The 112,666-nt window shown below is 69.9% G+C and carries 110 protein-coding genes, 1 tRNA gene and 2 riboswitches (1 of these 113 running past the window's edge); of the genes, 53 read left to right on the top strand and 58 right to left on the bottom strand.

All coding sequences use genetic code 11. The annotated features are described in order from the left end of the window. Window positions 1-39: 39 nt before the first annotated feature. From IEY87_RS10330 to IEY87_RS10350, 5 genes are all read right to left on the bottom strand, one after another. Entirely contained in the window at window positions 40-981 is a 942-nt protein-coding gene (locus IEY87_RS10330; protein ID WP_189138332.1) for a sigma-70 family RNA polymerase sigma factor, read from the bottom strand. Between the two features lie 103 nt (window positions 982-1,084). Continuing rightward, a complete protein-coding gene (gene hutI / locus IEY87_RS10335) occupies window positions 1,085-2,233 on the bottom strand; it encodes an imidazolonepropionase (RefSeq protein WP_189138333.1) in 1,149 nt (382 codons plus the stop codon). Window positions 2,234-2,333: 100 nt separating this feature from the next. Further along, window positions 2,334-3,656: a formimidoylglutamate deiminase gene (locus IEY87_RS10340; protein ID WP_189138334.1), complete on the bottom strand. Its 1,323-nt coding sequence runs from the start codon at window positions 3,654-3,656 to the stop codon at window positions 2,334-2,336. Further along, window positions 3,647-4,816, bottom strand: a complete 1,170-nt coding sequence (locus tag IEY87_RS10345; RefSeq protein WP_189138335.1) for an allantoate amidohydrolase — start codon at window positions 4,814-4,816, stop codon at window positions 3,647-3,649. The genes IEY87_RS10340 and IEY87_RS10345 overlap by 10 nt, the downstream gene beginning before the upstream one ends. A 40-nt stretch (window positions 4,817-4,856) precedes the next feature. Continuing rightward, window positions 4,857-5,510: a TetR/AcrR family transcriptional regulator gene (locus tag IEY87_RS10350; RefSeq protein WP_189138336.1), complete on the bottom strand. Its 654-nt coding sequence runs from the start codon at window positions 5,508-5,510 to the stop codon at window positions 4,857-4,859. Between the two features lie 61 nt (window positions 5,511-5,571). On the opposite strand from IEY87_RS10350, the gene IEY87_RS10355 reads away from it, so the two are divergent. Continuing rightward, window positions 5,572-6,234: a class I SAM-dependent methyltransferase gene (locus IEY87_RS10355; RefSeq protein ID WP_189138337.1), complete on the top strand. Its 663-nt coding sequence runs from the start codon at window positions 5,572-5,574 to the stop codon at window positions 6,232-6,234. 22 nt (window positions 6,235-6,256) lie between these two features. Here the strand turns inward: IEY87_RS10355 and IEY87_RS10360 are convergent, their stop codons facing one another. After that, complete coding sequence (locus IEY87_RS10360) at window positions 6,257-6,943, bottom strand: SDR family oxidoreductase (RefSeq protein WP_189138338.1); 687 nt, start codon at window positions 6,941-6,943, stop codon at window positions 6,257-6,259. Between the two features lie 221 nt (window positions 6,944-7,164). Here IEY87_RS10360 and IEY87_RS10365 point away from each other — a divergent pair, with 221 nt between their 5' ends. Together IEY87_RS10365 and IEY87_RS10370 are read left to right on the top strand one after the other, a co-directional pair. Continuing rightward, window positions 7,165-7,941: an SDR family oxidoreductase gene (locus tag IEY87_RS10365; RefSeq protein WP_189138339.1), complete on the top strand. Its 777-nt coding sequence runs from the start codon at window positions 7,165-7,167 to the stop codon at window positions 7,939-7,941. 64 nt (window positions 7,942-8,005) lie between these two features. After that, window positions 8,006-8,749, top strand: coding sequence for an SDR family oxidoreductase (locus tag IEY87_RS10370; RefSeq protein WP_189138340.1), 744 nt, complete (start codon window positions 8,006-8,008; stop codon window positions 8,747-8,749). 16 nt (window positions 8,750-8,765) lie between these two features. Here the strand turns inward: IEY87_RS10370 and IEY87_RS10375 are convergent, their stop codons facing one another. The 5 genes from IEY87_RS10375 to IEY87_RS10395 form a co-directional block, all read right to left on the bottom strand. Beyond that, window positions 8,766-9,662: a LysR family transcriptional regulator gene (locus IEY87_RS10375; protein WP_189138341.1), complete on the bottom strand. Its 897-nt coding sequence runs from the start codon at window positions 9,660-9,662 to the stop codon at window positions 8,766-8,768. 211 nt (window positions 9,663-9,873) lie between these two features. Next, entirely contained in the window at window positions 9,874-10,959 is a 1,086-nt protein-coding gene (locus tag IEY87_RS10380; RefSeq protein ID WP_189138342.1) for a hypothetical protein, read from the bottom strand. 3 nt (window positions 10,960-10,962) lie between these two features. Further along, window positions 10,963-11,547, bottom strand: coding sequence for an RNA polymerase sigma factor (locus tag IEY87_RS10385; RefSeq protein WP_189138343.1), 585 nt, complete (start codon window positions 11,545-11,547; stop codon window positions 10,963-10,965). 183 nt (window positions 11,548-11,730) lie between these two features. Continuing rightward, window positions 11,731-11,943 carry a DUF397 domain-containing protein gene (locus IEY87_RS10390; RefSeq protein WP_189138344.1) on the bottom strand — a complete coding sequence of 71 codons (213 nt, stop codon included), beginning with the start codon at window positions 11,941-11,943 and terminating at the stop codon, window positions 11,731-11,733. After that, window positions 11,936-12,757 carry a helix-turn-helix domain-containing protein gene (locus tag IEY87_RS10395; protein ID WP_189138345.1) on the bottom strand — a complete coding sequence of 274 codons (822 nt, stop codon included), beginning with the start codon at window positions 12,755-12,757 and terminating at the stop codon, window positions 11,936-11,938. The genes IEY87_RS10390 and IEY87_RS10395 overlap by 8 nt, the downstream gene beginning before the upstream one ends. 216 nt (window positions 12,758-12,973) lie before the next feature. Between IEY87_RS10395 and IEY87_RS10400 the strand changes: the two genes are divergently transcribed. From IEY87_RS10400 to IEY87_RS10430, 7 genes are all read left to right on the top strand, one after another. Next, window positions 12,974-13,378, top strand: a complete 405-nt coding sequence (locus tag IEY87_RS10400; RefSeq protein ID WP_189138346.1) for an ATP-binding protein — start codon at window positions 12,974-12,976, stop codon at window positions 13,376-13,378. A 91-nt stretch (window positions 13,379-13,469) separates the two neighbouring features. After that, window positions 13,470-14,660, top strand: a complete 1,191-nt coding sequence (locus IEY87_RS10405) for a helix-turn-helix domain-containing protein (protein WP_189138347.1) — start codon at window positions 13,470-13,472, stop codon at window positions 14,658-14,660. A gap of 152 nt (window positions 14,661-14,812) precedes the next feature. After that, entirely contained in the window at window positions 14,813-15,112 is a 300-nt protein-coding gene (gene tgmA / locus IEY87_RS10410; RefSeq protein WP_225276913.1) for a putative ATP-grasp-modified RiPP, read from the top strand. A gap of 5 nt (window positions 15,113-15,117) precedes the next feature. Then, window positions 15,118-16,077, top strand: coding sequence for an ATP-grasp ribosomal peptide maturase (gene tgmB, locus IEY87_RS10415; protein ID WP_189138349.1), 960 nt, complete (start codon window positions 15,118-15,120; stop codon window positions 16,075-16,077). Then, entirely contained in the window at window positions 16,074-17,228 is a 1,155-nt protein-coding gene (gene tgmC / locus IEY87_RS10420) for an ATP-grasp peptide maturase system methyltransferase (RefSeq protein ID WP_189138350.1), read from the top strand. The genes tgmB and tgmC overlap by 4 nt, the downstream gene beginning before the upstream one ends. 223 nt (window positions 17,229-17,451) lie before the next feature. Then, window positions 17,452-17,898 carry a MarR family winged helix-turn-helix transcriptional regulator gene (locus IEY87_RS10425; RefSeq protein ID WP_189138351.1) on the top strand — a complete coding sequence of 149 codons (447 nt, stop codon included), beginning with the start codon at window positions 17,452-17,454 and terminating at the stop codon, window positions 17,896-17,898. 97 nt (window positions 17,899-17,995) lie between these two features. Further along, the gene (locus IEY87_RS10430; protein ID WP_189138352.1) at window positions 17,996-18,886 is read left to right on the top strand and encodes an NmrA/HSCARG family protein; all 891 of its coding nucleotides are present in this window, start codon (window positions 17,996-17,998) and stop codon (window positions 18,884-18,886) included. A gap of 91 nt (window positions 18,887-18,977) precedes the next feature. Here IEY87_RS10430 and IEY87_RS10435 read toward each other — a convergent pair whose 3' ends face one another. From IEY87_RS10435 to hutU, 4 genes are all read right to left on the bottom strand, one after another. Further along, window positions 18,978-19,424, bottom strand: a complete 447-nt coding sequence (locus IEY87_RS10435; RefSeq protein ID WP_189138353.1) for a ComF family protein — start codon at window positions 19,422-19,424, stop codon at window positions 18,978-18,980. Window positions 19,425-19,735: 311 nt separating this feature from the next. Continuing rightward, window positions 19,736-20,713, bottom strand: coding sequence for a DNA-processing protein DprA (gene dprA, locus IEY87_RS10440; RefSeq protein WP_189138354.1), 978 nt, complete (start codon window positions 20,711-20,713; stop codon window positions 19,736-19,738). 450 nt (window positions 20,714-21,163) lie between these two features. Beyond that, window positions 21,164-21,982 carry a MurR/RpiR family transcriptional regulator gene (locus IEY87_RS10445; RefSeq protein ID WP_189138355.1) on the bottom strand — a complete coding sequence of 273 codons (819 nt, stop codon included), beginning with the start codon at window positions 21,980-21,982 and terminating at the stop codon, window positions 21,164-21,166. Window positions 21,983-22,058: 76 nt separating this feature from the next. After that, window positions 22,059-23,708: a urocanate hydratase gene (gene hutU, locus IEY87_RS10450; protein ID WP_189138356.1), complete on the bottom strand. Its 1,650-nt coding sequence runs from the start codon at window positions 23,706-23,708 to the stop codon at window positions 22,059-22,061. Window positions 23,709-24,098: 390 nt separating this feature from the next. Here hutU and IEY87_RS10455 point away from each other — a divergent pair, with 390 nt between their 5' ends. The 4 genes from IEY87_RS10455 (at window position 24,099) to IEY87_RS45605 (ending at window position 31,329) form a co-directional block, all read left to right on the top strand. Further along, window positions 24,099-26,393: a DNRLRE domain-containing protein gene (locus IEY87_RS10455; RefSeq protein ID WP_189138357.1), complete on the top strand. Its 2,295-nt coding sequence runs from the start codon at window positions 24,099-24,101 to the stop codon at window positions 26,391-26,393. A gap of 13 nt (window positions 26,394-26,406) precedes the next feature. Continuing rightward, window positions 26,407-29,877, top strand: coding sequence for a DNRLRE domain-containing protein (locus tag IEY87_RS10460; RefSeq protein WP_189138358.1), 3,471 nt, complete (start codon window positions 26,407-26,409; stop codon window positions 29,875-29,877). A gap of 65 nt (window positions 29,878-29,942) precedes the next feature. Continuing rightward, a complete protein-coding gene (locus IEY87_RS10465) occupies window positions 29,943-30,572 on the top strand; it encodes a hypothetical protein (protein WP_189138359.1) in 630 nt (209 codons plus the stop codon). A 535-nt stretch (window positions 30,573-31,107) separates the two neighbouring features. Then, window positions 31,108-31,329, top strand: a complete 222-nt coding sequence (locus IEY87_RS45605) for a hypothetical protein (RefSeq protein WP_229699320.1) — start codon at window positions 31,108-31,110, stop codon at window positions 31,327-31,329. 155 nt (window positions 31,330-31,484) lie between these two features. Here IEY87_RS45605 and IEY87_RS10475 read toward each other — a convergent pair whose 3' ends face one another. Next, a complete protein-coding gene (locus IEY87_RS10475; RefSeq protein ID WP_225276914.1) occupies window positions 31,485-33,194 on the bottom strand; it encodes an ABC transporter ATP-binding protein in 1,710 nt (569 codons plus the stop codon). A gap of 217 nt (window positions 33,195-33,411) precedes the next feature. Here IEY87_RS10475 and IEY87_RS10480 point away from each other — a divergent pair, with 217 nt between their 5' ends. The 3 genes from IEY87_RS10480 (at window position 33,412) to IEY87_RS10490 (ending at window position 37,603) form a co-directional block, all read left to right on the top strand. Further along, on the top strand, window positions 33,412-34,788 hold the full coding sequence (locus IEY87_RS10480; RefSeq protein WP_189138360.1) for a DUF4331 domain-containing protein: 1,377 nt from the start codon (window positions 33,412-33,414) through the stop codon (window positions 34,786-34,788). 89 nt (window positions 34,789-34,877) lie between these two features. Next, a complete protein-coding gene (locus IEY87_RS10485; RefSeq protein ID WP_189138361.1) occupies window positions 34,878-36,083 on the top strand; it encodes a tetratricopeptide repeat protein in 1,206 nt (401 codons plus the stop codon). After that, window positions 36,080-37,603 carry a nickel/cobalt transporter gene (locus tag IEY87_RS10490; RefSeq protein WP_225276915.1) on the top strand — a complete coding sequence of 508 codons (1,524 nt, stop codon included), beginning with the start codon at window positions 36,080-36,082 and terminating at the stop codon, window positions 37,601-37,603. Before IEY87_RS10485 ends, IEY87_RS10490 begins: the two co-directional genes overlap by 4 nt. A gap of 36 nt (window positions 37,604-37,639) precedes the next feature. On the opposite strand, the gene IEY87_RS10495 is transcribed toward IEY87_RS10490, so the two are convergent. Both IEY87_RS10495 and IEY87_RS10500 read right to left on the bottom strand, forming a co-directional pair. After that, window positions 37,640-39,022, bottom strand: a complete 1,383-nt coding sequence (locus tag IEY87_RS10495) for a glycoside hydrolase family 5 protein (protein WP_189138362.1) — start codon at window positions 39,020-39,022, stop codon at window positions 37,640-37,642. Beyond that, on the bottom strand, window positions 39,019-40,101 hold the full coding sequence (locus IEY87_RS10500) for a LacI family DNA-binding transcriptional regulator (RefSeq protein ID WP_189138363.1): 1,083 nt from the start codon (window positions 40,099-40,101) through the stop codon (window positions 39,019-39,021). The genes IEY87_RS10495 and IEY87_RS10500 overlap by 4 nt, the downstream gene beginning before the upstream one ends. Before the next feature lie 303 nt (window positions 40,102-40,404). On the opposite strand from IEY87_RS10500, the gene IEY87_RS10505 reads away from it, so the two are divergent. The 4 genes from IEY87_RS10505 to IEY87_RS10520 all read left to right on the top strand — a co-directional run bounded on the left by IEY87_RS10505 (window position 40,405) and on the right by IEY87_RS10520 (window position 45,645). Continuing rightward, on the top strand, window positions 40,405-41,358 hold the full coding sequence (locus IEY87_RS10505) for a carbohydrate ABC transporter permease (protein ID WP_189138364.1): 954 nt from the start codon (window positions 40,405-40,407) through the stop codon (window positions 41,356-41,358). After that, window positions 41,348-42,208 carry a carbohydrate ABC transporter permease gene (locus IEY87_RS10510; protein ID WP_189138365.1) on the top strand — a complete coding sequence of 287 codons (861 nt, stop codon included), beginning with the start codon at window positions 41,348-41,350 and terminating at the stop codon, window positions 42,206-42,208. The genes IEY87_RS10505 and IEY87_RS10510 overlap by 11 nt, the downstream gene beginning before the upstream one ends. Before the next feature lie 72 nt (window positions 42,209-42,280). Next, a complete protein-coding gene (locus tag IEY87_RS10515; protein WP_189138366.1) occupies window positions 42,281-43,573 on the top strand; it encodes an ABC transporter substrate-binding protein in 1,293 nt (430 codons plus the stop codon). Then, window positions 43,573-45,645, top strand: a complete 2,073-nt coding sequence (locus IEY87_RS10520) for a hypothetical protein (RefSeq protein ID WP_189138367.1) — start codon at window positions 43,573-43,575, stop codon at window positions 45,643-45,645. Before IEY87_RS10515 ends, IEY87_RS10520 begins: the two co-directional genes overlap by 1 nt. A 17-nt stretch (window positions 45,646-45,662) precedes the next feature. Here IEY87_RS10520 and IEY87_RS10525 read toward each other — a convergent pair whose 3' ends face one another. Both IEY87_RS10525 and IEY87_RS10530 read right to left on the bottom strand, forming a co-directional pair. After that, window positions 45,663-46,424: a hypothetical protein gene (locus IEY87_RS10525; protein ID WP_189138368.1), complete on the bottom strand. Its 762-nt coding sequence runs from the start codon at window positions 46,422-46,424 to the stop codon at window positions 45,663-45,665. A gap of 52 nt (window positions 46,425-46,476) precedes the next feature. Continuing rightward, window positions 46,477-47,181 (bottom strand): FadR/GntR family transcriptional regulator, encoded by a 705-nt coding sequence (locus IEY87_RS10530; RefSeq protein WP_189138893.1) that lies wholly within the window; start codon window positions 47,179-47,181, stop codon window positions 46,477-46,479. A 110-nt stretch (window positions 47,182-47,291) separates the two neighbouring features. On the opposite strand from IEY87_RS10530, the gene IEY87_RS10535 reads away from it, so the two are divergent. The 8 genes from IEY87_RS10535 (at window position 47,292) to IEY87_RS10570 (ending at window position 55,135) form a co-directional block, all read left to right on the top strand. Continuing rightward, the gene (locus IEY87_RS10535) at window positions 47,292-48,662 is read left to right on the top strand and encodes a glutamine synthetase family protein (RefSeq protein WP_225276916.1); all 1,371 of its coding nucleotides are present in this window, start codon (window positions 47,292-47,294) and stop codon (window positions 48,660-48,662) included. Between the two features lie 5 nt (window positions 48,663-48,667). Further along, window positions 48,668-50,011 (top strand): aldehyde dehydrogenase family protein, encoded by a 1,344-nt coding sequence (locus IEY87_RS10540; RefSeq protein ID WP_189138370.1) that lies wholly within the window; start codon window positions 48,668-48,670, stop codon window positions 50,009-50,011. A 40-nt stretch (window positions 50,012-50,051) separates the two neighbouring features. Continuing rightward, entirely contained in the window at window positions 50,052-50,816 is a 765-nt protein-coding gene (locus IEY87_RS10545) for a 3-oxoacyl-ACP reductase (protein WP_189138371.1), read from the top strand. Window positions 50,817-50,847: 31 nt separating this feature from the next. Next, window positions 50,848-51,537, top strand: coding sequence for a gamma-glutamyl-gamma-aminobutyrate hydrolase family protein (locus tag IEY87_RS10550; RefSeq protein WP_189138372.1), 690 nt, complete (start codon window positions 50,848-50,850; stop codon window positions 51,535-51,537). Between the two features lie 87 nt (window positions 51,538-51,624). Further along, window positions 51,625-51,722: riboswitch (glycine riboswitch) on the top strand. Continuing rightward, a riboswitch (glycine riboswitch) is annotated at window positions 51,723-51,819 on the top strand. It abuts the riboswitch before it with no gap. Window positions 51,820-51,856: 37 nt separating this feature from the next. After that, entirely contained in the window at window positions 51,857-52,942 is a 1,086-nt protein-coding gene (gcvT, locus tag IEY87_RS10555) for a glycine cleavage system aminomethyltransferase GcvT (protein WP_189138373.1), read from the top strand. After that, window positions 52,939-53,328, top strand: coding sequence for a glycine cleavage system protein GcvH (gene gcvH / locus IEY87_RS10560; protein ID WP_189138374.1), 390 nt, complete (start codon window positions 52,939-52,941; stop codon window positions 53,326-53,328). The genes gcvT and gcvH overlap by 4 nt, the downstream gene beginning before the upstream one ends. Before the next feature lie 54 nt (window positions 53,329-53,382). Then, complete coding sequence (locus IEY87_RS10565; protein ID WP_189138375.1) at window positions 53,383-54,759, top strand: L-serine ammonia-lyase; 1,377 nt, start codon at window positions 53,383-53,385, stop codon at window positions 54,757-54,759. Between the two features lie 58 nt (window positions 54,760-54,817). Next, a complete protein-coding gene (locus IEY87_RS10570) occupies window positions 54,818-55,135 on the top strand; it encodes a type II toxin-antitoxin system Phd/YefM family antitoxin (RefSeq protein WP_189138376.1) in 318 nt (105 codons plus the stop codon). A 100-nt stretch (window positions 55,136-55,235) separates the two neighbouring features. Here the strand turns inward: IEY87_RS10570 and IEY87_RS10575 are convergent, their stop codons facing one another. Both IEY87_RS10575 and IEY87_RS10580 read right to left on the bottom strand, forming a co-directional pair. Further along, the gene (locus IEY87_RS10575) at window positions 55,236-55,736 is read right to left on the bottom strand and encodes a hypothetical protein (protein WP_189138377.1); all 501 of its coding nucleotides are present in this window, start codon (window positions 55,734-55,736) and stop codon (window positions 55,236-55,238) included. Further along, a complete protein-coding gene (locus tag IEY87_RS10580; protein ID WP_189138378.1) occupies window positions 55,736-56,335 on the bottom strand; it encodes a DUF6286 domain-containing protein in 600 nt (199 codons plus the stop codon). The genes IEY87_RS10575 and IEY87_RS10580 overlap by 1 nt, the downstream gene beginning before the upstream one ends. Window positions 56,336-56,473: 138 nt before the next feature. On the opposite strand from IEY87_RS10580, the gene IEY87_RS10585 reads away from it, so the two are divergent. After that, window positions 56,474-57,667 (top strand): amino acid deaminase/aldolase, encoded by a 1,194-nt coding sequence (locus IEY87_RS10585; protein ID WP_189138379.1) that lies wholly within the window; start codon window positions 56,474-56,476, stop codon window positions 57,665-57,667. On the opposite strand, the gene IEY87_RS10590 is transcribed toward IEY87_RS10585, so the two are convergent. Further along, window positions 57,664-57,990 carry a DUF3618 domain-containing protein gene (locus IEY87_RS10590; RefSeq protein WP_189138380.1) on the bottom strand — a complete coding sequence of 109 codons (327 nt, stop codon included), beginning with the start codon at window positions 57,988-57,990 and terminating at the stop codon, window positions 57,664-57,666. The genes IEY87_RS10585 and IEY87_RS10590 overlap by 4 nt on opposite strands. Before the next feature lie 147 nt (window positions 57,991-58,137). Here IEY87_RS10590 and bcp point away from each other — a divergent pair, with 147 nt between their 5' ends. The 3 genes from bcp (at window position 58,138) to IEY87_RS10605 (ending at window position 59,273) form a co-directional block, all read left to right on the top strand. Further along, window positions 58,138-58,611 carry a thioredoxin-dependent thiol peroxidase gene (gene bcp, locus IEY87_RS10595; RefSeq protein ID WP_189138381.1) on the top strand — a complete coding sequence of 158 codons (474 nt, stop codon included), beginning with the start codon at window positions 58,138-58,140 and terminating at the stop codon, window positions 58,609-58,611. Between the two features lie 115 nt (window positions 58,612-58,726). Further along, complete coding sequence (locus IEY87_RS10600) at window positions 58,727-59,209, top strand: HNH endonuclease (protein ID WP_189138382.1); 483 nt, start codon at window positions 58,727-58,729, stop codon at window positions 59,207-59,209. Beyond that, window positions 59,200-59,273 (top strand) — tRNA-Leu (locus tag IEY87_RS10605). The genes IEY87_RS10600 and IEY87_RS10605 overlap by 10 nt, the downstream gene beginning before the upstream one ends. Before the next feature lie 52 nt (window positions 59,274-59,325). Here the strand turns inward: IEY87_RS10605 and IEY87_RS10610 are convergent. Both IEY87_RS10610 and IEY87_RS10615 read right to left on the bottom strand, forming a co-directional pair. After that, a complete protein-coding gene (locus IEY87_RS10610) occupies window positions 59,326-60,249 on the bottom strand; it encodes a 2-hydroxyacid dehydrogenase (RefSeq protein WP_225276917.1) in 924 nt (307 codons plus the stop codon). A gap of 55 nt (window positions 60,250-60,304) precedes the next feature. Further along, the gene (locus IEY87_RS10615; RefSeq protein WP_189138383.1) at window positions 60,305-60,730 is read right to left on the bottom strand and encodes a hypothetical protein; all 426 of its coding nucleotides are present in this window, start codon (window positions 60,728-60,730) and stop codon (window positions 60,305-60,307) included. 684 nt (window positions 60,731-61,414) lie between these two features. On the opposite strand from IEY87_RS10615, the gene IEY87_RS10620 reads away from it, so the two are divergent. The 4 genes from IEY87_RS10620 to IEY87_RS10635 all read left to right on the top strand — a co-directional run bounded on the left by IEY87_RS10620 (window position 61,415) and on the right by IEY87_RS10635 (window position 66,603). Next, window positions 61,415-62,584: a sensor histidine kinase gene (locus IEY87_RS10620; RefSeq protein WP_225276918.1), complete on the top strand. Its 1,170-nt coding sequence runs from the start codon at window positions 61,415-61,417 to the stop codon at window positions 62,582-62,584. 20 nt (window positions 62,585-62,604) lie between these two features. Further along, window positions 62,605-63,255 carry a response regulator transcription factor gene (locus tag IEY87_RS10625; protein ID WP_225276919.1) on the top strand — a complete coding sequence of 217 codons (651 nt, stop codon included), beginning with the start codon at window positions 62,605-62,607 and terminating at the stop codon, window positions 63,253-63,255. Between the two features lie 104 nt (window positions 63,256-63,359). Continuing rightward, entirely contained in the window at window positions 63,360-64,112 is a 753-nt protein-coding gene (locus tag IEY87_RS10630) for an ABC transporter ATP-binding protein (RefSeq protein ID WP_189138384.1), read from the top strand. 1 nt (window position 64,113) lies between these two features. Then, a complete protein-coding gene (locus IEY87_RS10635) occupies window positions 64,114-66,603 on the top strand; it encodes an ABC transporter permease (RefSeq protein WP_189138385.1) in 2,490 nt (829 codons plus the stop codon). Between the two features lie 380 nt (window positions 66,604-66,983). Here the strand turns inward: IEY87_RS10635 and IEY87_RS10640 are convergent, their stop codons facing one another. After that, the gene (locus tag IEY87_RS10640; RefSeq protein ID WP_189138386.1) at window positions 66,984-67,253 is read right to left on the bottom strand and encodes an SUKH-4 family immunity protein; all 270 of its coding nucleotides are present in this window, start codon (window positions 67,251-67,253) and stop codon (window positions 66,984-66,986) included. Then, window positions 67,250-67,810, bottom strand: coding sequence for a toxin glutamine deamidase domain-containing protein (locus tag IEY87_RS10645; RefSeq protein WP_229699321.1), 561 nt, complete (start codon window positions 67,808-67,810; stop codon window positions 67,250-67,252). Before IEY87_RS10645 ends, IEY87_RS10640 begins: the two co-directional genes overlap by 4 nt. 2,058 nt (window positions 67,811-69,868) lie before the next feature. Here IEY87_RS10645 and IEY87_RS10650 point away from each other — a divergent pair. Continuing rightward, entirely contained in the window at window positions 69,869-70,081 is a 213-nt protein-coding gene (locus IEY87_RS10650) for a hypothetical protein (RefSeq protein ID WP_189138387.1), read from the top strand. 399 nt (window positions 70,082-70,480) lie between these two features. Here the strand turns inward: IEY87_RS10650 and IEY87_RS10655 are convergent, their stop codons facing one another. From IEY87_RS10655 to IEY87_RS10680, 6 genes are all read right to left on the bottom strand, one after another. Further along, a complete protein-coding gene (locus tag IEY87_RS10655; RefSeq protein WP_225276921.1) occupies window positions 70,481-72,226 on the bottom strand; it encodes a molybdopterin-dependent oxidoreductase in 1,746 nt (581 codons plus the stop codon). Between the two features lie 47 nt (window positions 72,227-72,273). Continuing rightward, on the bottom strand, window positions 72,274-72,864 hold the full coding sequence (gene rdgB / locus IEY87_RS10660; RefSeq protein ID WP_189138388.1) for an RdgB/HAM1 family non-canonical purine NTP pyrophosphatase: 591 nt from the start codon (window positions 72,862-72,864) through the stop codon (window positions 72,274-72,276). Next, window positions 72,861-73,580, bottom strand: coding sequence for a ribonuclease PH (gene rph / locus IEY87_RS10665; protein WP_189138389.1), 720 nt, complete (start codon window positions 73,578-73,580; stop codon window positions 72,861-72,863). The genes rdgB and rph overlap by 4 nt, the downstream gene beginning before the upstream one ends. Before the next feature lie 39 nt (window positions 73,581-73,619). Further along, window positions 73,620-74,372 carry an MBL fold metallo-hydrolase gene (locus tag IEY87_RS10670; RefSeq protein WP_189138390.1) on the bottom strand — a complete coding sequence of 251 codons (753 nt, stop codon included), beginning with the start codon at window positions 74,370-74,372 and terminating at the stop codon, window positions 73,620-73,622. Next, window positions 74,326-75,192, bottom strand: a complete 867-nt coding sequence (gene murI / locus IEY87_RS10675; protein WP_189138391.1) for a glutamate racemase — start codon at window positions 75,190-75,192, stop codon at window positions 74,326-74,328. Before murI ends, IEY87_RS10670 begins: the two co-directional genes overlap by 47 nt. Window positions 75,193-75,253: 61 nt before the next feature. Beyond that, window positions 75,254-76,045, bottom strand: coding sequence for a thioesterase family protein (locus IEY87_RS10680; RefSeq protein ID WP_189138392.1), 792 nt, complete (start codon window positions 76,043-76,045; stop codon window positions 75,254-75,256). A gap of 224 nt (window positions 76,046-76,269) precedes the next feature. On the opposite strand from IEY87_RS10680, the gene IEY87_RS10685 reads away from it, so the two are divergent. Continuing rightward, complete coding sequence (locus IEY87_RS10685; protein WP_189138393.1) at window positions 76,270-78,123, top strand: DUF3352 domain-containing protein; 1,854 nt, start codon at window positions 76,270-76,272, stop codon at window positions 78,121-78,123. A gap of 90 nt (window positions 78,124-78,213) precedes the next feature. Here the strand turns inward: IEY87_RS10685 and IEY87_RS10690 are convergent, their stop codons facing one another. From IEY87_RS10690 to clpS, 5 genes are all read right to left on the bottom strand, one after another. After that, on the bottom strand, window positions 78,214-79,161 hold the full coding sequence (locus IEY87_RS10690) for a PLP-dependent cysteine synthase family protein (RefSeq protein WP_189138394.1): 948 nt from the start codon (window positions 79,159-79,161) through the stop codon (window positions 78,214-78,216). 1 nt (window position 79,162) lies between these two features. After that, window positions 79,163-79,435 (bottom strand): MoaD/ThiS family protein, encoded by a 273-nt coding sequence (locus IEY87_RS10695; protein ID WP_189138395.1) that lies wholly within the window; start codon window positions 79,433-79,435, stop codon window positions 79,163-79,165. A 141-nt stretch (window positions 79,436-79,576) separates the two neighbouring features. Continuing rightward, on the bottom strand, window positions 79,577-79,978 hold the full coding sequence (locus tag IEY87_RS10700; protein WP_189138396.1) for a M67 family metallopeptidase: 402 nt from the start codon (window positions 79,976-79,978) through the stop codon (window positions 79,577-79,579). Between the two features lie 10 nt (window positions 79,979-79,988). Further along, window positions 79,989-80,513, bottom strand: coding sequence for a DUF2017 domain-containing protein (locus tag IEY87_RS10705; protein ID WP_189138397.1), 525 nt, complete (start codon window positions 80,511-80,513; stop codon window positions 79,989-79,991). A 10-nt stretch (window positions 80,514-80,523) separates the two neighbouring features. Then, window positions 80,524-80,826 carry an ATP-dependent Clp protease adapter ClpS gene (clpS, locus tag IEY87_RS10710; protein ID WP_189138398.1) on the bottom strand — a complete coding sequence of 101 codons (303 nt, stop codon included), beginning with the start codon at window positions 80,824-80,826 and terminating at the stop codon, window positions 80,524-80,526. A 37-nt stretch (window positions 80,827-80,863) separates the two neighbouring features. Here clpS and IEY87_RS10715 point away from each other — a divergent pair, with 37 nt between their 5' ends. Further along, window positions 80,864-82,147 carry a nicotinate phosphoribosyltransferase gene (locus IEY87_RS10715; protein ID WP_263651286.1) on the top strand — a complete coding sequence of 428 codons (1,284 nt, stop codon included), beginning with the start codon at window positions 80,864-80,866 and terminating at the stop codon, window positions 82,145-82,147. Window positions 82,148-82,162: 15 nt separating this feature from the next. Next, window positions 82,163-82,732: an isochorismatase family protein gene (locus IEY87_RS10720; protein ID WP_189138400.1), complete on the top strand. Its 570-nt coding sequence runs from the start codon at window positions 82,163-82,165 to the stop codon at window positions 82,730-82,732. Here the strand turns inward: IEY87_RS10720 and IEY87_RS10725 are convergent. From IEY87_RS10725 to IEY87_RS10760, 8 genes are all read right to left on the bottom strand, one after another. Then, window positions 82,729-83,151 carry a PIN domain-containing protein gene (locus IEY87_RS10725; RefSeq protein ID WP_189138401.1) on the bottom strand — a complete coding sequence of 141 codons (423 nt, stop codon included), beginning with the start codon at window positions 83,149-83,151 and terminating at the stop codon, window positions 82,729-82,731. The genes IEY87_RS10720 and IEY87_RS10725 overlap by 4 nt on opposite strands. Further along, window positions 83,151-83,393: a ribbon-helix-helix domain-containing protein gene (locus IEY87_RS10730; protein WP_189138402.1), complete on the bottom strand. Its 243-nt coding sequence runs from the start codon at window positions 83,391-83,393 to the stop codon at window positions 83,151-83,153. The genes IEY87_RS10725 and IEY87_RS10730 overlap by 1 nt, the downstream gene beginning before the upstream one ends. Window positions 83,394-83,639: 246 nt before the next feature. Next, the gene (locus IEY87_RS10735; protein WP_189138403.1) at window positions 83,640-85,388 is read right to left on the bottom strand and encodes a DEAD/DEAH box helicase; all 1,749 of its coding nucleotides are present in this window, start codon (window positions 85,386-85,388) and stop codon (window positions 83,640-83,642) included. A 133-nt stretch (window positions 85,389-85,521) separates the two neighbouring features. Then, window positions 85,522-86,289 carry a DcrB/PsbP domain-containing protein gene (locus IEY87_RS10740; RefSeq protein WP_189138404.1) on the bottom strand — a complete coding sequence of 256 codons (768 nt, stop codon included), beginning with the start codon at window positions 86,287-86,289 and terminating at the stop codon, window positions 85,522-85,524. An 88-nt stretch (window positions 86,290-86,377) separates the two neighbouring features. Then, window positions 86,378-87,778: an MFS transporter gene (locus IEY87_RS10745; RefSeq protein WP_225276922.1), complete on the bottom strand. Its 1,401-nt coding sequence runs from the start codon at window positions 87,776-87,778 to the stop codon at window positions 86,378-86,380. Further along, a complete protein-coding gene (locus IEY87_RS10750; protein WP_225276923.1) occupies window positions 87,775-88,515 on the bottom strand; it encodes a zinc metalloprotease in 741 nt (246 codons plus the stop codon). Before IEY87_RS10750 ends, IEY87_RS10745 begins: the two co-directional genes overlap by 4 nt. A 392-nt stretch (window positions 88,516-88,907) precedes the next feature. After that, window positions 88,908-89,168 (bottom strand): DUF3039 domain-containing protein, encoded by a 261-nt coding sequence (locus IEY87_RS10755; RefSeq protein ID WP_189138406.1) that lies wholly within the window; start codon window positions 89,166-89,168, stop codon window positions 88,908-88,910. A 103-nt stretch (window positions 89,169-89,271) separates the two neighbouring features. Further along, window positions 89,272-90,870 carry a DHA2 family efflux MFS transporter permease subunit gene (locus IEY87_RS10760; RefSeq protein WP_189138407.1) on the bottom strand — a complete coding sequence of 533 codons (1,599 nt, stop codon included), beginning with the start codon at window positions 90,868-90,870 and terminating at the stop codon, window positions 89,272-89,274. 155 nt (window positions 90,871-91,025) lie between these two features. Here IEY87_RS10760 and IEY87_RS10765 point away from each other — a divergent pair, with 155 nt between their 5' ends. Continuing rightward, on the top strand, window positions 91,026-91,631 hold the full coding sequence (locus tag IEY87_RS10765; protein WP_189138408.1) for a TetR family transcriptional regulator: 606 nt from the start codon (window positions 91,026-91,028) through the stop codon (window positions 91,629-91,631). On the opposite strand, the gene IEY87_RS10770 is transcribed toward IEY87_RS10765, so the two are convergent. After that, window positions 91,628-92,206, bottom strand: a complete 579-nt coding sequence (locus IEY87_RS10770) for a YqgE/AlgH family protein (RefSeq protein WP_189138409.1) — start codon at window positions 92,204-92,206, stop codon at window positions 91,628-91,630. The genes IEY87_RS10765 and IEY87_RS10770 overlap by 4 nt on opposite strands. A 120-nt stretch (window positions 92,207-92,326) precedes the next feature. Here IEY87_RS10770 and IEY87_RS10775 point away from each other — a divergent pair, with 120 nt between their 5' ends. Beyond that, a complete protein-coding gene (locus IEY87_RS10775; protein ID WP_189138410.1) occupies window positions 92,327-92,881 on the top strand; it encodes a hypothetical protein in 555 nt (184 codons plus the stop codon). On the opposite strand, the gene IEY87_RS10780 is transcribed toward IEY87_RS10775, so the two are convergent. After that, entirely contained in the window at window positions 92,859-93,482 is a 624-nt protein-coding gene (locus IEY87_RS10780; protein ID WP_189138411.1) for a TetR/AcrR family transcriptional regulator, read from the bottom strand. The genes IEY87_RS10775 and IEY87_RS10780 overlap by 23 nt on opposite strands. Before the next feature lie 66 nt (window positions 93,483-93,548). On the opposite strand from IEY87_RS10780, the gene IEY87_RS10785 reads away from it, so the two are divergent. Then, window positions 93,549-94,934, top strand: coding sequence for an MFS transporter (locus tag IEY87_RS10785; RefSeq protein ID WP_225276924.1), 1,386 nt, complete (start codon window positions 93,549-93,551; stop codon window positions 94,932-94,934). Window positions 94,935-95,020: 86 nt separating this feature from the next. Here the strand turns inward: IEY87_RS10785 and IEY87_RS10790 are convergent, their stop codons facing one another. From IEY87_RS10790 to IEY87_RS10805, 4 genes are read right to left on the bottom strand one after another with little or no spacing between them, the layout of a single operon-like run. Then, complete coding sequence (locus IEY87_RS10790; protein ID WP_189138412.1) at window positions 95,021-96,430, bottom strand: NAD-dependent malic enzyme; 1,410 nt, start codon at window positions 96,428-96,430, stop codon at window positions 95,021-95,023. A gap of 56 nt (window positions 96,431-96,486) precedes the next feature. Further along, on the bottom strand, window positions 96,487-97,116 hold the full coding sequence (locus tag IEY87_RS10795; protein ID WP_189138413.1) for a cytidylate kinase-like family protein: 630 nt from the start codon (window positions 97,114-97,116) through the stop codon (window positions 96,487-96,489). 9 nt (window positions 97,117-97,125) lie between these two features. After that, entirely contained in the window at window positions 97,126-98,067 is a 942-nt protein-coding gene (locus IEY87_RS10800) for a tetratricopeptide repeat protein (RefSeq protein WP_189138414.1), read from the bottom strand. Then, entirely contained in the window at window positions 98,051-98,602 is a 552-nt protein-coding gene (locus IEY87_RS10805; protein WP_189138415.1) for a MarR family winged helix-turn-helix transcriptional regulator, read from the bottom strand. Before IEY87_RS10805 ends, IEY87_RS10800 begins: the two co-directional genes overlap by 17 nt. Window positions 98,603-98,830: 228 nt before the next feature. On the opposite strand from IEY87_RS10805, the gene IEY87_RS10810 reads away from it, so the two are divergent. From IEY87_RS10810 to IEY87_RS10820, 3 genes are all read left to right on the top strand, one after another. Further along, window positions 98,831-100,207: a hypothetical protein gene (locus tag IEY87_RS10810; protein ID WP_189138416.1), complete on the top strand. Its 1,377-nt coding sequence runs from the start codon at window positions 98,831-98,833 to the stop codon at window positions 100,205-100,207. A gap of 27 nt (window positions 100,208-100,234) precedes the next feature. Beyond that, complete coding sequence (locus IEY87_RS10815; protein WP_189138417.1) at window positions 100,235-100,906, top strand: DUF4230 domain-containing protein; 672 nt, start codon at window positions 100,235-100,237, stop codon at window positions 100,904-100,906. Between the two features lie 148 nt (window positions 100,907-101,054). After that, complete coding sequence (locus IEY87_RS10820; RefSeq protein WP_189138418.1) at window positions 101,055-101,207, top strand: hypothetical protein; 153 nt, start codon at window positions 101,055-101,057, stop codon at window positions 101,205-101,207. 55 nt (window positions 101,208-101,262) lie between these two features. Here the strand turns inward: IEY87_RS10820 and IEY87_RS10825 are convergent, their stop codons facing one another. Further along, window positions 101,263-102,447, bottom strand: coding sequence for an acetyl-CoA C-acetyltransferase (locus IEY87_RS10825; RefSeq protein WP_225276991.1), 1,185 nt, complete (start codon window positions 102,445-102,447; stop codon window positions 101,263-101,265). A gap of 97 nt (window positions 102,448-102,544) precedes the next feature. Here IEY87_RS10825 and mce point away from each other — a divergent pair, with 97 nt between their 5' ends. From mce to IEY87_RS10840, 3 genes are all read left to right on the top strand, one after another. Continuing rightward, the gene (mce, locus tag IEY87_RS10830) at window positions 102,545-102,970 is read left to right on the top strand and encodes a methylmalonyl-CoA epimerase (protein WP_189138420.1); all 426 of its coding nucleotides are present in this window, start codon (window positions 102,545-102,547) and stop codon (window positions 102,968-102,970) included. 189 nt (window positions 102,971-103,159) lie between these two features. Next, on the top strand, window positions 103,160-104,470 hold the full coding sequence (locus IEY87_RS10835; protein WP_189138421.1) for a DivIVA domain-containing protein: 1,311 nt from the start codon (window positions 103,160-103,162) through the stop codon (window positions 104,468-104,470). A 158-nt stretch (window positions 104,471-104,628) separates the two neighbouring features. After that, window positions 104,629-105,726: an AI-2E family transporter gene (locus IEY87_RS10840; RefSeq protein ID WP_189138422.1), complete on the top strand. Its 1,098-nt coding sequence runs from the start codon at window positions 104,629-104,631 to the stop codon at window positions 105,724-105,726. Here IEY87_RS10840 and IEY87_RS10845 read toward each other — a convergent pair. The 5 genes from IEY87_RS10845 to IEY87_RS10865 form a co-directional block, all read right to left on the bottom strand. Continuing rightward, window positions 105,701-106,480: an alpha/beta fold hydrolase gene (locus IEY87_RS10845; RefSeq protein WP_189138423.1), complete on the bottom strand. Its 780-nt coding sequence runs from the start codon at window positions 106,478-106,480 to the stop codon at window positions 105,701-105,703. The two genes, IEY87_RS10840 and IEY87_RS10845, sit on opposite strands and share 26 nt — an antisense overlap. 50 nt (window positions 106,481-106,530) lie before the next feature. Continuing rightward, window positions 106,531-107,289 (bottom strand): SDR family NAD(P)-dependent oxidoreductase, encoded by a 759-nt coding sequence (locus IEY87_RS10850; RefSeq protein WP_189138424.1) that lies wholly within the window; start codon window positions 107,287-107,289, stop codon window positions 106,531-106,533. A 76-nt stretch (window positions 107,290-107,365) separates the two neighbouring features. After that, window positions 107,366-108,070: an alpha/beta hydrolase gene (locus IEY87_RS10855; RefSeq protein WP_189138901.1), complete on the bottom strand. Its 705-nt coding sequence runs from the start codon at window positions 108,068-108,070 to the stop codon at window positions 107,366-107,368. Window positions 108,071-108,106: 36 nt separating this feature from the next. Continuing rightward, the gene (locus IEY87_RS10860) at window positions 108,107-108,397 is read right to left on the bottom strand and encodes an Rv1322 family protein (protein ID WP_189138425.1); all 291 of its coding nucleotides are present in this window, start codon (window positions 108,395-108,397) and stop codon (window positions 108,107-108,109) included. Continuing rightward, window positions 108,394-109,842, bottom strand: a complete 1,449-nt coding sequence (locus IEY87_RS10865) for a 3-hydroxyacyl-CoA dehydrogenase (protein ID WP_189138426.1) — start codon at window positions 109,840-109,842, stop codon at window positions 108,394-108,396. The genes IEY87_RS10860 and IEY87_RS10865 overlap by 4 nt, the downstream gene beginning before the upstream one ends. 35 nt (window positions 109,843-109,877) lie before the next feature. Here IEY87_RS10865 and nucS point away from each other — a divergent pair, with 35 nt between their 5' ends. From nucS to IEY87_RS10880, 3 genes are all read left to right on the top strand, one after another. Continuing rightward, complete coding sequence (nucS, locus tag IEY87_RS10870) at window positions 109,878-110,540, top strand: endonuclease NucS (RefSeq protein WP_189138427.1); 663 nt, start codon at window positions 109,878-109,880, stop codon at window positions 110,538-110,540. Between the two features lie 41 nt (window positions 110,541-110,581). After that, window positions 110,582-112,054 (top strand): aldehyde dehydrogenase family protein, encoded by a 1,473-nt coding sequence (locus tag IEY87_RS10875; protein WP_189138428.1) that lies wholly within the window; start codon window positions 110,582-110,584, stop codon window positions 112,052-112,054. A 143-nt stretch (window positions 112,055-112,197) separates the two neighbouring features. After that, a protein-coding gene (locus IEY87_RS10880; protein WP_225276925.1) for a TetR/AcrR family transcriptional regulator crosses the window boundary here: on the top strand, window positions 112,198-112,666 show its 5' portion. The gene runs 74 nt beyond the window's last position; 469 of the gene's 543 nt are visible here — the first part of the coding sequence; the start codon lies at window positions 112,198-112,200; its stop codon lies beyond the right edge, outside the window.

The following is a 112,666-nucleotide window of genomic DNA, read 5'->3' on the forward strand; positions in this document are numbered from 1 at the left end:
CGTACACCCTGAATCTCTCAGTGGCCCGCGCGACGCGGGTCAGGCGGCGGCGTCGGCCATTCTGCGGAGGCGGGCCAGGGCGTCGCGCTCGATGCGGCGGGCGCGGTCGCGGCCGATGCCGTAGCGCTCGCCCACCTCGGTGAGCGTGTGCTCGCGGCCGTCCACCAGCCCGTAGCGCCAGCGCAGCATGTCGCGCGTGTCGCCCTCCAGGTCGGTCAGCCACTGGTCGAGCCGCTCGCGCTCCAGGATGTCGATCGCCTGCTGCTCAGGATCGGCCCACGTGTCGTCGGCGATCATGTCACCCAGCTCGGTCTCGTCCTCGTCACCGACGCCGAGCTGCAGCGAGACCGGGTCGGACGCCCAGCGGCGCAGCTCCTTGACCCGCTCGATCGGCAGCTCCAGCAGCGCCGCGAGCTCCTCGTCGGTGGGCTCGACGTCGAGCTCGGCCAGCATGTCGCGGCGCACCCGCATCAGCCGGGTCATCTGCTCCCCGGCGTGCGTGGGCAGCCGCACCGGCCTGGCCTGCTCGTGGATCGCCCGGCCGACCGACTGCCGGATCCACCAGGTGGCGTAGGTGGAGAACTTGTAGCCCCGCTTGTAGTCGAACTTCTCCACCGCGCGGACCAGCCCCAGGTTGCCCTCTTGGACCAGGTCGATCAGCGGCATCCCGCGCCCCGAGTATTTGCGGGCCACCGCTACGACCAGGCGCAGGTTGGCCTGGATGAACTCGTCCTTCGCCCGCTGGCCCGAAATGGCCAGCCTCTCCAGCTCCTCGTCCGCGGCATCCCCCATGCGCGGCTCCGAGCCCCCACTGTCGAGCAGCTGTTCGGCGAAGAGTCCCGCCTCGATCCGTTTGGCAAGCTCCACCTCCTGCTCCGCAGTGAGCAACGGAACTCTGCCGATCTCCGACAGGTACGTCCCCAGCAGATCTCGGTCAGCGACGTGCTGCTCGCTTCCGCGACTCCCCGTAGGCCTTGCCATCCCCAGGCACCTCGTTCCCGCAGCTGCGTTCTTATCCCGCCAACATCTGACCAGAAGCAAAGATTCCCTAAAGGCCTACGACCAGCGGAGGGTTCTGGGTGTCCTACTCAAGGAGGAGACCGCGCTGAAACACCTGGTGAACAAGGGGAACGCCGGGGCGATAGGCCAGGTGAACGTAGCTGGGAGCGTCGAGGACGACGAGGTCGGCGCGGGCGCCGGGACGCAACCAGCCTACGTCGGTCCTGCGCAACGCGCGCGCCCCGCCGTAGGTGGCGGCCCTGATCGCCTCCAGCGGCGTCATCCCCATCTCACGTACGGCGAGCGCGACGCAGAAGGGCATGGACGAGGTGTACGACGACCCCGGGTTGCAGTCGGTGGCCAGCGCCACCGTCACCCCCGCGTCGATCAGTTTCCTGGCGTCCGGGTACGGCGAACGCGTGGAGAACTCCGCCCCCGGCAGCAGCGTCGCGACGGTGCCCGACGAGGCCAGCGCGTCGACGTCGGCCGGGGTGAGGTGGGTGCAGTGGTCGGCCGAGGCCGCGCCGAGCTCGCACGCGATGCGCACCCCAGGGCCTTCGCCGAGCTGGCCGGCGTGCACCCGGGCCTGCAGCCCGGCGTCGATCCCGGCCCGCAGGATCTCTCGCGTCTGGTCGCCGTCGAACGCGCCGCGCTCGCAGAAGACGTCCACCCATTTCGCGTACGGGGCGCACGCCTGGAGCATCTCGCCGGCGACGAGCCGTACGTAGTCGTCGGCGGCCATCCCCGAGGGCACCACGTGCGCGCCCAGGAAGGTGGTCTCGTCAGTGAGGGTGGTGGCGATCTCCAGGCAGCGCCGCTCGTCCTCGACGGTCAGGCCGTAGCCGCTCTTGATCTCCACGGTGGTGGTGCCCTGGGCGAGCATCTCCCGTACCAGGGCGGCGGCGCGGGTGGCCAGCTCGGCGTCGCCCGCCTGCCGGGTGGCGGCGACCGTGGTGCGGATGCCGCCTCCGGTGTAGGCCTGGCCGGACATGCGGGCCTGGAACTCGGCCGTCCGGTCCCCGGCGAACACCAGGTGCGCGTGGCTGTCCACGAAGCCGGGAATCACCGCCCGGCCGCCTGCCGCCATCCTCCGGTCGGCCTGCGGCGCCTCGGCCGACGGTCCCGTCCAGGCAACGAGACCGTCCTCGACGACCAGGGCCGCGTCCTCGATCTCCGCGCGCTCCGGGTCCCCGGTGTAGAGCACCCCGATGCCGTCGATCACCATGCTGGTCATCCAGTCCCCACTCTTCCGCCCCTCGCCGCCGTGATCATCCTGCCCGCCATCGCGCCCATCGTCACCGCGCGTGGCGTCCCGCCCATCGTCATCGTGCGCGTCAGCGTGCTCGCCGGGTCGCCTCGGTCAGCATGGCTCCGACGTCGCCCAGGTCGTGGCGTCCCTCGCTGACCACCTGGCGGCCGCCGGAGATCACCGAGTGCACGTCGGCCGCCGTCGCCGCGAACGCCACCGCCTCCAGCCCGGCCGCGCCCGCCGTACGTACCGAGTCCAGGCGTACGGTGACCAGGTCGGCCCACGCGCCGGGCAGGAGCTGGCCGGCGTCGGGGAAGCCGAGGGAGAGGTGACCGGCGACGGTGGCGGCGCGCAGCAGCTCGGCGGCGCTCCAGTGGCCGCGCCGCTCGCTGGCCAGCCGCTCGTTCAGCTCGACCGCGCGGGCCTCCTCGAACAGGTCGATCACGGCGTGACTGTCGGAGCCGAGCGTCATCGCCGAGCCGCGGTCGTACAACGTTCTGGCGGGTCCAATGCCGTCGGCCAGGTCGCGCTCGGTGGTGGGGCACATGCACACGTGGGTGCCGGACTGACCGAGCAGCTCGATGTCGACCTCGGACAGGTGGGTGGCGTGCACCGCGGTCGAGCGCGGCCCGAGCACGCCATGCTCGTGCAGCACCCGCACGGGGGTGGCCGCGTACGTCTCCACGCACGCGGTGTTCTCGGCCCGCTGCTCGGAGACGTGCGCGTGCAGCGGGGCGGCGTGCCGGCGGGAGAACTCCGCGATCACCGGCATCTGCTCGGCCGGCACCGCCCGGACCGAGTGGATGGCCGCGCCGATCTCCACGTCCGGTTCGCCCCGGTAGGCGGCGGCCAGTTCCTCGGCCCGCACCGCCCACTGCTCGGCGTCCCCGTCGCCGAACCGCAGCTGCGCCCCGGCCAGCGGCGTGCCGGGGCCGCCGGAGACGTAACAGGCGTCGATCAGCGCGATCCGCAGCCCCGCCTCGCGGGCGGCCCGCACCAGCACGTGGCCCATGGTGTTGGCATCGTCGTACGGGGTGCCGCCCGGCGCGTGGTGCAGGTAGTGGAACTCCCCCACGCAGGTGACCCCGGCCAGCGCCATCTCGGCGTAGGTGGCCCTGGCCAGGGCGAAGTAGGCGTCGGGGTCGAGCCGCGCCGCCACCTCGTACATCCGGTCGCGCCACGTCCAGAAGTCGCCACTGCCCACCTGCGTCGTGCCCCGCAGTGCCCGGTGGAAGGCGTGCGAGTGGGCGTTGGCCAGGCCCGGGAGGGTGAGTCCCGGCAGGCGGCGCGCCCCGCCCGGCTCGCCCTGCACGACCTCGACGATCCGGGTGCCGTCGATCGTCACCAGCACGCTGTCGGCGACGCCGTCGGGCAGCCAGGCCTGTTCGCACCAGTAGGTCAGCGGCACAGCTCCTCCAGCACACTCGCGAGTGCGACGACTCCCGCCTGGCAGTCTGCCTGCTCGGCGTGCTCCTCCGGGGAGTGGGACACGCCGGTGGGGTTGCGCACGAACAGCATGGCGCTCGGGACGCCCGCGGCGGCCAGGATGCCGGCGTCGTGCCCGGCGCCGGTGGGCAGGATCGGCGCGGGCTTGTCGCCGCCCACGACGGCGGCCAGCCGCTCCCGCAGCCCGTGATCGAAGTCCACGACCGGCGTCCACGACTCCTCGCTCACCGCTCCGGCGGCCAAGGGGCGTAGTTCCTCCACCAGGGCGCGGACGTCCGTCTCGTCGGGGCCGCGGGCGTCGAGCCAGGCCGACACCAGGCCGGGCACCGCGTTGGCGTTGTTGGGTGAGACGCGCACCTTGCCGATCGTGGCGACGATGTCGCGCCGGGACGCGGCGTCGCGGGCGGCCAGCACCAGGCGGGCGAACGGCAGCATCGGGTCGTCGCGGTCCGGCAGCCGGGTGGTGCCCGCGTGGTCGGCCCGGCCGTGGAAGTCGAACCGCCAACGCCCGTGCGGCCAGATCGCCTGGGCCACGCCCACCGGCCTGTCGAGGCGTACCAGACCCTTGCCCTGCTCCACGTGCAGCTCCACGAACGTGGCGACCTGGGCGAGGGTCTCGTCGTCGCGGCCCAGGCCGCGCGGGTCGCGGCCGGCCTTGGTGAGGACGTCGGCCAGGGTGTCGCCCTCGTCGTCCTTCAGCGTCAGCGCCCGCTCGGGCGTGAGCATCCCGGTGAGCAGCCGCGACCCGACACACGGCACCCCGAACCGGGCGCCCTCCTCGTCGGTGAAGCAGGCGACGCCGAGCGGCCTGTTCGGCCTGAAGTCCCGATTTTTCAGGACATCGAGGGCTGCGAAGGCCGACACCACCCCCAAGGGACCGTCGTAGGCTCCGCCCTGCCGTACGGAATCTAGGTGGCTGCCCGTGACCACGCCAGGCTCGCGCGCCGGGTCACCCCACCAGGCCCACAGGTTGCCGTTACGGTCCTCCCGCAGGTCCAGCCCTCTACGCGCGGCCTCACCCGCGAACCACTCGCGCAGTTCGAGCTCCGGCGGAGACCAGGCGTCTCTGAGGTAGCCATTGGTTGCGGGGTCCCGACCTGTGCGCGCGAGTTCCTCAAGCATGAGTCTCACTGTAGTGAATGGATCCATTCACAGGGCTCAATCAGTCGGCGCGCCGTCCGCCCTGGTCGGCGCAGAGCTGGGAGGTCAGAGCGGTGCGGGCCCACTCTTCCCACGTGTCCGGCGACCAGTCGCGGTCGCGGACGAAGATCAGGTAAAGCTCCGGGCTGAGCAGGCCGAACAGCAGGTCCGCCGCCATCTCGACCGACACGCCGGGACGGGCGTCGGGCTTGCCGGCCAGGGCTTCGGCAGCCGCGTGCTGCACGGTGTATCGCGGGTCGGGACCGTCGGGCCACTGCGCGGCGATCTCCGGGTCGGTGGCCGTGGCGGCCGAGATCAGCGACATGATCGGGGCGACCCGGCCCAGGATCTCGCGGGTGCCGCGGACGTGCGCGCGCAGTTGCCCGGCCGCGGTGGGCTCGGCGCACGCGGCGCGGAACCACTCACGGTCCATGGTGGCGACCGGCTCGGCGTCCCCGGCGATGGCCGTATCGACGACGTCCTTGAACAGCGTGCGCTTGTTACGGAAGACGAAGTAGATCGTCTGTACGGCCACGCCCGCCCGGTCCGCGACTTCTTGCAGGTTCGTCGCCCCGTACCCCTGCGCGACGAACAGCTCGCGAGCCGCCTCGACGACCTTTTCCCGGGTGAGGCGTGCGCGCTCGGCTCGCTTGTCCGGCCGTTTGACCCTGTCCATGATGCGAGTATATATCTAGAGTTCATCACTAGAGTTCAACTCTAAATTCTTGGAGGACACGATGGATCAGCCCGGCACCGCCCAAAGGTCGGACCCGGCCGCAACTCCGCGGGACCAGGAGGAGGAGTCCGTTCACCGGGCGCTGGAGCGCTATTACCGCGCCGGCAAGCCGCCGTGGGACACCGGCGTGACGCCGCCCGAGCTCATCACCCTGGTGGAGGGGCACGACGCGGTGCCGCCCGGCCGCGCTCTCGAACTCGGCTGCGGCACGGGGACCAACGCCATCTACCTCGCCCGGCACGGTTGGGAGGTGGCCGCCGTCGACCTGATCGACCGCGCCGTCGACCGGGCCAGGGAGCGGGCCGAGGCGGCGGGGGTGACGGTACGACTGCTGCACGGAGACGCCACCCGCCTCGACGAGCTGGACGTCCCCGGGCCCTTCGACCTGTTCTTCGACCTGAGCTGCTACTGCGGGATCCCGCCGCACCGCCGCGACGCCTACGCCGCCGGGCTCACCCAGCGCGCCGCTCCCGGAGCACGGTTGCTGATGTTCGGGTACGGCCCCGAGCCGGTCGGCAATCCGGTGCCCGAGGTCGCGTCGTGGGCGGCGGGCGTCACAGCCGACGAACTCCACGCCAGGTTCGCCGGCTGGGAACTGCTCGACGTCACCCCGGGCACCAACTCGGTACCGACCTTCTGGTTCACGCTGCGACGCGACGCCTAGCGATCTTCGGTGGCGGGTCTCCCTACCCGACAGGGCCCGCGCTCGGCCTGAGGGTGAGGTCGGTGAGGTGGGCGTCGGGGCCGGCGTTGACGGCGGCGAGCACGGCGCGGGCCACGCTGTCGGCCTGGAGGTAGCGATCCGGCTCGTACGCCGCCCCCTCCTGCGCGCGTACGCTCCGCTGCATGTCGGTGTCCACCCTGCCGGGGTGCACCGACGTCACGCGGAGGTCCGGCTCCTCCTGCCGCAGCGCGTCGGCGAAGGCCCGCAGCGCGAACTTGCTGGCGGCGTACGCTCCCCACCCGGGGTTGGCCCGCAGCCCGGCGCCGGAGTTGACGCAGATCACGTGGCCGCCTGCCCGCCTGAGCGCGGGCAGGACCAGCCGGGTCAGCTCGGCGACGGCGAACAGGTTGAGCGCCATCGTGTCCCGCCACACCGAGGCGGGCAGGTCGCCGATCTTGCCGAGCGTGGTCATGCCGGCGTTGTGCACGAGCACGTCCAGCCGCTCGATGCCGGCCACGTCCGCCTCGGTCACCTCGGTCAGCTCCACCTGCCAGGGCCGCGCGTCGGGCAACTCGGCGGCCAGCGCGGCCAGCGCCTGCTCGTCGCGTCCGCCGAGGATGACGTGGTGGGTCGGCGCGAAGGCACGGGCGACGGCCGCCCCCACCCCGCGAGAAGCCCCCGTGACCAGGGCCGTAGGTCGTTCGATCATCCCCAAAGCCTCTCATGGCCGGCGATCCTCCCGGCCGGGCGCCATAGGGATTTCCTATGGCGCCTACTGACATTTGGTCTTTGCTTCTCGTTCTTTCCCGGACGTAGCGTGAAACAGCTCGACGAGGTGCTCACCGCGCTTTCTCGGAAAATCAGCGCTCTGCGCACGTCGATTCATTCTTCCGTCGAGCCGACTGACACATGATGGAAAGGACGAGTGGCATGACCATCGAAAACGGATCGGGAACGCGAGAACTCGCGGGAAAGCGGGCCCTGGTCACGGGTGGCTCTCGTGGCATCGGAGCGGCCATCGTGCGCCGGCTCCTGGACGCCGGGGCCGAGGTGCTCACGACCGCCAGGTCGGCGACGAGCACCGTGCCGGAAGGGGCCGCCTTCGTGGCGGCCGACGTACGGACACGGGCCGGCGCGGAGGCGCTCGCCACGGCCGCGCAGAAGGAGCTCGGCGGGGTGGACATCCTGGTCCACAACGCGGGCGGGGGGCGACCGTACCAGGGCAGCGCGGCCATCCCCGACGAGGAGTGGCAGGACTCGCTGGACCTGAACTACCTGGCGTCGGTGCGGCTGGACTCGCTGCTGACACCGGGGATGCGGGACCGGCGCTCGGGGATGATCGTGCACATTTCCTCGGCCGCGGTCCCCACCTCGGTGGCGCCGTTCCTGCACTACACGGCGGCGAAGGCGGCACTGGAGAACTACAGCCGGGGACTGGCCCTGGAGCTGGCCCCGTTCGGGATCCGGGTCAACACCGTGAGCCCTGGCAGGGTCGCCACCCCCGGCGGCGAGGCGACGCGGGAGCAGTGGGCGCGCCTGGAGGCGGCGCCGGGGCAGACCGCCACCGCCACCGCCACCGTGCCGCTGGGGCGCGACGGCCGGCCCGACGACATCGCCGAAGCGGTGCTGTTCCTCGTGTCCGACCGGGCGAGCTGGTTGACCGGGAACAACCTTTTCGTGGACGGCGGCGAATTCCCCAGAGGCTGACGGTATTCCAGAGCTCCGGTTTCAGCCGAAGGAATTCCGCACCGAGTCAAAGAAAGACCCTGACATGGATAAGTACGGCGACAAGAATGTAGTCATCACGGGCGGCGGCAGCGGCATGGGATTCGCGATGGCGAAGCTGCTGGCGGACGGCGGAGCCCGGGTGGTGATCACCGGCCGTTCCCAGGACACGCTCGACGCCGCGCGGGAGCGGCTCGGCGCGAACGCGGTGGCCGTCCGGGGCGATGTGGCCTCACTGCCCGACCTGGATGCGCTGGCCGACCGGGTGAAGAGCGAGCTCGGCACGATCGAGGCCCTGTTCGTCAACGCCGGCATCGCCCCCCTCACGCCCTTCGAGTCGACGACCGAGGAGGCGTACGACGAGCTGTTCGCGATCAACGTCAAGGGCGCCTACTTCACCGTGCAGAAGCTCGCCCCGCTGCTGAGCACGGGTGCCGGCGTCGTCCTCACCACCTCGATCGCCAACGTCATCGGCTTGCGGGACACCAGCGTCTACGCGGCCGGCAAAGCGGCGCTGCGCTCGATGGCCCGCAGCCTCTCCAGCGAGCTGCTGCCGCGCGGAATCCGGGTCAACGCGATCAGCCCCGGTCCCATCGATACGGGGATTCTCGAGAGCATGATGACCGCGGAGGCCGCCGAGCAGTTCAAGGCGGAGCGGGTCGCGAACAATCCCATGCGGCGTTTCGGCACCCCCGACGAGGTCGCCAGGGCGGCCGCCTTCCTCGCCTTCGAGGCCACGTACACCACCGGCGCCGAGCTCGCCGTGGACGGAGGCGCCACCCAGCTCTGAGCTTCCTGATCGGCCGTCAGGGCACCGGTGTGAAGGAGGCGGTGTCGTACCAGGTCTCCTGACGCAGGAGTTCGAGCAGGGCCGTCTCCGCCGGGCCCGCGCCGGACCGGAGCACGGCGATGACCGGCTGGGACATGACCGGGGACACCGGGCGGACGAGATGCTCGTAACCGTGGGGCACCGCGGAGGCCGGGACGAGCGTCACCCCCAGCCCGTGGGCGGCCCAGCGCACGGCCGTCGCCGTCTGGGACACGCGGGCGGCCGTGGTCGGAGTCAGCCCATTGTCCCGCAGCACGCTCAGCAGCACGCCGTCGAGCGAGCTGTCGCGGTCGAACCTCACCCACGGCTCCCCCTCCAGCTCGCGCAGCTCGACCCGGTCCGCGGCGAGCTGCCGGTGCCCGGCTGCCAGCACCACGACGAGCTCCTCGTCGCCGAGGTGGTGGGCGTCGGCGGGAGACCGCTCGCACTCCGCCATCAGGGCGAAGTTCAGCACGCCCCGGCGGCACAGCCGCTCCAGCTCGACAGAGCTCGGCTCCTCGAAGACGGTGACCTCCAGCCGCGGGAAGCGGTGACGCAGCACGCTCAGCGCGCCGGGCAGCTGCCGGGTGCCGAAGCCCATCTGCACCGCGACCACCAGCTCGCCCACCAGGTCGTCGGCACCGGCCCGCGCCGTCGCCCGCGCCCGCCGCGACGCGCTCACCGCGATCTCCGCCTCCCGCAGGAACGCGCGGCCGACCACGGTGGGCACCAGTCCGGTCGGCGTGCGGGCGAACAGCCTCACACCGAGCTCCTGCTCCAGGCTGCGGATCTGCTGGGACACCGACGGTTGAGCGACGTGCAGCAGCTCCGCCGCCGCCGTCACCGAGCCTTCCTCGGCGACGGCCAGGGCGTACTCGTACTGACGAAGGCTCATCGGCTCCCGCCCCCCTCCCTGCGATGGACCGTGATCCACCCTGCGTAATCTGGTAGGCGCAAGTTACAGCACGGGAGGCGGCCCGTTTACTCCATGTCCGTGCCGAAGAAGAGCTTCCCGCTCTCGCGCTGTCCCGGCTGAGGGAGAGCGAGGCGAGAATGACCCGGATCCCGTGCGGAGGTTGCGTCGAGGGCCGACCGACGTTTCGGCGTCAGTCGGGCCGTTGCCCGGCCTCGTCGACGACGGCGGCCTTGATCAGGGCGTCCCAGTTGTGGATCTCGCCCTTCTTCATGGTGGCGAAAGGTCCGTCCTTGTGGTTCTTGACCACGATGGTGCGGTACCCCAGGTACGCGTAGGTCTTCGGATTGACGAAGATCTCGTCGCGCAGGTAGCCGTCCAGGACGTGGTAGAGGGTGATGCCCCGGCGTTTGAGCAGATCGGCGGATTTGGCCTCGTACCGGACGCCCGGGATCTTGGCCATGGCGCCGTACATGGCGGCTCGAAGCCTGGGCGGTAGCGCGGCGTCCCGCATGCCCATCGCGATCATCTGGAACGCCCACCTGTCGCGGTGCTGGGAGGTGAAGTCGGGCAATGACTCCTCGGCCAGCCGCTTCGCCTCCTCAGGGGTCTTGCCCCTCCACTCCGCCCGTTCCTGGGCGGAGCGCAGGAAGGAGGCACGATTCCTGGTGTTCTCGGCGTCGACGGTCTCGTAGATCCGGGCCAGCAACTGGCCCGCGTCGGTCGGCAGGGCGAGCAGGTAGGAGTACGACACCTCGAACTCCGACCCCTTGGAGACCTTGAGCCTGCCCTTCTCGATGGTGGCGAACGCCTTGTCGTCGAGCCGTCGCCATTGCTCGTGGGTGGTCGTCGCCGCCGGCCTGCCGCGCAGCCACTCCCCGCCGCCGGTCCGCGTCCGGGCGCGCAGGCTCTTCACGTAACCCCACTGCGTGGGCTCGGCGGCCCATTCGGGCTCGCCGTCGGCCAGCAACGCCGCGTTGTCGGCCACGTCCTGGACGTTCGCCACCGGGCGCAGCCGTAGCTCGGTGGCGGTGGGCGTGTGCGCATGGGGGGCCGGCGAGTCCTTCCCGGTGCCGGGGACGACCGCCACGGCCACGACCAGCGCGGCGGTGGCCGCCCCGGCCAGCGTCAGCGCCCATATCGGCCGGATCCGGCGGGCCCGCGGCCGTCGGCTTCCGCGCATGTGCGCACCCAGGCGCGACCGGGCCGCGCCGATGGTCTCCGGAGCGGGCTCCGGCGTCGCGTCGTGGTAGCGGCGCAGCTCGTGCAGCTCTTCCATGGTTCAGACCTCCTTCGCCGCGTGACCCAGCGACTTGCGTAGCTTGGCTCTGGCCCGGTTCAGCCGGGAGCTGACGGTGCCGATCGGGATGCCCAGGGCGAAGGCCGTTTCCGCGTAGCTCAGATCGGCGCAGGCGACGAGCATCAGCGCGTCGCGGTCACCCTGGGACAGCCTCTTCAGAGCGCGCGCCAGTCGTGGGCTGAGCTGCTCGGCGGTCACCCGGTCCGTGACCCGGTCCGCGTGGCTCTCGACGTCGTCGCGGGTGACCGAGCGGCTGAGCGCCCGGTAGAGACGGAGTTCGTCGCGCCGATGGCGGCTGATGAGGTTGGTGGCGATGCCGTACAACCAGGCCTTGGCCTCCGGACGGGTCAGGTCGTAGCGACCGCGCTGGTCGAACCCGGCCAGGAACGTCTCCGCGGCCACGTCATCGGCGGCGGCGGGCCCGAGCCGGGCGGCGGCGTAACGGTGGATCGTGGTGAAGTACCGGTCGAAGATCACCGAGAACCATTCGGGGTCGTGGCGCGAGTTCGCGATGACCGACGCGTCGTCCGTCTCCGCGGCCACCCGTAGGGAAGAGGGGTCATGCATCCGGCGCCTTTCTCGAATGAGGGTCGGCGCTGATTGCCCGATGCGGGCATCCTTGTTCGCGGTTTTTTCCGGAAGGCGACGACGATCAGAGGTCGTACCCGCCTGTACGGGGATCCTCCTTACGAGCATGTACGGGAGAAGGGGCTCAGCCGGCCAGGCCGAACCCCTCCAGAAGGCCATCGTCTAGGACAGGTCGAACTCCCCGCTGGATGCCCCGTCCAGGAAGGCGAGCCACTCGTCCTTGGTGAAGCTCAGGACGGGGCCCTCCCCCTGATCCTTGGTGTCGCGGACGAGAACACCGTCATCCGGCCGCCGCATCACCTCGACGCAGCTACCGCCGTTGTCGCCGGACGCTTTAGCTTTGGTCCACACGCCTGTACGGAGACCGTTACTCATAACTCGTCATCACCTCGTGAATGGCCTCCCGACTTCTGTCGACGGGATAGGCCATGTTGGATAGGGCTTCCCATCGCACGATAAGCGCTTGCACGGTCCTGACGCGATTGGTCACCCGTCCCTCTTCGGTGCTTTCCAGGTACGCATGATCCAGCCCACCGTCCAGCAGCGTAGCCACCTCGAACGCACCGAGACATCCCACTGTGAGCCCTGCCTTCAGCGGAATGATCCTTACGCTGACGTACGGCGGATTGAGCACTTCAAGGAGCCGTTGGAGCTGCTCCCGCATCACTCGCGCCCCGCCGACGGGACGGTGAAGAACGCTCTCGTCGATCAGAGTCGAATACATGGGCGGCGCCGGACGGCTGAAGACAGTTTGCCGGTGGATCCGGAACTGCACCGCCTTCTCTACTTCCTCTTCGGTGACTCCTGGTCTTCCGAGGAACACCTTTCTTGCGTAAGCCTCGGTCTGCAGAAGGCCGGGGATCAGCATCGGCTCCCAGGTCCGGATGGCGTGCGCCGTCGCCTCCACTTTCGGCCATTCCCGGAACCAGCGGGGGCCCAGCACCCCATGGATCTGCGGAAGCAATTCCATAAGCTGCCCGTCGAGCCCCAGCGCCTTCTCCAGCTCACGGGTGAGGTCCTCACTCGGCTTACGCATGAGCCGCTCGACGTGCCCCACCGCGCTCTCGCTGTAGGGCACCCGGTCCGCGAGCCGCTCCTGACTCAGCCCGTGCTCCACCCGGAACTTCTTGAGGCGATGGGCGTACTCCATCCAAGCGTCTTTGCTCGACTCCTGTTCGCCTTTCGGCATGTCACCCCTTTCCAGGGCGATGACCCCGTACCACTACACACGGGAGTCGCCTACTAACTGTACGGAATCGTAAGCCCAATCCCGGCTGCGTGCCGGCGAACGTAACTACATGCTGTGAGGACTTCCGACCGCTCGGAGGCTTCAGGTCTCAGCGAGTGCGTACTCGCAGGTCAAGCCTGTACGCCCCAACTCCCCGAGGTGACCATGCGAGCACCCGTGTCAGATCCCCCATGCGCCGGTTCCCATGCCTGGTCGGTCAGCGAGCTGGACGACCCCCGCCTACTCGCCGGCCTGGCCCGCAGGGAGCTGGCGACCTGGATGGGCCGCGAGCATCCCGCACTCCCCGACCTCCAGCTCATCGCATCCGAACTGGTCACCAACGCACTCCTGCACGCCCATGCCACCTGGATCAGGATGAGCCTGCTTCCGTCCCCCGGCTACTGGGAACTCACGGTGACGGACCCAGGGCTGACCGAGTCGGTCCCGGTACCTCGCTGTCCCAGCGTGGACGAGAAGAACGGACGCGGCCTCTGGGTCATCGACGACCTGACCCTCGGTTACTGGAACACCAGCCGCAGCCCGGCAGGTGACCATATCGTGCGGGCTTTCCTGCCTCGATGAACGCCTGCAAAAGGGAACACCGGCCGTCCGGCATCGGCCGCACGGTTTACCCTGAAGGCGGGCGGCAACCCACGGGTGAGAGGTAATCCCCATGCCGCAGACCAAGCCGACGACGCCGGGACAGCGCGTTCGCGGACTCCGCCTCCGACGCGGCTACAAACAGGCGGAACTGGCCGAGCGTGCCGGGCTCAGTGTGGACCTGGTCTCCGCTCTGGAACGAGACGTCAAGAAAGGCATGTCCTGGTCCAGCATGGTCAAGTTGGCACGGGCGCTGGACGTTGATCCTGGAGTCATCGCGGGCAAGGGACCCTACTTGGAGCCGGTGCCGGGCGCCGCGTCTCTGGCAGTACGCGACGCCGTGATCAATCCTGACCTGCTGCTGGAGATGCGCCCGGAGGACGGCCAAGGGGGGACCGACGCGGCTGAGCTGTGGCGTCGGGTCGAGAGGGGGTATGACGCGTACTTCGGCGGCGAGTTCGGCGTCTTGGCCGCCGAACTGCCTGACCTGATCCACCGGTGCCGTGTGCTGCACGGCATGGATCGGACAGTCGGGGCGGCCTCATCGGCGCACGCCTGGCAGCTTGCCGCACGCCTCCTCGTGCACACCGGCCGGGACGACGCCGCCGCCGTCGCGGCCGAGCGGGCGATCAGCGCGGGACAGACCGGCGACGACCCATACCGGCTGGCCACCTTGTACGGGACCTATTCGTGGGTGTTGCTGCATCAAGGCCGTACGGAGGAGGCCGAGAAGATCGCTGTACGCGTGGCCGAGGAGATCGAGCCCACCATGTCGGCGGCGGTCCCGAACCAGCTCACCGCCTGGGGCGGTCTCATTTTGCACGCCGCCGTCGCGTGCGGGGCGCGAGGGGACCGTACGCAGGCCGAGGAGTATCTGAGTGTCGCCAGGGCCGGCGCGGCGAGAGCGGGGGTCGACCGGCACGACTATTGGATGAGCTTCGGCCCTTCTCACGTCGGCGTGCAGACGACGCATGTCATGACCGCGCTGAACCGTCCCGACGCCGCGTTGAAGGCGAGCGCCACTGTCCGGCGGGAAGACCTGCTGCCGGTGCAGTGGGGGCGCCACCGGCTGAACGATGCCCGCGCCCTGCTGCAGTTGCGCAAGTGGGAGGCCGCCGAGGAGGCCGCGGTCGAAGCCAAGGCCGTGTCACTGGAGTGGTTCCGCCACCAGGAATTCGCCCGGTCTGTCGTTGATGATCTGGTTGATCACCGCCAGCGGCTTTCGTCGTCACTGCGCGATCTGGTCAGCGCGTTCGAGCAGTAAGCCGTACACGGCGTACGGGTCGGCGGCAGGACGCCTTCCAATCCGTACACACTGTCTGTACGCGCTTCGTCACTCTCGCCCTACCGTGCTGTCTTGGGCCCGCGAGGTCCGCACCCAGACGATTCCCTTCACAGACAGACATGGAGGAGTTCATGCAAGCGACTCACGATCCGAGCCCCTCGACGCGGCCCCGCCCCTGGGGGGTTTCCCGGATGGCGCCATTCCCCAAGCAGAGCGGAGACAGCGGTGACGCTCTCTACCGTGTCCACCTGGACCCTGTGAAGCAGACGGGCGTCTACACCGATCCGATCACCCACCAGCCGATCGAGGCGGGCAAGCACGGCACGAGCAAGCAGAAGGCGAGCCCCACCGCGCCACCGGGAGGTGACGGGAGCAGCGCCAGCGCGCCCACAGGCCAGCCGGACAGCACCCAGGACTGGGTACAGGACTGATTCCGATGACAGCACCCGTCCTGGCGGTCGCCTGCCTCGATGACCCGACCACTGACCTGGTGCTGGACGAACTGCATGGCCGGGGCATCCCGGTCGTGCGGTTCGACCCCGGCGCTGACTTCCCCGACGAGATCGCCCTGTCCGCCCACTTCGATGGTTCGGGCATGACGGGGTCGATCGACACCCCGACTCACCGCCTGGACCTGTCCGGCGTGCGCGCCGTCTACTGGCGTCAGCCCACTCCCTACAGACCCTCGCCAGATTTGGACACCAGTAGCGCGAGTTGGGCGGCCGAGCAGGCGCGCTACGGGCTGGGCGGCGTCTTGGCGGCCCTTCCTGGCACGTTCTACCTGAACCATCCATTCCGCAATCGGGACGCCGAGTACAAGCCGCTCCAACTCGCCACCGCCGCCGCCTGCGGCCTGGCCATCCCGCGCACACTGATCACGAACCGGCAGGACAGCGTACGTCGTTTCGCGTCGCGGTCGGACGGCACGGTGTTCAAACCGCTGTGGTCCACACCGTTCAAGACCGACAACGGGAAGTGGCGGACCATTTGGGCGCACCCCATCGACCCCGAGGAGGTGGACGGGACGGTGACCGGGGCGGCTCACTTGTTCCAGGAGCAGGTGAAGAAGGCGGCCGACGTCCGGGTGACGATGGTGGGCGACCACGTCTTCCCGGTACGCATTGACGGCTCCCCCGCGCTGGACTGGCGGCTGCACTACGACTCATTGTCCTATCAACTCATTGAGGCTACTCCGGCCGTCGTCAAGAGCATGCGCGCGTACCTGGACCGACTTGGTCTGGTCTTCGGAGCGTTCGACTTCTGCCTCTTCGGGGACGAATGGGTGTTCTTGGAGTGCAATCCCAACGGTCAATGGGCGTGGTTCGATGACCCGATTCCCCAGCAGATCGCCGGCGCCATAGCTGATGTGCTGATCCGCGCGAAAGGAGAGTCATGAGCACCACTCCAGAACACCTGCGAGAGGAACTGGCCGCGCTGCTGGCGCGAGAAGGCGCGCTGACCGATCCCGGTTGGGGTCGAGCGGTGGAGGCCGTACCGCGCGAGCGGTTCCTGGGCGAAGCCGTCTTCGACCGGGACGAATCGATGGCCGGGGACCACTGGCACTCCCTACGGCGAAGCCACCTGCCCGAGGAGGAGTGGTGGGAGATGGCCTACGCCGACGAGACGTGGGTCACGCAGGTCGACGGCATCCCGGCCGAGGCTGCCGGCACCACCGTCGTCGGTGCGCCCACCTCATCCTCGACGATGCCCAGCATGGTCGTCATGATGCTCGAACGGGCAGGCATCAGCGACGGCGATAAGGTCCTGGAGATCGGCACGGGTACGGGATACTCGACGGCGCTCATGTGCGAGCGCCTGGGCGACGGTCAGGTGACCAGTGTCGAGTACGACCGGCATGCCGCCCTCCGCGCCCGCCTGGCGCTGGAGGACTCCGGGTACGCGCCCACGCTCGTCGCCGGTGACGGCCTGGCGGGATACGACAAGAACGCCGAGTACGACCGCCTCATCGCGACCTGCTCGGTGCGGTACATCCCCCTGGCCTGGATGGAGCAGGTACGCGACGGCGGCACCATCACCGCGCCCCTGTCCGGGTGGATGCCGGGTGACGCGATGGCTCACCTCACCCTGGCCGACGACGGCACCGCGAGCGGCCGGTTCCTGCCCGACGACTTCGCCTTCATGCCCGCCCGGCCCCATGCCCGCCCGCCACGGTCGTCGTACGTGATCGGGCTCGGCACCGAGCGGGAGAGCAGGATCGACCCGGGCATTCTGGATGATCACACCGGCCGATTCGTCGCCCAGCTCGGCGCGCCGTCAGCCGAGAAACTGGGGTTCGGCGATGAGATCATCCTGCTCGACGTCGCCACCGGCTCCCAGGCCACCACGCGCCGCGATCCCAAGGGCGCGGGGTGGCTGGTGCGGCAGCACGGTCCGCTGAAGCTCTGGCACGCCGTCGAGGATGCGGTCCTGACCTGGCAGTACGCAGGCAGCCCGCACCAAGCCGACTTCGGGCTCACCGTGACGCGCGAGGGCCAACGGGTGTGGCTCGGCGACCCGGACGGTCCTTCCTGGAATCTGCCCGCCTAGCGCCCTCGCTGAGACCCGTCGAGAACGTGCCAATAGCGAGTGAAGTGTTGCTTCTTGGCGTCGGTAGTGGCTGGTGCGGGCTCGGTGTTGGTGGCATCGGCGCCAGATCGACCAGGCCTCGGGGCAGGCCAGGCCAGGCGGATTTCACTGGCAGCTGGACGGTCGGGCAAGCCGGTCGGCGTCGGTAGACTGGGCGTTCTGCACCAGACGAGGGGCGGCGGGCGTGGACTACGGTGACAAGCTCTTCTGGCTCTCGGTCCTGATCCAGCGGAGGTACGCGCAGATCTGCGCCGAGTACGACCTGACTTCCTCACAGGCCACGCTGCTGTGCGCGATCAAGGACAGGCCGCGGCAGATGGCGTACCTCGCCGCCTCGCTCGGCATGACCAAGAACGCGCTGAGCCAGCTCGTCGATCGCACCGAGCGGCGCAGCCTGGTCAGCCGAGCGAGTTCAGAGCAGGACCGGCGGGTCATCATGCTCAGCGTGACACCCACGGGGAAGGTGCTCGCCGAGGCGGTGTTCGCCGAGATGACCAAGCGCCTGCCCGACGTCGCGGAGAACCTCGACGCCGACGACCAGCGCGACCTCGAACGCCTAGCCACCGCCATCGTGGCCGCGTCGGGCGTCTCGGCGTCCACCTCGTCCCGACAAACCGCGCAGTCCTCCTAGGCACCCTCATGCCTGCATCAGTTCATGGCATGAACTAGTATTGTTCATGGCGTGAACTAGTCAGGGTTCATGGCATGAACTAGCGAGAGGTGACGACATGGTCACGCGGGAAAACGGTGCGATCGCGGTCTTCGGTGCGACGGGACAGCAGGGCGGGGCGGTCGTCGACGCGCTCCTGGCCCGAGGAGCGCGGGTGCGGGCCCTCGTCCGCACCCCCAAGTCCGATCGAGCGCAGGCGCTGGCCGCCCGAGGCGTCGAGCTGGCGACCGTCCGGATCGACGACCCGGCGTCAACGGTCGCCGCGCTGGAGGAGGTCGACGCGTTCTACTTCATGACCCCGGAGGCGAACAGCCTCGAGGAGATCGAGGAGGAGGTCCGAGTGGGCACCGCCCTCGTCGATGCGGCGGCCGCAGCGCGCGTGCCACACGTCGTGTTCAACTCGGTCTCCGGAGCGGACCGCGAAACGGGTGTGCCGCACCACGACTCGAAGCACCGGATCGAGGAATACCTGAAGCTTTCCGGCCTGAGGGCCACGATGGTTCGCCCGGCCGCCTTCATGGAGAACTTCGCGACCGTGATGGCGCCGAGCCTGGAGGACGGAACGATCGTGCTGAGGCTGCCGCTGCCGAACGACATCGCCCTGAAGATGATCTCGATCAAGGACATCGGCCAGGTCGCCGCCGCGATCCTGCTCGACACCGCGGACGTGCCCGGCGGAGCCATCGAGGTCATCGGCGACGAGCCAACGGGCCCCCAGATCGCCGCCGCGTTCGGCGCGCGCGCTGGGCTACCGTCACGCTACGAGGCCCTGCCACTGAGCGTCCTCGGCAACGACCTCGACAAGGCGATGTTCCGCCAGTTCGCCAAGCCGTCCGAATACCCGTCAGACCTCGCAGCAGTGAAGGCGATCGAGCCGACCACCTGGGACCTGGCCGAGTGGATCCGCTCCACCGGCTGGACCGCTCCCGCGGACCGGGTCCGTTCCTAATACTCCAGCCGTAGGCCGTGATCTTGCCAGCGTGGCGGTCCCGGACGGAGCCGTAGCGGAAGGGACCATCCCCACGGCGATTTCGCGACGTTCAGCGCCACTGGGCGCGAGCCAGAGTGAGCCCGTACACCTTCACCGCGCCGCTCGCCTTGAGCCGCATGGCCACCGCGTTGAGGCTACTGCCAGCGGTGAAAACGTCGTCGTAGACCATGATGCATCGGCCTTGCACACGAGCCGGGTCCGGCACATGGAGCGCGGCGTACAGCTCATGCGCCACGGTTTGACGCTCCATAAGGGAGATCGTGTCCCGCATTCGGGGAGTGGCTCGTGTCTTCTCGATGAGCGGCGGATCTAACACGAAGGGGAGATTCTCACCGTCTTCGAGGATCGCCCGTTCGATGACGTACCCAGTGTGATCATTGCCTTTGCGTGCCTGGTGCGGCTCCCGATAGGCGGGCATCGGGATGATGGCGTCCACCTCGTCGACGAGCTCGGGGTGGGTGTAGAGGTGACCCAAGATGATCCGCGCGAAGATCATCCCCCACCCGTACGCCCCGCCCTTTAGTCGCAGAACCCCCTGCTCCAGGGTGCCGGCCTTGACCCCTACGACGGCCGTCCACTCGAAAGCACGCTGTGGGTCGCCGCAGAGCCTGTTCGAGCAAGCAGGCTCGCCATCCCGCAACACCTGATGGCAGATCCGGCAGTTGGGTTCATTCGGCGGCTGGAAGCTCTCCGATGCGCACTCGTGGCAGATGCGGACGTGCCCTGCCTGCAAGTAGGGACATTCGCCGCATCTGCCGAACCCCGCTGGGGGTGGGCCGTCGCCGTAGGTTAGCCGCCCTGGCTTGGTCACCACAGCGCCCCGGGCGATGGCTCCTCCAGTTTCAGATCTTCGAAGTCAAGGGTCAGCTGAGCGCGGGACTCGTTGACCGCTTGGATCCGATCCGGGCTGGACAGACTCTTCACGACATCGTCCACGTCCTCCACCATGAGCGCCCCGCGCGTCTTGACGTACTCCTGTGCCCACGGTTGGGCCTCGGTGAGACTACGGAGCAGGAACACCCTTTTGCCATGCTCCAGCGCCAGCCGCGCCTGCATCTTCGCCCCGGATGTGCTTGCGGCTTCGATCACCACCGTGCCTTGCGCGATGCCGGACATGGTGACATTGCGGCGGGGAAAGGTGTAGGTCGCGCCGTTGGCTTCCGGCCAGAACTGGGAAACCACGGCCCCGTTCTCGGCGATCCGGTCGGCCAGGGCGCGGTTCTCGGCCGGGTAGCAGCGCAGGATGCCTGTTCCCACGACCGCGATCGTCCTGCCGCCGGTATCGAGCGCTGCAGTATGCGCTGCGGTGTCAACACCTCGGGCGAGGCCGGACACGACGGTGACCTGACGTTCAGTGAGCAGGCCGGACATCCGGCGTGCCCGGCGTAGTCCATCCTCGCTCGCCTGGCGGGTGCCGACGACGGCCACGCTGCGCAGGTCCGCTTCGCGCAGTTCGCCTCGGACGAACAGGAACGGTGGAAGGTTGAAGATCAACCGGAGGGTGGCAGGGTATTCCTTGTCCAGGACAGTGACGAGTCGGGCCCCGTTACTGGCCGCGAGTTCGGCCTGCTGAACGGCAGATTCGACGTAGCGATCGGGCTCGTGGGCGCTGTTGGCGATGAGGGCTCTGGCCTTGGTCGCCTCAGGGGAGGACTCGATGATGTCGCCCGACCATAGGCGCGCCAGGCCGTTGGGACGTTGGGCCTCTCGCGCGACGAGGTACCAGCTAACGCCTTTGACCATGCATATCGCGAGCAGTCGTGACTGCTCTTCGGTGATCCGCATCCTACTCTCCAAACTAATGTTCGAATGCGTGTCGTATGGTACTGCAGTTGCTTTTGTCGCCCGAAGATATGTCCATATTGCCAGGTAGCACTTGATGCCTGACGAGCTGCATCAAGGGTCGACATGACAGGGAGCCATGATCGACATCCGCCCATGGCCTTGATGCGACACACGGGAACTGATTACTCACTTTGAGTATACGAACGTTACGTTCACCGGCCCGGCATTATGCGCCTTGCCGATGTGACGGAGCAGGAACTGCCTGCGGCCAGATCGGACGGCTTCTGTCGAGTTCGATCACTTGCCCACGGTAGGGAGCGAAAGCGAACATAAGCGAGGCAGGGCGCGTTACAGCGGGATGTATGGCGCCCAGCGGTGAGCGTTCCGGATCTTGGCTGGTCGCCGTGCGACTCGCGGGGCGCTATAGGCCGAACCGGTCGTCGCTGAGCGCTACGAGAGGTCGCCGGTCGAGAAGGTGCCGGTCTCGTCCGTCATTCGTTCGTACTCCTCCAGCCGGGCCTGGGTGCGCAGCGGCGCGGCGTCGGCCATGGCCTCCACCAGGGCCATGGCCAAAGCCAGCGGCGCGGCGTGCGAGTCGAACACCAGCCGGTCCCCCACCGGGGCGTCCAGCACCACCTCGGCGGGGAAGTCGGGCCGGTCGCAGATCACCGCCACCCGATATCCCAATTTTTCGGCGTACTGCAGAGCATGGATGACCTCGGTGGGATATCTGGGGAGCACCACGGCCACCAACCACTCGGCCCCGGCGCGGCGGGCCGCGTGCAGGCCGTCGGTGAGCTCCGAGCCGCCGTGGGTGAGCAGCCGCACGTCGGGGTGGATGCGCCGGGTGTAGTAGGCGAAGGTGGTGGCCAGCCCCGCCGACACCCGCAGCCCGAGCACGGGCAGCGGCTCGGTGGCGGCCAGCGCCTCCCCCAGCTCCTTCAGCGGCAGACTCCCGAGCCGGTCCCGCACCACGGTCAGGTTGCGGATCTCACGGTCGACGGCCCCGCGGAGCACGCTCTCCTGCGAGCCCTCCGGAGCCCCGCCGAGCACCAGCGGGCGCAGCGCCTGGCGCAGCTCCGGATAGCCGGCGAAGCCGAGCACCACGGCGAACCTGGTCACCGACGGCTGGCTCACCCCGGCCCGCTCCGCCAGCTCCACGCTGGACAGGAAGATGGCCTCTTCGAGGTGCTCCCCCAGGTAATGAGCGATCCTGCGCTGCACCGGTGAGAGTCTGCGGCCGTCCAGCAACTCGTCGAAGCCCGTCACGCCTCCTCCAACACCGGCGACCCGGCAGTATCATCCCGTCACTCACGACTCACGCATGGGAATCCGTACACCTCACTCAGGACTCCCGCATCGGGATCCGTACCCCTCGCTCGGTCGCCACGGTGGCGGCCTCCTCGTAGCCCGCGTCGACGTGCCGCATGACGCCGGTGCCGGGGTCGTTGGTGAGCACCCGGGAGATCTTCTGCCTGGCCAGCGCGGTGCCGTCGGCGACGGTGACCTGCCCGGCGTGGATGGAGCGGCCGATGCCGACCCCGCCGCCGTGGTGGATGGAGACCCAGGAGGCGCCGGACGCCGTGTTGAGCATGGCGTTGAGCAGGGGCCAGTCGGCGATGGCGTCGGAGCCGTCGGCCATGGCCTCCGTCTCGCGGTAGGGGGAGGCCACCGAGCCGCTGTCGAGGTGGTCGCGCCCGATCACCACCGGGGCCTGGAGCTCGCCCGAGGCCACCATGTCGTTGAAGCGCTCGCCCGCCAGGTCGCGCTCGCCGTAGCCGAGCCAGCAGATGCGCGCGGGCAGCCCCTGGAAGTGCACCTTCTCCTCCGCCTTCCGGATCCAGCGGGCCAGCGGCTCGTTGTCCGGGAACAGTTCGAGGATCGCGCGGTCGGTGGCGGCGATGTCGGCCGGGTCGCCGCTGAGCGCCGCCCACCTGAACGGGCCCCTGCCCTCACAGAACAACGGCCTGATGTACGCGGGCACGAACCCGGGGAAGTCGAAGGCCCGCGCGTATCCGGCCAGCTTGGCCTCGCCCCTGATCGAGTTGCCGTAGTCGAAGACCTCGGCGCCGCCGTCCTTGAAGCCGACCATGGCCTCCACGTGCCTGGCCATCGACGCGCGGGCCCGCTCGGTGAAGCCCGCCGGGTCCTTGTCCCGCTCGGTGGCCATGTCCTCGAACGCCACCCCGGCCGGGAGGTACATCAGCGGGTCGTGCGCCGAGGTCTGGTCGGTGACGATGTCGATCTCCGCGCCCCGGGCCAGCAGGTCCGGCAGCGCCTCGGCGGCGTTGGCCACCACGCCGATGGACAGCGGGCGGCGGGCGTCGCGCGCCTCGTAGGCCAGGCGCAGCGCCTCCTCCAGGGAGGACGCCTGGACGTCGAGGTAGCGGTGCTCGATCCGGCGGGTGACCGAGCGCGGGTCGCAGTCGACGCAGATGGCGACGCCGCCGTTCATGGTGACGGCCAGCGGCTGGGCGCCGCCCATCCCGCCGAGCCCGGCCGTCAGCGTGATCGTGCCGGCCAGCGAGCCGCCGAAATGCCGGTCCGCCACCGCCGCGAACGTCTCGTACGTGCCCTGCAGGATGCCCTGCGTGCCGATGTAGATCCAGGAGCCCGCCGTCATCTGCCCGTACATGGTCAGCCCGGCCGACTCCAGCCGCCGGAACTCCTCCCAGTTGGCCCAGTCGGGCACCAGGTTGGAGTTGGCGATGAGCACCCGGGGCGCCCACTCGTGGGTGCGGAAGACGCCCACGGGCCGGCCGGACTGCACCAGGAGCGTCTCGTCGCCCTCCAGCGTCGTCAGCGTCCGCACCATCGCGTCGAACGAGCGCCAGTCCCGTGCGGCCTTGCCCGAGCCGCCGTAGACGACGAGCTCCTGCGGATGCTCGGCGACCTCCGGGTCCAGATTGTTCTGCAGCATGCGGAGCGCGGCCTCCTGCGGCCAGCCCTTGGCGGTGAGCGTGGTGCCTCGCGGCGCCCGCACGGTGCGGCTCATGCGACCTCCTGAATGAACATATTCATCTGTGTCACCCGCACACTACAACGGCTAGACGAGCAACTCCGATGCGGCTCAGTGGTCGCAGGCGATCGGCTACCCCGCCGTGACGCTATTCGGACCACGGGTGTTCGGGAGCCCTTATCCGCCCGGACGCGCCGCTGCGCTGCCCTGTTATGCGCGCTGGTGCTACCCGTCTCCTTGCTGGCCGCGCCCGCAACTGCCGAAGGCTCCGCGCCATCCCCCGCCCCTGCGATTCAGCCGCCTCACACCAATTCCCCGCCGGGTAAAGCCAGGCCTTTCCACGTGGATCAGGTATTGGGCGATGCCAGGGCGAAAGCTGCCAAGACCGGCAAACGCGTACCCTTGCCCTCCAGCTACACCGAAACCATGAAGGTGTGGGCGAACACCGACGGCAAGACACTGCACGCCGAACTGAGCACCGAGCCCGTGCAACTGGACGTCCCCGGCAAGGACGGCAAGAGGTCCTGGCAGCCGGTCGACACCTCGATCGTGGCCAAGGATGACGGCACGCTGGCGGCCAAGCTGGTCAAGACTCCGCTGACCTTCGGCGGCGAGGGTGCCACCACCCTGGTCACCGCCGAGGACAAGGACGGCACCGTCGCCATCGGCTGGGAGGGCAAGCTCCCCAAGCCGACCGTAGCCGGAAACAAGATCACTTATCCGGATGCGGTGGCCAAGGGCGCCGACCTGGTGCTCACCGCTCTTCCGGACGGGTTCGCCCAAGAGGTTGTGCTGCGTACCCGCCCCGAGGGGGCGGTCAAGGTGAGCCTGCCTCTCACCTTGCCCAAGGGCAGAACATACGGCAAGGCCACCGACGGCAGGCCGCAGCTCATGTCGGCGCAAGGCGCGGTGAAGAGCGCGCCGCTGGCGGCTCAGGCTCTCGATGCCAAAGCCGCCGAAGGGCCAGAGCAGGGCAAGATCGGCAAGGTGGACACCTCCGTGACCACCGACGCCTCCGGAAAGTCCTCGCTGGTGCTGACCCCCGACGCCGCCTTCCTGGCGGACCCGTCGGTGACCTACCCGGTCGTCGTGCCGATGAGCGGTGAATGGATCGGGGCGGGGGATTCCTCCGACACCTTCGTCTCCAGCGTGCAATACCCCAACTCGGCAACACTGTCCACGTGGCTTCGGGCGGGACGGTCGGCCGACGGAGAGCTGTGGCGCACCTACCTGCGATATGTGATCAACGGCACCGACCTGGACTACGCCACGATCCACGACGCCGACCTGCGGTTATGGAACTACCACGCCAGCGGGTGCGGCACCACGGTAGGTGCCGGAATCGTCGCGCGGCGGCTCACCACGTCGTATCACTACTCCACCTTGACGTGGGCCAACCAGCCCTCCAGCACCGGCACCAACGCGGTCGTCGCCCCCGGCGGCTACAGCGACACACTGGCCGGCTGCTCGGGCAGCGGCGAGCTCTACCACTCGATCCAGCACATCGTGCAAGACTGGGCGAACGGTACGCCGGACCACGGCCTGATGATCCGCGCCGCCACCGAGGGCGCCGCCGGGGCCAACTGGCGCCAGTACCGCTCCGACCAGTACACCGGCAGCGACGGACGCGGCCCGGTGCTGTTCATCGACTATGAGCCGGCGCCCAAGGTGCGCGTCGCCTTCAGCTCCGATCAGGACTTCACCACCTGGCCCACTTACGACGAGGCTGTGGCCATGGCCGAGCCGGAGGCGGACGTCACCGACCAGTCAGCCGTCAGCATGAACGACAGCGCGCTCCTCGAGGCCAGCAGACGCGCCGCGTACGAGGTCGGAACGGACAGGCTGCAGCCCGCCGAGGGCACGCCGTGGAGCGATCCCGATCCGGACGTCCAGGACACCACCGTGCCGACCGTCGTCTCCGTGTCGCCGCTGGCGAACGCGCAGCAGGTACCCGTCGACACGACCGTGCGGGTGACCTTCGACCAGGAGGTCTGGGACGCGGCGTTCACGCTCAAGGATGACACCGGGGCCCCGGTCGACGGGACGGCCGTCATGGACGCCACGAACACGATCCTGACCTTCACGCCGAAGGCCGCGCTGCGCAACGGGACCACTTACACGGCCGACGTGCGCGACGCCGGCGACGTGTGGGACAACGTGGTGGACCCGCTCACCTGGTCCTTCGGCGTGGGCGCTGGCACGTCTCCGGCCGCGCGCTGGACCTTTGACGAGGGAACTGGCAGAACGGCCGCCGACTCTTCCTCGCACGGACATGACGCGACGCTGACGGACACCGCGGATTGGACGGCCGGCCGGTCCGGTCAGGCGGTCACGAACGTGCCGTCGGCCCAGGCTCGCGCCGCGGCCTCCCGCGAGGCGGTCCAGCAGGCCAAGGAGGTCGAGGTTCCCGCGGAGACGACCGAGACCGGCATCACGTACGCGCTGGCGGACGGCCGTTCGTACCGGACGGAGATCGCCTCAGGCCCGGTCAGGGCACGCCAGGGTGATTCCTGGGTGCCGATCGACACTTCCCTGGTCGAGCGGAACGGGATGTTGCAGCCCAAGGCGCTCTCCGCCCAGGTTCACGTCGCCTTCTCCACCGGCGGCACCAGGCCGTTCGCGAAGATGGCGACCGCCGACGGCCGGAGCTATGCGCTGCGGTGGCCGACGTCCCTGCCCAAGCCGACGGTCAAGGGCGGCGCGGCCCGACGCGGCCGGTAAAGGTGCGGACCTGGTGGTGACCGTGCTGCCGACCGGCTTCCGGCACGACGTGGTGCTGCGCGAACGGCCCGGCAAGCCGCTGGAGATCCGCATCGGCGTGGAGACCGGCGACCTGGCCGTCTCGCGGGGCAAGGGCGGCCGGCTGCTGCTCAAGGGCAAGGACAAGAAGCTGGTCGCGTCGGCGGCGCGACCGGTGATGTGGGACGGCCGTGCCAACGGACGGCTTCCGCTGGCCAAGCGCCTCGAGATCGGCACGGACGTAGTCACCAAGAACGGCCGTACGGAGCTGGTGCTCAAGCCGGACCAGGCGTTCCTGACGGACGCCGGCACCACCTATCCGGTGCGCGTGGCCGCGGCGGTCACGTTGCCGCTCGGTGCCGACATCGATGTCAGCTCGGACGACTTGCCCGCGCTCCCGGACAACCCGTACATGATGGCCGGCACCATGACGGGCGGAACGAAAGCCCGGGTGCACCTGCGGTTCGACACCGCAGGCCTGCAGGGCAGCACGGTGACTAACGCCACGCTGTCGATGAACACCATCGACAGCCACAACTGCGGCGCCGCACTCGCCAACGGCATCCAGGTCGCCCGCCTGACCGGCGCGTGGGACCCGGACAACCTGTACTGGGCCAACAAGCCCGCCCACACCACCGAGGACGCCTCGACCAACTTCAAGGGCGTCAACTTCAACTGCGACACCTACCCAGACAGCATGGACTGGAACGTCACCGGCATCGCCCAGGACTGGGCCGCCGGCGCCGTCAACCACGGCCTGGTGCTCAAGTCGCCCGGCGAGACGAACATCAACAACTACCGGGTGTTCACCTCCTCCGAAGACACCGACTTCACCCTGCCGCCGACGCTGACCATCACCACCAGCGGACCGGCATCACAACCTGCCGTCTCCGACCTGGCCATCACACCGGCGCAGACGGTGGACGGCACCACGGTGACGCCCTCGCTGACGCCGCAGCTCGCCGCGACCATCGCCGACCCCGCGAGCGGCAACCTGACCGGCGAGTTCGAGATCGAGCACGATCCCACAGCCACCGAACAGGGCACCGGCCAGATCTGGGCCGACGCCTCACCGGCGGTCGCCTCCGGCGGCCGGGCCACGGTGAGCGTCCCTGTGGGCAAGCTGGCCGACGGATGGAAGATTCGCTGGCGCGCCCGCGCGGTCAACGCCACCGCGTCAACCGCCTCGGCGTGGTCGGGCTGGCAGGAGCTGACCGTCGATGCGGCGGACCCGGTTTCCGATCCGTCCGTCGACGCTCTGCAGGTCGATCCGTCAAAGCAGGTGAGCGGCACAACAGTGACCAGCAGCCTCACCCCGGCATTGCTCGCGCAGGTGAACAACCCCATCGGGGGCACCCTGCGGGCGGAGTTCGAGGTCGAGCACGACCCCGCCGCGACAGGGCAGGGCACCGGCCGGATTTGGGCGGGCGCCGTGGACGACGTCGCGTCGGGCACCCAGGCCATCGTCCAGATTCCCGCCGGAACCCTCACCGACGGCTGGAAGATCCGCTGGCGTGCCCGCGCCGTCGCCGGGCAGACCAGCTCGCCCTGGGCGGAATGGCGGGAGGCCACGGTAGACGTGGTCCAGGCCGGAGAGGAACCGCTGGCCACGACGGCGGGGCCGATCATCCGAACCGATCAAAGCTTCACCGTCGCCGCGTGGCTGCGGTGGAGCGACAAGGAGGGCGCCTACAGCGTCGCCGAGCAGCTTGGGACGCACCAGCCGGCTTTTGTGCTGGGCAACACCCCCGATCGGGGACTGGTGTTCACCCGCGCCTCGGCCGACACGGCCGACGCCGGCTCTGCGGGCGTCTTCTCCGACGTCGAGCCACCGGTGAACGAGTGGTTCCACGTGGCGGGTGTCTTCGACGCCACCGCCAACACCATGTCGCTCTACCTCAACGGCGCTCTGCTCAGGTCCGAGACCGTCTCGGGCGATCCGTGGAACGCCGCTGGAGCCATGACGCTCGGCACCAGGATGATGGGCTCGGTGGACGAGATCCTCATCCACCAGAGCGCGCTCACTGCCGCTGACATCGGCGCGCTGGTCAGCGTACCGGTCATGGCTCTCGGCGCCGAACGGCCCGAACCCGCCCCGACCGCGAAGGCGGACGAGTTCACGGCCCAGGCTCTTCCGTCCTTCGACTACGACCGGGTGAACAGCATCGCGGACTGCACCCGCCTGCGCGAAACCTCCGACTTCCGGTACTCGACCCCCGGCTGGCGGGACCTGCGGCCCTACAGCGGCTGCTGGAGCAAGATCCTCGCGTACGGCGACTGGACTTACCACCCGACCGAGCCGGGCAAGTATCCGCCGAAGCCCGACGACGGGTACAAGGTCGAAGCCACCGTGGTCATGCACAGTTACCTCGGGACCGCCGACGGCAACGGGGTCGTGGGAGGTGGCGACCGCCTTCCGAACCAGGTCAAGATCTGGACCCAGCTGGAGGACATCGTAGGCTACGACGACGGCGAGCCCACCGATGACTTCGATGACAAGCAACTCCAGCTCGAGGTTCAGGTGAAGGGCAGCGACGGCGCTGCCTGTGAGGTCACCGAGGGTGAGACCCGTAGGGCCGCCATCCATGACTGGAAGCGGGACGGCTACGACGAGTGGCTGGTCGAGTCCAGCGTGGGAGAGGGTGACGCGCACAACTGCACGATCCGGCCGCTGCTGTTCGAGTTCGGCGGGGTCAACTGGTTCAACGAAGCCCGGCCGCTCTGGGGCAAGATCGAGTTCGAGAACATCCTGGGCGACATCAAGCTCCCGTTCGGCATCCAAGCGATCGGGCTCCCCACCGGGAGCCGCAGCGAATTCGCTCCCGTTGTCCGGTGCGACGACATAGTCTTCTCCAAAAACTTCGGCGATCGGCAGCACACAGGGGCGTGCATCTTCGCCGACGCCAACCGGATCTTCACCATGAAACGCGGCGATGCGGCGATCGACGAGGTGGTTCAGCACATTGACAAGGCGTTGACCTCGCCAGGCGAGACCATTCCGGCTCTGCCCCCGACGGACGCACAAGGCCGGCCCCAGTCGAAGATCATGCCGGGCAACATCGACGCGGACAGCCACATCACGGTCGGCGGCCAGCAGTACAACAACCCCGCCCATCTGTGGCTGGTGCGCAACACCGATCCGCCGGACACCGAGAAGACGGACACCTTGACGTACAAGAACCGAAAGGCCATCGGCCCGGCATGCCGCGCCGAGCGGACGAGGCTGAAGACCGAGGGCCAGTGGCCGGCCAACGTGATCGTGAACGGGAAGTCGGTTCCCAAGCTGCAGTGTGACGAGTATCCGTTCGCGTCAACCAAGAACGGGGCGCACAACTCGAAGGGGCACTTCTCCATCCGTTACGTGGACAGGGTCAAGAATCGTCTTCACGGCCAGTATCTGGCCGCGTTCTACTCCAGATACCGGGTCGGCAACGACAACAGGTTCTGGGTGAGAATCAGCAACTAGCCCATGCCGGTGCGCGGGAGCCGCCGCTCCCGCGCACCGGCCTTCGCACGTGGAGGAGCGCAGTATTGGACACCGACAAGGACCTCTGGGAACTCCTCGTCGCTCACGACATCGACTACGACACGCCGTTCCAGAGCATCTGGGTGGAAGGCTTGGACGTCGAAGAGGTGGCACGGCGACTGGGCGCCGATCCGAACAGTGCTAGGGCCTGCGACTGGCGGGAAATCGTCACCGGCCGCTACACGGAGCACGGCGATGGCGTCATCTGGATCGGCCCGCAAGCACCGGGCTGGGTCCAGGTGATCCAACTCGACGGGAACGACGCGTGGCAATGGCGGTCCTGGGTCGAGCTGACCCGGGACGGCGGGCGGCTGCTCTACCTCGGCTGGCCCCTGTACGAACTGGAGGGGGTCGAAGACCTCGAATATGTGGTCGCCGGCGAGGTGGTGACGACCCTGGTGGTCGGGGATCCGGAGGAGCGGGACGGCACTGATCCGGATGCGTTGGACGGCTATTTGGATGGGCTGGCCTTCAAAGGCGACTCAGCCGCGGCCGAGGTGACCTCGGCTCTACGCCTCATCGGTCGCGTCACGGGGAGGGAGCTCGACGAGGCATGGCTGAACGGCCCACACACCAGATACGTCATTCCCGCGTCTGCGCGGGAGGAAGGCGAAGCCCGCGGCCCCGACGTCTGAGTAACCAATAACCCTTGAGTTCCGCTGGGCTCCTTTGGCCTCTCCAGCACCGGGACCTGGGCCTATCGGCTGGCGCTCCGTCTTCTGTGGGCGTTGATGAGATTTCGGAGATTCTGAAGGTCTATCGTCCTGGTCGTTCGTCTTGCTGCGAGGGTGAAGGCGAGGTGACTGGAACTGGCGGTGGTGAAGGATCTTCGGGTGGCGCGTGCCTGGCCCCTGCGAAGGACCTGGAGGCGTTGGGGACCGACGTGCTGGCCGGGTTCGTACTGGCGCGGGCAGCGGCAGGAGATGGCGACCTACCGGAAGTTCGCCCCACCGCCCGCAACTACACCGCCCGCCGATTGATGGCCGAGGTCAGGCTGTGTGTGAACGAGACATGCAAGCTCGATCTGGCTAGCCTCCGATGAGACCTAGACCGCTTCGGCAAGCTGCACGTCCACCACGGCAAGGGTGCTCGCGGGGCCGGGCCGCACGAGCGGATGGTGCCGCTGATCAACAACGCCGCGGCGACGCTGCGCTGGTTCGTCGAAGACGTGTGGGGCAGTTCGGTGACGACCACACCCGGCCCGAAGCAGCGCTGCTGCTGTCGGAGCGCAAGCACGCCGACAGATCGGTGACCCGGGTCGGTGATGAGACGCTCAAGGCCGCACTGGCCAAGGCCGCTGCCGCGCACCTGCCGGAATGGGCCGATTCCCTCACACCGCACGTGCTGCGGCACTTTGCGCCTCTCAGCTCTATCAGCAGGGCATGGACCTGATCTCTATCCAGCAGTTGCTCGGCCACGCGTGGATCGCGACCACGATGAAGTATGTGCACGTCACTGCCACCCACATCATCGACCAGGACCGCGACGCCGTCCGGGCGGCCGTCACCCTGCCCTTTCACAATGGCGGCACCGTCGGAACTACTCGTCTATCTGACAAGGAACTGTGTGGCTGCCAGCTCACGGTAGAGCTCGTCCCCGCCGACCAGTTCGGCGTGCGTGCCGATCGCGCGTACGCCGCCCGCCTCCATGACCACGATCCGGTCGGCGTTGGTCACGGTGGACAGCCGGTGCGCGATGACGAGCACGGTCGTCTCCTTGGCCACCTCGGCGATGACCTCACGCAGCCGCAGCTCGTTGACCGCGTCGAGCTGTGAGGTGGCCTCGTCGAGCAGGAGCAGCCTGGGCCTGCGCAGCAGCGCCCTGGCGATGGCCACCCGCTGCCGCTCGCCGCCCGACAGCAGCACGCCCCGGTGCCCGACGGGTGTCTCCAGCCCTTCCGGCAGCCTGGCCACGAGGTCGTCGAGCCGGGTCCTGGCGACGGCCCGCAGCACCTCTTCCTCGGTGGCCTCCTGGGCGGCGAACAGGAGGTTCTCCCGCAGCGTGCCCGCGAGCACGGGGGCGTCCTGCTCCACGTAGCCGAGTGCGGCCCGCAGCTCGGCGAGCGGCCAGTCCTCGATCCGCGTGCCGCCGAGCGTGATCGTCCCGCTCTGGTGCTCGTAGAACCGTTCGAGCAGGGCGAAGATGGTGGACTTGCCCGCTCCCGACGGCCCGACGAGCGCGGTGAGCCCGCCCGGTGGCACCTCGAAGGTGACCCCGTCGTGCACGAGCGGCCGGTCCTCGCCGTACCTGAAGACCACGTCCTCGAACGTGACGCCCAGCGGCGTGGGGTCCTCCGGCGGCAGCAGCTTGGCGACGGGCTCGCCCGGCAGCTCCTCGATCTCCTTGATCCGCCGCATCGCGGCCAGGCCCTGCTGGAGCTGGACCGCGCCCTCGACGATCTGCCCGATCGGCGCCACCAGGTAGAACAGGTAGAGCAGGAACGCGATCAGCGCCGAGACCTCCAGCGTGCCGGCGGCGACCCGGGAGCCGCCGACCGCGAGCACGCACAGGAAGGCGACCTGGACCGCCATCCAGGTCGCGACACCGGCCAGCGACGTCCACCCGGCGACCTGCAGCCCCCGGTCACGGGCGCGCTCCGCCGCGTCGGCCACGCTGCCGATCTCGCGCTCCTCCGCGCCGCTGGCCTTGACCGTGCGGTAGGACTGCAGCGCCCGGTCGAGCACCGCGCCCATCTCGCCCACGGCCTCCTGCGCGTGCTTCTGCGCCCGCTGGATCTTCGGCATGACCATCCCGGTCAGTCCGCCGATCACCACGATCACGAGCAGGGTGATCAACAAGAGGACGCCGTCCATGACGGCCATCATCACGATCGCGCCGACCAGCATGAACGCCGAGCTGACGGAGTTGACGACCCCGTTGGTCAGCACCGAGCGCAGCAGGGTCGTGTCGCCCGTCACCCGTGACAGCAGGTCGCCGGGCTTGAGCCGGTCCACGTCCGCGACCTTCAGCCTGAGCATCTGGTCCACCAGCTTGCGCCGGGCGCCGAGGACGACGCCCTCACCGGTGCGTTCCATCAGATAGCTGCCACCGGCGGACACCACGGCACCGATCACCACCGCGGCGCTCAGTCCGATGAGCGGTCCGGCCATCGACCGATCCTGCCCGAAGGCGTCCACCACGTACTTCGCCAGCAGCGGCATCGCCAGCCCCGCCGCCGACCCGATCAGTCCGAGCAGAGCGCCCACGAACAGGACCAGCCGGTGCGGACGCAGGTAGCCGAGTAATTCCTTGATCACAATCTCCCCTTTCGAGATATATCCCGAAAACAGCCAACGAACGACGGCGCCGAATCGACACCCGTCAACTTAGATTGACGACCAAAGTATGTCAACTTTTATTGACGACCCTCCTTGAGGAGGAAGACGTCTCATCCGACGGGCGCGCTGGAACGAATAGGGCATCGAGGAACCCGGCCGGAACCTCTCAGACGAGCAGCTCTCGAAAGGATCGACCATGGAGCTCCGGATCAACCGGCGCGCTCTCATCGGACTCGGCGTCGCGGCGGCCCTGACCGCCTCCAGCCTCGCCCTGCTCCGTACGGACTCCGGCAACGCCTCCTCGCACCGCGAAGCCCCGGCGATCGCGGGCGACCCGCGCAACGACAACACCGACGTGTACGCGTTCGTCAGCCCTGACAAGGCCGGCACCGTGACCCTCCTGTCGAACTGGATCCCGTTCCAGGAGCCGCAGGGCGGACCGAACTTCTACACCTTCGACACCAAGTCCCGTTACAACATCAAGATCGACAACAACGGCGACGCCAAGCCCGACATCACCTATCAGTGGACATTCCGCGACGAGGACCGGCGCGGCACCGACACCTTCCTCTACAACAACGGCCCGGTGACCTCGCTCGACGATCGCAACCTGCTCTTCCGGCAGCGCTACACGCTCAAGCGGATCGCCCACGGCCGATCCACGACCGTGGTCTCCAATGGTGTGGTCGCGCCGAGCCACGTCGGCGCGGCGTCCATGCCCGACTACGGCACGCTGCGCTCCCAGGCCGTCACCGACGTCCGGGGCGGCGGCAAAGCCTTCGCCGGGCAGTCGGACGAGGCGTTCTTCCTGGACCTGCGCGTGTTCGACCTGCTCTACGGCGGCGACCTGTCCCTGGTCGGGCAGGACACCGCCAAGGGCTACAACGTCAGCACGCTGGGCCTCCAGGTGCCGGTCGAGGACCTGGTGCTCAAGGGCGACGCCAAGCGCAACCCGGTGATCGGCGTCTGGTCCACCACCGACAAGTTCAACGGGCAGCGGCACGTGCAGGTCTCGCGCCTGGGCAACCCGCTGGTCAACGAGGTCGTGGCCCCCGCCGGGCTGAAGGACGCGTTCAACGCGCTCCGCCCGGACCAGGACGCCGGCGTCCCGGCCCTGGTCAAGCGGGTCACCGACCCCGAGGTCGCCAGGCTGCTGCAGTCCATCTACGGCATCAAGGCCCCGCCGACCCCGCGCAACGACCTGGTCCAGATCTTCCTGACCGGCGTCGCCAAGGGCAACGGGCCGATCGCGGCCGACCTCAACGCGCTGTCGCTCAACAAGGACGTGCACGGTGTACGGCCGGCCGAGATGCTGCGGCTGAACACCGCCGTCCCGCCGGCCAAGGACCCCGACCGGCTCGGCGTCCTCGCCGGTGACCTCCAGGGCTTCCCGAACGGCCGCCGCCTCGGCGACGACGTCGTGGACATCGCCCTGCAGGCCGTGGCGGGGGCCGCCCGGACCGGCAAGCTCGTTCCCGGCCTGACGGACAAGGTCGACGCGAACGACAAGCCGTTCGGCCAGGCGTTCCCGTACATCCCGCTCCCCAGCAACGTCGCGGTCAACCAACGCTGACCCGCTCAGCCCGGCCGGCCCTCTTCGGGCCGGCCGGCCATCCCCTCGATCAGCGCTCTTCTTGTCGCGGTACCTTCCGGAGTTCTCTCATGCGCCCACTTCTTCCGGCCGTCGGCCTGGTCCTGGCCGGCGCCCTGGTGTTCACCGTCCTAGCCGTCTCCGCGCCCCCTGATCCCGTGCCGGCCGCCGCCGAGTGGCCCGCCGAGACCCTGCAGCAGCGCCTGAAGCGCCTCCCCGGCGACTACCGGGGCTGGGCCCGGCTCGGCATCCAGTACGTGGAGCAGGCCAGGGTCACCGGTGACCCGTCCTACTACGCCAAGGCGGAGGGCGCACTGGCCACGGCCGCCCGGCTCGACCCGCGCGACGACACGGTCCTGACCGGCAGAGCGGCCCTGGCGGCGGGCCGGCACGAGTTCGCCACCGCGGCCGAGCTCGCCGGGCAGGCCATCAACGCCAACCCCTACAGCGCCGCCGCCCACGGCGTGCTCGCCGACGCCCGCACCCAGCTCGGCGACCTGCCCGCCGCCGACCGCGCCGTGAACGAAATGCTGGCCCTGCGTCCAGGTGTGGCCGCCTTCGCCCGCGCCTCATACGCCGCCGAACTCCGCGGCGACCAGGACCGGGCGCGCACCTTCCTCGAGTACGCCCACGACGACGCGAGCACCCCCGCCGACCTGGCCTACACCCGCCACTACCTGGGCGAGCTGGCCCTGCACCAGGGCGACCTCGACACCGCCGACCGGTGGTACACCCAGTCCCTGGAGGCTCAGCCCGCCTACACCCCCGCCCTCGCCGGCCGGGCCGCCGTCGCCGCCCTGGACGGCCGCCTGACCGAGGCGCTCACCCTCTACGAGAGCGTGGTGCAACGGCTGCCGCTCCCGCAGTACCTCATCGAGCAGGGCGAGACCCGGATCAAGGCGGGCCTCGCCGCGGACTGGAGCCTGCTGCGCGCCCAGCGAAGGCTGCTGGAGGAGGCGGGCGTACGTGACGATCTCACCTGGGCCGAGTTCGAGGCCGACCACGGCGACCCCGCACGGGCCGTCCGGCACGCCCGCGCCGAGTACGCCCGCAACCCGAACCTCATGGCCGCCGACGCCCTGGCCTGGGCCCTGTACAAAGCCGGCCGGCCGAAGGCGGCCCTGCGCCACGCCGAGCAGGCCACCGCGACAGGCTGGCGCAACCCACTCGTCCGCCATCACCGAGCCGAGATAGAGCGCGCCCTCGGCCGCCCTGCCCGCACCGGCCCGACTCCCGGCTTCGACCCGGACCTACCCGCCCTGGCGAGGCCCTCATGAAACTGCTCCGCCCCACCCTGCTCGCCGCCCTGACCTTCTTCCTCTGCGCGAGCGCCCTACCCACCGCCCAGGCCCAGTCCCGATCCCTCGACACGTCCGCGACCGCTGCGGCATTCGTTCACCCGCTCGGCAACTTCACCGTCAACCACTACAACGGCCTGCGCGTCTCCGCCGACCGCGTGCGCAACCACGCCGTGGTGGACCTGGCCGAACTGCCGACGCTGCAGGCCGAACCCGACGTGGACAGCACGTACGCGGCCCGCACCTGTACGGCGCTGGCCGCCGCGCAGAGCCTCAAGGTGGACGGCAGGGCGGTGCCTTGGAAGGTGACCCGATCAGCCCACGCCTACGCCCCCGGCCAGGGCGGTCTCCAGATCAGCCGCCTGACCTGCGAGCTGGTCGCCGAGACCCGCGTGACCGGCACGCTGACGTTCACCGACGCCTTCGAGCAGGATCGGATCGGCTGGCGGGAGATCACCGCCACCGGCGACGGCGTCCCCCTGTCCCACTCGTCGGTGCCCGCCACCAGCGTGAGCGACGAACTCCGCCACTACCCCGACGACCTCCTGTCCGACGCCCTCGACCAGCGCACCGCCACCTTCGCCACAGCCACCCCCGGTGGCCCCGACGACACCGGCGCGACTGCCTTCGGCGGGACAGACTCGGGCAAGTCCGGCGTCGGCATCTCCGTCATCCCGGTCGGCGGCCCGCTCGGGGACGCCTTCGCGGCGCTGGACCGCCTGTTCACCGGCCTCGTCGGCGCGGACGATCTGACCGTGCCGCTGGGGCTGCTGGCGCTCGGCCTGGCGGTGGTGCTCGGCGCGGGGCACGCGCTCATTCCCGGACACGGCAAGACCATCATGGCCGCGTACCTGGCGGGCCGCCGAGGCCGCCCGCGTGACGCCGTCACCGTGGGCGCGACGGTGACGGCCACGCACACGGGCACGGTCCTGGTGGTGGGGCTGATCCTCAGCGCGTTCACCACCCTGGCCGGAGAATCGGTGCTGTCCTGGTTAGGCGTGGCCAGCGGCCTACTGATCGCCCTCATCGGCCTCCGCCTCCTCCTGACCACCCACCGCCCTCACTCCCACGGGCATGGGCACGGGTATGGCCACGGCCACGGCCACGGCCATGGGCACGGGCACGGGGAGGAGCACGGGGACGGGGATCCGCATCCGCACGGGGCCGGGCGTGGGAAGCGGGGGTTCGGGTTGGTGGGGTTGGGGGTGGCGGGTGGGCTGGTGCCGAGCCCGTCGGCGCTGATCGTGCTGCTGGGCGCGATCGCGCTGGGCCGGACCTGGTTCGGGGTCGCCCTGGTAACCGCCTACGGCCTGGGCATGGCGGCCACCCTCACCGTGACGGGCCTGCTGCTCGTCAAGCTCGCCGATCGCCTCGAACAGCGCGCCTCGGCGGGCCGCCGGCTGGCGACCCGGCTCTCGGCACTCGCCCCGCTGGGCACGGCGACGATGGTGGTCCTGCTCGGCGCCGGCCTGGCCCTCCGGTCAGCGGTCGCCCTCTGACCGGACCCGACAGGCCCACCCCGGCTCAAGCAGACGTCACGCCCTCGCCTGGTGGGTGCGCAGGACCTCGGCGAGGGGTTCGCGGCGTTCGCAGGCGGCCAGGGCGAAGCAACTCGCAAGCTCCTCGGCCTGCGCCGGGCTCACCCCGTCGAAACACCGCCCGAACTCCCCCACCAGCGGCTCAGCCAGCAGGATGTTGCGCACCAGGGTCTGGATGTAGGACCGGCGCCCCCACGGGAACGGCTCGAAGTCGGGGAACTCCTTGTCGAAGAGCTCCTCGATCGGGCCCAGGATGTGCCGGATCTGAAGGTCGTTCCCGCCCCACGAGTCGGACCCGAGCCTGGCCTTCTTCTCCAGCACGGGCGCGATCCGCCGCACGTAGGCGCTGTCCGCGCGGGCGTAGGTGAGCCCCTGCAGGCCGATGTCCTTGTACGTCCACAGCGCCCAACTGGCCCCGTACTCCCGGTAGATGTCCAGCTGGTCCCGCAGGAGCTGCAGCCGGGACCGGTCCCGCTCAGGGTCCCCGTCGTACACGGGGCCGAACTCGCCGATCCAGATGGGCGTCCCGGTGCGGCGCATGAACTCCGTACGACGCAGGAAGGTCTCCTCGACCACCGAGCGGTCGAAATACTCGCCCCGCGTGGTGCCCGGATAGCTGCTGCCCGCGGCGATGCCGGGCAGGGCGTAGTCGTGGGCGGTGTAAACGGTGTTGGCGAACGGCTCGTCGAAGACGGAGAAGTCGGAGGAGTAGCGGTTCCCGTCCAGGAAGAGGACGTGGCGGCCGTCGATGGCGCGGACCGCCTTCTCCAGCCGTTCGTAGAAAGGTCCGATGACCTCGCCCGAGGCGTCGCCGGGCTCGTTGACGGGGTTGTATCCGGCGACCGCGGGCTCATCCTTGTAGCGGTCGGCGAGGGCCTCCCACAGGTGCACGACCCGGTCCTGGAAGTGCCGCTGGTTCCAGAAGTCCGCCCAGTGCGTCGGGTTGTCGCTGTGCCAGTGCTGGTTCTGCCGTCCGGGCAGGGCGTGCAGGTCGAGGATGGTGTAGAGACCGGCGTCGGCGCACAGGCTGACGACCCGGTCGAGGCGGGCGAACCCCTCCTCCTTGAGCTCGAACGGCCGGTCGTCGTCCTCGAAGTGGCGGTAGTTGAACGGGATGCGGACCGAGTTGAGGCCCAGGGACGCCAGATAGCGCGTGTCCTCGACGTCGAAGAAGTCGGTGAGGAAGCGGTCGAAGAACCTCGTGTAGCCCTCCTCCCCCAGCGCCTTGCGCAGCGCGGCCCGCTGAAGCGACTCCGTCGCCGGGTAGCCGGTGATGAAGTTCTCCATGTTCATCCAGCCGCCGAGCCCGACCCCGGCCAGCGTGACCGGGTGGCCGGAGTCGTCGACCAGGCGGTCGCCGCGGACGCTGATCCACTTCATGATGATGTTCTCCCTGTAGGTGGTCGGCCGGTGCTCTCCCGGACGAGCAGGCGCGGCTGGAAGCGGACGTTGTGCCCGCCGGTGTCGCCGTTCATCAGCGACCACAGCCTGTTCCAGGCCTGCCGGCCCATCTCGTTCTTCGGTATGGAGGCCGTGGTCAGCGGCGGTGTGGTGTAACGGGCGAAGGGGATGTCGTCGAACCCGGTGAGCGACAGGTCGCCGGGGACGGCGACGCCGAGCTCGTGCAGGCCGCTCAGCGCGCCGAAGGCGACCATGTCGTTGAACGCGATGACGCCGGTCGCGCGGCAGGCCACCACCTGGCGGGCCACGGCGTGGCCGTCGTCGAACATGGCGCCGCAGGGGAGCTCGGTCAGGGTGAGGCCGGGCGTGGCGGCCACGATGGCGCGCAGCGCGGCGCGGCGGTCGCGGTTGGGCGCGCTGGCCTCGGGGCCGGCGAGGTAGACCAGGCGGCGGTGGCCGAGGCCGGTGAGATGGTCCATGATCTCCGCGATGCCGGCCGCGTTGTCGATGGACAGCGACGGCAGGGTGGAGCCGGGGATCTCCCTGTAGAGCAGCACGAGCGGCGCGAGCCTGTCGCTCAGCGCGCGCAGCCGTTCGTCGGACGCCCGGGGAGAGGCGAGGACGAGGCCGTCGGAGCGGCGCCGGGCCTCCACCGCGAGGATCACCTCCTCTTCGGTGTCCTCCCTGGACTCGGCGACCAGCAGGCGGCGGCCCACCTGTCCCGCGGCCTGGCTGAGCCCGCGCAGGATGCCCTGGAACAGCGGGTTGGCCAGGTCGGGGACGATGAGCGCGATGGTGCTGGTGCGGCCGAGTGCGAGGCTGCGGGCGACCAGGCTCGGTTCGTACGCGAGCTCCTTGGCGGCGGCCCGCACCCGCGCGGCGAGCTCGGGGTTGACGGTGGGTGAGCCGTTCATGACCCTGGACACGGTCGCCCGCGAGACGCCGGCGGCCTCGGCGACGCGGCTGATGGTCGCCGTGCCGTAGGGCCGTGGCCCGCGCTTTCCTGCCGGTCGGACCGGCCGCTCCGGCTCGTCCCCGCTGTGGTCACGCGCGCTCATGTCCGCTCTCCCCGCATGCTCCGGCACTCATCTGCATGCATTAAATCGCCGAGTCGGGACTGTTACGCCGGAACCGAGCACCGCCGCAAGATACCGGTTTCCAAACCCGATTGCAACCGGTTGCCGTGTTGCTCGCCAAAAAACTTCCATCCGATGTTTGTCCAGCTCAAGGCAGTGTTCACCGATCGTTGACAGTGAATGACGGCTCTGTTAGAAACTGGTTACTCGCGGGCCGGTCCTCATGGCGGCCCGCCCACTCCCACCCGCGCATTTCCCCCTGCGCGACCTGGCGAAGGGTGATAGATGAGCGAACAAACGGGTGCACTCGCGCCCTCGTCGCCGTTACATCAGAACAACCGTTTGCGGCGGTTCCTGGCCCCGAGAGGGCCGCGCGAGGACCGGATCGGCTATCTGTTCCTGACGCCGTGGTTCATCGGCATGGTGGTGTTCACCATTGGACCGATCCTGGCCTCGCTCTATCTGTCGTTCACCGAATACACCCTGCTCAAGCCACCGGAATGGCTCGGCCTGGCGAATTACGAGCAGATGCTGGCGGATCCCCGGCTGCACAAGTCGCTGGGGGTGACCTTCCTCTACGTCTTCGTGTCGGTGCCCATCCAGCTGATCTTGGCCCTGGCGCTGGCACTCCTGCTCAACCGGGGCGTGCGCGGCCTGAGCTTCTACCGGTCGGTCTACTACCTGCCGTCACTGCTGGCGGGCAGCGTCTCCATCGCGATCCTCTGGCGGCAGATCTTCGGCAAGGAAGGGCTGATCAACCAGTTCCTGGCCATGGCCGGCATCGAGGGCGTGAGCTGGGTGTCCCATCCCGACTTCGCCCTGGGCACGCTGGTCGTGCTCAACGCCTGGACCTTCGGCGCGCCGATGGTGATCTTCCTGGCCGGCCTGCGGCAGATCCCGACCTCCTACTACGAGGCGGCGCAGGTCGACGGGGCCGGCACGGTGGCGAAGTTCTTCCACATCACGATGCCGCTGCTGACCCCGATCATCTTCTTCAACCTCGTGCTGCAGATGATCGGCGCGTTCCAGAGCTTCACCCAGGCGTTCGTGGTCAGCGGCGGGCAGGGCGGTCCGTCCGACTCGACCCTGCTCTACACGCTCTACCTCTACCAGCGCGGCTTCGGCTCCTTCGACATGGGCTACGCCTCCGCGATGGCCTGGACCCTGCTGCTCATCATCGCCGCGCTGACCGGGCTCAACTTCCTTCTGGCCAAGCGGTGGGTGTTCTATGGCAACTGACGTGCGGCAAGGCGACATCTCGACCAGCCGGTCGAGGAGACTGTCGAAGCACGCGCTGCTGATCGTCTTCGGCGTGGTGATGCTCTATCCGCTGCTGTGGATGGTGTCGAGCTCGATCAAGCCCAATGAGATCATCTTCCGCGACCCGTCGATCTGGCCCACGGAGCTCGACCTCGGCAACTACGTCCGGGGCTGGTCGGCGCTGAGCCACCCGTTCCACTACTACCTGTGGAACTCGGCGGTGATCGCGATCTTCGCGGTCATCGGCAACCTGCTCTCGTGCTCGCTCGCCGCCTACGCCTTCGCCCGGATGAAGTTCCGGGGCCGGAACTTCTTCTTCGCCGCGATGCTGGCGACGCTGATGCTGCCGATCCACGTGCTGATCGTGCCGCAGTACGTGCTGTTCTCCCAGCTTGACTGGATCAACACCAACCTGCCGCTCATCGTGCCGAAGTTCCTGGCCCACGACGCGTTCTTCATCTTCCTCATGGTGCAGTTCATCCGCGGTCTGCCCCGCGAGCTCGACGAGGCCGCCCGCCTCGACGGGTGCGGGCACATCCGGATCTACTGGCGGATCATCATGCCGCTGTCGGTGCCGGCGCTCGCCACCTCGGCGCTGTTCACGTTCATCTGGACCTGGAACGACTTCTTCAGCCAGCTCATCTTCCTCACCGATCCGGACCTGTGGACCATGCCGGTGGCGCTGCGCTCCTTCATGGACGGCCAGGGCGAGACGGCGTGGGGCCAGCTCTTCGCGATGTCGATCGTGGGCCTGGTGCCGATCTTCGGCTTCTTCCTGGCCGGCCAGCGCTACCTGACGCAGGGCCTGTCGACGACCGGCTTCAAGTGAGCACCGCCCCTCCTGCCCGGAGTGATCACGTACGCCGTATTAAATCGTTTTAAACAATCACCGGAGAGAGCCATGAAAATCCCCAAGTCCCGCCGCCTGGCGGCGCTCTGCCTCACCACCGTGCTCTTAGCGGCCGCCGGCTGCGGTGGCGGCTCGAGCGAGAGCGACGACGGCACCATCGAGCTGCGGTTCGGCTGGTGGGGCAACAACGACCGGGCCGCCGCCACCCAGAAGGTCATCGACGCCTTCCAGAAGCAGAACCCGAAGATCAAGGTCAAGGGCTCGTTCACCGACTTCAACTCCTACTTCGACCGCCTGGCCACCGAGGTGGCGGCCGGCGGCGCGCCCGACGTCATCACGCTGGGCGGCGCCTACCCGCGCGAGTACGGCGACCGCGGCGCCCTGCTCGACCTGAGCAAGGTCAGCAGCGTGCTGAAGACGGACAAGATCGGCACCGCCGCGCTGGACAACGGCAAGTTCAGCAACATCCAGTACGGCGTGCCGACCGGCGTCAACGCCGTCGCCGTCGTGGTCGACCCCGAGGTGTTCAAGGCGGCCGGCGTGGCGCTGCCGGACGACGAGACCTGGACGTGGGACGACTTCAAGCGGATCGCCAAGGAGATCGCGGAGAAGTCCCCGAAGGGCACCTTCGGCCTGGCCGACCCCACCAAGACCGACATGCTGGACATCTACTCGCGGCAGCGCGGTGAGGCTCTCTACACGGCCGACGGCAAGGTGGGCATCAGCGAGAAGACGCTCGTCGACTGGTGGACCATGACCCTCGAACTGCGTGACGCCGGGGCCACCCCGCCCGCCTCGCAGACCGCCGAGCTCATCACCCAGCCCGCGCCCGAGCAGTCGCTGATCGGCCGCGGCCTGGCCGGGATGCAGTTCGACTGGAGCAACCAGCTCACGGCCCTGCGCACCGCCTCCGGGCACCCGCTGGAGCTGATGCGGATGCCGGGCGAGAGCGGCGCCACGCAGCCCGGTGCGTGGCTGCAGGCCTCACAGCTCTACACCATCAACGCCAAGAGCGAGCACCCGCAGGAGGCCGCCAAGCTCGTGGACTTTCTGGTCAACAGCGCGGACGCCGGGAAGATCATCCTGGCCGACCGGGGCATCTCGGCGAACTCCGACGTCCGTACGGCCATCGAGGGCTCGCTCAAGGAGGAAGAGGTCATCCAGGCGAAGTTCATCGACGAGCTGACCCCGAAGGCCGGCCCGCCGCTGGTGGTCGGCCCGACGGGCTCCACCGACACCCCGAAGATCCTTGACCGGGTCAACGCGGAGGTGCTGTTCGATCGGCAGAAGCCCGCCGAGGCCGCGGCCGACTTCATCAAGCAGGTAGGGGCGGCGATCCAGTAATGACGGACACCGGGATCGACCGGCGTGCGCTCGTCGACCGGCACGCGGTCGAGGTGACGGAGATCGTGGCGCAGGCGCCGCTGTCCGTGGGCAACGGCGAGTTCTGCTTCACCGTCGACGTCACCGGGTTGCAGACCTTCCCGGACGCCTACCCGGTCGAGGACCGCACCGGCACCGGCCCGGGAACGCTGCTCGGCACCATGTCCTCATGGGGCTGGCACAGCGTTCCCGGCTCGTACGACCTGGCGGACACCATGTCCGCGTACGAGACCCCCCGAGGGCCGGTCCCGTACGTCGACATGCGCGGCGAGCTGAGCGGCGCGGGCGAGAACCCCGCCTCCGCCGCCGAGGCGTGGCTGCGCAACAACCCGCACCGGCTGGACCTGGCCAGGATCGGCCTGGCCCGGCCGGGTGCGGCCCCCCTGGCACCCGCGGACGTGAGCGACGTCCGGCAGCGACTGGACCTGTGGGCCGGGATCATCACCGGCGAACACCGGCTGGGGGGCACCCCGGTCCACGTCACCACCGCCTGCCACCCGGAGCGCGACATCCTGGCCGTGCGCGTGGCGTCCCACCTGCTCACCGAGGGGCTGGCCGTACGACTGGCCTTCCCTTACGGGTCGCAGGCGTGGGGCAACGCGGCGGACTGGTCGCGGCCGGAGGCCCACACGTCGAGGCTGCGGCAGGCCCCCGGCGGATTCGCCGTCAAGCGGGTGCTCGACGACACCCGGTACGGCGTCACGGTCACCCTCTCGCCGGGCGCGGAGGTGAACGTCGGCGGACCGCACGAGTTCCTGATCACCTCGCGCGAGGCGGTCGTCGAGCTGGTGGTGGCCTTCGGGCCGGAGCCGCCCGCCGAGCCGCCCGCGTACGAGCAGGTGCTGGCGGCGTCCGCCCGGCACTGGGAGCGGTTCTGGAGCACCGGCGGTGCGCTGGACCTGTCCGGCAGCCGCGACGAGCGCGCGCCGGAGCTGGAGCGCCGCGTCGTGCTGTCGCAGTACCTCACGGCGATCCACTGCGCGGGCTCCACCCCGCCGCAGGAGACCGGCCTGATGACCAACAGCTGGCGGGGCCGCTTCCACCTGGAGATGCACTGGTGGCACGGGGCGCACTTCCCGCTGTGGGGGCGCACCGAGCTGCTCGAACGCAGCCTCGGCTGGTACGACACCATCCTGACGCGGGCCCGCGAGACCGCCGCGCGGCAGGGCCTGCCGGGGGCGCGGTGGCCCAAGCAGGTCGCGCCCGACGGCAGGGAGAGCCCGAGCCCGATCGGGCCGTTCCTGGTGTGGCAGCAGCCGCACCCGATCTTCCTGGCCGAGCTGGTCCGCCGCTCGACCGGCTCCCGCGAGGCGCTGACCCGGTACGCGGGCATCGTCATGGACACCGCCGCCTTCATGGCGGCCTTCCCGGTCGAGGGGCCCGGCGGGTACGCGCTCGGGCCGCCGCTGGTGCCGGCGCAGGAGTCGTACGCCGACGTCCGGGCGAGCGCGGCGAACCCGACGTTCGAGCTGGCCTACTGGGCGTGGGCGCTGGAGACCGCCCAGGAGTGGCGGCGGCTGCTCGGCCTCGAACCCGAACCGTCCTGGTCGGAGGTGGCCGCCGGCCTGTCCAGGCCGCTGGTCCGCGACGGGGTCTACGCCGCGATGGACACCCCGCCGTACACCGTGCCGGACGACCACCCCTCCATGCTGTACGCGCTGGGCGTCGTTCCTTCCACCCGGCTCATCGAGCCGGAGACGATGCGGGCGACGCTGCGGCACGTGATGGCGACCTGGCCGTGGGAGACCACCTGGGGCTGGGACTACCCGGCCATCGCGATGACGGCGACCCGGCTGGGCGAGCCGGAGACCGCGCTGGCGGCCCTGCTGATGCCCACCGCCAAGAACACCTACCTGCTCAACGGGCACAACCGGCAGACGGCGTCGCTGCCCATCTATCTGCCCGGCAACGGCGGGCTGCTGGCGGCGGTCGCGCTGATGGCGGCCGGTTGGGACGGCAGCGGGCCGACGCCCGGCTTCCCGGCGGACGGCTCCTGGACGGTCCGCCACGAAGGGCTGCTGCCGCTGCCCTGAGCGCCCTTTGAGCGCCTTCAGGTGTCGCGTCTCAGGCGGGCGCGCCTGGTGGAGGGCAGGTCGTGGCGGCCGGACAGGAACTCCTGAAAGGCGATCTTGGCGCGGATGGCCGGCCGCCGCCACCGGTCCTCCCGGTGGACGGCCGTGGCCAGCTTGCGCGGCGAGCGGCCGGCGAAGAACCAGTGCGCCCACGGCGAGCCGGGCCTGGCCAGCCGGACCGCGCCCACGATCAGCAGGATGGGCAGGAAGAGTCCCGCCATCCCGGTCCAGATCTTGCCCTTGAGCAGCGTGATGACGGCCAGCGCGAGGTTGGCCACGATCAGCACGGCCGGGCTCACGAAGGTGCCGTAGTCATAGGTGAGCGGGCGCAGCCCGACGAGCAGCAGCCCGGTGACGGCGACGGCGATGAACACCGCGTCGACGGAGGTGCGGCCCTCTTCCTCCCAGTAGACGTCGTGCAGGTGCAGGATGAGCGCGAACTCGTCCAGCACCAGCGCCGACCCGATGCCGAAGATGGACGCGGCGACCGCGTAGCCCTCCTGCGAGGCGCCGGAGACGATCAGTCCGGCGACGCCGCCGACCAGCATGAGCACGACGCCGAACACCACGTGGTGGATGTGCATCTCACCCACGTTGACGTTGCGGAACCAGCCGATCTTGGCCCTGATCAGCCGCACGTTGACGCGGGTGGCCATGAAAGCCACGATGAGCGCGGCGAAGAAACAGAACAGCGGCAGCCGTCCTGTGGCGATGATGTTGTGCTCGAACCAGTTCTGCATGACCTTGCCACCGACTCTACGAGGCCGCCCGTACCACTTGTCCCCATTGCGCTCAGGACAGGAACCCGCGCAGCAGCGCGGCGGTGCCCTCCAGGTGCTCGGCGACCGCTCGCCGGGCGGCGTCGGGGTCCCCGGCGAGGATGGCCGTCACCATGGCGCGGTGCTGCGCGGCGGAATGGTCGAGGTTGACCTGGAGCATGGGGATCGCGTCGAGCAGGTCGCTGACCCGCAGCCGGGCGTCGGCGACGGCCGCCGCCAGCAGGCCGGAGCCGGTGAGCTCGGCGATGGACAGGTGGAAGGCGGTGTCGAGGCGGCGATAGTCGGCCAGGGACGCCTCGTCCAGGTCGCTCAGCCCGCGGTGCAGGGTGGCGCGCTGCTCGGCGGTGAGCTCGGTGGCGGCCAGCACCTGGGCGGCGCCGCACTCCACGGCCATCCGGAAGGTGAGGGCGTCCGCCAGGTCGGCCGCGCCCATGTCGGCGACGACCTGGCGCAGATCGGTCGCGCCGGGGACGGGCGGCACGTAGGTGACGAAGGCGCCGCCGTAGCGGCCGCGCCGTACCGCGAGATAGCCCGCGTCCTGCAGGGCGCGGATCGCCTCGCGCAGGGTCACCCTGCTGATGCCGAGCTGGACGGCGAGCTCACGCTCGGCGGGGAGTTTCTGGCCCGGCGCGACCACGCCGAGTCTGATCGCCTGGAGCAGCCGTTCCACGGTCTCCTCGAAGGCGTTGCCCGCCCGCACCGGCCGCAACACCGCCATCAAACGCGCCGACTCGTCCAACGTGTCCTCGGGTCTTGACAAGCGATCCCAGCATGCACATCAATGGTCTAAGACTAGCCCAATCAACGGGCCAGATGGGAGCGACCCACGTGAGCGATGGACCGCGCGCCGGTTTCCTCACCGTTGACGAGCTGCGGGAGGAGGTGGCACGGGGACGGATCGACACGGTGCTGCTCGCCCTCGCCGACATGCAGGGCAGGCTGCAGGGCAAGCGGCTGTCGGCGCGCTACTTCCTGGAGGAGGTGCTGCGGCACGGCTCCGAGGGGTGCAACTACCTGCTCGCGGTGGACGTGGAGATGAACACGGTCGGCGGCTACGCGATGTCGTCCTGGGATCGTGGGTACGGGGACTTCGTGATGCGGCCGGACCTGTCGACCCTGCGGCGCGTGCCCTGGCAGGAGGGCACCGCGCTGGTGATGGCCGACCTCGGCTGGGAGGACGGCGCCGACGTGGTGGCCTCGCCCCGGCAGATCCTGCGCCGGCAGCTCGCCCGCCTGGAGGAGCGCGGCCTGCGCGCCTACGTCGGCACCGAGCTGGAGTTCGTGGTCTACGAGGACACCTACGAAGAGGCCTGGAAACGCGGCTATCGCGACATGTCGCCCGCGAACCTCTACAACGTGGACTACTCCCTGCTGGGCACGGCGCGCATCGAGCCCCTGCTGCGCCGGATCAGGCGCGACATGGAGGGCGCCGGACTCTACGTCGAGTCCGCCAAGGGCGAGTGCAACCTGGGCCAGCACGAGATCGCCTTCCGCTTCGACGAGGCGCTCGCCACGTGCGACAACCACTCGATCTACAAGAACGGCGCCAAGGAGATCGCGGCCCAGGAGGGCAAGTCGATCACCTTCATGGCCAAGCCGAACGAGCGCGAGGGCAACTCCTGCCACATCCACATCTCGCTGCGCGGCGTGGACGGCGAGCTGGTCATGGCGGGCGACGGGCCGCACGGGCTGTCCGAGGCGGGCAGCCGGTTCATCGCCGGACAGCTCGCCTGCATGCGCGAGCTCACCCTGATGTACGCGCCCAACATCAACTCCTACAAGCGTTACGTCCCCGGCAGTTTCGCGCCCACCGCCGTCAAGTGGGGGGTGGACAACCGCACCTGCTCGCTGCGCCTGGTCGGCCACGGCCCGTCGCTGCGGGTGGAGAACCGGGTGCCCGGCGGCGACGTGAACCCCTACCTCGCGGTGGCCGCGCTGATCGCGGCCGGGCTGCACGGCATCGACGCCGAGCTGCCGCTGGAGGGTGCGTTCGAGGGCAACGCCTACGCCACCGACGCCGAGACCGTGCCGCACACCCTGCGTGACGCGCTGGCGCTGTTCGAGAGCTCGAAGCTGGCGCGCGAGTCCCTCGGCGACGAGGTGGTGGCGCACTACGCCAACAACGCCAGGATCGAGTTGGAGGCGTTCGACGCCGCCGTGACGGACTGGGAGATGGTCCGCGGCTTCGAGCGGATGTGAGCGGCATGAAGATCATCAATCCGGCGACGGAAGACGTGCTCACCGACGTCGAGCTCGCCGACGCCGCCGAGGTCGACCGTGCGGTGGAGCGGGCCAGGAAGGCCCAGGCGGCCTGGCGGGACGTCGCCCCGGGACAGCGGGCGCGGCTGCTGCGCGCCTTCGCGGACCTGGTGGACGCGCACGGCGAGGAGCTGGCCATGCTGGAGGTGGCCAACGCCGGCCACCCGATCGGCAACGCCCGCTGGGAGGCGGGCGCCGTACGCGACGTCCTGCACTTCTACGCCGGGGCCCCGGAGCGCAATCACGGGCTGCAGATCCCGGTGCCGGGCGGCGTGGACGTGACGTTCCAGGAGCCGCTGGGCGTGGTGGGCGTCATCGTGCCGTGGAACTTCCCGATGCTGATCATGTCGTGGGGCGTCGCGCCGGCGCTCGCGGCGGGCAACGCGGTGATCGTCAAGCCCGCTGAGTGGACTCCGCTGACCGCGCTGCGGCTGGCCGAGCTGGCGCTGGCGGCGGGCCTGCCCGAGGGGGTGCTCCAGGTGCTGCCCGGGGCCGGGGAGGTCGCGGGCGCCCGGCTGGTCGAGCATCCGGACGTGGCGAAGATCGTGTTCACCGGGTCGACGGAGGTGGGCAAGCAGATCGCGGCCAAGGCCGGGGCCCAGGTCAAGCGGATCACCCTCGAACTCGGCGGCAAGTCCGCAAATATCATCTTCGCCGACTCGGACCTGGAGAAGGCGGCGAAGGCCGCGCCCTATGCCGTCTTCGACAACTCCGGCCAGGACTGCTGCGCCCGCTCCCGCATCCTCGTGCAGGCCGGGGCGTACGACGAGTTCCTGGAGCGGTTGTCGGCGGCGGTGCGCGACATCCGCGTCGGCGACCCCCTCGACCCGGACACGGACATGGGCCCCCTGGTCAGCGCCGAGCACCTGGCCCGGGTGCGCGGCTTCGTCGACGACGCCCCGTACCTCCAAGGGGACTGCCCGCAGGGCAAGGGCTACTGGTTCCCGCCGACGGTGCTGACCTCGGCGGTCACCGACCGGGCGTTCACCGAGGAGATCTTCGGCCCGGTCGTGTCGGTGGTGCCGTTCGCCGACGAGGCCGAGGCGGTGCGCATCGCCAACGACACCCCGTACGGCCTGAGCGGCTCCATCTGGACCCGCGACGTCGGCCGGGCCCTGCGGGTGGCCAGAGCCGTCGAAGCGGGCGCCCTGTCGGTCAACTCCAACTCCTCCGTCCGCTACTGGACCCCGTTCGGCGGCTTCAAGCAGTCCGGACTCGGCAGGGAGCTCGGCCCGGACGCCTTGGCGGCGTTCACCGAGACCAAGAACGTCTTCATCTCATCGGAGTGAACCCGGCGCATCTCGCGAAGCGGGGCAGGGAGTGACAACTATGCAGCGTTTGCAGGATCGGGTCGCCGTCATCACCGGCGCGGGCAGCGGCATCGGCCTGGCCACCGCGCACCGGTTCGCCCAGGAGGGCGCGAAGGTCGTCTGCGTGGACATCGACGAGGAGGCCGGGGCCAAGGCCGCGACCGACGTCGGCGGCCTGTTCGTCAAGGCGGACGTGACCAGCGAGGACGACGTCCAGCGGATGTACGCCACGGCCATCGAGGTCTACGGCGGGCTGGACATCGCCTTCAACAACGCGGGCATCTCCCCGCCGGAGGACGACTCGATCCTGGAGACCGGCCTGGAGGCCTGGCGGCGCGTCCAGGAGGTCAACCTCACCAGCGTCTACCTGTGCTGCAAGTACGCCATCGAGCACATGCGGCGGCGGGGCAAGGGCTCCATCATCAACACCGCCTCGTTCGTGGCGGTCATGGGCTCGGCCACCTCGCAGATCTCCTACACCGCCTCCAAGGGCGGGGTGCTGGCCATGTCGCGCGAGCTGGGCGTCCAGTTCGCCCGCGAGGGCATCCGGGTCAACGCGCTGTGCCCCGGGCCGGTCAACACGCCGCTGCTGCGGGAGCTGTTCGCCAAGGACCCCGAGCGGGCCCAGCGGCGGCTGGTGCACGTGCCGGTCGGGCGCTTCGCCGAGGCGTCGGAGATCGCGGCCGCGGTCGCCTTCCTGGCCAGCGACGACGCCTCGTTCATCACGGCGTCGCAGTTCCTGGTGGACGGGGGGATCTCCGGCGCTTACGTGACACCGCTGTAAGGGACCTGGGTACGTGTTCGGGGGGATCAGGATGAAGCGGCCGTTGATCGGCATCACGTCGTACGTCGAGCCCGCGCGGTTCACGGTCTGGGAGATGACCGTCGCGCTGCTGCCGTACACCTACATCGAGCAGGTGGTCCGGGCGGGCGGCCAGCCGGTGGTGCTGCCGCCGGCGGGCGAGCCGGCCGCACTGGTGGGGCGGCTGGACGGGCTGATCCTGGCCGGCGGCGGCGACATCGACCCCGCGAGGTACGGCGAGCAGCCAGGCGACAAGACCGGCTATATCCGCAAATTTCGTGATGAGGCGGAGTTTGCGATCCTGGCTGCCGCCCTCGACGCCGGGCTCCCCTACCTGGGCGTCTGCCGAGGACTCCAGGTCCTGAACGTCGCCCTCGGCGGCACCCTCCACCAGCACCTCCCGGACGTGGTCGGGCACACCGGCCACTCCCCCGCCCCCGGCGAGTTCGGCCACCTCCCGATCCACCCGACCCCCGGCACCCGACTCGCCAAGGCCCTGGGCGACGACCCGGTGACCGTCCCGCACTACCACCACCAGTCCATCGACCACCTGGCCCCACCCCTGACGATCACCGCCACCGCCGACGACGGCACCATCGAGGCCGTGGAACTCGACTCCCACCCCTTCACCCTCGCCGTCCAATGGCACCCAGAAGCAGCCACCGACTGCACCCTCTTCGAGTCCCTGGTAGCCGCCTGCTGACCCGGGGCTCGCCGGCCGGGTTCACCCGCCGCGAAGCCGGGCGCGACAACAGCCCTGTCACGCCACTAGGCTTACGGACATCACCGTCAAAACCGTACGGGAGAGCGTCCTGACAGCCGGTCAGGGCCCCTGAAGGAGCAAGCCCTCCCCGCGAACCTCTCAAGGAAAAGGACCGTACGGACGAGGTGTCCTCTGGAAAGCAGGCCTGGTGGCCTCGCCGAAGGTGAAAGTCCGGCAAATCCCCGGGCGAAGCTCTCAGGCAACGACGACAGAGGGGGAGGATGACCCATGCATCCGACCCCGTCCTGAGGTGCGACACATGTCCCGATCGACACCGTTGAGAGACGTACACGAGGCTCTCGGCGCCACGCTGACCGACTTCGCCGGATGGCTCATGCCGTTGCGCTACGGCAGCGAGTCCGCGGAACACAACGCGGTCCGCCAGGCGGCCGGGCTGTTCGATCTCTCGCACATGGGCGAGATCTTCCTGACCGGGCCGCAGGCGGGTGAGGCGCTGGACTACGCGCTGGTGGGTCACCTGTCGGCGCTCGCGTCCGGCCGGGCTCGCTACACCATGATCGTGAACGAGCGGGGCGGGGTGCTGGACGACCTCATCGTCTACCGGCTCGGGGACGAGGAGTTCATGGTCGTGGCTAACGCCTCGAACTATGAAATGGTCGGCGATGAGTTGAAAAACCGCGTCAAGTCGTACGACGTGGTGGTTGAGGATCGCTCGGACCAGTACTCGCTGATCGCCGTGCAGGGGCCGCGCGCGCAGGAGATCCTCGCCACGCTCACCGACGCCGACCTGGCCGGGCTCAAGTACTACACCGGGCTGCCGGGGCTGGTCGACGGGCGGCAGGCGCTCATCGCCCGCACCGGCTACACCGGCGAGGACGGCTTCGAGCTCTTCGTCGCCAACCAGGACGCCGTGCCGCTCTGGCACGCGCTGACGGCGGCGGGCGAGCCGTACGACCTCAAGCCCGCGGGGCTGTCCAGCCGCGACACGCTCAGGCTGGAGGCGGGCATGCCGCTGTACGGCAACGAGCTCGGTGCCACGCTCACCCCGTTCGACGCGGGCCTGGGCAGAGTGGTGAAATTCGACAAGCCGGGCGACTTCGTCGGCAGATCGGCGCTGGAGGCGGTCAAGGACGTCCCGCCACGGCGCCGGCTCGTCGGCCTGGTCGCGCGAGGCCGCCGGGTGCCGCGCCACGGCTACCCGGTCACCAAGGACGGTGCCGTCGTCGGCGAGGTCACCAGCGGTGCGCCCTCCCAGACTCTGGGCAGGCCCATCGCGCTGGCCTACGTCGACACCGGGGTCAATGAAGGTCTGGCCGTGGACATCCGGGGCAGCCAAGAGCCCGTGGACCGGGTCGAGCTGCCCTTTTACAGGAGGAACAAGTGAGCAACATCCCTGAGGACCTGAGCTACACCAAGGAGCACGAGTGGGTGGCCGGTCTCGAGGACGGCCTCATCGTGACCATCGGGATCACGGCCTTCGCCGCCGAGGCCCTGGGTGACGTCGTCTACGTGCAGCTTCCCGAGGTCGGCGCGACCATCGAGCCGGGCGACTCCATCGGCGAGGTCGAGTCGACCAAGTCGGTGAGCGAGATCTACACCCCCGTCGGCGGCGAGGTGGTGGAGATCAACCAGAGCCTGGTGGACGACCCGTCGCTGGCCAACAGTGACTCCTACGGCGATGGCTGGATGTTCCGCGTGCGGGTGGAAGGCAACGCGGAGGACCTGCTGACGGCCGAGGAGTATGCGGCTTTGACCTCCGGCGATTCCTGATCCGACCGCCGGGGCCCGGTCACCGGGTCCCGGCCCCTGCTGAAAGGCGCATCAATGGCGATCAGCGTCTTCGATCTGTTCAAGATCGGTATCGGCCCGTCGAGCTCCCACACCGGCGGCCCGATGGCGGCCGCCCACAAGTTCGCCCGCGGGCTGCACGGCGACGGGCTGCTCGACCGTACGACGCGCGTCGAAGTGATTCTGTACGGCTCACTCGGCCTGACCGGCAAGGGCCACGGCAGCGACAAGGCCGTCCTGCTGGGCCTGTCCGGCGAGAAGCCCGAGCTGGTCGACGTCGACACCATCGACGAGCGACTCGCCGCCATGCGCGAGTCCGGCACGGTCACGCTGTACGGCACCCGCGAGATCCCGTTCGTCGTCGGCCAGGACCTGGTCTTCGAACGCAAGATCTCGCTGCCCGAGCACCCGAACGGCATGCGCTTCACCGCCTACTCAGGCGACGGCGAGACCCTGCGCGAGAAGGTCTACTTCTCGGTCGGCGGCGGCTTCGTCGTCGACGAGCAGGCCACCGGCGCCGACCGCATCAAACCGGACGACACCGTCCTGCCCTACCCCTTCACCACCGGCGAAGAGCTCCTCAAGCACTGCTCGACCGCCGGCCTGTCGATCTCCGCCCTGATGCTGGAGAACGAGAAGGCGTTCGGCCGCACCGAGGCCGAGATCCGCGCCGAGATCCTGCACCTGTGGCAGGTCATGTCGGAATGCGTCCGGCGGGGCATCGCCAAGGAGGGCGTTCTGCCCGGCGGCCTCAAGGTCAAGCGCCGCGCCAACCCCCTGCACCGCCGCCTGCAGAGCGAGAGCCCCGAGAAGGACCCGCTGCAGGCGATGGACTGGCTCTCCCTGTTCGCCCTGGCCGTCAACGAGGAGAACGCCGCGGGCGGCCGCGTCGTCACCGCTCCCACGAACGGCGCCGCCGGCATCATCCCCGCCGTCCTCACCTACTACTCCCGCTTCACCCCGGGCGCCGACGACGACGGCATCGTCCGCTTCCTGCTCACCGCCGCCGCCATCGGCGTGCTGTTCAAGGAGAACGCCTCCATCTCCGGAGCCGAGGTCGGCTGCCAGGGCGAGGTGGGCTCAGCCTGCTCGATGGCCTCCGCCGGCTTCACCGAAGTCCTCGGCGGCACCCCCGAGCAGGTGGAGAACGCCGCCGAGATCGGCATCGAGCACAACCTGGGCCTCACCTGCGACCCCATCGGCGGCCTGGTCCAGATCCCGTGCATCGAACGCAACGCGGTCGCCTCCATCAAGGCCGTCACCGCCGCCCGCATCGCCATGCGCGGCGACGGCCGCCACCACGTCTCCCTGGACAAGGCCATCAAGACGATGCGCGACACCGGCAGAGACATGCTCGACAAGTACAAGGAGACCTCCCGCGGCGGCCTCGCGGTCAACGTCATCGAATGCTGAGAACGTACGAACCTTGAGAACCTTACAGTTCTCAAGGTTCCTCGTCTAAGCTGTGGCCATGGACATCATCGCGCTCCAGGAAGCCCGCGAGAAGCTCGGCGTTCTCGTCGCACAGGTCCACCACGCGCACAAGCCGGTGACGATCACGCGGCACGGCAGGCCGGAGGCCGTCCTGCTCTCGGCGGACGACTACGCCCACCTCCAGGAGGAGCTCCGCCGTTTCCAGGATGAGGCGGACCGGCGAGTGATCCGCGAGGGAATCGCGCGGATCGAGCGCGGAGAGCCCGATCCGGAGGGTACGGTCGTCGTCACCGCCCGTTCCCGTGAAGAGCTTGAGGCCAAGCTCGCCAACTCCTTGGGGCTCCCTCGCACATGACCCTGCGCACCATACGAGATCCACACCTCGCAACTCACGGTGAAGTTCACGATCTACGACGACGAGGTGCGCGTCCTCGTACTCAGATCCAACAGCTGACCTACCGGCGGACGTGGATGCGGACGATGGCGGCCAGGTCGTCGTCGCGGACCTCGCGTCGGATGCGGCTGACGATCTCGCGGTCCAGTTTGGTCGCCACCGAGCCCACGTCGGCCGTCGCCGGGCAGGTGAGGCCGATGCGCAGGCGGGTGGCCTCGCCGACGACCCGCACCGTCGCCCTGGCCAGCCCTTCGACGTCCTTCAGGCCGACGCAGAGCATCGCCGTGCCGGTGCCCGAGCGGGCGCCGCGGCGGCCCCAGCCCAGGCTGAGCAGCAGCCAGCGCAGGGTCACGAACGCGAGCACCAGCAGGACCAGCGCGACCGCCCACAGCGCCCACGACTGCTCGGCGACGGCGTGCGCGGTGCGCTCCGGCAGCACCTTGGCCCGCGACGGCAGCCCGTCCAGCCGGTCCTGGCCGCGCAGCCACGCGTAGGCCCCGGCGCCCAGCAGCAGCGTGCCGACCACGGCCAGGCCGACCCGGTTGCCCGCGTACTGCCTCATCACAGTCCCTTCCGGCGCAGCCGTACGACGACCTCGCCCGTCTCCAGTGTGCCCACGCCGGCCAGCCGGTCGCCCACGGCGGTGCCGACCTGCTTGAGCATCGAGCCGGAGCTCTCCGGGCCGGTCACCACGGTGACCTCGATCCTGCGTCTGCGCAGCCGTACCCGCGCCTTGTGGACGCCGTCCACCTCCTGAGCGACGGCCCGCAGCGTACGGCGGAGGCCGACGCGGGTGATGCCGACCACGATCAGCGGGTCGGTCGTCTCGACCGGCACCAGCCGGGAGCGGCCCGGCACCAGCGCGAGCAGCAGCAGGGCCGCGCCCACGCCGGCCAGCGCCAGCCCGACCGGCGGCAACTCGTTCCACGAGGATCGCGACGCCCACGCCACGGCCCGGTCGACCGGCACCCAGCCGAGCGACTTGCCCAGCAGCGCCGACACGATCTCCGCGGTGGTCAGCCCGAGCCCCGCGGTCAGCACCGCCGCCACGAGCACCGCCGCCGGGGTGCGTGCCGGTCTGAGCGCTCGCCTGGACCTGCGGAGTGGGGTGTCCTGCGCGGCGACGGCCGCACCGGGCAGTATCTGCTGGAGCGTGGTCATCACAACGACCAGGGGTACACGGATCCGGCGGCGACTCGACCGCCCCCTCGCCGCCCGTTTACTGGATCATTACGGGTCGCTTGATCAATATGAATGCTCCTCATATTCATCTGTCCGATATGTCGTTACGCTGCTCGCATGGACGACCGCCGGCGCTACGACAGGGCGACCGCGGCTCTCGAGCCGCCGTTCGCCATCCTCGATCTGGAGGCCTTTCACGCCAACGCCGCCGCCCTGGTACGACGTGCGGCCGGCAAGCCGATCCGGGTGGCCACCAAGTCGATCCGGTCGCGGCCCCTGCTGGAGCGCGTGCTGGCCCTGGACGGCTTCCAGGGGCTGATGGCCTTCACCCTGCCGGAGGCGCTCTGGCTGGCCGAGCGGGGGTTCGGCGACATCCTGGTGGCCTATCCGACGGCCGACCGCGAGGCCCTGGCCGCGCTGGCGGGCAACGCCGAGGCCGCCGGGCGGATCACGCTGACGGTGGACTCCACGGAGCAGCTGGCGTTCATGGACCACGCCGTGGCCGAGGTCCACCCTCGCCAAGAAATCCGCATATGTATCGACATCGACGCCGGATTTGTCGCCTTTGGTGGGAAATTTCGGGCGGGGGCGCTTCGGTCTCCCCTTCGCGACGCCGACCAGATCGCCGCCCTGGCCGCCGACATCGCCAAACGCCCCGGGTATCGTCTCGTCGGACTCCTGGCCTACGAAGCGCAGATCGCCGGAGTCGGCGACGCCCCCCGCACCGGCGCCGCCCGCGCCCGCGTGATCAGGCTCATGCAGGCCCTGTCGGCCAGGGAGCTCATGGTGCGGCGCGGCCGCATCGTCAACGCCGTCCGCCAGGTCGCCGACCTCGAATTCGTCAACGGCGGCGGCACCGGCTCCATCGAACGCACCGTACGCGAGAAGGCCGTCACCGAGGTCGCCGCCGGATCAGGACTCTTCCACCCGCGCCTGTTCGACTTCTACAGCCGCTTCACCGGCCGGCCCGCCGCCCTGTTCGCCCTGCCGGTGGTCCGCCGCCCCTCCCCCGGCGCGGTCACCGTCCTCGGCGGCGGCTACCTCGCCTCCGGAGCCGCAGGGCCCAGCCGGCTCCCCCAGCCCTACCTGCCCGCCGGCCTGCGGTACGCGCCGGACGAGGGCGCGGGCGAGGTGCAGACCCCCCTGCTCGGCCGGCCGGCCGAAGACCTCCGGATCGGCGACCGGGTCTGGTTCCGGCACGCCAAGGCGGGTGAACTGTGCGAACGCTTCGACACCCTCCACCTCGTGGAGTCCGGCACCGTCACGGACTCCGTCCCCACCTACAGAGGCGAATCCAAAACCTTCCTCTAACGGCGGCGGCGGCGCCACAGCACGATGGCCGCGCCAACCACCAGCACGGCCCCCAGGCCGATCAGCACCGGCGCCAGGTTGGGCGGCTCCTCGTCCCACAGCCGCTCCGGGTCGTCGCCGAACTCCACCGGCCGTGACCTCATCCCCAGGGCGTCGCTCACCGAGGTCGCCAGAGTCCCGGCCCGGGACCGCACATCCGCCACCGTGCGCTCGGCCACGCGCTTAGGGCTCACCCGGTCGGCGATGGCGTCCACCGTCTGCGCCAACTCAGCTCGCGTCCGCGCGATCCGCCGCTCCAGCTCGTCGGGATCGGTGTCAGCCATGACTCTCCTTTCGACCGCGCTGCTGGTCGTGCCCGCGCCGTCATGCGGGCACTGCCCGCTGTTGTCGTGATCAGTCTGTCAGGTCGGCACGCCGTACGGCACCGCAGGCGGCCAGGTAGGTTTTCCTGGAAGAACACTGGAGGACCTATGACCGACACCAAGCTGGCGCCCGGCGACGCCGCACCCGACTTCACCCTGCCCACCGCGGACGGCGGCGAGGTCTCCCTCGACTCCTACCGCGGCAAGCGGGTGATCCTCTATTTCTACCCCGCCGCGATGACCCCTGGTTGCACCAAGCAGGCCTGTGACTTCCGTGACAACCTCGGTCAGCTCACCGCCGAAGGCTTCGTCGTCCTCGGCGTGTCGAAGGACAAGCCGGCCAAGCTCGCCAAGTTCGCCGAACACGACGCGCTGACCTTTCCGCTGCTGTCGGACCCCGAGCTGGCAATTCACCAGGCATACGGCGCGTACGGCACCAAAAAGCTCTACGGCAAGGAAGTCGTGGGCGTCATCCGCAGCACCTTCGTCATCGACGCCGACGGCAAGATCGAGCAGGCCCTCTACAACGTGAAGGCCACCGGACACGTGGCCGGCCTGAAGAAGAAGCTCGGCCTGTCCTGACCGCCCAGGGCCCGTTCAGTGCAGGTCATGAAGCCAGAAAAGCCTCATATGGGAAATCTCAGGGAAATTGCCACGCGCATCTTAACTGTCGGTGGCCTTTCCTAAACTTAAGGTCATGGCCCCATATCAGAAGTACACCCAGGAGATGCTCACCGAGGCGGCAGCCGGTGCGCGCAGCGTGGCTGACGTACTCCGCTACCTGGGCATCAGATGGGCCGGTGGCAGCCATGCCCACATCAGTCGCCGGCTGAAGCACTTCAACATCGACACCTCGCACTTTGTGGGGCAAGCACACGGCAGGGGAAGGCGCTCACCTGCCGTACGCTCCTACCAGGAGATACTGGTCGTGCGGCCGCCCGACGCCATACGCGAGAAGGCTCCTGTGCTCCGCAGAGCACTGTGTGAAGCCGGGGTTTCATACGCGTGCTCAGGCTGTAGTATTGACGGAACGTGGCAGGGAAAGGCGTTGACTCTCCATGTCGACCACATCAATGGTGGCTGGCTCGACAATCGCATGGTGAATCTGCGCTTCCTCTGCCCGAATTGCCATTCCCAAACTGCGAATTTCGCTGGCAAGGGAAAGGTGAAGGGGTCGTAGCCCAATGGCAGAGGCGCAGTTTTTAGGTAGCTGTTACGTGTGGGTTCGAATCCCACCGGCCCCACATATTTATGAATACAGCAAATGGTCGCCACAGTTCGGCCGACTGATGCTGATCACCTGACCAGATTGGCCGGTTGCTCGCCTCTGGCGAACTGGCCGATCTGGGTGGCCGCCACCTTCCAGGCGCGCTCGTCGGCCTCGGGGACGTTGCCCGCCACGTGCGGGGTGATCAGGACGCCCGGCGTGTGCCACAGCGGGTGCTCCGCGGGCAGGGGCTCGGGGTCGGTGACGTCGAGGATGGCGCGCAGGCGGCCCGACCGGGTCTCGGCGAGCAGGGCATCGGTGTCGACGACACCGCCGCGGGCCGCGTTGACGAGGATGGCGCCGTCTCGCATCCTGCTCAGGAAGTCCTGGCCGGCCAGGCGGCGGGTGTCGTCTGTCAGCGGGAGCATGAGGGCCACCACGTCGTGGGCGGGCAGCAGGCGCGGAAGGTCGTCCATGGCGTGGATGCCGTGGCGGGCGCGGCGGGCGACCATGGTGATCTCGACGCCGAAGGGCTCCAGGCGGGTGCGGAGCTGGGTGCCGAGGTCGCCGGCGCCGAGGATGAGGATCTTCTTGCCGAACAGGGTCTCGGTCGAGCGTGGCTGCCAGCGGGCTTCCGCCTGGTTGGTCACGTACGTCGGGAGGCCGCGGTAGACGGCGAGGAGGGTGGCGACCGTCCACTCCGCCACCGCGACGCCGTGCGCGCCCCGGGCGCTGGACAGGGCGACCTGGTCGGGCAGGCGGCCGGTCAGCTGTTCGGTGCCCGCGCTGAGGGTCTGGACCAGGCGAAGAGAGGGGAGCTCCCGCACCAGGGCGAGTACGCGGTCCAGAGGGCGTGAGGGGACGACCATGACTTCGGCGCCCGAGGCTTCCGCGGGCAGCGGAGCCGTGACGTCGTAGAGGACGGGACGGACGCCGGGCACGGCGGACAGGGCGGCGAGCCCGCGCTTCTGCGGCACAAGAGCCACCATGTCGCCGTTATGCGTCTTTGACATGCGATCCCCTGGTTTCGACGGCTGGCGTCACGTTCGTTCGCCTTGCGGGGAAACCTTAGCCCGTGCGGGTGGGGAGCGGGCTGGGGAGGGTCGGGACCGGGCTGGGGAGGGTGGGCGCCGGCCTGGGAGGACTGATCGACGAGCCGTCGCTGGGGAAGGGCATCGGGTACGGCGCCGGTTGGCGGCAGTAGACGCCGCCGGGGGCGGGGCGGCAGTCCGGGTAGCGGGGGGCGCGATAGTCGGGCTGGAGACGGCCGTGGTGACGTTCCATGCCCGGCCGTTCCCAGTCGCCGTAGGAGGCGCGGGAGGTGATGCCACCGATCAGCAGCACGGCGGTGCCGCCGATCAGGCAGCCGAGGATGAGGCCGATCAGGCCGGCGCCGATGATCTGGGTCGGCTTCTGGCGTGCGAAGTCCCGCCAGGAACCAGCCTCCGGCGGCCGAGGCCCCGCCCACCCGGGTCCCGTGGAACCACCCGGCACAGGACCACCCGGCCCACCCGCCGCATGCCCACCCGGCACAGGACCACCCAGCACAGGACCACCCGGCCCACCCGCCGCATGCCCACCGGGCGGGAACCCACCGGCCCCAGGCCCGGCCGCCGTGGAACCACCCATCGCATGGCCACTCACCGTAGGCCCACCCGACGCCCCACCGCCCTGCGTGGAACCACTCGCCGTAGAATTATCCGGCGCCGCGTCACCCTGTGTCGCACCGCTCGCCGCCGCACCTCCCGGCGTGGTGACACTCGCCGTAGGCCCGCCCGGCGCCGCGTCACCCTGTGGCGAACCGCTCGCCGCGCCACCACTCGCCGCGTGGCTGATCACCGTTGGTTCACCCGCCGGGTCGCCGCCCGGCGTGGGGCGGTCCGTGCCGGAGGGGAAGACGTCGTGGGCGGGGTCGGGTGAGGTCTGTGTGTCGTCGAACGCGGCCTGCGGCGCCTGCGCGGCACCCTCTTCGTGAATCGGGTCGCGCGGCGTCTCGCCGCGCGACCCGTCATCACGATCATGATCCGCCATCACGATCTCCCTTTACTCGCCCCGAAGAGCGCACCCAGGTACAAGATTGGCCTACCACCCGTAAGACCCGCGTAAGACCTGGGTCGTACGCCAAAAATCAGCCTCAGGGCCGATCAACATCCGCCCATCTCTACGTATCGTGATGGTGTGTTCGGCAGGGTACGCGCGTGGTCCACGCGCCATGGGAAGCTGATGGACGCCCTGCGGGTGGCTCCTCTGGCTCTGCTGTGCCTGTTGCCCCTGGTCGCGTACGTGAGCGGGCCGTCGGCGGGTCCGCTGCCGCCGCTCAACGTGCCGGTCTATCTGGGTCTCAGCCTGGCGTTGCTGCTGCCGTTGCTGTGGCGGCGGCGTCCGCCGGCCGTGTTCGCGGTCGTCTCGTTGATCAGCTTCGGTCAGTGGCTGGCGGAGGCCCCGGTGGTGCCCGCCAATGTGGCGGTGCTGGTGGCGCTGTGGTCGGTGTCCTACCGTGCCTCGTTCCGCTGGGCGCTGGCCGCCATGCTGGTGGCCGAGCTGGGGGTGTTCCTGGCCCTGGTGCAGTGGGACACGCCCACGCTCGGCATGTTCTTCAGCGGTTCGATCTTCGTGGTGACGGTCTGGCTGACCGGCCTCTACGCCAACACGCGCAGGCGCTATCTGGAGAGCCTGGAGGAGCGGGCGATGCGGGCCGAGTTCGAGCGCGACCAGCAGGCCAGGATGGCGGCCGCCGCCGAGCGCGCCAGGATCGCCAGGGAGCTGCATGACGTGGTGGCGCACAATGTCAGCGTGATGGTGGTGCAGGCCGACGGCGCCGGCTACGCCATCGATGGCGACCCCGAGCAGGCGCGGCTGGCCGTCCGCACCATCTCCAAGACCGGGCGTGAGGCGCTCGCCGAGATGCGCAGGCTGGTCGGGGTGCTGCGGGAGGGCGAGAGCACCGACTACACCCCGCAACCGGGACTCGCGCAGTTGGCGGAGTTGGTGCGAGGCGCGGGCGTGCCGGCAGGGCTTGAGGTCGTGGGCACGCCGGCCGAGTTGCCCGAGGGCAAGCAGCTCGCCGTCTACCGGATCGTCCAGGAGGCGCTCACCAACGCGCTCAAGCACGGCGGCCCGGGGGTGCGGGCGCTGGTCGAGCTCCGCTACTCCATGTTCGAGCTGGTCGTGCGGGTGACCGACGACGGACGCGGTGCCGCTGCGGCGCCCGCGCCCGGCGGGCACGGGCTGGTCGGGATGCGGGAGAGAGTCACCATGTACGGCGGAGCGGTCACGGCCGGGCCGCTGGCCGGCGGCGGGTTCGAGGTGCTGGCGACGCTGCCGGTGCCCGAGGCCAGGGCCGCCTGAGAGCCTGTGAGGAGCGGCCGGTGATACGCGTGATGCTCGTCGATGACCAGGAGTTGCTGCGGGCCGGGTTCAGGATGGTGCTGGGCGCCCAGCCCGACATCGAGGTGGTGGCCGAGGCGGGGGACGGCCTGCAGGCGATCGAGGTGCTGAAGGACGTCGAGGTCGACGTGGTCCTCATGGACGTGCGGATGCCGAGGATGGACGGCGTCGAGGCGACCAGGCACATCACCGGTCCGAAGGTGCTGATCCTGACGACGTTCGACCTGGACGAGTACGCCTTCGCCTCGATCAAGGCGGGGGCCTCCGCGTTCCTGCTCAAGGACGTGCCGCCCGCCGAGCTGGTGAGCGCCATCCGATCGGTGCACGCCGGTGACGCCGTGGTGGCGCCGACCACGCTGAAGCGGATGCTCGACAGGTTCGCCACCTACCTGCCGTCGGAGGCGCCGGCCTCGACCGCGGAGCTGACGCCGCGGGAGCGGGAGGTGCTGCTCATGGTGGCGCGGGGCCGCTCCAATCTGGAGATCGCGGCCGAGCTGGAGGTGGCGGAGGCGACGGTGAAGACGCATCTGGGCCGGGTGCTGGCCAAGCTGAGGGTCAGGGACCGGGCCCAGGTGGTGGTGTTCGCCTACGAGGCGGGGCTGATCGTGCCGTCGCATCGGCCGAACGGCTGACATAGGTCAGCTGACGGCCTACTCAAAGTCCCTCCTCAAGGCCCATAAGTCCCGAAATTTCCGGCCATAGCGTGAGTCGCGTTCAAGGACGACAAGGAGCGAACGTGACTCTCACCGAAACCTGGCGACAGGCCCCTCCCGCCGTGCTGGCCAAGGCCCTGACCAAGGTGTACGGCCACGGCGACGCGCAGGTGCACGCCCTGCGCGAGGTGGACGTGGCCTTCGCCACCGGCGCCTTCACCGCGATCATGGGCCCTTCCGGCTCGGGCAAGTCGACGCTGATGCACTGCCTGGCCGGACTCGACACCGCCACCTCCGGCACGGTGCACATCGGTGACGTGGAGCTGACCGGGCTCGGCGACAAGCAGCTCACCCTGCTGCGCCGTGAGCGGATCGGCTTCATCTTCCAGGCGTTCAACCTGCTGCCCACGCTGACCGCCGAGCAGAACATCCGCCTGCCGCTCGAGATCGCGGCTCGCCAGGCCGACCAGGTGCTGTTCGACCGGGTGATCGACACCGTCGGGCTGCGTGACCGGCTGGCCCACCGGCCCGCCGAGCTGTCCGGTGGCCAGCAGCAGCGCGTGGCCGTGGCCAGGGCACTGATCAGCAAGCCGCAGGTGATCTTCGCCGACGAGCCGACCGGCAACCTCGACTCGCGCAGCGGCGCGGAGGTACTGTCTTTCCTGCGCACGTCGGTGCGGGAGCTGGGCCAGACCATCGTCATGGTCACGCACGACCCGATGGCCGCGTCCTACGCCGACCGGGTGGTGTTCCTGCGTGACGGCGCCCTGGTCACCGACATCACCTCACCCTCGCCGCAGTCCGTGCTCGACACGCTGATGAAGCTGGAAGCCTGAGGTGCTGAAGACGGCCTGGGCCGGGCTGCGCGCGCACAAGCTTCGACTGCTGCTCACCTCACTGGCGATCGTGTTGGGGGTGGCGTTCATCGCGGGCACGTTCGTGCTGAACGACACCATCCAGGCAGGGTTCGGCCAGCGCGTCACGGCCGACGCCGAGAAGGTGGCGGTGGCCGTACTGCCTGGTGGGCCTGACAAGACGATCGCGCGGGAGACGCTGGAACGGGTGCGCGGCGTCGCGGGGGTGCGGGAGGCGCAGGGGCTGCTGCGCGGGAGCGCGCCGCTGCTGGGCAAGGACGGCAAGACGGTCGGCGACCTGCCGACCACGGCCGTCTCGATCGTGCCGGGAGCGCTGGACCGCACCACGATCGTCACCGGCACCGGCCCCGGATCCGACGACCAGGCGGCCGTGCTCGACGAGAACACCGCCAAGGCCCAGGGATTCCGGCTCGGCGACACGATCACGGTGCTGGACGCCAAGCAGCGCAAGCACACCTTCAGGCTCGTCGGCACTCTCGATCCCGGACTGGATCAACAGCTGTCCTACACCGGCGTGGTGGGGTTCACCATGGCGACGGCGCAGCGGATGACCGGTGAGAAGGGGTTCCAGGAGATCGACGTCGCGGGGGCCGATCCCGCACGGCTGAAGGCGACCGTCGCGGCCACCGTCGGCGGCGCGCACGTGGTCAAGACCGGCACGGAGCTCGCCGCCGACCTGGCCAGGCAGGCCGGGCTCGAGATGGAGATGCTCACCATCGGCCTGCTGATGTTCGGGCTGGTGGCGATGCTGGTGGCCACGCTGGTCATCTACAACACCTTCAACATCCTCGTCGCGCAGCGCACCAGGGAGATGGCGTTGCTGCGGTGCATCGGCGCCACGCGCGGCCAGGTGTTCGGCTCGATCCTGATCGAGTCGGCGGTGGTCGGGCTGGTCGCCTCGGTGCTCGGCCTGGCCGCCGGCTACGGCCTGAGCGTGCTCACGCTGGCGGTGCTCGCCGCGTTCGACGCGCCGTTGCCGACCGCCGCGACGGTCACGCTCACGCCCGCCACGATCGCGATCGGCCTGGTGATCGGCCTCGTGGTCACCGTGGGGGCGGCGGTGCTGCCGGCCCGCACGGCCACCCGGGTCGCGCCGATCGCCGCGCTGCGCACGCAGGTGGAGGAGCAGACGTTCCGCACCGGGGCGCTGCGCGTCGTCTTCGCGTCGCTGTTCCTGCTGGCGGGGCTGGGCGCGGCCGGCGCCGGCGCGCTGGTGCTGCCTCCCGGCCAGCAGGGCTCGCTGCTGGTGGTGATGGCGGGCGGGGTGCTGACCTTCCTCGGAGTGCTGATCCTCGGACCGGTGCTGGTCAAGCCGTTGAGCGCGCTGATCGGCTGGATCCCGGCGAAGCTGTTCGGGGTGCCGGGCCGGCTGGCCGTGGACAACTCCGGGCGCAACCCCAAGCGGGCCGCGACCACGACGGTGGCGCTGACCATCGGCGTGACGCTCATGACGCTGATTTCGGTGGTCACGGCGTCCACCCGGGCGACGGTGACGATCAAACTCGACGAGCAGTTCCCGATCGACTACCAGCTCGTCACCCAGGAGCGCGACGCCGGCATCCCCAGGGTGATCGGCGAGGAGCTGCGGGGCAGGCCGGAGCTGGCGGCGGTGCTGCGGATCCGTGACACCCGGGTGGCGGTCGGTGGCACCAGGACACAGGTCGGCACCTACAACGGGCCGATCGAGCCACAGGTCACGGCGGGCTCCATGCGAGGCTTCGGGGCCGGCCAGGCGATCCTCGCCGAATACACGGCCACCGACCTCGGCGTCAAGGTGGGCGACACGGTGTCCGTCACGACCAAGAAGGCCGGGACGGTGCCGCTCAAGGTGGTGGCCCTCGTCGACGAGGAGTCGCCGCTGCCGTCGCTCACGATGGCCGAGCCGCAGTTCGAGGAGGCCTTCGGCGTGGTCGACGACAGCCGGGTGCTGCTGAACATCGGCGAGGGGGTGTCGCCCGAGCAGGCGCGCAGCGTGGTGGACGCGGCGACCGCCGCGTACCCGACGGTCCAGGTGCAGAGCTCGACCGAGGTGCGCGGGCAGTTCGACGAGACGCTCGACATGCTGTTAATGATCATTACGGGCCTGCTGGGGCTGGCCATTCTTATCTCGCTGCTCGGCATCGCGAACACCCTGTCCTTGTCGGTGTACGAACGGACCAGGGAGTCGGCGTTGCTCCGGGCGCTGGGGCTGACCAAGCCGCAGTTGCGGCGGATGCTCTCTGTCGAGGCACTGGTGCTCGGGCTGATCGGGGCGCTGGTGGGCGTGGTGCTCGGGGTGTCGTTCGGGTGGGCGGCCTCGCGGGCGATGTTGGACGGAGCGGTCTTTTCAGCGTCCGCCGGGCAGATCGGGGTGTTCGTGGTGCTCTCGGGCGTGGCCGGGGTGCTGGCCGCGATCCTGCCCTCCCGGCGGGCCGCCAGGGCGTCGATCGTCGGCTCGCTGGCCGCCGGGTGAGAAATTGGCCGACGCCATTTCGGCTGATTCCGGACTTATAGCGATAAATCCGGATAGAGAGGGGTGTGTCGCCGCCGGGCTCTACACCCTGCGGCACTCGCCAAGGCCGGGCGTCCACGGGGGCAACGCCCGGCCTGCACGATTCTCAGCGCCCTCGCCCGAGCAACAGGCCCGGGCGAGGGCCTGGACGACAGGCCTGGACGACAGGCCTGGGCGAAGGGCGACGATCCGGCGGGCTGGACCGCACGGTCGCGACGATCCGGCGGGCTGGACCGCACGGTCGCGACGATCCGGCGGGCCGGACCGCACGGTCGCCACGAACCGGCGGGCCGGACCGCACGGTCGCCACGAACCGGCGGGCCCGGACCGTACGGTCTGGGTCAGCGGGGGCGGTGGCCGGGCCATAGTTCGGCCACCGTTTCGGGGTCCAGCAAGGGGCGGGCCGCGACCTCACCCGTGCTGCCGTCGATCACGATGCATCCGCCCCCCACCGCGTCCGGCAGGCGCACCGGGTCGTCGGGCTCCAGGTCGCGAACCCAGGCGACATATCCCTCATCGAACCCATAAATCCCCACCGAGTACGTCGCGTCCGCCGGCCGTACACCGTTGAAGTATTCCTCCGCCAGTGCCCTGGCCTGGTCCAGGTTCATCGCGGCTGCCCCTGCCTGTCGAGAATGACACAGAACACCCCGGTCACCGTGGTGTAGGGCGGTTCGACCGCCATGTGACCGCGTTGTGCGTCTATCCAGATCACCTCGCCATGGGAGTTGACGGCGTTCCACGCGTGTGTCCCGCCGCCGGGCCAGCGCACCACGATGACCGCGCTGGCCCCGTGCCCCGCCTCCCGCAGCCGCCGCGCCACCATCGGGTACGCGTGCCGTCCCTGGCCCGCGTGCTGGAAGCGCTGCCCCACCCAGCGTTCCATCCGCGCCGCGCTCCCGGCCTCCCCGGTGAGCAGCGGCCTGCCGATCTTGTCGTACTCGGGCATCCTCGGCGCGGACGCCGCCGGCTCGCCATGCCAGGTGGACAGCACGGCCAGCGCGCAGTCGGCGGCGTTCGAGGCCCTGAACGGATCGTCCGTCGGCCCACCACCATTGATCAGCCGCACCCACGTGCCGCGCGGGTCAGGAAACCTGGCCCCCGGCGTCACAGCCGCCGCCAGATCCCGCTCCACCTGCGGGTCCGGCACGACCAGCCCACCCGGCACACTGTACGGCCTGCTGTCGGCAAGCTTGGGCGGGCGATGCGGCCAATCGAACCAGTCGTAATCAGCGGTGCCACTCCTTCTCCCCCGTCCCCCCAGGACCGCTGCGCCACCCCCGCCCAACCCACTCACGACCCGGCACCCAGCGTCAGCCTGCACTCCCAAGGAGGACAAGGAGTCCGGGGAGGCCCCGGAGTCCCGACGGCCACCGCCGGAGACGTCGGCCGTCCCAGCGCCCTGGGCGGAAGGTCGCATCACCGTCCCCGGTACGTCATCCAGAGCAGGCGCGTGACGACCCGACGTACCGACCGCCCCCTCGGCCGTCCCGCCCAACCCGCCGGCGGCCCCAGCCATCGTCCCGCCCGACCCGCCGGCCGCCCCAGCCGACGACCGTCCGTCGGCAGACGTACCGGCTCGGCCGGCCCCGAACCCTCGAACCGACGCGTCGCCCCGAGCGGGCACACCGCCCCAACCGGGAGCACCGTCCTGAGCGAGCGACCCAGCCTGAGCAGACGGACCCTCTGGGGCCGATGGGCCGAGCGAAGAGGGACTGCTGGCCCGAGCAGAGGAGCCCCCCTGATCAGACGAGCCGCCCTGAGAGGTGTTTCCAGCCTGGGCGGCCGGACCACCTCGATCGGACGAAACCCCCTGAGGCAAGTTGGCAATCTGAGCAGACCAACTGCATTGAGGAGCGTTTGCACCCTGAGCGGACCAGTTGCCCTGAGGAGCGTTACCGGCCGGACCCGACCAATTGCCCTGAAGGGAGTTGCCATCCGGACCCGACGAGGCGCCCTGAGAGGTGTTGCCAGCCGAAACCGGGGAGCTGCCCTGAGACGTGTTGCCAGCCGAAACCGGGGAGCTGCCCTGAGAGGTGTTGCCGGCCAGCCCCGACGAGTTGCCTTGAAGGGTGTTGCCAGCCGGAGCCGGGGAGGCTAGTTGCGCATATCCACCCCTGGCGAAGGCTCGGGTATGCGCAGCGGCGTTACTCCCCAGAAGGTTCCGCTGGTTATCGACACTCCCCAGTACGGCAGCGCCTCTGTGAACATCGCTTCTGGTAGTGGGAGCATCGCCGAAGCTTGGAGCGACGCTTTGAGTCGGAGCTCCGGCCTGACGAGGAGCGCCGGGTGTCGAGCCCGTCGCGGCGTCGGGCGCTGCCGTCATGTCGCCGAACGGCGAATGCCCTGGCGTCCTAGCCTCCCCCGACATTTCCCCCGATGTGGTGCTCTCACGGAACATGTCGCCCGACGTTGCGGTTTTATGCGAACTGTCCGTGTGTGGGTATTCGCGGGCTGAGTCATGCGTCGGAGGTACGGCCTCGGCTGGCCAAGATCCGTTCGCGGTCACGACTTGCTCCGGGACCCCACAGTCTTGGTGACTCGTGTGCCGCTGCGGGAGCCCGGACTTCTGCGGGCCCCCGTGGTCCTGTGCCAACCCGGACTCCTGCGGGCTCGCAGACTCCTGCGACCTTATGTACTGCTGTGCGGACCCCGATGGGGGCATTGTGTGCTGCTGAGAACTGCCGTTCTGGGGAGCATTGTCGCGCTGTTGAGCGTCGGCGGACTCCTGGGATGCGCTCGGGATGGGCCATGGGGGCAGGCACGCGGGCATGGCCGACGGCTTAGCGGTCTGGTGCGTGGCAGGCGATGATGCGGGATCCCCCGATGGCCGGACTGGGTCAGGTGTTGCCTGATCGCGAGCCCCCGAACCCCGGGCCCCGGCCGTATCCGGAATCGTGGGATATGAGGTCGAACCATGGCCCGCTTGTCCTAGCGGTGAGGGGTCCGGTCCGGCGCCGTTGCGGTCATGGCCGGGGAGCAGTTGACCGTCAGGAAGGCGGCCATCGAGGAACGAGCCGCCTGGAAGGCGGTCGTCCTGGGGTCGCGAGTCGGGGGCCTGACCGCTCGGGGCCAGGCCGCCTCGCCAATGCCCTGCCGGCTCCGGCTTATACGGTCCCTGTTCTGGGCTCTGCTCGCCCTGATCCGCCGACCCTGGCCCGCCGGGGACTTGCCTCCCGGCGGCTTGCCCTCCCGGTGCCTGCCCTTGTGGGGCGTGCCTACCTGAGTGCTGGGCGTTGGCGCGCTGGCCGTACGGCTGGTCGCCGTTGAAAGCCTCGGTGTTGGCGCGCTGGCCGTACGGCTGGTCGCCGTTGAAAGCCTGGGCGTTGGCGCGCTGGCCGTACGGCTGGTCGCCGTTGAAAGCCTCGGTGTTGGCGCGCTGGCCGCCGTTCGGCTGGTCGCCGTTGGAGGACTGGGCGTTGGCGCGGTGGCGGTTTGATGGCGGGTCGGTTTGGGGGTGGTCGCGTGGTCGGGGACCGCCCAAGCCGTGCTGGGCGGTCGGTGGGTTCGGGCGGATGGATGGGGTCAGACCGGTACGGATGGAGTCGGTCGGACCGGTATGGGTCGAGTCGGTGGGTGTGGAGTCGGGTGGGTCGGGGGCCGCGGCGTGCTCGTAGTCGAGCCATCTGACCCCGTCAGCGACCACGGGGTTGTACTGCCCCTCGGGAAGGACCCACCGGACGCTGGACTTTCGGTCGCGAAACACGTCCTGCCTCCTGTCATACTCGACGACCGATCGTAGGGGCGGCCACCACGAGGAAGAGGCGGAGTCAGGAAGATTTTCGGCCAGTACTGACGCCCGTACCAGCACAAACGCGGAGAACGGCGGGCAAGGACGTCAGGAGACGTGCACGGTGACGGTGTGCCAGCCGGTCGCGCCGTCCGGGGCGACCGACGTCTGTTCCGCCGACTGGGTGCGGCCGGCCGCGTCCGTGGCGCGTACCTCGATGGTGTGGTCGCCTGGCGTGGCGTCCCAGTCGAGCGCCCACTGCCGCCAGGTGTCCGGCCCCGGCACCTGGGCCAGCTTCGCCTGCCGCCACTCGCCCCGGTCGACGCGGACCTCGACGGCGGACAGGCCGGTGTGCTGGGCCCAGGCGACGCCGGCGATCGTGGTGCGGCCGGCGGTCACCTTGGCTCCAGGCTTGGGCAGGTCGATGCGGGACTGGGTCTTGATGGGGCCTTTGGCGGCCCAGCCGCGCGGCGTCCAGTAGGCCTCGTCGGCGTCGAACCTGGTGACCTTGATGTCCACGACCCACTTGGTCGCCGAGACGTATCCGTACAGGCCGGGCACCACCTGGCGCACGGGGAAGCCGTGGTCGACGGGGAGCGCTTCGCCGTTCATCGCGATGGCGAACAGGGCGTCGCGGCCGTCCATGACGACGTCCAGCGGGGTGCCGCAGGTGAAGCCGTCGTCGGAGGTGGACAGGAGCATGTCGGCGTCGGACCGGACACCGACCTCGCGCAGCACGTCGGCCATGCGGACGCCGAGCCAGCGGGCGTTGCCCACGTACGGTCCGCCGACCTCGTTGGAGACGCAGGCGAGGGTGATGTCGGCCTCGGTGAGGGGGCGCTTGAGCAGGTCGTCGTACGTGATCTCGATGGGTCGGTCCACCAGGCCGTGGATGCGCAGCGTCCAGGTCCGCGGGTCCACCTGGGGCACGATGAGCGCGGTGTCGACCCGGTAGAACTCCGAATTTTTCGTGACAAAGGATGACAAGCCGTTGAGCTTGAAGTCCACGCCGGGCGGCAGCGCGGGCAGCGGGCGGGCAGCCGCGGGCAGTGCCACACCGACCCTGGCAGCGTCCACGGCCTGCCGCCCGGCGAGCGCCCGGCCCAGCACCGTCGTGGCCCCCGCGACCACGACGCCACCGGCGAGCCCGGTGATCAGCCGCCGCCTGTCGAACACGTACAGCTCCCGCCCCGCCCGCATGACCGCCGGCCGCTCAGGCTCGGCCCGCTCGGTGTGCGCGGCGGCCCCGGCCCCCTCAGCGGGCGCGCCGGACTCGGCTCGCTCGGCGGACTCGGCTCGCTCGGCGGACTCGGCCCGTTCGGCACTCTCGGCCGACACGGCGGGTGCGGCCCGCTCGGCGGGCGCCCTGCGCTCGCCACCCTCGGTGGACGCGGCGCGCGACGCCGACGCCCCGGCGCCGGCTCGCCTCATCAGCCAGATGAGCGCCCAGGCCCCCACCCCGACTCCGACCACGGTGGGCAGCACGTCGGCCACCTGCGCGTCGGGCCTGGTCAGTACGGCCAGCACCCCCAGCACCGCGAACCCGGCCAACCCCACGAGCCCGTACCAGATCCTGCGCCTGGACAGCACCCCGATGACGGCGGCGGCGAGCGCGAGCAGCACGAACACGCCACCGACGAGGACGGTCTTGTCGTTCTCCCCGAAGGCCCGGATGGCGAAGTCCTTCAGCGGCGCGGGCGAGAGGTCCACCACCGCGTCGCCCACGGCCAGGACAGGGAAGGCCGCGGGCCTCACCAGCCCCGCCACCAACTGCGCCACACCGAGGGCGACGCCCCCGGTGACGATTCCCGCCAGCGCGCCCGCCCAGGCGGGGACGTTCTCATTGCTCTGCACAATGCTGACGCTACGCCGCCCCGGGCGCGGGTGTTCTTACGCGTTGGTTACGAAGAGAGCAGCTCACGCACGATCGGCGCCAGGGCGTTGAAGGCGCGGCCGCGGTGGCTGATGGCGTCCTTCTCCTGCGGCGACAGCTCCGCCGTGGTGCGGCTGTCACCGTCGGGCACGAAGATCGGGTCGTAGCCGAACCCGTTGACGCCCCGCGGCGTGGAGATCAGGTGTCCGGGCAGCGCGCCTTCGACCACCCGGAACTCGCCGGACGGCAGCGCCAGCGCGGCGGCGCAGGCGAAGTGCGCGGTCAGCTTGGCGGCGGGCACGTCGGACACCTGGGCGAGCAGCAGGTCCAGGTTGGCCTGGTCGTCGCCGTGCCGCCCGGACCAGCGGGCGGAGAACACGCCCGGCATGCCGCCCAGCACGTCCACGCAGAGCCCCGAATCGTCGGCCACCGCCGCCAGCCCCGACTGCTGGGCCACCGCGTGCGCCTTGAGCAGGGCGTTCTCCTCGAAGGTGACGCCGGTCTCGGCGACGTCGCCGATCTCGGGAAACTCCTCCAGCCCGACGATGTCGAAGCCGCTCAGGATGCGGCGCAGCTCCGCGATCTTGCCGGGATTGCGGGTGGCGAGCACGATCCTCATGCGCCCAGCGCTTCCTGCTGGATGAGCGTCAGCTCCTCGCATCCTGCCACGGCGAGGTCGAGCAGCTGGTTGAGGACCGCGCGGTCGAACGGCGTGCCCTCGGCGGTGCCCTGCACCTCGACGAAGCTGCCGTCGCCGGTCATGACCACGTTCATGTCGGTCTCGGCCGCCACGTCCTCGACGTAGCAGAGGTCGAGCATCGGCACCGCGCCGACCACGCCCACGGAGACCGCGGCCACCGAGCCGATGAGCGGGTCGCCGGGGCACATCTTGCGCTCGCGCATCCACGCGACGGCGTCGGCGAGCGCGACGTAGGCGCCGGTGATGGCGGCGGTACGGGTGCCGCCGTCGGCCTGCAGGACGTCGCAGTCGAGCACGATGGAGTTCTCGCCGAGCGCCTTGTAGTCGACGCAGGCGCGCAGCGAGCGGCCGATCAGCCGGGAGATCTCGTGGGTGCGGCCGCCGATCTTGCCGCGCACGGACTCGCGGTCGTTGCGCGTGTTGGTGGCGCGCGGCAGCATGGCGTACTCGGCCGTCACCCAGCCCTGGCCGCTGCCCCTGCGCCAGCGCGGCACGCTGTCCTGGACGGAGGCGGCGCAGAGCACCCGGGTGCCACCGAATTCCACCAGCACCGAGCCTTCGGCATGCGCGAGCCACTGCCGGGTGATGGTGATGGGGCGAAGCTGGTCGGCATTGCGGCCATCCTGTCGTGACATGCGCATCACCCTATCTCCGTGATCCGACTGTCCGGCCCGTCAGGTCAGCTCGTAGACGGCGCCGCTGTACGCCAGCTCGACCGGCCCGTCGAAGCCGCCTCGGCAGGCGTCCGCCATGACGGTGGCCGGGTCGTTCCAGGGGACGAGGTGGGTCAGCACGAGCCGTCCCGCGCCTGCCTGGGCGGCGTGTTCGGCGGCCTGGCGGCCGGACAGGTGCAGGTTGACGGGCAGGTCGGGTTTGTCGACCAGGGACGCCTCGCACAGCAGCATGTCGACGTCCGCCGCCAGTTTGACCAGGTCGTTGGACTCGCCGGTGTCACCCGAGTAGGCGACGCTGCGGCCCGCGTGCTCGACGCGGAAGCCGTACGCCTCGACGGGGTGGTTGACCATGGCGGCGGTCACCGTGAACGGGCCGACCTCGAAGGTGCCCGGCGCCAGCCCGGTGAAGGCGAAGGCGGTCTCCAGGCCGGGCTCCTCCGGCATGCCGTACGCCGCGGCCAGCCGCCTCGGGGCGTCCGCCGGCGCGTACACGGGCACGCGGGGGTACGGCGCGGCGGGGCCGTAGGTGCGGGCGACGTGATAGGCGCACAGGTCGAGACAGTGATCGGCGTGCAGGTGGGTCAGGCAGATCGCGTCGATGTCGTAGAGGCCGATGTGGCGCTGCAACACTCCCAGCGACCCGCTGCCGAAGTCGAGCAGCAGCCTGAAGCCCTCGGCCTCCACGAGGTAGCAGGACGCGGGGCTCTCAGGCCCGGGGAAGCTCCCCGAGCAGCCGATGATGGTCACCTTCATAAGGGCCTCCCTTGTAGGTGGTATCCCCCACTGGTGCGACTTCGACCGCATCGATCTCCGGGCCCAGGAAGCGGCGCCCGAGCCGGGCGAAGAGCAGGGAGTCGCCGGTGGCGCGGAAGCGGTGCCGGGGGGTGGCGTCGCCTCCGACCGCCAGGTCGCGGTCATGCAGAATGCGGTAGACGTCCTTGGCCGTCTCGTCGGCGCTGGACACCAGCGTCACCCCGTCACCGGCGACATAGGAGATGGCGCCGGTGAGCAGGGGATAGTGGGTGCAGCCGAGGATGAGCGTGTCGCAGCCGGCGGCCTGGATGGGCTCCAGGTAGCGGCGTACGACCTCGATCAGCTCCTCGCTGGCCGTCTCGCCCCGCTCGACGTACTCCACCAGGCGTGGGGCGGCCACGCCGGTGAGGAGCACGTCCGGTGCCGCGGTGAAGGCGTCGTGGTAGGCCATCGACTCGATCGTGGCCTGGGTGGCGATCACACCGACCCTGCCGGAGCGGGTGGCCCGCACGGCCCGCCGGGTGGCGGGCTGGATCACCTCGACGACGGGCACGTCGTAGCGTTCGCGAGCGTCACGCAGCACGGCGGCACTGGCGCTGTTGCACGCGATCACGAGCATCTTGACGTCGTGCTCGACGAGGTGGTCCATCACTTCCAGCGCGTAGGCGCGCACTTCGGCGATGCGCCTGGGCCCGTATGGCTGACGAGCCGTGTCGGCGACGTAGGTGATGGACTCGTGGGGCAGCTGATCGATGATCGCTCGTGCGACCGTCAGGCCGCCCACCCCACTGTCGAAGATCCCGATGCTCGCTTCAGGCACCCTTCAGAGGGTAGGCGACCTGCGCCGTCTTCACTGCGTAAGAATGCTCACACCGCGTGTGTCACCCACGTCCCACCCGCGCGAGCTGGCGTGACTGGGCGACGAGCCGGCCGGTCGCGTCCCAGGCCTCGACGTCCTCGTCGAACCAGCCGTCGGCGATGAGGCGGCCGCTGCCGATCAGGGTGAGGGGACCGGGGGCGGGCAGCGCGCGCAGGTGCCAGGTGAGGTCGACGGTCGGCGCCCAGCCGCGCATCCCGGCGGAGAAGACCACGGGCGGCAGCGCGTCGATGGCCAGGGCCAGCACGAACGGGTCGGGGTCCTGCGGCTCGGTCATCCGGAAGTAGGCGCGCGCCTCGGGTCTGCCGGTGGGCTCGCCGCCGAGCCAGCCGATCGTGGGCGGGTCGAACAGGAGCTCCATCTGGGCGTTCAGCGTCATGCCGGACTCGGGCTTGGGGTCGGGGAGCTTGACGCACTGCTCGGCGGGGGGCATGCGGTGTCCTGGCGGGTCGGCGTAGACCGGTTCGGCGCCGTGCAGCGTCGCCGTGGTGACCAGGCTCTCGATCTGCGCGACGCCGTCCTGGACGAGCGTGGCGCGGGTGAAGGCGGCGGTCCGGCCGGCCTTGAGCCGCTCGACGCGCACCTGCGCGGGACCGGGGGCGGGCGCCTTGTGGAACTGCGAGGTGGTGCTCACCGGGTGCTCGAACGGCGAGTCGTCCACCACCGCCCGCAGCACCACCGCCATGAGGTAGCCGCCGTTGAGCGGGCCGCCGATCGAGTAGCCGGGGTCAAGGCACACGTCGTAGGTGTTCTCGTCGACCCGGATGGCCTGCGTGGCCTCGTCGAACTTGGTCATCCGCCCCTGCCTGAAGTCTGGAACTATGTTCTAGTGCCCCATACTCTACGGCATCCGCTCATCAGCGCACCCACCTGCTAAAACGCGATATATCCACTCATAGGTACGGCTCTTCCGCCAGGCGGTCAATCCGGCATAGGCGTCACTTCAGTACATTGCAAGCATCTTGCCAGCAACATCAGATAGCTTCTCTGTGGTCATAAGTCCACACTGTGAGTTGAGTGATGTCTGCGAACAATCCCCCACGGGGCCAAGATCCTGATCGGACCACGGCGTACCGGTGGAACCAGGATCAGCCTGAGAACCCGCCGACGACACCGCACGGCCAGCCGTACCCGCCGCAGCAGCCGTACGGCCAGCAGCCGCAGTACGGCCAGCAGCCACCGCAGGGACAGCAGCCCGGCTACGGCCAGCAGGCGTCCTACGGCCCGCCGCAGGGCCAGCAGCCGCAGTACGGGCAGCAGCCCCAGTACGGCCAGCAGCCGCAGGGACAGCAGCCGGGCTACGGCCAGCAGCCCGCCTACAACCAGCAATACGGCCAGCAGCCCCAGTACGGCGCCCAGTACGGCCAGCCGGACCAGGGCGGCGGCTGGCACAACAACGGCCCCGAGATGCTCGGCGCGGGCGGTGAGCCACCCAAGAAGGGCCGCAAGGGCTGGGTGATCGCCATCGCGTCCGCGCTGGCCGTGGTGCTGCTCGGCGGCGGCGCGGTGTGGGCGGTCGGCGCGCTCGGCGGCGGCGGCACGCAGCCGCACGAGGTGCTGCCCGCCGCCTCCATCGCCTACGTCCGCTTAGACCTGGACCCGGCCGCCAACCAGAAGCTGGCGCTGTTCCAGATCGCCCAGAAGTTCACCGTCACCAAGGACAGCTTCAAGGGCGAGGACCCGCGCCAGGCGCTGTTCGACGCCATCCAGAAGGACGACGACGACCTCGCCAAGCTCGACTTCGCCAAGGACGTCGACCCGTGGCTCGGCAGCCGGGTCGGCCTTGGCGTGGTGCCCTCCGGCAAGGAGACGCCGGACTTCGCCCTGGCCATCCAGGTCAAGGACCAGGAGGCCGCCAAGGCCGGCATCACCAAGCTGATGGGCGAGGAGAAGTACGGGCTGGCGTTCCGTGACGACTACGCCCTGATCTCCACCACCCAGCAGCTCGCCGACAAGTACGCGGCCGAACAGGGCAGCCTGGCCGACAACGCCGAGTTCGGCGACGACCTGGCCGCCATGGGCGAGCAGGGCGTGCTGTCCTTCTGGACGCATGTCGGCAAGCTCACCGAGCTGGCCAAGGGCGAGCTGACGGCGGACCAGACCCAGCTGCTCGACCAGGTCAAGACGGCCCGGTTCGCGGGCGCGCTCCGCTTCGACGGCGCCTATGCCGAGCTGGCCGGCGTGGTCCGGGGCGGCAAGAATCTCACCGAGGGCGTGGAGCTGCCCGGCTCTCCCCTGGCCACGCTGCCCGCCTCCACCGCGGGCGCGTTCTCGATGTCCGGGCTGGACCAGCTCATCACGTCCAAGTGGGCCGAGATCGAGAAGCAGGCCGCCGCGACGCCCAGCGGCGCCCAGTTCAAGCAGTTCGTCGAGCAGGCCAAGACTCAGTTCGGCCTCCAGCTCCCCGATGACCTGGCGACCATCCTGGGCAAGAACTTCACCATCGCGGTCGACAGCGAAGGCCTCGACAACGACCAGGTGAAGGGCGGCGTCCGGATCGCCACGGACCCGGCCAAGGCGCAGGCCGTGCTCGACAAGGTCATCCAGGCCATGACGTCCAGCGGCCAGCAGCCGCCGCAGATCGCCAAGGTCGCCGGGGACGGCGTCTTCACCGTCGCCACCACGGACGAGTACGCCAAGAAGCTCGCCGAGGACGGCACGCTCGGGGACAGCGAGACCTTCAAGACCGCCATCCCGGACCCGGACGCGGCCACCTTCGGCCTGTTCGTGGACCTGGACAAGGTCGAGAAGCTCTACCTGGCCAGCCTGCAGGGCGATGAGAAGGCCAACGCCCAGGTTCTGCGGGCGGTGGGCTTCAGCGGCACGCAGACGGACACGGAAGCCTCGTTCTCGCTGCGAGTGCTGTTCAACTAGTGACATGACAACGGGCGGCCGGCATCTCGCCGGCCGCCCGTTCTCGTTGTCGACTCAGGCCCAGGCCCAGGCCCAGGCCCAGAGGTCGGCTCAAGCCCAGAGCTGGCCCTCCAGGCGCTGCTCCGCCTCGTCCAGCGTGCCTTCGTAGGCGCCGGTGGACAGATATTTCCAGCCGCCGTCGGCCACCACGAACGCGACGTCGGCCCGCTCCCCCGCCTGCACGGCCTTGCGGGCCACGCCGAGGGCCGCGTGCAGGGCGGCGCCGGTGGAGACACCCGCGAAGATGCCCTCCGAGCTCAGCAGCTCCCTGGTCCGGCGCAGCGCGTCGGCCGAGCCCACCGAGAAGCGCGTGGTCAGCACCGACTCGTCGTAGAGCTCGGGGATGAAGCCCTCGTCCACGTTGCGCAGGCCGTAGACCAACTCACCGTAGCGCGGCTCGGCGGCCACGATGCGCACGTCCGGCACCCGCTCGCGCAGGAACCGGCCGACGCCCATGAGGGTCCCCGTGGTGCCCAGCCCCGCCACGAAGTGGGTCACGGTGGGCAGGTCCTCGAGGATCTCCGGGCCCGTCGTCTCATAGTGGGAGCGCCAGTTGGCCGGGTTGCCGTACTGGTAGAGCATCACCCAGTCGGGGTGCTCCGCGGCCAGGCCCTTGGCCACCCGCACCGCCTCGTTGGAGCCACCCGCCGCGGGTGAGGAGATGATCTCCGCGCCCCACATGCGCAGGAGCTGGCGGCGCTCCTCTGAGGTGTTCTCGGGCATGACGCAGATCAGCTTGTAGCCCTTGAGCTTGGCCGCCATGGCCAGCGAGATGCCGGTGTTGCCGCTGGTGGGCTCCAGGATCGTGCAGCCCGGGGTGAGCAGGCCGTCCTTCTCCGCCTGCTGAACCATCCACAGCGCCGGTCGGTCCTTGATGGAGCCCGTCGGGTTGCGGTCCTCCAGCTTGGCCCAGATCCGCACGTCCGCCGAGGGCGACAGGCGCGGCAGCCCCACCAGGGGTGTGCGCCCGACGGAGTCGGTCAGCGATTCGAACCGCATGTCACCCGCCGGCGACAGCGGGAAGGACCGTCACCGTGTCGCCGTCGGACACGGGGGTGCCCAGGCCGCCGAGGAAGCGTACGTCCTCGTCGTTCAGGTAGACGTTGACGAAGCGGCGCAGCGCGCCCTGATCGACCAGGCGGTCCTTGATGCCGGGGTGGCGGGACTCCAGGTTGGCGATCAGCTCGTCGAGGGTGGCGCCCTCGGCGTCGACGGCCTTGGCGCCGTCGGTGTAGTTACGCAGGATGGTCGGAATGCGAACCTCGATGGCCATCGCTGTCAGTCTCCTTGGTCAGGTCGTCGTCCCATCGGCATGCAACGCCGAGGGCTGGCTGTGAAATTCCAGCTCAGCGACAGTCGTAGACGACTTCGGCCGGAGTGTGCGCGAAGAGGAAACTCTGCACATGCCTGGCCGTCATGGGATGAACCTTACCTCTTCCTCGGAAATCTCACCGTCGAGGATTCGGTAGGAGCGGAACTCCACCTCGTCCTCCTCCCGCGTGGAGACCAGGACGTAGTGGGCGTTCGGCTCCGAGGCGTAGGAGACGTCGGTGCGCGACGGATAGGCCTCGGTCGCGGTGTGCGAATGGTAGATCACCACCGGCTCCTCGTCCCGGTCGTCCATCTCACGCCAGACCCGGAACTGCTCCATCGAGTCGAAGCGGTAGAAGGTGGGCGAACGCTCGGCGTTCTCCATGGGAATGAACCGCTCCGGCACGCCCTCGCGCCCCGCGATGACGCCACACGCCTCATCAGGGTGGTCGGCCCGGGCATGCGAAACGATCTTGTCGGCGAGTTCCTGTGAGATCGTCAGCATGCTGCGGAAGTTACCAGAGGGCTCGGACGAGGCTGTCCTGGAGGTAGGTCAACCAGTCATAGGTAACGAAGGCCGCATAGCGGGGATCGTCCTCCCCCATCTTCTCAAGCTCCTCGTGCAGCTCCTCGGTCACGTCCAGCTTGACGCCGAGGGTCAGCCGCACGTCGTTGAGCGAGCGGAGCCAGGCCTGCGCCTGCTCCGGCGTGAGATCGACCCGGCCAGGACGGGCGGTGTCGAGCACGGTCCGCGCGTCGGCGCGCTTGCCGTCCCGCAGCGTCGCCTCGGTGTAGCGGCGGAACTCCGAGGCCTCCTGCTCGTCCTCGTAGGCCGACGGGAACAGGCGGACGAGGACCGGATCCGTCGGCGCCGGCCCGCCACCGATGCCGAGCGCCTTCTCCAGCGGATCGTCGCTCGTCAGGCCCGGCTCCACCAGGCCGAGGACCATGGACACGAGCGAGCGCAGGATCGACACCTCGGCGGCCTCGAACCTCGCCACGACGGCGCCACGCTGACCTGCGGAGAACCCCGAACTCACGAACGTCGCCTCACTTGACCGAATCCGGCTGGACCGTCGCCCACAGGCCGTAGGAGTGCAGGATCTGCACGTCGCGCTCCATCTCCTCGCGAGTGCCGCTGGAGACGACGGCCTTGCCCTTGTGGTGCACGTCCATCATCAGCTTCTCGGCCTTCTCCCGGGTGTAACCGAACACCGTCTGGAAGACGTACGTCACGTAGGACATGAGGTTGACCGGGTCGTTCCAGACGATCGTCACCCATGGCAGATCGGGCCGGACGTCCGTTGACGGACGTTCGACGGTGCTTGGAGCGGTGCTACCCACATCCCCCATCCTGCCCTACCTCGGCCGTAGTCTTCGAGTCGTGACAATGACGATGAGCTCTGCGTTGCTCACAGATCACTATGAGCTGACAATGCTGGAGGCGGCCCTGCGAAGTGGCGCCGCGCACAGAAGGGCGGTTTTCGAGGTTTTCGCCAGGCATCTACCCGGCGGACGCCGCTACGGCGTCGTGGCCGGGACGGGACGAGTCCTGGACGAGTTGGAGAACTTCCGGTTCACCGACGACGACATCACCTTCCTGCGCGACAACCACGTGGTCGACGAGCCCACCCTGGCCTTCCTCGCCGACTACAAGTTCTCCGGCAACATCTACGGCTACCGAGAGGGCGACCTCTACTTCCCCGCCTCCCCGATCATGATCGTGGAAGGCACGTTCGCCGAGGCCGTACTCCTTGAGACCCTGACACTGTCCATACTCAATCATGACTGCGCGATAGCCTCCGCGGCCTCCAGGATGGTCAACGCGGCCGGCCAGCGGCCGATCATCGAGATGGGCTCGCGCCGCACGCACGAGCGCGCCGCCGTCGCCGCCGCCCGCGCCGCCTACATCGCCGGCTTCGCCTCCACCTCCAACCTCATGGCCGGACGCATGTACGGCCTGCGCACCGCCGGTACGGCCGCGCACGCGTTCACCCTCCTGCACGACACCGAGCGCCAGGCGTTCGCGGCCCAGATCGACGCCCTCGGACCCGGCACCACGCTGCTGGTCGACACCTACGACGTACTGGAGGCGGTCCGCACCGCCGTGGAGCTGGCCGGACCGGAGCTCGGCGCGGTCCGCATCGACTCCGGCGACCTGGCCGTGGCCGCCCAGGAGGTCCGCGAGCAACTCGACGCGCTCGGCGCCTTCAACACCCGCATCCTGGTCACCTCCGACCTGGACGAGTACGCCATCGCCGCGCTCGCCGCCGCCCCCGTCGACGGTTACGGCGTCGGTACGGCGCTGGTGACCGGCTCCGGAGTCCCCACGGCCGCGCTCGTCTACAAGCTCGTGGCCCGCGAGACGCCCATCGGCAAGCTGGAGCCCGTGGCCAAACGCTCGGTCGGCAAGCCGTCGCGCGGCGGCCGCAAGAGGGCCTACCGCGTGCTGGACGACAGCGGGCACTTCCAGACCGAGCTGGTCAGCACCTCCGGCCTGACGCCGAAGGGCGGCGTCCCGCTCCTGCACCAGCTGGTACGCGACGGCGTGGCCGTGGGCCGCGAGCCCCTGTCGGAGGCCAGGGCCAGGCACGCCGAGGCGATGACCCACCTCCCGAAGGACGCGCGCCACCTGGCCCGAGGGTATGCGGCGATCCCCACGGAGTTCGCCTGACGTATCGTGATCCGTATGGGCAGTGCACTCATCATCGTGGACGTGCAGAACGACTTCTGTGAGGGCGGCAGCCTGCCCGTGGCAGGCGGCTCGGAGGTGGCGGCAGCGATCACCCGGCACGTGGCCGAGCACCGATACGACCATGTGGTGGCCACCCGCGACTACCACGTCGACCCCGGCCCGCACTTCTCCGACGCCCCCGACTTCAACCGGTCCTGGCCGCCGCACTGCGTGGCGGGCACCCCCGGCGCCGACTTCCACCCGGCCTTCGACATGGCCGGGGTGGAAGAGGTCTTCAGCAAGGGCGCCCACGAGGCGGCCTACAGCGGCTTCGAGGGCACTTCGGGCGACGGAGTCTCGCTCGGCGAGTGGCTGGAGCGGCACGGCGTCCATGAGGTGGACGTGGTCGGCATCGCCACGGACCACTGCGTCCGAGCCACCGCCCTGGACGCCGTCAAGCACGCCCTGGCCGTACGCGTGCTCCTCGACCTCACCGCGGGCGTCGCCTGGCAGACCACCCAGACGGCCCTCGCCGAGCTCGACGAGGCCGGCACCACCCTCCAGGGCGCCCCCATCGTCCGCTAGGCGGCGTCGGCCGGCAACACCGTGAAGGCGTCACCCCAGAGCGGCTTCATCGCCCGAAAGTGCCGCTGATCCAACGTCAGCACCCGCGTCGTCCTGTACCGAGCCGCCAGCACGGCGATGGAGGCGTCCGCCACTCCTACCTTCATGTCGGCGTAACGTTCGACGATGTCCACCGTCTCGACGATCTCATGCCGCGTCATGGGCATCAGGTCGTAGACGCCGTCCGCCACTTCCTGGAGATAGGACAGTTCGGCCCGCAGGCTGATCCGCGTCAGCAGCATGTAGTCCAGCTCGGCGAGCACGAACGGCGAGAGGAGGATCGGACCTCGCTCGTTCTCGAGTACGCGCCGCGCCGCTTGGTGCTCCTCGGCGGCCCCATCGATGGCGGCGAAGGCGCCACTGGTGTCGAGGACGAGCATCAGCCGAGCCCGTCCCGTCCGAACCCCTCGGCCAGGACCTCGTCGACGTCCCGCGCCAGGGAGGGGCTACCGCTGTCGAACAGCGGCAAGCGCGGGCGAGGACGCTCTCCCACGAACTCCCCGCTGAGCGCTCGCGTGATCGCGTCACGCATGTAGTCGGTCTCGGACACTCCATGCGCCCGCGCCGCCTCAGCGACCCGGTGCTGAATGTCTTCCGGTAGGTACAGACTCACCTCAGGCACCCTTCTACGGTAACGCGGCGCTCATGCGCCGCTACGTGTCACGGAGAGTATGCGCCTGGCAACAGTCCGGTCATGCGAGCTCATGACCGAGGAAGGACTTGACCCCACAGCGAGTAAGACTTCCACACCCCGGGCGCGAGAATTCTTCAACTCAGCTCACCCCGCAAACCAGACAGGACCCGCAGCGTCGCTGCGGGTCCTGTGGCGGTCAGCGGTGCCGGGTGGCCCAGCGACGGATGACGGCGGTCAGCGGCGCTGGGTGGCCCAGCGGCGGATGGCGGCGATGCGCTCCTGGATCTGCTCGGCCGTCGCCTGGGCGATCGGCGGGCCGCCGCAGGCGCGGCGCAGCTCCGCGTGGATGACGCCGTGCGGCTGGCCGGTGCGGTGGTTCCAGGCGCCGACCAGGCCGTTGAGCTCGCGCCTCAGCTCCGCGATCTGCTCGTGCGGGGCCAGCGTGGCGGGCTCCTCGGCCGGGGCCTTGCGCTTGGCCGCCTGCTGGTCGGACTGGCGCTTGCGCAGCAGGGTGGCCACCTGGTCCGGCTCCAGCAGGCCGGGCAGGCCCAGGAAGTCCTCCTCCTCGGCCGAGCCGATCTCCGCGCCGGTGCCGAACTCGCCGCCGTCGAACAGCACCCGGTCGAACGTGGCCGACGTCTGCATGGTCTCGAACGGCAACTCGTCGCCCAGGACGTCGGGGTTGTCCTTCTTGCGGTTGGCGTCCTCCAGGAGGCTGTCGTCCAGGCCGTCCTCGGGCGGCTTGCGGTTGAGGACGTGGTCGCGCTCGGCCTCCATCTCGTTGGCCAGGCCCATCAGCGTGGGCACCGACGGCAGGAAGATCGAGGCCATCTCGCCGCGCTTGCGGGCCCGCACGAAGCGGCCCACCGCCTGGGCGAAGAACAGCGGGGTCGAGATCGAGGTGGCGTAGACGCCCACGCACAGGCGCGGGATGTCGACGCCTTCGGAGACCATGCGGACCGCCACCAGCCAGCGATCCCCCGACGCGGCGAACCCCTTGATCTTCTTGGACGCGCCAGGGTCGTCGGAGAGCACCACGGTGGCGCCCTCACCGCTGATGGCTCGCAGGTGGCGGGCGTAGGCGCGGGCGGTCTCGTGGTCGGTGGCGATGACCAGGCCGCCCGCGTCGGGGACGCCGCGCCGTACCTCGGTCAGGCGGCGGTCGGCGGCCGTCATGACCTGGCGGATCCAGTCGCCCTTGGGGTCGAGCGCGGCGCGCCAGGCCTGGGAGAGCTGGTCCTTGGTGAGCGGGGTGCCGAGCGTGGCGGCGAGCTCGTCGCCGGCCCGGGTGCGCCACTTCATCTCGCCGGAGTAGGCCAGGAAGATGACGGGCCGGACCACGCCGTCGTCGAGGGCGGGGCCGTAGCCGTAGGAGTAGTCCGAGACGCTGCGCTTGAAGCCTTCGGCGTCCTCCTCGTAGCCGACGAAGGGGATCGGGTTGTCGTCGGACCGGAACGGGGTGCCGGTGAGCTGCAGCCGGCGGGCGGCGGGCTCGAACGCCTCGCTCACGCCGTCGCCCCAGGACCGGGCGTCGCCCGCGTGGTGGATCTCGTCGAAGATCACCAGCGTCTTGCGCGCCTCGGTGCGCGCCCTGTGCAGGGCGGGGTGCATGGCGACCTGGGCGTAGGTCACCGCGACCCCGAGGTAGTCGCGGCTGGTGGTGCCCTGACTGTTCTTGAACTCGGGGTCGATGCTGATGCCGACCTTCGCGGCGGCGTCGGCCCACTGGCGCTTGAGGTGCTCGGTGGGCGTGACGACGGTGATCGCCTTGATCACCCCCTTGGCGAGCAGCTCGCTGGCGATGCGCAGGGCGTAGGTCGTCTTGCCCGCGCCCGGCGTCGCCACGGTGAGGAAGTCACGCGGCTCACGCCTGAAATAGAGCTCCAGCGCCTCCTGCTGCCACGCGCGCAACTTCTGGGCGGTGCCCCACGCGGCTCGGTCGGGATAGGAAGGCGACAGGTGGGATGCGGCGAAGGTGCTCACCGCATCACCTCTGGGGTTGGTGTGCTTCGCTCTCTCACAGTGACACAAGAGTAATCGGGGTGACCGACAGGACGTGCCGTGCATCGGGGATTCTGGCCAACCTCGTCCCCGCGTGCTATGGGCGGGACGCGGCTTATCGCACGCTCGACAGCACCGCGTCCAGCGCCTGCCTGCTCGCGGCCTGCTCCGGCTGGAGCAGGCCGACGAGCATCGCCGTCCTGCCGTTCCGGGTGAGAATGGTCACGCGCAGGTACGCGGGCCTGTTCACGATGTCGTCGTACGACGCCCGCAGCGCCCTGGTGTGCCCCTGGGCGACCGGTTGGTCCTCGACCACACTGACCTGGTCTCCCTTGAGCAGGAGCCGCCCGTAGCGCGTGGCCGCCGCCTTGACCGCCTTGCCGAGGTCGGGCACCGGCTCGTGCATCGGCCTGGCCATCACGATCGAGCCGCCGCCGTCCCTGGCGACGGAGGTGAATCCCGTCACAGGCGGCACCCGGCCCTCCTGCCAGCCGGCCGGCAGCGTCAGCCGCACCCCGGCCAGCGAGTCGGACAGCTCTCCCGGCTCCGGCTCCGGCGTGGCCAGCCGTACCCCCGTCACGACCAGCCCGGCCACCAGCGCGGTGGCCACCGCCATGGCGAGCACCGCGCCCGCCCACCGTCGCCACGGGACGCGCCGTACCGGGCGGAAGCCTGGATCGGCCGGCGCGCCGTACAGGCGGGCCGACGGCGGCAGCGTCTCCCACGAGGGCCGGGGACCGTCCTCGGGCTCCAGCCCGCGGCGGGCGGCTCGATGGGCGCGCGGATTCCACGGCGGCTCCTCTTCCCCGGCGTCCCAGTCGAGCTCTTCCGGCTCCTCGGCGCGGCGGCTCCTGGGCGGCCAGGCGCGTTGATCCCCGTCCATGGCACCTCCTCGTCCCGCTGTCCTATCACCGCGCGCCGCGCGGATCAGGCGATCGGCGATCGCCGTGACGGGAGAGGAGGAATCGGGGCTATGAGGCGGCGGGTGCCACCCGGAAGGACAGCAGGGTGGCCGCCAGGGCGATGACCGCCATCAGCGCACAGATCACCACGAATCCCCAGGCGATCTGGATGGCGCTGTGCCCGATCACGTTGACCAGCGCGCCGCCGATGCCGAGGGTCAGCGCGGAGCCGAGCATGTCGGTGACCGACAGGGAGGCGCTGTTGGCGCCCTGCTCGTTGACCGGGGACAGATGCAGCGTGGTGATGTTCACCGTGGTCATGCCGAGTCCCATGCCGAACCCGGCGATGATCCAGGCGGGCACGGCGACCCAGCCGGTCACCCCCGGCACGACCGCGAGGACCGACAGCACGATGCCCACCGTGACGCAGGCCGCGCCCGTCCTGATGCGCGCGTGCGGTTGCGCGGCGCGCCTGCTCTGCAGGTAGGAGCCGGCCGACCAGCCGAGCGCTCCGGTGGTCAGCGCGATGCCCGCGGCCGTGGTGCCGAAGGACTTGACCTCTTGCAGGGCGAGCGGGATGAAGGCGTTGACGCCGAAGAAGGAGGCCGAGAACAGGCCGCGCATCATCACGGCGGTCGGCAGCCCACGCCCGAACCGGAGCGCGCCGATGGGCAGCAGCCGGATCAGGCCGTACAGGAGCGTGACCAGGCCCACCGCGCAGCCGAGCACGGCGAGCAGCGGCTGGGCGTGCAGGTTGTCCACCCCGTACAGCAGCACGCCGGCTCCGGCGGCGGTGGCGCTGGCGGCCACGGTCATGGCCAGCGGGCGGGAGCGACGGCCCTGCGGAGGCGTCGTCTCCTCATCGGTGGCGCGTCGCTTCAGCGAGGGGGCGAGCATGATCAGGGCAGGCACCACGAGCGGGATGATGCCGTAGAAGACCCAGCGCCAGCCCCAGGTGTCGGAGACGACGCCGGCGACGGCGGGGCCGACCATGGCGGGCACCACCCAGGCGGCCGACAGCGCGGCGAAGATCCGCGGCCGCACGTCTGCGGGGTAGACGCGGGCGATCATGACGTAGAGCGCGACGATGGCGGGCCCGGCGCCGAGCCCCTGTACGGCCCGCGCCACCAGGAAGAGCTCCGCGTTGTGCGATGCGCCCGCCAGGCCCATGCCGAGCACGAACAGCACCAGCCCGGCGAGGAACGGCAGCGCGTAGCCCCGGTGGTCCGCCCACAGTCCCGCCACCACGTTGGCGAACAGGCTGGCGATGAGGAAGGCGGAGAAGCTCACGCCGTACAGGTTCAGCGCGTTGAGATCGGTGGAGACGGCCGGCATGACCACGCCGACCGACATGCCCTCGAAGGCGACCAGCGTGACCACGAGCAGGATGCCGATGGTGGCGATGCGGTAGGGATGACCGAAGATGCGAGGGGAATCGTGGGGAGCGTCTAGGGCCTTTGCTACTGTCACCTGGATAGCTTAGTCGCGCCCCTCACTCGGTAGGCCGCCCACATGTGACGCATCCGTTGGGCCTGGCCGGGGGTGAACTCGCGCATGCACCGGTCCTGCGCGTAGTCCATGAAGTTGTGCACCCCGTCCTGGCCGGGCCGCGGGCAGCTGTCCTGGGCGGCGGGGCAGCCGTTGGCCGGCCTGAGCTGGGGTGGTGTGTCCGGGATGCCGTCGCCGGGCTCCTCGCAGCCGTTCTCGAAGGGGTGGAACAGGCCGAGCCAGTGGCCGATCTCGTGCACGACGGTGAAGCCGCGGTCGTAGCCGGGCAGCGAGCCGCCGGGCAGGCCGCGCCAGTCGGCGACCACACCGTCGAGGGCGGGCTCGCCGTCGTACCAGTAGGGGTAGGCGGCGAAGCCGAGCACCAGGTCGCCGAGCTGGGCGAGGTAGAGGTTCAGAGTCTCGGGGCCGCCCTTGCGCAGCGCGCTCTTCATGGCGCGCTCGTGGGTGATGGGATCGGTGAACCAGCGGGCGTTCCGCGTGACGGAGATGCCTTTCAGGCGGAAGCGCACACCGGTGTCGACGCCGCCGAATCTGCCGCCGTAGGCGGCGTTGAGCGTACCGAGTTGAGCTCTGATGGCGCTGTCCGGTGCCCTGGAGACGCCGTCGGTGATGACGTGCACCCAGGTCGGCACCGTGAGCCGGGCAGGCGGCGTGACCCCGCGCAGCCGCCTGGCGAGCTCGGCGCCGACCGTGGCCACGTCCCCGGGCGCGGGCGACCGCGGCTCAGGCGACCGCGGCTCTGGCGCCTGGGGCTCGGAAAGGCGCGGCGTGGAAGAGCGCGGCGCGGTCGACCGCTGCTCAGAAAAGCGCGGCCGATGCCCGGAAGAGGCCGACCGCTGCTCAGAAAAGCGCGGCCGCTGCTCGGGAGAGGGCGGTCGATGCTCAGGAGTGGGCGGCCGGCCGGCGAGCGGGGACGCGGCACAGCCGGCGGCCGCGGCGGCCGGCTGGATCGGCGTGAGGAGCCCGGTCGCGAGCACGCATGCGAACAAGACGGCGGTCGCGCGCCGGGCCATGCAACCCCCAGTGACGGTCCGAGCTGGTCTGCATACAGACCGTAGCCCTACCTGGGGCGGTCACCCGTCAGCAACACTCACTGCTTCTTGTCGTCGCCCTTGCCGCCACCGACCGGCAGACCCTCATAGATCTCCTTGCACTCCGGACAGACCGGGTACTTCTTGGGGTCGCGGCTCGGCACCCAGATCTTGCCGCACAGCGCGCGGATGGGCGTGCCCGACACCATCGACTCGGTGATCTTGTGCTTGTCCGCGTAGTGGGCGAACCGTTCGTGGTCGCCGTCGCCGTGCGACGTCTGCGGACGGGTCTCCTGCTCGGGAAGGATCTTCGTGCTCACCCCACCGAGTCTATGCCTGCCGACGACCTGTCCCGTTCACGGACAGCGCAACGGCTCCCGCCGAAGCGAGAGCCGTCGCCGAGCCGTTGCCGAGCCGAAAAGATCAACCGACGTGCAGCGGAGCGTCCTCGATCTTGCGCCCGCTCTTGACGAACAGGGCCAGGACCGCCGTCAGCAGCGCGACGCCGGTGCTCACCAGGAAGGCCAGGTGCATGCCGTCCATGAACGCGTTGCTCACGGCCGGACCGACCACCTGGGCGAACTCCGCGGGCAGGCCCGGCGGCAGCCCGCCGAACGCGGCCGCCTTCTCCAGCCCGGCCAGCTGCTCCGGCGGGATCGTCCCGGCCGCCGCACCGAGGTGCTCGGGCAGCGAGGTGGAGATCTGGGCGGCCATGACGGCGCCCAGGATCGCGGTGCCGAGCGCGCCACCGACCTGCATGGCCGACTGCTGGAGACCGCCCGCCACACCGCTGAGCTCCAGCGGGGCGTTGCCGACGATGATCTCCGTGGCGCCCACGAAGACCGGCGACAGGCCGAACGCCAGCACCACGAACGGGATCGCGCTCTCCACGAACGTGGCGTCCATGCTGAGCTGGGACATCAGGAACATCGCGAGCGCGGTCACCACCAGGCCCGTGGTCATGGTGATCTTCGGTCCGAGCTTGCCGATCGCGAAGCCGGCCAGCGGCGAGGCCACGATCATGCCGGCGCTCATCGGCAGCATGCGCAGGCCCGCCTCCAGCGGGGTCAGACCGTGCACGCCTTGGAAGAAGAAGCCCAGGAAGAACATCGCGCCGAACATCGCGAAGGCGACCATCATCATCAGCACCGTACCGATGGAGATGGAGGGGTTGGCGAACAGCGACAGCGGCACCAGCGGCTGCCTGGCCCGGCTCTGCCAGAAGATGAAGCCCGCCATCAGCACCGCGAACGCGGCCATGAAGCCCAGCGTCGTGGAGTCGCCCCAGCCCCACTCGGGGGCCTTGATGATGGTCCAGACGAGCGCGAACATCGCGCCGGACAGCAGCACCACGCCGCCCCAGTCGATCCTGGCCAGCACCTTGACCGGGCTCTCCTTGATGAGGAAGACGCCCAGGAGCAGGGCGATGATCCCCACCGGTGCGTTGATGAAGAACACCGACTCCCAGCTCACGTTCTCCACCAGCACGCCGCCCACGATCGGGCCGGCCGCGCTGGACAGGCCGATGATGGCACCCCACGCCCCCATCGCCTGGTTGAGCTTCTCACCGGGGAACGCGCCGCGCAGCAGGGCCAGCGCCGCAGGCTGCAGCAGCGCGCCGAACAGGCCCTGGAGCACGCGCAGGCCGATCAGCGCGCCGACCGGCGACAGACCGGGGATGATCTCGGCCAGCTCCTGGCTGAAGCCGATGCCGACGGAGACGAGGGCGAAGCCGCCGACACCGATGAGGAAGATCCGCCTGTGCCCGAAGAGGTCGCCCAGTTTGCCCGCGGTGATCAGAAAGACCGCCAGCGCCAGCAGGTAGCCGCTGGTCACCCACTGCAAGTCCGCCAGGGAGGCGCCCAGGTCGGTCTGAATCACCGGATTGGCGATGCCGACCACGGTGCCGTCGAGCATCACCATGATCACGCCAAGGCTGACCGCCAGCAGCACCAACCATGGGTTGCCGCCGGTCCCCGCCTTCTCCGGTGACGACGGTGCGTCGACCGTCGCTTGAGCCATGAAGTCCCCCTAGTACATCTCGCCCCATACCGGGGCATACGTCCGTAAGCCTCGGGCAATATATGTCAGACTCTGCCACATGACAAATGGGTTTAAATAGGCACTCGCCGACTTGTGGCACAATGTGACAGGAAGATGTCGAGGGAGTGACGCGCGTGGGACTAAGGGAACGCAAAAAGGAGAAAACGCGGCTCGCACTGATGGACGCCGCGCTCGATCTGTTCCTCGAACAAGGGTACGACTCGACCACCGTGGATCAGATAGCGGGGGCCGTCGACGTCTCGCCGCGGACCTTCTTCCGCTACTTCACCAGCAAGGACCACCTCGTCTACTGGTATCACGACCAGAACGAGGAGACGATGCTGGAGACCCTCGCGAGCAGACCTCCCGGCGAGCCCCCCTTCGCGTCCATGACCCACACCCTGCGCGCCCTGCTGCAGGACATGCGGGACGCAACGCCGACGGACACGGAAAGATTCCTCAAGGTACGGCGGCTCATGGACGCCACTCCCCAGCTGGCCGCCCACTGGATCGGCCGATCCGTCGAGACCGAGCGCCGCCTGGTCGAGGCGATCGCCACCCGCAGGGGCGTGGACCCCGATCCCCTCTCGCACCTGATCGTGACGTTCGCCCTGGCGGCCATGCGGGTCGGTTTCGAGTGCCGCCCGGCCGACCAGGGCGGCGTCCAGGAGATGGTGAGCCGCATCGAGGAGACCCTGCGGCTCGTGGAGCGCTCACTGCGGCCGGGCTGGGACGCCTAGTTCATCGTGGGATCGTCCGGGCAGGTCGCCACGAACGCCAGCTCCCCCTTCTGCCGCCGCAGCACGTGGCGCCAGAGCGCCCCCGGATCGGTGTGAAAAGTGTCACCCACCTCCGAGTCCACGATGTACCACGCGCCCTCGGCGATCTCGCTCTCCAACTGCCCCGCCGTCCAGCCCGCGTAGCCGGCGAAGATGCGCATCTGCGCGATCTCCCCCTGCAGGATCTCGGGCGGCGCGTCCAGATCGACCGTGCCCAGCCGCGACACGGCGGGGGTGCCCGAGTGCAGCCTGCGCCAGCCCAGCGGCTCCTCGCCACTGGGCACCGCGGCCAGCGCCAGCGCGCTGTCGGTCTGTACGGGCCCGCCCTCGAAGAGCACCGAAGGACCGGTCACCAGCGGGTCCCACACCGGCAGCACCTGGGTCACCGAGATGTCGCTCGGCCGGTTGAGCACCACGCCGAGGGTGCCACCGCCGAGATCGTGCTCAAGGATCAGCACGACGCTACGCCGGAAATTGGGATCGTCCAGAAGCGGCGTCGCCACCAACAACCCGCCGACGTAGATCGCTTCCGCCATACCTCCATCATGAAGGGTCAACCGGGCTTCTCGCTCCCCCAGTCGGCCGATGTTACTTTCTGTAGTCAAATGGGCACTGTACAGACAAAGATCGTCACATCGTCACGCTCGGGAGGAGCCATGCGCATCGGAGCCCGTCTCGCCCTGGCCGCCGTACCGCTGAGCATGACCTTCTTCCTGCCCGCCGCCGCATGGGCCTGGCCGGACTCCGACGCCGGCGACCCGTTCACGATGACGACCTACAAGGTCTCCTGCCACTCCGGCACCGTACGCGTCACCCTGCGCAACCAGACCCGCCAGCTCGCCCGGTTCGACCTGCGCGCCGACTCCTCCTCCATCGCGACGGGCTCGATCCCCGCCCGCAAGACCCTCAGCAGACAGGTCAAGGTCCGCTCCGGGAGCAGCGTCGAGATCGAGGCGTACTCCGTCAAACCGCCCGGCGCGGACACCCTGATCGACTCCACCCGGGTGCGCAACGACTGCCCCTGGGGCCACCACCGCGACCGTCTGCCCTTCACCGGGCCTCCCGTGGACCTGATGGCCAAGCTCGCCACCGCGGGCGGCCTGGTCCTCACCGGCGGCATCGTGTGGTGGTACGGCACCCTGTGGCCGCGCTCCGGCCGCGCGCCGCTGGAAGAGCGTCTCGTCCGGCTCAGCCGCCCGGAGCGCCGATGAAGGCGCCGGCCCTGGCGGCGGCCAGCGCCCGCGCGGCCGCCCGCTCGGCGACGACCTCGTCCACCGGCTCCCTGGTCACCACCAGCCGGTAGTACAGCGGCGCCGAGACGGCCCGGATCAGCTCCGGCCCGTCCGTGCCCTCGGGCAGCTCTCCCCGGCCCACCGCGGCGTCCACGACCTCAGCCCATTCGGCGATCCGGCGGGTGTAGAAGGCCCGCAGCGCGGTGGCCGCCTCCTCGTTACAGGTGGCCGCCGCGATGACCGCCTGGAAGGTGGCGCCGAGGCGCGGGTCGTTGACGGCGCCCAGGACGCTGAGCGCGTTGGCCCGCAGGGCGTCGTCGATGCCGCCGGTGTCCGGCGGCGGGGCGGACTGCTCGGCCAGCTCGGTCATGAGGTCGGTGACCAGGCGGGCGGCGGTGCCCCAGCGGCGGTAGACGGTGGTCTTCCCCACGCCCGCCCGAGCGGCCACCTGGTCCATGCCGAGGCCGTCGAAGCCGCGCTCGACCAGCTCATCCTGGGTCGCCTGGAGCACGGCCGCACGCACCTTCGCCGTACGACCGCCGGGGCGAACCGTCCCGGCCAAACGGGACTCTCGTTCCATTAATTCTCCCTACGTGCTAACGTCACCGCCATCTTAACGGAACAAATTACCCATTAGGGGGATGGCGTGACCGTACTGAACGAACCGTCGAAGCGGGCGTCCCGGATGAGCGCCCGCCAACGACTGATTCTCCTGCTGCTGCTCGGGTCGCAGTTCATGCTCGCCGTCGACTTCTCCATCCTGAACGTCGCGCTGCCGGTGATCGGCACGGGACTGGGCTTCGAACTGGCCGGCCTGCAATGGGTGGCGACCACGTTCGCGCTGGCCGCGGCCGGGTTCACGCTGCTGTTCGGGCGGATCGCCGACCTGTTCGGGCGGCGCCGGCTGTTCCTCGCCGGGATGGCCCTGCTCGGCCTGTCCTCGCTGGCCGGCGGCCTGGCCACCTCACCCACCATGCTGCTGGTCGCCCGCGTCGCCCAGGGCCTGGCCACGGCCATCGTCACGCCCGCCGGCCTGGCCCTGCTGACCACCTCGTTCCCGGAAGGGCCGCTGCGGGCCAAGGCACTCGGGCTGAACGGCGCGCTGATGTCGGCCGGCTTCACCTCCGGCGCGATCCTCGGCGGCCTGCTCACCGAGCTGCTGAGCTGGCGCTGGGCCTTCTTCGTCAACGTGCCCGTGGCTCTGGCCGTGCTGGTCGCGGCGCCCCTGGTGCTGACCGAGAGCCGGCCCGCGCGGCGGCCGAAGATGGACCTGCCCGGCGCCGTGACGGTGACCGCCGGCCTGCTCGCCCTGGTCTACGGGCTCACCCGGGCCGGCGAGCACGGCTTCGCCGACCCCGTCGCGCTCGGCGGGCTGGCCGCCGGAGCGGTGCTGCTGGTCGCGTTCTGGTTCGTCGAACGGCGGGCCGCCTCGCCACTGGTGCCGGTGACCATCCTGGCCCGGTCCACCGTCAAGTGGGGCAACCTCGCGGGCCTGGTCGCGTTCGCCACCGAGACCTCGCTGGTCTTCCTCCTGACGCTCTATCTGCAGAAGGTCCTCGGCTACTCGGCGCTGGCCACCGGCCTGTCGTTCGGCGTGCTCGGGATCGGCACCGTGCTCGGCGGCGTCATCGCCCCGCGGATGCTGGCCAGGACCGGCACCGGCCGGGGCATGACCGTCGCCTTCGCCGTGCAGGCCGCCGCCACCGCGTCCCTGGCCCTGCTCGGCGCCGGGTCCGGATGGATCTGGCTGCTGCTGGTGGCCACCTTCGTCGGCGGCGTGGGCAACATGGTGGCGATCGTCGCCTTCATGATCACCGCCACCTCCGGCCTGCCCGACTCCGAGCAGGGCCTGGCCACCGGTCTGGCCACGATGACTCAGCAGGTCGGCATCACGATGGGCATCCCGATCATGAGCGCGGTGGTCACCGCCGCCATGGGCACGGTGCTCCAGGGGGTGATCGTGGCTATCCTGGTCAACGCCGCCCTCGCCCTCGCGGGGGTCCTCATCCGGACCCGGGCGAGCACCTCCTGAACGACGACCGCCCGGACCCACCGGGGCCGGGCGGCGTCCGGGCTGTGTCCGGGCGGTGTCCGGGCGGTGTCCGGGCGGTGTCCGGGTTACGCCTCGGTGAAGCCCCGGGCGCGGCCGCCCGCCGACTCGCGCACCGCCGCCGCCACCGCGGAGGCGACGTCGGGGTGGAAGACGCTCGGGATGATGTAGTTGGGCCCGAGCTCCTCCGGCGTGACCACGGCGGCGAGAGCGCCGGCCGCGGCCAGGAGCATCTCCGAGGTGACGAGGTTGGCCTGGGCGTCCAGCAGCCCGCGGAAGACACCCGGGAACGCCAGCACGTTGTTGATCTGGTTGGGGTAGTCGGAGCGGCCGGTGGCGACCACCGCGGCGTACTCGCGGGCGTCGTCGGGCGAGACCTCGGGCTCCGGGTTGGCCAGCGCGAAGACGACCGCGCCCGGGGCCATGGTGGCGATGTCGTCGCCGGTCAGGATGCCGGGCGCCGAGACGCCCACGAACACGTCGGCGCCCTTGACCGCGCCGCGCAGGTCACCGGAGTATCCCTCGGCGTTGGTGTGCTCGGCGATCCACCGCAGCGACTCGTCGAGGTCGTCGCGGTCCCGGTGCACGGCGCCGAGATAGTCGCAGACCACCACGTTGCGGGCGCCGGCCGCCAGCAGCAGCCGCAGCACGGCGTTGCCCGCCGCGCCCGCGCCCGCCATGGTGATCCGGACGTCCTCGATCTTCTTGTCGACCACGCGCAGCGCGTTGGTCATCGCCGCGACCACGCAGATGGCCGTGCCGTGCTGGTCGTCGTGGAAGACCGGGATGTCGAGCAGCTCGCGCAGCCGCCGCTCCACCTCGAAGCAGCGCGGCGCGCCGATGTCCTCCAGGTTGATGCCGCCGAAGCCGGGCGCGATGAGCTGCACCGTGCGCACGATCTCGTCCACGTCCTGCGTGTCGAGGCAGATCGGCCAGGCGTCGATCCCGGCGAAGCGTTTGAACAGCGCCGCCTTGCCCTCCATGACCGGCAGCGCGGCCTCCGGGCCGATGTTGCCCAGCCCGAGCACGGCCGAGCCGTCCGTGACCACGGCCACGCTGTTGCGCTTGATGGTCAGCCGGCGCGCGTCCTCCTTGTTGCGGGCGATCGCCATCGACACCCGTGCGACGCCCGGCGTGTAGGCCATCGAGAGGTCGTCGCGGTTGCGCAGCGGCACCTTCGACTTCATCTCGATCTTGCCGCCGAGGTGCATGAGGAAGGTGCGGTCGGAGACCTTGTGGATGACGACGCCCTCGACGGCCTCGAGCTGGTCCACGATGGCCTGGGCGTGATCGGTGTCACGCGCCGCGCACGTCACGTCGATGCGCAGCTTTTCGTGGCCTGCGTTGGTGACGTCGAGAGCGGTGACCACCCCGCCGGCCGACTCTACGGCGTGCGTGAGCTGGCTGACGGCTTTGCCGCCGGCCGGCACCTCAAGCCGCACAGTAATGGAGTACGACACACTGGGGACGGTCGCCACGTCAATCGCTCCTTCGCGCCTGACCGAGAAGTCCCCCCATGGTAGAGGTGTTCTGGTCATCCCAGCGCCTCGGCCGCCGAGACGATCAGATCGACGCAGGTCGCGACAGGGATGGCCGTGCTGTCGAGCACCAGGTGATAGAGCGAGACGTCGGCCGGATCGCGCCGGTAGAAATGGCGGACATAGGCGACGCGCGCCCGGTCGTTGTCCTCGATGATCTTGCGCGCCTCGCGCTCGCTCAGCCCGCCGAGCGTGGCGGTCTGCCTGATCCGGCGCGCGAGCGGGGCGTCGAGCCTGACGTGCAGGGCGCCGGGATGGTCGGCGAGCAGAACGGCCCCGCCCCGGCCCAGGAAGACGCCCCCCTGCGCGCGGGCGGTCTCCACCAGGATCCGCTCGGTGTGGCGGACGAACTCCTCCGGCGCGTGCGGCAGCGCGCCGGGAACGTACATGTCGACACCGCCGAACGTGACGGTCGGCAGCCGCATCGCGCTGAACAGCAGCCTGCCGAGACCGTGCTCGGCCCGGTCGTCATGGGCCAGCGCCTCTTCCAGAGTGCAGCCCAGCTCCTGCGCGACGGCGCCGGCGATGGCGCGGTCGACGAAGGGCACGCCCAGGCTCTCCGCCACGGCCGGCCCGATGTGGCCGCCGGCCGTGCCGTACGTCGCGGAAATCGTGACGACCCGCATATCCCCAGGTTAGAACAGTGCGTTCGACAATGCTCTACGCGCCCGGGACAGAGAGGGGTCCTCGCCGGGCAGTGCCTCGAACAGCCCCAGCAGATGACGCCTGGCCTTGTCCCGATCGTCGCCCGAGGTGCGCTTGACCACCGCGATGATCCGGTCGAAGGCCTCGTCCACCGAGCCGGACAGCATCTCCAGGTCGGCCGCCAGCAACTGCGCGTCGAGGTCGGCCGGGTCCTGCAGCCGCCGCTGGACGTCGGCCGGGTCGACGTCGGCCGTCCGGCTGATCAGGCGGACGCCGGCCAGGCCCATCTTGGCGTCCTCGTTGCCCGGCACCCGGGCCAGCAGCCGCTCGTAGGCCGCCGCGGCCGCGTCCAGGTCGCCCTGCTCGATGGCCTCCTCGGCCGCCACCAGGTCGGGATCGGCCGGCGGCTCCTGCGGCCCCGCCGCCTCCTCCTGGCCGTCGGCCGGCGGCCGGGCGTCGGGGTTGGCCTCGTAGAACTGCTCGACCGCGCCCATCAGCTCGTCGAGCCAGCGGCGCACCTCCTGCTCCGGCAGCACCTGCTGGAAGCCGGTGACGGCCTGCCCCTGGAAGATGGCCAGCACGGTCGGCACCGCCTGCACCCGCAGCGCCTGCGCGATCTGCGGGCTGGCATCGACGTTGATCTTGGCCAGCACCGCCCGGTTGCCCAGCCCGCCGACCACTTTTTCCAGCACGGGGCTGAGCTGGGCGCTGCCCGGGGCCCGGGGCGACCAGAGGTCGAGGATGACGGGCACGGTCATCGAACGATCGATGACGTCGGTCGAGAACGTCTCCTCGGTCACGTCGACGACCGAGGCCGACGATGCCGCCTGTGGCCCCGTGGCCTCCCGTCGGGTCTGCGCGTCCAGTGCCTGCTTGCGCGCGCCCAGATCGATGGCTCCGTAGAGCGATCCGGGCCTAGAGAAGTCCGCCATGCTCCTCATCTTGCCGCATGGCGGAACCGGGGAAGTCACCCGCCGCCACCCGGAGCGTGCGCAACTGGTCGAACATGTCCCGCAACGCGTCCTCGTCGTACATCGACAGGCCGAAGTCGGCCGCCATCAGGTCGGCCGTCGCATGCCGTACGACGTCACGACCCGCTTCGGTGATCTCGGCGAGCACTCCGCGCCCGTCACGAGGATTGGGCATGCGCCGGACCAGGCCGGATCTCTCGAGCCTGTCAACGGTGTTCGTGACGCTGGTCGGGTGCACCATCAGCCGCTCCCCGATTTTCCAAAGCGGCAGCGCCCCCGCCCTGCTGAAGGTCAACAGCACCAACGCCTCGTATCTGGCGAAGGTCAAGTCGTAGGGCTTCAGGAGCGAGTCAAGTTGCGACAGCAGGATCTGATGCGCTCTCATGATCGACGTGACGGCGGCCATGGCAGAAGAGGGGCCGAAGTGAACGCGCCAGGTCTCCGCGGCTCGGTCGATGGGATCGAACGGCAGGTTGAGCGGCTTGGGCTGCGACACAGCGCTACCGTAGCGCGCTGCTCGTCCAGGTTCGTGCGCTTACGGAGAGCCATCGGATTCGCCGCTTGGCCAAGAATCCGGGCGTCAATCATCACGCTCAGTTATGGTTCTCGCATCGAATGGTGACGGGGAAGCCAAGTCCATCAGCCGTGGGGACGGCCGGACTCGGCGTTTTCGCCGCACCGACGGGGCACGGGGGGTGCTTGGTGAACTTCAACGGGAAAACGGGTGCGTGAGCACACGGGCGTTTCACGCGAGGAGCTGAAGCAGAGCGCGGCGGTCACGGTCGCCGTGCTCCTCGCTCTCGGCCTGGCCGCGGCGTGGAGCGTCCTGATCCCTGGCGTCGACGCGTGGGAGAACATCGTGGCGGCGGTCATCGGCTCGCTCAGGCTGACCGGACCCGTCGCCGCCGCCTTCGCCGCCTGGGTGGCCCTGCGCAAGCGCAGGGCGCTGCGCGACCGCCCGCTGACGACCTGGAAGGCGTTGAAGGCGCCGCTGGCCATCATGCTGGTGGTGCTGGGCTCGTTCGCCGCCACCGTGCTGGTGCTGGCCGTCAAGACCGTGCTCACCGAGCAGTCGGGCCGGCTGAGCCTGTCCGGCCTGGGCATGGGCATGGCCGGGCTGGCCCTCTACTCCGTGATCGGCTGGGTGGCCGGCTGGTCCCTGCCGAGCGCGGTCACCCCGCCGCTGGCCGGGATCGCCTGCTACGCGCTGTTCAGCTGGCTGGCCGACGGCGAGAGCTGGGCCGACCGGCTGGCTCCCGGCACGGGCGAGCCGTACGACCTCTTCCAGGGGTTGAGCGGGACGATCTTCCTTGACCAGATCATCTGGCTGCTCGGCGTCACGGGAGCCCTGCTGCTCGGCTGGGCCGCGCTGGTGACCAGGCAGGCCCTCGTGCTGGCCTGCGCGCTGCTGGCGGTGCTGGCGGCCGGCACGGGCGTGGCGCGGGTGCTGGCCGAGCCGCAGCCGGCGGCGGCGCAGGAGATCGCCTACAGCTGCCAGGAGTGGCCCATCACGGTCTGCGTGCACCCCGGCATGCGGGCGGGGCTGACGGAGCTCGGCGCAGCCTTCACCGAGATCGCCTCGCGCCTGGCGGAGACGCCCGCCGCCTTCACCCGGGTCGAGCAGCGTCCGCTCGACGACCCGCTCCAGCCGTCCAGCGGACTGGCGCCGATCCACCTGCCGGACCTGTCGGCCGGGTTCGCCGACGAGGCCGCGCACGAGTACATCGACTCGCTGGCGGCCCGGTGCCCCGGCAGTCCTGCGGACGGCTACCGGGAGATCGTGATGGCCTGGCTGCGCGGGGAGCCGCTGCCCGGCGGGCCGCTGCTGGAGCACGAGTACGCGGCGGCCTGGTTCTCCGGGCTCAACGAGCACCAGCGCCGTGAGTGGCTGCGCATGTTCTTCAGCGACTTCCAGGCGTGCAAGCTGTCCAGCACGCACTTCGGCGGGGGCCCCGCGGGAGCCGCCACCCAGCCGGCCGCACCGGCCGCCACCCAGGTGCGTGAGGAGAGCGCGCCCCAGGTCTACCCGGTCTACCCCGACCCCAGCGACCAGCCCTCGGCCAATTGGGGACCGAATATGTCACCTCAAGGCTGGCAATGATGATCGCCCTTCGGGTAGTCAGACACCATGACGACTTCCCAGACGGCGGATCCCGCAGTGTCTCCACGGCGCCGCCGCAGGTGGCGATATCTCGCGGCCCTGCTGGTCGCGTTGGTTCTGCTCGTGGTGGGTGGCCGCCTGGCCTGGACCTGGCTCAATCCGATGGGCGAGCAGACCGTCGACCGCAGCCAGCCGGTCCTGCTGGAGTCCATCAAGGACCTGAGCCGGTTCGTGGGCGCGACGGGCAGCTTCCAGGTGGTGGTGGACCTGGAGAAGGACGCCAACTTCCTGCCGGACGCCATCAAGGGCACCAGGACGCTGTTCGTCGGCGCGGGCGGCGTGGACGCCTACACCGACTTCTCGGGCCTGGGCAAGGACGCGGTGACGGTGTCCGAGGACCGCACCCAGGCCACCGTCCGCCTGCCGCGCGCCCAGCTCGAGAAGCCCAGCCTGAACAACTCGCGCTCGTACGTCTTCGCCCACCAGCGCGGGCTGTTCGACCGGGTGCAGGACTTCCTGTCCGCCTCGCCGAGCGACCAGCGTGAGCTCTACCTGCTGGCGGAGAAGAAGATCAGCGAGGCGGCCGTCTCCAGCGACCTGCGCGCCCGCGCCGACGCCAACACCAGGACGATGCTCGAAGGGATGCTCAAGTCCCTCGGGTTCACCAAGGTGACGGTGAAGTTCACCGACGAGCCGTGAGGGTCCTAGTGCCCCTCTCCCCTGCCTAGGCACCTACTCAGGCGCCCGCCCCCGCACAGATAAGGCATCCGCCCGATGTGCGGGGGCGGCCCTTAGGACGACTCTTGAGAGTGCAGGCAGAGAAGAACGCACAGCACAGGAGCTTTCGATGAACGCCGAGTTCGAGTACATCGTCATGAAGAACCACGCGAAGGAACTGCGCGAGGCAGCCGCCGAGCACCGCCGGGTGCGCGAGGCGCTGAAGGGCCGCCGGGACGAGCGCCGGCGCCGCTCCTTCCTCGCCAGGTTCCTGTCCGCATGACCGCCACCACGACGCCCGGCCGCACCCTCCCTCGCGGCCGGGCGCATCGACCTCCCTAGCTCGGTACGCGGATGACGAGCGCGTCGCCCTGGCCGCCGCCGCCGCACAGCCCGGCCGCGCCGAGGCCGCCGCCGCGCCGCTTGAGCTCGTACGCGAGGCTGAGGACGATGCGCGCGCCCGAGGCGCCGATCGGGTGGCCGAGCGCGATGCCGCCACCGTTGACGTTCACGATGTCCATCGGTACGCCGAGCTCCTTGACCGACTGGATCACCACGCTGGCGAACGCCTCGTTGATCTCCACCAGGTCCAGGTCCGCCGCCGTCCGCCCCTGCTTGGCCAGGGCCTGCTTGATGGCGTTGGCCGGCTGCGACTGCAGTGAGCTGTCCGGGCCGGCCACGTTTCCGTGCCGGCCGATCTCCGCCAGCCACGGCAGGCCGAGCTCTTCCGCCTTCGCCCTGGACATGACCACGACCGCGCAGGCGCCGTCGGAGATCTGCGAGGCCGAGCCGGCCGTGATCGTGCCGTCGGCGGTGAACGCGGGCCGCAGCCGGGCCAGGGTCTCCGCCGTGGTGTCGCCGCGTACGCCCTCGTCCTCCTTGACGACCACCGGCTCACCGCGACGCTGCGGGATCTCCACCGGCACGATCTCGGCGTCGAACGCGCCGTTCTTGGCGGCCGCCGCCGCGAGTTGGTGGGAGCGGGCCGACACCGCGTCCTGCTCCTCGCGGCCGATGCTCAGGCGGGTGTTGTGACGCTCGGTCGACTCGCCCATCGCGCACTGGTCGAACGCGCAGAACAGGCCGTCGTGGGCCATCGAGTCGACCACGTCCGCGCCGCCGTACTTGACGCCCTTGCGCAGGCCCGGCAGCAGGTGCGGGGCGTTCGTCATCGACTCCATGCCGCCCGCGACCACGATGTCGAACTCGCCGGCGCGGATGAGCTGGTCGGCCAGGGCGATGGCGTCCAGGCCCGACAGGCAGACCTTGTTGATCGTGATCGACGGGACGGTCATCGGGATGCCCGCCTTGACCGCGGCCTGGCGGGAGGGGATCTGGCCCGCCCCGGCCTGGAGCACCTGGCCCATGATCACGTACTCGACGGCCTCGGGGGCCACGCCGGCACGCTCCAGGGCCGCCTTGATGGCGATGCCGCCGAGCTCCACCGCCGACAGCCCGGACAGGGCGCCGAGCAGTTTGCCGATGGGCGTGCGCGCCCCGGCGACGATCACAGAACCGGACACCGGATCGGACATGGCAGGGGCCTCCTGATGCGAGCGTGGGGTTGTTTGACACCATACCCACGGGTAGCACGTTGCTCGCTATGGAGGTAGGCCACACATGTTCATGCGCATCGACCACATCGCAATCGCCTGCCACGACCTCGAGGCGAAGATCAAGCTGTTCTGCGAGACGTTCGAGCTGACCGTCGTGGCCCGCGAGATCAACGAGGAGCAGGGCGTCAAGGAGGCCATGCTGAAGATCGCCGACGGCGAGAGCGGGAGCTCCTACATTCAGCTTCTCGAACCGCTGTCGCCCGATTCTCCCGTGGGAAAATTCCTGGCCAAGCGAGGTGAGGGACTCCATCACGTGGCTTTCGGGGTTCCCGACGTGGCCGAGGCAATGGATAAGATCAGTGCAAAGGGCGTAAGGCTGCTCGACGAGCGTCCCAGGCATGGCTCGATGGGTTCGGAAATCGCGTTTCTCCACCCCAAAGACCTTGGAGGAACACTCACGGAGCTGGTTCAAGCGGCCGCGCCCCGGTAAACGCAAGAATCGTTCGTTAGTAACTAGTTACGCAGAAACCCGGACGGGGCTTCGAACGCGGCAAGGGCGGAGTACGCTGGCCTTCCACCGGACAAGGAGCCTGCCGCATGGCACGGGCTCCTGGCTCGGGTGCCCCGAACCCCCCGTCCGGCCCGTGTAGCCGTCTCGACAACCCAGGATCGAGCCTCCATGCAGTCCGACATCGACGCCCAGCTCAACAATTTCTTCGAGGACGCCCCAGCTCGCGAATTCGACGTCGTCCTCCGCGGCTATGACCGGCACCAGGTCCATGACCACCTGAAGCAAATCGACGCCGATCTGCGCCAGTCCCGCGAGCAGGTCACCTCCCTACAGCGAGACCTGTCCGACTCCCAGCGCCAGCTGCAGGAGCAGGAACGCCCCACCTACTCCGGTCTGGGCGCCCGCATCGAGCAGCTGCTCAGACTCGCCGAGGAGCAGGCCACCGAGCTCGTCCAGGCCGCCAGGTCGGAGGCCAACGAGATCAAGGCCGCCGCCAAGGTGGACGCGGCCGACATGCGGGCAGCCGCCGAGGCCGAGGCCGCTGACAAGCGCGCCCTGGCCACGCGCGAGAGCGAAGAGATGCGCACCAGCGCGGAGCGCGATGCCGAGGAGATCCGCTCGACCGCCCGCCGGGAGGCCGACGAGCTGACCGCCACCACCGAGCGCGAGGTCGCCAAGCTGCGGGCCACGGCCGACCACGAGGTCGCCGAGAAGCGCGCGGACGCCGAGCGCGAGATCGCCAAGCTGCGCACCACCACCGAGCGTGAGGTCGCCCAGCTGCGCGCCTCCACCAAGCGTGAGCGCGACGAGGTGCTGACCACCGCCAAGCGGCAGGCCGACGAGATGCGCGGGCAGGCACAGCGGGTCCTGGAGGAGTCGGAGGCCAAGCGGGCGCAGGACGAGGCGGAGTTCGAGATCCAGCTCGCGTCCAGGCGCGAGGAGGCGGAGCGCCAGGAGGCCGAGCACCACGCCAGCACGCAGGCCGCGACGCAGAAGCTCGTCGCGGAGGCCGAGCAGCGCGCCGCCACCGCCGAGTCCAGGGCCACCAAGGCGAGCCAGCAGGCCGAGCAGACCCGCCGCGAGGCCGACCTGCACGCCAAGCAGCTCGTCGCCAACGCCCGCAAGAACACCGAGCAGATCGTCTCCGAGGCCAAGGCCAGCGCCGAGACGATAGTGACCGAGGCGAAGAACGAGGCCGAGCGCACCCGCACCTCGATGCAGCGCCAGGTCGACGAGCTCACCCGCCAGCGCGACAGCATCACCAGCCACCTGGCGCAGCTGCGCCAGCTGCTCGGCGGCGCCGCGCTGCCGGGCATGGAGCCCGAGCCCGCGGTCACGGCGGCACCGCCGAAGCCCGCGCTCGCCGCTCCGGCACCGGCACCGGCACCGGCCAGCGAGAGGCCGTCCACCCCGGCGCCGTCGGCGCCCGCCAAGCCGGCGGGCAAGTCCGAGGACGACGCGGAGTGGTGGCAGGAGTAGCCGCCACGCGAGCGGACGACTGGGGTTAGGCAGCCACACGGGGGCTGATCGAACGACCGGACAGAGCCTGGTGACCACAAGGTCGCTAGGCTCTTTCCGTTGCGCGGCGATCAGTAGGCCGCATCCCCCGATCCCCCTGACCTGCAGGAGAGCTCGCTGTGTCCGCAGAAGTCAAGTCGGCCCCGGCCGAGGTCCACAGCCCGCCGACGCGGCCCTACGGGCTGCCCGGCAAGCCCCTGAGTCAGGGCCCGTTCCTGTTCGGCCTGGTCGGCGGCCTCGGGGTGCTGACCGCGATCGGGCTGGCGCAGATGGTCGTCAGCCTGCTGAACGTGATCATCCTGGTGGTGGTGGCGATGTTCCTCGCGGTCGGGCTGAATCCGGCCGTGGAGGCGCTGCAGCGGCGGCGGCTGAGCAGGCAGTGGGCGATCTCGATCGTGTTCGCCGGGGTGATCGTGGCCTTCGTGCTGTTCGGGCTGGCCGTGGTGCCGCCCGTCAGTCAGCAGCTGAGCGACTTCGTGGGCGCGGTGCCGGGTTACGTCACCGAGCTGTCCCGGCATCCGATGCTGCGCCAGCTGGACGCCAACTATCAGCTCCTGCCGCAGCTCGGGAAGTTCGTCACCGGCACCTTGGGGCCCTCGCTGGCCACCGGCGTGGTGGGGGCGGGGCTGGTGGTGCTCGAAGGCGCGTTCACCACGGTGACCCTGCTGGTACTCATGCTCTACTTCCTCGGATCCCTGCAGACGATCAAGGACTACCTGCTCCGGCTGGTCCCCTCCAGCCGCCGTGAGCGCACCGGGGCGATCACCGAGGAGGTCCTCAAGGGCATCGGCGGCTACGTCGCGGGCAACATCTTCATCTCCCTGATCGCGGGCGTGGTCACCTGGATCTTCCTGTCGATCGTGGGCGTGCAGTACGCGCTCGCGCTGGCCCTCATCGTCGCGCTGACGGACCTGATCCCGCTGGTGGGCGCCACGATCGGGGCGGCGGTGGTGACCGGCGTCGCGCTGCTCGGCTCACTGCCCGCGGGCATCGCCTGCGCCATCTTCTTCGTGATCTACCAGCAGGTGGAGAACTATCTAATCTACCCGCGGGTGATGAAGCGCTCGGTGGACGTGACCCCGGCCGTGACGGTCATCGCCGCCCTGTTCGGCGGCGCGCTGCTCGGCATCGTGGGCGCGCTGCTGGCCATCCCGGTGGCCGCCGCCATCGCGCTGATCATCCGGGAGATCGTCATACCGCGCCAAGCTCAGCGCTGAGGAAACGCGCCACGGCCGTGTTGAACGCCTCGGGCTGCTCAACGGCGGTCAGGTGACCGGCCTGCGCGATGATCTCCACCCTGCCGCCGGGCATCGTCCTGGCCATCGCCTCCGCGTCCGCCGGGGGCGTCAGCTCGTCCTCCTCCCCCGCCAGCACCAGCGCGGGCGCCTTCAGCGCGCCCAGCGTGCCGAAGGAGTCCGGACGCGCCGCCATGGCCCGCTGCGCCCAGGCCACCGCCTTGGGCGGCGCCGACTGCACCAGCCCCTTGACCCGGCCGAACACCATGGCCCTGCGCTGCTTGGTGGTGGGCCCGATCAGCGCGGGCAGCACCTCCTTGACGAGCACCTCCCGGTCGTCGGCCAGCACCGCCTGGGCGATGCGCTCGCGGTTGGCGCGCGCGGGCTCGGCGTCGGGGCTCGCCTTCGTGCTGGCCAGGATCACGCCCAGCACCCGGTCCGGATGGCGGCGGCAGAACGCCATCGTCACATAGCCGCCCATGGACAAGCCCCCGACCACGGCGCGGTCGATGCCCTCCGCGTCGAGCACCCTGGCGACGTCGTCGGCCATCAACTCGACGGACGGCTCGTCGTCCCCCAGCGTCGATCCGCCGAAGCCGCGCAGGTCCGGGGTGATCACCCGGCAGGAGGCGGCCAGCCCTTCCCGCTGCGCCAGCCACATGGCAGAGGAGAGCGGGAACGCGTGTAGCAGGACGACCGGGAGCCCGGTCCCGGCTGATCTCGTATAGAGCTGCACCACCACACGGTAGCCCTGTTAGCCGTGACAATCACCGCTTCTGTCGCGAATCAGATGGCGGTGGCTCCGCCGTCGATGAACAGGACCTGGCCCGTCATGTAGGCCGACGCGTCACCGGCCAGGAAGACCGCGGGCTGCGCCATCTCCGCCACGGTGCCCCAGCGGCGCATCGGCACGTTCGCCACCGTGGCCTGGTTGCTCGCCTCGTCCGCCCACAGGTTGCGGTTGAGCTCGGTGGCGGTCCAGCCGGGGCACAGGGCGTTGACCCGGACCCCGGACAGGGCCCACTCGACCGCCAGCGTCTTGGTCAGGGCCACCACCCCTGCCTTGGCGGCGGCGTACGGGGCGAGAAAGGGGGCGCCCAGGGCGGCGACGGAGGCGACGTTGATCACTGACCCGCTGCCGCGCTCCAGCAGGTGCGGCGCCACGGCGTGGCAGACCGCCATGGCCGAGTCGAGGTTGAGCCGCATGATCTTGTCCCAGCCGGCCAGGCGCAGATCCTTGAACTCGACGAGGAAGTTCGAGCCGCCGGCGTTGTTCACCACGATGTCGAGGTGGCCGAGCCGTTCGATCGACGCGTGCACGGCCGCGCTCGCGGCGTCGCGGTCGGTGAGGTCGGCGGGGATGACCACGGCCTGCCTGCCGAGCGCCTCGACCTCCTTGGCGACCTCGGCGAGCGCCTCGGCCGAGCGGGACACCAGGGCGACGTCCGCGCCCGCCTCGGCGTAGGCGAGCGCGATGGCCTTCCCGATCCCCTTGGAGGCCCCGGTGACCAGAGCCTTCTTGCCCTCGAGTGTGAACGCGCCCACGGTGTCTCCTCGGGTGCCTCCTCGCTCGTAACCGAACAAGATTCTATGAGCACCGGGGCGCCTGCCGCCACCCTGATCAGATCTCGGTCGGCAGCGGGTAGGAGTCGGGAGCGACGCGGCGCACGATCTCGTTCAGCACGATCCGCACGAACGGCTCGCCGACCCACAGGTGCTTGGCGCCGTCCACGCCGACGACCTCCGCCTGCGGCACCCGGGCGAAGCGGCGCCGGGCCTCCTCGGGGCGCAGGTAGTCGTCGAACTCCGGCACCAGCGCGATCAGCGGGCGACCGAACGCCGCCCAGGCGTCCAGGTCGGCGTCCGTCGCCCTGTGCAGCGGCGGAGAGAGCAGAATGGCGCCCTCCACCAGCGGATCCTGCGCCCACTTGAGCGCCAGCTCGCTGCCGAAGGACCAGCCGATCACCCACACCCGGGGCAGGTCGTTGAACTCGGCGTACTCCAGCGCCGCGGCCACGTCGAAGCGCTCGCCCTCGCCTCCGTCGAACGCGCCCTGCGAGGTGCCGCGGTCGGAGGAGGTGCCGCGCGTGTTGAACCGGAGCACCGCCAGGTCGGCCAGGGCGGGCAGCCGGTTGGCCGCCTTCCGGTAGACATGGCTGTCCATGAAGCCGCCATGGGTGGGCAGCGGGTGCAGGGTCACCAGCGTCGCCACCGGGGGGCGCTGCTCGGGCAGGGCCAGCTCGCCGACCAGCTTCAGACCATCGCCGGTGTGCAGTTCGATCGGCTCTCGCCGGGCGGGCAGCACGCTCGCCGCGCGGATCTCCACGTCGCTCCTCATCGGGGGTTGGGGCTTACGTACCTGTCAGTAGCGGCTGCGGCCGGGGCCGCGGTCCAGTCTCTTGCGCCAGCACACCGGATGCCAGTGGCGGCGCTCCTCGTCGCCGCCCGTCCAGTCCGGCCAGGCGACCAGGTGCGGCTGGCCGCCGCGGATCTCCTGGTCACAGCCCGGACAGCGGTAGTCCTTGGTGGAGGTCCCGCCGGTGAGCATACGGACCTTCCAGTCGCCGTCGGGCCACTCCTCCACCCGTTCGTTGCCGCGCGGCACGCCCAGCGGGCGGGTGGGCTCCCGGCGGCGGGCGCGGCGCGGGCTCATGCCCTGGGGAACACGTGGACGCCGGCGGTGACCAGCTGGTCGAGCAGGGGCGCCGGCGCGTAGGCCGGCTCGCGGTATTCGGCGTACAGGGCCCGGAGCCCGTCGCGCACCACCGCGAGACCGATGGACTCCAGCGTCTCGAACGGCCCGGCCGGGTAGCCGCAGCCCAGCCGCATGGCGGCGTCGATGTCGCCGATGGAGGCGTAGCCCGTGTCGTACATGCGCACGGCGTCGTTCAGATAGGGGTAGAGCAGCGCGTCGGTCACGAAGCCGGCCCGGTCCCGGCACGCCACCGGCGTCAGCCCGATCACCGTCATCAGGTCCCTGGCCGCCCTGGCCGCCGCCTGCGAGGTGAGCACCGTGGCGGCGAGCTCGGCGACCCGGTTGCCGACGACCCGGACGCCGACCAGCCTGGCGGGGTCCTGGAGTCGTACGGCGTGCTCGATGACCGGCCGGTCGGCCGGCCGCAGGATCACGTCCGGGTCGGCTGAGGGCTTGAATCCGGCCGTACGGAGCCGCTCGGTCAGCTCGTCGGCCCCCTCCCCGGCCATCTCGAACGTGATGACCGTGGATCTGTCCGGTTCGCGCGGGCGGGGTTCGTCACCGTGGAAGCCCCGGCCGCTCTTACGGCCGAGCAGCCGGGCGGAGACCAGCTCGCGCAGCAGCGGCGCGGGCGCGTGCCGGCGGTCCCGCGTCTCGTCGAACAGCACTCCCATCACCTCGTAGGCGGTGTCGAGGCCGATCAGGTCGAGCAGCGCGAACGGTCCCATGGGCAGCCCCACGCCGAGCCGCATCGCCGCGTCGATGTCGTCCCGCCTGGCCAGGCCCTGCTCCAGGAGCACGGCGGCCTGGTTGAGGTAGGGCAGCAGCAGCCGGTTCACCACGAATCCGGCCCGGTCGCCGACCGCCACCGGCGTCTTGCCCAGCCGCCTGGCCAGCTCGGAGATCTCCGGCACCAGCGCGGGATCGGTCAGCACCGTGCTGACGACCTCGACCAGGCCCATCACCGGCGCGGGGTTGAAGAAGTGCATGCCGATCACGCGGCCCTGCCGCCCGGTGGCGGCGGCGATGGCGGTGACGGGCAGCGAGGAGGTGTTGGTGGCGAGCACGGTCTCCGGCTTGCAGATCCGGTCCAGGTCGGCGAAGAGCGAGCGCTTGTAGTCGAGGACCTCGGGGATCGCCTCCACCACCAGGTCGGCCTCGCGCAGGTCCTCCCGCGAGGTGGTGAGCGTGATCCGGCCCAGGATCGCGTCGCGCTCGCCGCCGCTCAGCCTGCCTCTGTCGACCGCCCGCTGCGTGGATCTCTCCACATGGCCGCGCCCGGTGGCCAGCGCGTCGGCGTCCGCCTCCACGCCGATCACCCGCAGCCCGGCCCGCGCGAACACCTCCGCGATGCCGGCCCCCATCGTGCCGAGCCCGACCACAGCCACCATTTCGAACGCCATACCGATAGTTTCCCAGAGCGGTAGGGTTGGCCGTCATGCGGCTGGTCATCGCGCGTTGCAGCGTGGATTACATCGGACGGCTCACGGCGCATCTGCCGATGGCGCCCAGGCTCGTGCTCATCAAGGCGGACGGCAGTGTGTCGATCCATGCCGACGATCGCGCCTTCAAGCCGCTCAACTGGATGAACCCGCCGTGCAAGCTCAAGGAGGACGGCGAGACGTGGACCGTCACGCACGGCAAGACGGGTGAGAAGCTGGTCCTGACGATGGCGGAGATCCTGCACGACTCCAGCCACGAGCTGGGCGTCGACCCGGGCCTGATCAAGGACGGCGTCGAGGCGCACCTGCAGGAGCTGCTCGCCGAGCACATCACGACGCTGGGCGACGGCTACTCCCTGATCCGCCGCGAGTACATGACGGCCATCGGCCCGGTGGACATCCTGTGCCGCGACGGGGGCGGCGGCACGGTGGCGGTGGAGATCAAGCGACGCGGCGAGATCGACGGCGTCGAGCAGCTGACCCGCTATCTGGAGCTGCTCAACCGCGATCCGCTGCTGGCGCCCGTCCGCGGCGTGTTCGCCGCGCAGGAGATCAAGCCGCAGGCCAAGGTGCTCGCCGCCGACCGCGGCATCGACTGCGTCACCCTCGACTACGCCGCCATGCGCGGCATCGAGCCGGAGAATCCGACCCTGTTCTGACCGCTCTCGTAAGCGGCGGCTTACCGGTCTATCGTGACGCCATGACGACGCTCACCTTCGAGTCCCTGAATCCGGCGACCGGTCAGGTCATCGGCAGCCATCCCAAGCAGAGCGCGCAGGCCGTGCACGAGGCCGTCGGCAGGGCCGAGACGGCCGCGGCGTGGTGGGACCGGCTCGGCCACGCCGGGCGCAGGCGGCGGCTGCTCGACTACAAGGCGGTCGTCACCCGCCATCTGCGCGAGCTGGCCGAGCTCGTGCACCAGGAGACCGGCAAGCCGGTCGCCGACGCCTCGCTGGAGCTCGTCCTGGCGATCACGCACCTCGACTGGGCGGCGCGCAACGCGCCGAAGGTCCTCGGGCGCCGCCGGGTCTCCTCCGGGATGCTGGGCGTCAATCTGGCGGCCACGCTGGAGTATCTCCCGCTGGGGGTCGTCGGCGTGATCGGGCCGTGGAACTATCCGGTCTTCACCCCGATGGGGTCGATCGCGTACGCGCTCGCGGCCGGCAACGCCGTGGTGTTCAAGCCGAGCGAGCTCACGCCGGGCATCGGGGTGCGCCTGGCGGAGTTGTTCACCGAGTCGGTGCCGGAGCACCCGGTCTTCCAGACGGTGACCGGGCTCGGCGAGACCGGCGCCTTCCTCGCCCGCGACCCCCGGGTCAAGAAGATCGCCTTCACCGGCTCCACGGCGACCGCCAAGCGGGTGATGGCCGCCTGCGCGGAGAACCTGACGCCGATGGTGGCCGAGTGCGGCGGCAAGGACGCGTTCATCGTCGACGCCGACGCCGACCTGAAGGCCGCCGCCGACGCGTGCCTGTGGGGCGCGCTGTCCAACGCCGGGCAGACCTGCGTGGGCGTCGAGCGGGTGTACGTGGTCGACGCGGTCTACGCGCCGTTCATGCGCGAGCTGTCGGAGCGGGCGGCGTCCATCAGGGCCGGGGAGCACTACGGGCCGATCACCATGCCGGGGCAGCTCGACATCATCAGGCGGCACATCGACGACGCCACCGCCTCGGGCAAGGCGATCATGGGCGGGACCGACTCGGTGCGGGCGCCCTTCGTCGACCCGGTGATCGTGGAGGACGTGCCGGAGGACTCCCCCTCGGTGCGCGAGGAGACGTTCGGGCCGACGATCACCGTACGCCGCACCCGCGACGCCCAGGAGGCGCTGGAGCTGGCCAACGCCTCGGCCTACGGGCTGGCGGGCACGGTCTTCGCCCGCGACGCGCGGCGGGCGATGGAGCTGGCCCGTGCGATGCGGTCCGGGATGACCGCCGTCAACTCGGTCATCTCCTTCGCCGGGGTGCCGGCGCTGCCGTTCGGCGGCGTGGGCGACTCCGGGTTCGGGCGCATCCACGGCGCGGACGGCCTGCGCGAATTCACCCGGCCCAAGGCCATCTCCCGCCAGCGCTTCGCATTGCCGGGGATGAACCTGACCTCGTTCACCCGGGGCCCCGAAGAGCTTGAGCGGCTGATCAAACTCGTCACGTTCTTGCATGGGCGACGCAAGAGGTAATGTATGCGCCCTTTCCCTATTCCGATCATCCATCCATAATTGTGTGCTCGGGGGCCACGATCATGTTGGACGGGTGGAATGTGAACCGGTCTTACCGGGGAATGTCGGCTGAGCAAAGGCTGGCGGACAGACGAGAGCGGCTGATGACAGCCGCCTACACGCTATACGCGAAACCAGGTTTCGAAGCCACAACGATCGAAAGGTTGTGCTCTGAGGCGCGGATCTCCAACCGCGCCTTCTATGAATGTTTCGGTGGCCGTGAGGAGCTCCTGCAAGCCCTCCACGAGCGGTGCGTGGAGGACAGCCTGGCCGCGGTGGCCACGGCGTTACAGGAGGCGCGCGCCACCCTGGACGACAGGGTCAGCGCGGGCATTCGCGCCTATATCGAGTTCACGACCGCCGACTGGCGCAGGGCGCGCATCATGCACCTGGAAGTACGCAGATCGGGCGACATCCTGGCGGCCTCGCGGCAACGCGCGGTCGCTTCCTTCGCCCGGCTGGTCGAGGAGGCGTCCAAGGATTTTCCCGAGCCCGCCATGGGCAATCGGCGCCTGGTCGCCCTGGGGGTAATTGGCGCACTGCAGGAGTTGCTCATTGAATGGCTGCTCGCGG

It is taken from the genome of Nonomuraea glycinis (assembly GCF_014646515.1).
Lineage (GTDB): Bacteria > Actinomycetota > Actinomycetes > Streptosporangiales > Streptosporangiaceae > Nonomuraea > Nonomuraea glycinis.

Excerpts from the sequence above, each read along its gene's own strand:
- mce (WP_189138420.1), top strand. The coding sequence starts at position 102,545 with ATGTTCATGCGCATCGACCACATCGCAATCGCCTGCCACGACCTCGAG.
- IEY87_RS10795 (WP_189138413.1), bottom strand. The coding sequence starts at position 97,116 with ATGCGGGTCGTCACGATTTCCGCGACGTACGGCACGGCCGGCGGCCAC.
- IEY87_RS10405 (WP_189138347.1), top strand. The coding sequence starts at position 13,470 with ATGCCGCAGACCAAGCCGACGACGCCGGGACAGCGCGTTCGCGGACTC.
- IEY87_RS10330 (WP_189138332.1), bottom strand. The coding sequence starts at position 981 with ATGGCAAGGCCTACGGGGAGTCGCGGAAGCGAGCAGCACGTCGCTGAC.
- IEY87_RS10540 (WP_189138370.1), top strand. The coding sequence starts at position 48,668 with ATGAAGATCATCAATCCGGCGACGGAAGACGTGCTCACCGACGTCGAG.
- IEY87_RS10365 (WP_189138339.1), top strand. The coding sequence starts at position 7,165 with ATGACCATCGAAAACGGATCGGGAACGCGAGAACTCGCGGGAAAGCGG.
- IEY87_RS10775 (WP_189138410.1), top strand. The coding sequence starts at position 92,327 with ATGCGCATCGGAGCCCGTCTCGCCCTGGCCGCCGTACCGCTGAGCATG.
- IEY87_RS10715 (WP_263651286.1), top strand. The coding sequence starts at position 80,864 with ATGACGATGAGCTCTGCGTTGCTCACAGATCACTATGAGCTGACAATG.
- IEY87_RS10430 (WP_189138352.1), top strand. The coding sequence starts at position 17,996 with ATGGTCACGCGGGAAAACGGTGCGATCGCGGTCTTCGGTGCGACGGGA.
- tgmA (WP_225276913.1), top strand. The coding sequence starts at position 14,813 with ATGCAAGCGACTCACGATCCGAGCCCCTCGACGCGGCCCCGCCCCTGG.
- IEY87_RS10700 (WP_189138396.1), bottom strand. The coding sequence starts at position 79,978 with ATGCTGACGATCTCACAGGAACTCGCCGACAAGATCGTTTCGCATGCC.
- IEY87_RS10380 (WP_189138342.1), bottom strand. The coding sequence starts at position 10,959 with ATGGAAGAGCTGCACGAGCTGCGCCGCTACCACGACGCGACGCCGGAG.
- IEY87_RS10545 (WP_189138371.1), top strand. The coding sequence starts at position 50,052 with ATGCAGCGTTTGCAGGATCGGGTCGCCGTCATCACCGGCGCGGGCAGC.
- gcvT (WP_189138373.1), top strand. The coding sequence starts at position 51,857 with ATGTCCCGATCGACACCGTTGAGAGACGTACACGAGGCTCTCGGCGCC.
- IEY87_RS10505 (WP_189138364.1), top strand. The coding sequence starts at position 40,405 with ATGAGCGAACAAACGGGTGCACTCGCGCCCTCGTCGCCGTTACATCAG.
- IEY87_RS10390 (WP_189138344.1), bottom strand. The coding sequence starts at position 11,943 with ATGAGTAACGGTCTCCGTACAGGCGTGTGGACCAAAGCTAAAGCGTCC.
- IEY87_RS10455 (WP_189138357.1), top strand. The coding sequence starts at position 24,099 with ATGAAGGTGTGGGCGAACACCGACGGCAAGACACTGCACGCCGAACTG.
- IEY87_RS10800 (WP_189138414.1), bottom strand. The coding sequence starts at position 98,067 with ATGGCGGACTTCTCTAGGCCCGGATCGCTCTACGGAGCCATCGATCTG.
- hutU (WP_189138356.1), bottom strand. The coding sequence starts at position 23,708 with ATGAGCCGCACCGTGCGGGCGCCGCGAGGCACCACGCTCACCGCCAAG.
- IEY87_RS10375 (WP_189138341.1), bottom strand. The coding sequence starts at position 9,662 with ATGAGCCTTCGTCAGTACGAGTACGCCCTGGCCGTCGCCGAGGAAGGC.
- IEY87_RS10670 (WP_189138390.1), bottom strand. The coding sequence starts at position 74,372 with ATGAAGGTGACCATCATCGGCTGCTCGGGGAGCTTCCCCGGGCCTGAG.
- IEY87_RS10510 (WP_189138365.1), top strand. The coding sequence starts at position 41,348 with ATGGCAACTGACGTGCGGCAAGGCGACATCTCGACCAGCCGGTCGAGG.
- tgmB (WP_189138349.1), top strand. The coding sequence starts at position 15,118 with ATGACAGCACCCGTCCTGGCGGTCGCCTGCCTCGATGACCCGACCACT.
- IEY87_RS10590 (WP_189138380.1), bottom strand. The coding sequence starts at position 57,990 with ATGGCTGACACCGATCCCGACGAGCTGGAGCGGCGGATCGCGCGGACG.
- IEY87_RS10520 (WP_189138367.1), top strand. The coding sequence starts at position 43,573 with ATGACGGACACCGGGATCGACCGGCGTGCGCTCGTCGACCGGCACGCG.
- clpS (WP_189138398.1), bottom strand. The coding sequence starts at position 80,826 with ATGGGGGATGTGGGTAGCACCGCTCCAAGCACCGTCGAACGTCCGTCA.
- IEY87_RS10395 (WP_189138345.1), bottom strand. The coding sequence starts at position 12,757 with ATGCCGAAAGGCGAACAGGAGTCGAGCAAAGACGCTTGGATGGAGTAC.
- IEY87_RS10780 (WP_189138411.1), bottom strand. The coding sequence starts at position 93,482 with ATGGAACGAGAGTCCCGTTTGGCCGGGACGGTTCGCCCCGGCGGTCGT.
- dprA (WP_189138354.1), bottom strand. The coding sequence starts at position 20,713 with ATGCGGATCACCGAAGAGCAGTCACGACTGCTCGCGATATGCATGGTC.
- IEY87_RS10835 (WP_189138421.1), top strand. The coding sequence starts at position 103,160 with ATGCAGTCCGACATCGACGCCCAGCTCAACAATTTCTTCGAGGACGCC.
- IEY87_RS10865 (WP_189138426.1), bottom strand. The coding sequence starts at position 109,842 with ATGGCGTTCGAAATGGTGGCTGTGGTCGGGCTCGGCACGATGGGGGCC.
- IEY87_RS10690 (WP_189138394.1), bottom strand. The coding sequence starts at position 79,161 with ATGCGGTTCGAATCGCTGACCGACTCCGTCGGGCGCACACCCCTGGTG.
- IEY87_RS10570 (WP_189138376.1), top strand. The coding sequence starts at position 54,818 with ATGGACATCATCGCGCTCCAGGAAGCCCGCGAGAAGCTCGGCGTTCTC.
- IEY87_RS10500 (WP_189138363.1), bottom strand. The coding sequence starts at position 40,101 with ATGAGCGCGCGTGACCACAGCGGGGACGAGCCGGAGCGGCCGGTCCGA.
- IEY87_RS10515 (WP_189138366.1), top strand. The coding sequence starts at position 42,281 with ATGAAAATCCCCAAGTCCCGCCGCCTGGCGGCGCTCTGCCTCACCACC.
- IEY87_RS10480 (WP_189138360.1), top strand. The coding sequence starts at position 33,412 with ATGGAGCTCCGGATCAACCGGCGCGCTCTCATCGGACTCGGCGTCGCG.
- IEY87_RS10385 (WP_189138343.1), bottom strand. The coding sequence starts at position 11,547 with ATGCATGACCCCTCTTCCCTACGGGTGGCCGCGGAGACGGACGACGCG.
- rdgB (WP_189138388.1), bottom strand. The coding sequence starts at position 72,864 with ATGAGGATCGTGCTCGCCACCCGCAATCCCGGCAAGATCGCGGAGCTG.
- IEY87_RS10345 (WP_189138335.1), bottom strand. The coding sequence starts at position 4,816 with ATGCTTGAGGAACTCGCGCGCACAGGTCGGGACCCCGCAACCAATGGC.
- IEY87_RS10435 (WP_189138353.1), bottom strand. The coding sequence starts at position 19,424 with ATGATCTTCGCGCGGATCATCTTGGGTCACCTCTACACCCACCCCGAG.
- hutI (WP_189138333.1), bottom strand. The coding sequence starts at position 2,233 with ATGACCAGCATGGTGATCGACGGCATCGGGGTGCTCTACACCGGGGAC.
- IEY87_RS10350 (WP_189138336.1), bottom strand. The coding sequence starts at position 5,510 with ATGGACAGGGTCAAACGGCCGGACAAGCGAGCCGAGCGCGCACGCCTC.
- IEY87_RS10585 (WP_189138379.1), top strand. The coding sequence starts at position 56,474 with ATGGACGACCGCCGGCGCTACGACAGGGCGACCGCGGCTCTCGAGCCG.
- IEY87_RS10550 (WP_189138372.1), top strand. The coding sequence starts at position 50,848 with ATGAAGCGGCCGTTGATCGGCATCACGTCGTACGTCGAGCCCGCGCGG.
- IEY87_RS10680 (WP_189138392.1), bottom strand. The coding sequence starts at position 76,045 with ATGACCAAGTTCGACGAGGCCACGCAGGCCATCCGGGTCGACGAGAAC.
- IEY87_RS10370 (WP_189138340.1), top strand. The coding sequence starts at position 8,006 with ATGGATAAGTACGGCGACAAGAATGTAGTCATCACGGGCGGCGGCAGC.
- IEY87_RS10485 (WP_189138361.1), top strand. The coding sequence starts at position 34,878 with ATGCGCCCACTTCTTCCGGCCGTCGGCCTGGTCCTGGCCGGCGCCCTG.
- IEY87_RS10575 (WP_189138377.1), bottom strand. The coding sequence starts at position 55,736 with ATGAGGCAGTACGCGGGCAACCGGGTCGGCCTGGCCGTGGTCGGCACG.
- IEY87_RS10580 (WP_189138378.1), bottom strand. The coding sequence starts at position 56,335 with ATGACCACGCTCCAGCAGATACTGCCCGGTGCGGCCGTCGCCGCGCAG.
- IEY87_RS10565 (WP_189138375.1), top strand. The coding sequence starts at position 53,383 with ATGGCGATCAGCGTCTTCGATCTGTTCAAGATCGGTATCGGCCCGTCG.
- IEY87_RS10725 (WP_189138401.1), bottom strand. The coding sequence starts at position 83,151 with ATGCTCGTCCTCGACACCAGTGGCGCCTTCGCCGCCATCGATGGGGCC.
- IEY87_RS10685 (WP_189138393.1), top strand. The coding sequence starts at position 76,270 with ATGTCTGCGAACAATCCCCCACGGGGCCAAGATCCTGATCGGACCACG.
- IEY87_RS10815 (WP_189138417.1), top strand. The coding sequence starts at position 100,235 with ATGACGACTTCCCAGACGGCGGATCCCGCAGTGTCTCCACGGCGCCGC.
- IEY87_RS10610 (WP_225276917.1), bottom strand. The coding sequence starts at position 60,249 with ATGTCAAAGACGCATAACGGCGACATGGTGGCTCTTGTGCCGCAGAAG.
- tgmC (WP_189138350.1), top strand. The coding sequence starts at position 16,074 with ATGAGCACCACTCCAGAACACCTGCGAGAGGAACTGGCCGCGCTGCTG.
- IEY87_RS10820 (WP_189138418.1), top strand. The coding sequence starts at position 101,055 with ATGAACGCCGAGTTCGAGTACATCGTCATGAAGAACCACGCGAAGGAA.
- IEY87_RS10720 (WP_189138400.1), top strand. The coding sequence starts at position 82,163 with ATGGGCAGTGCACTCATCATCGTGGACGTGCAGAACGACTTCTGTGAG.
- IEY87_RS10530 (WP_189138893.1), bottom strand. The coding sequence starts at position 47,181 with ATGGCGGTGTTGCGGCCGGTGCGGGCGGGCAACGCCTTCGAGGAGACC.
- IEY87_RS10640 (WP_189138386.1), bottom strand. The coding sequence starts at position 67,253 with ATGAACCTGGACCAGGCCAGGGCACTGGCGGAGGAATACTTCAACGGT.
- IEY87_RS10770 (WP_189138409.1), bottom strand. The coding sequence starts at position 92,206 with ATGGCGGAAGCGATCTACGTCGGCGGGTTGTTGGTGGCGACGCCGCTT.
- IEY87_RS10355 (WP_189138337.1), top strand. The coding sequence starts at position 5,572 with ATGGATCAGCCCGGCACCGCCCAAAGGTCGGACCCGGCCGCAACTCCG.
- IEY87_RS10740 (WP_189138404.1), bottom strand. The coding sequence starts at position 86,289 with ATGGACGGGGATCAACGCGCCTGGCCGCCCAGGAGCCGCCGCGCCGAG.
- nucS (WP_189138427.1), top strand. The coding sequence starts at position 109,878 with ATGCGGCTGGTCATCGCGCGTTGCAGCGTGGATTACATCGGACGGCTC.
- IEY87_RS10760 (WP_189138407.1), bottom strand. The coding sequence starts at position 90,870 with ATGGCTCAAGCGACGGTCGACGCACCGTCGTCACCGGAGAAGGCGGGG.
- IEY87_RS10490 (WP_225276915.1), top strand. The coding sequence starts at position 36,080 with ATGAAACTGCTCCGCCCCACCCTGCTCGCCGCCCTGACCTTCTTCCTC.
- IEY87_RS10695 (WP_189138395.1), bottom strand. The coding sequence starts at position 79,435 with ATGGCCATCGAGGTTCGCATTCCGACCATCCTGCGTAACTACACCGAC.
- IEY87_RS10495 (WP_189138362.1), bottom strand. The coding sequence starts at position 39,022 with ATGAAGTGGATCAGCGTCCGCGGCGACCGCCTGGTCGACGACTCCGGC.
- IEY87_RS10360 (WP_189138338.1), bottom strand. The coding sequence starts at position 6,943 with ATGATCGAACGACCTACGGCCCTGGTCACGGGGGCTTCTCGCGGGGTG.
- IEY87_RS10875 (WP_189138428.1), top strand. The coding sequence starts at position 110,582 with ATGACGACGCTCACCTTCGAGTCCCTGAATCCGGCGACCGGTCAGGTC.
- rph (WP_189138389.1), bottom strand. The coding sequence starts at position 73,580 with ATGTCACGACAGGATGGCCGCAATGCCGACCAGCTTCGCCCCATCACC.
- IEY87_RS10600 (WP_189138382.1), top strand. The coding sequence starts at position 58,727 with ATGGCCCCATATCAGAAGTACACCCAGGAGATGCTCACCGAGGCGGCA.
- IEY87_RS10525 (WP_189138368.1), bottom strand. The coding sequence starts at position 46,424 with ATGCAGAACTGGTTCGAGCACAACATCATCGCCACAGGACGGCTGCCG.
- bcp (WP_189138381.1), top strand. The coding sequence starts at position 58,138 with ATGACCGACACCAAGCTGGCGCCCGGCGACGCCGCACCCGACTTCACC.
- IEY87_RS10860 (WP_189138425.1), bottom strand. The coding sequence starts at position 108,397 with ATGAGCCCGCGCCGCGCCCGCCGCCGGGAGCCCACCCGCCCGCTGGGC.